The organism is Leucobacter edaphi (genome assembly GCF_016522535.1).
Taxonomy (GTDB): Bacteria; Actinomycetota; Actinomycetes; order Actinomycetales; family Microbacteriaceae; genus Leucobacter; species Leucobacter edaphi.
The window spans coordinates 1-115343 of sequence record NZ_JAEHOI010000004.1 but is presented as its reverse complement, the minus strand read 5'-3'; the positions used below and the strand labels follow the sequence as shown (position 1 = coordinate 115343).

At 68.7% G+C, this 115343-nt stretch carries 100 protein-coding genes and 3 tRNA genes (1 of these 103 running past the window's edge); 78 read left to right on the top strand and 25 right to left on the bottom strand.

All coding sequences use genetic code 11. The features are described 5' to 3' along the window. A protein-coding gene (locus tag JD292_RS05320) for an acyl-CoA thioesterase (protein ID WP_200131701.1) crosses the window boundary here: on the bottom strand, positions 1-860 show its 5' portion. Its footprint begins 10 nt before the window's first position; 860 of the gene's 870 nt are visible here — the first part of the coding sequence; the start codon lies at positions 858-860; its stop codon lies beyond the left edge, outside the window. 97 nt (positions 861-957) lie between these two features. Here JD292_RS05320 and JD292_RS05315 point away from each other — a divergent pair, with 97 nt between their 5' ends. The 4 genes from JD292_RS05315 (at position 958) to JD292_RS05300 (ending at position 5415) form a co-directional block, all read left to right on the top strand. After that, the gene (locus tag JD292_RS05315) at positions 958-1605 is read left to right on the top strand and encodes a DUF8185 domain-containing protein (RefSeq protein ID WP_200131700.1); all 648 of its coding nucleotides are present in this window, start codon (positions 958-960) and stop codon (positions 1603-1605) included. Positions 1606-1674: 69 nt separating this feature from the next. Further along, entirely contained in the window at positions 1675-1968 is a 294-nt protein-coding gene (gene rpoZ / locus JD292_RS05310; RefSeq protein ID WP_200131699.1) for a DNA-directed RNA polymerase subunit omega, read from the top strand. A gap of 129 nt (positions 1969-2097) precedes the next feature. Beyond that, positions 2098-3288, top strand: coding sequence for a methionine adenosyltransferase (gene metK / locus JD292_RS05305; protein WP_200131698.1), 1191 nt, complete (start codon positions 2098-2100; stop codon positions 3286-3288). A gap of 6 nt (positions 3289-3294) precedes the next feature. Next, positions 3295-5415: a primosomal protein N' family DNA-binding protein gene (locus tag JD292_RS05300; protein ID WP_200131697.1), complete on the top strand. Its 2121-nt coding sequence runs from the start codon at positions 3295-3297 to the stop codon at positions 5413-5415. Positions 5416-5548: 133 nt separating this feature from the next. On the opposite strand, the gene trpB (JD292_RS05295) is transcribed toward JD292_RS05300, so the two are convergent. Continuing rightward, entirely contained in the window at positions 5549-6760 is a 1212-nt protein-coding gene (gene trpB / locus JD292_RS05295; protein ID WP_200131696.1) for a tryptophan synthase subunit beta, read from the bottom strand. A gap of 255 nt (positions 6761-7015) precedes the next feature. Here trpB (JD292_RS05295) and JD292_RS05290 point away from each other — a divergent pair, with 255 nt between their 5' ends. Beyond that, positions 7016-7945, top strand: a complete 930-nt coding sequence (locus JD292_RS05290; protein WP_200131695.1) for a methionyl-tRNA formyltransferase — start codon at positions 7016-7018, stop codon at positions 7943-7945. Then, positions 7942-9471, top strand: a complete 1530-nt coding sequence (locus tag JD292_RS05285) for an RsmB/NOP family class I SAM-dependent RNA methyltransferase (protein ID WP_200131694.1) — start codon at positions 7942-7944, stop codon at positions 9469-9471. The genes JD292_RS05290 and JD292_RS05285 overlap by 4 nt, the downstream gene beginning before the upstream one ends. A 28-nt stretch (positions 9472-9499) precedes the next feature. Here JD292_RS05285 and JD292_RS05280 read toward each other — a convergent pair whose 3' ends face one another. Beyond that, positions 9500-10843, bottom strand: a complete 1344-nt coding sequence (locus JD292_RS05280) for a hypothetical protein (protein ID WP_200131693.1) — start codon at positions 10841-10843, stop codon at positions 9500-9502. A gap of 119 nt (positions 10844-10962) precedes the next feature. Here JD292_RS05280 and rpe point away from each other — a divergent pair, with 119 nt between their 5' ends. The 13 genes from rpe to pyk all read left to right on the top strand — a co-directional run bounded on the left by rpe (position 10963) and on the right by pyk (position 22089). After that, positions 10963-11628, top strand: coding sequence for a ribulose-phosphate 3-epimerase (gene rpe, locus JD292_RS05275; protein WP_200131692.1), 666 nt, complete (start codon positions 10963-10965; stop codon positions 11626-11628). Positions 11629-11708: 80 nt separating this feature from the next. Then, entirely contained in the window at positions 11709-11972 is a 264-nt protein-coding gene (locus JD292_RS05270) for a phosphoribosyl-ATP diphosphatase (protein WP_200131691.1), read from the top strand. Positions 11973-12055: 83 nt separating this feature from the next. Beyond that, the gene (hisG, locus tag JD292_RS05265; protein ID WP_200131690.1) at positions 12056-12898 is read left to right on the top strand and encodes an ATP phosphoribosyltransferase; all 843 of its coding nucleotides are present in this window, start codon (positions 12056-12058) and stop codon (positions 12896-12898) included. 14 nt (positions 12899-12912) lie between these two features. Further along, complete coding sequence (hisF, locus tag JD292_RS05260) at positions 12913-13701, top strand: imidazole glycerol phosphate synthase subunit HisF (protein WP_200131689.1); 789 nt, start codon at positions 12913-12915, stop codon at positions 13699-13701. Further along, positions 13698-14090 (top strand): phosphoribosyl-AMP cyclohydrolase, encoded by a 393-nt coding sequence (gene hisI, locus JD292_RS05255; RefSeq protein ID WP_200131688.1) that lies wholly within the window; start codon positions 13698-13700, stop codon positions 14088-14090. Before hisF ends, hisI begins: the two co-directional genes overlap by 4 nt. A 65-nt stretch (positions 14091-14155) precedes the next feature. After that, positions 14156-15736, top strand: coding sequence for an anthranilate synthase component I (locus JD292_RS05250; protein WP_200131687.1), 1581 nt, complete (start codon positions 14156-14158; stop codon positions 15734-15736). After that, positions 15726-16301, top strand: coding sequence for a Trp biosynthesis-associated membrane protein (locus tag JD292_RS05245; RefSeq protein WP_200131686.1), 576 nt, complete (start codon positions 15726-15728; stop codon positions 16299-16301). Before JD292_RS05250 ends, JD292_RS05245 begins: the two co-directional genes overlap by 11 nt. 119 nt (positions 16302-16420) lie before the next feature. Further along, the gene (locus JD292_RS05240; protein ID WP_200131685.1) at positions 16421-16654 is read left to right on the top strand and encodes a DUF6704 family protein; all 234 of its coding nucleotides are present in this window, start codon (positions 16421-16423) and stop codon (positions 16652-16654) included. A gap of 2 nt (positions 16655-16656) precedes the next feature. Further along, positions 16657-17427 (top strand): indole-3-glycerol phosphate synthase TrpC, encoded by a 771-nt coding sequence (gene trpC, locus JD292_RS05235; RefSeq protein WP_200131684.1) that lies wholly within the window; start codon positions 16657-16659, stop codon positions 17425-17427. Positions 17428-17446: 19 nt separating this feature from the next. Then, positions 17447-18691, top strand: coding sequence for a tryptophan synthase subunit beta (gene trpB, locus JD292_RS05230; RefSeq protein WP_200131683.1), 1245 nt, complete (start codon positions 17447-17449; stop codon positions 18689-18691). Further along, on the top strand, positions 18688-19497 hold the full coding sequence (gene trpA / locus JD292_RS05225; RefSeq protein ID WP_200131682.1) for a tryptophan synthase subunit alpha: 810 nt from the start codon (positions 18688-18690) through the stop codon (positions 19495-19497). Before trpB (JD292_RS05230) ends, trpA begins: the two co-directional genes overlap by 4 nt. Positions 19498-19584: 87 nt before the next feature. Further along, a complete protein-coding gene (gene lgt / locus JD292_RS05220) occupies positions 19585-20601 on the top strand; it encodes a prolipoprotein diacylglyceryl transferase (RefSeq protein ID WP_200131681.1) in 1017 nt (338 codons plus the stop codon). 12 nt (positions 20602-20613) lie between these two features. Then, the gene (pyk, locus tag JD292_RS05215; protein WP_200131680.1) at positions 20614-22089 is read left to right on the top strand and encodes a pyruvate kinase; all 1476 of its coding nucleotides are present in this window, start codon (positions 20614-20616) and stop codon (positions 22087-22089) included. A 589-nt stretch (positions 22090-22678) separates the two neighbouring features. On the opposite strand, the gene JD292_RS05210 is transcribed toward pyk, so the two are convergent. Then, positions 22679-22760, bottom strand: a tRNA-Leu gene (locus JD292_RS05210). 135 nt (positions 22761-22895) lie between these two features. On the opposite strand from JD292_RS05210, the gene JD292_RS05205 reads away from it, so the two are divergent. Then, positions 22896-23504 carry an ANTAR domain-containing response regulator gene (locus tag JD292_RS05205; RefSeq protein WP_200131679.1) on the top strand — a complete coding sequence of 203 codons (609 nt, stop codon included), beginning with the start codon at positions 22896-22898 and terminating at the stop codon, positions 23502-23504. 588 nt (positions 23505-24092) lie between these two features. Here the strand turns inward: JD292_RS05205 and JD292_RS05200 are convergent. Next, positions 24093-24533, bottom strand: coding sequence for a hotdog fold thioesterase (locus JD292_RS05200; RefSeq protein WP_200131678.1), 441 nt, complete (start codon positions 24531-24533; stop codon positions 24093-24095). 102 nt (positions 24534-24635) lie between these two features. On the opposite strand from JD292_RS05200, the gene polA reads away from it, so the two are divergent. The 3 genes from polA (at position 24636) to JD292_RS05185 (ending at position 29639) form a co-directional block, all read left to right on the top strand. Beyond that, positions 24636-27260, top strand: coding sequence for a DNA polymerase I (gene polA, locus JD292_RS05195; RefSeq protein ID WP_200131750.1), 2625 nt, complete (start codon positions 24636-24638; stop codon positions 27258-27260). A 248-nt stretch (positions 27261-27508) separates the two neighbouring features. Beyond that, a complete protein-coding gene (gene rpsA, locus JD292_RS05190) occupies positions 27509-28957 on the top strand; it encodes a 30S ribosomal protein S1 (RefSeq protein WP_200131677.1) in 1449 nt (482 codons plus the stop codon). A gap of 172 nt (positions 28958-29129) precedes the next feature. Beyond that, the gene (locus tag JD292_RS05185) at positions 29130-29639 is read left to right on the top strand and encodes a hypothetical protein (protein WP_200131676.1); all 510 of its coding nucleotides are present in this window, start codon (positions 29130-29132) and stop codon (positions 29637-29639) included. 26 nt (positions 29640-29665) lie between these two features. On the opposite strand, the gene JD292_RS05180 is transcribed toward JD292_RS05185, so the two are convergent. Then, positions 29666-30295, bottom strand: coding sequence for a DUF4126 domain-containing protein (locus tag JD292_RS05180; RefSeq protein ID WP_200131675.1), 630 nt, complete (start codon positions 30293-30295; stop codon positions 29666-29668). An 89-nt stretch (positions 30296-30384) separates the two neighbouring features. Here JD292_RS05180 and coaE point away from each other — a divergent pair, with 89 nt between their 5' ends. Continuing rightward, complete coding sequence (gene coaE / locus JD292_RS05175; protein WP_200131674.1) at positions 30385-31008, top strand: dephospho-CoA kinase; 624 nt, start codon at positions 30385-30387, stop codon at positions 31006-31008. A 13-nt stretch (positions 31009-31021) separates the two neighbouring features. Here the strand turns inward: coaE and JD292_RS05170 are convergent, their stop codons facing one another. Beyond that, positions 31022-31636 (bottom strand): vitamin K epoxide reductase family protein, encoded by a 615-nt coding sequence (locus JD292_RS05170; protein ID WP_200131673.1) that lies wholly within the window; start codon positions 31634-31636, stop codon positions 31022-31024. A 277-nt stretch (positions 31637-31913) separates the two neighbouring features. Here JD292_RS05170 and JD292_RS05165 point away from each other — a divergent pair, with 277 nt between their 5' ends. From JD292_RS05165 to JD292_RS05115, 11 genes are all read left to right on the top strand, one after another. Then, on the top strand, positions 31914-34649 hold the full coding sequence (locus tag JD292_RS05165; RefSeq protein ID WP_200131672.1) for an Rne/Rng family ribonuclease: 2736 nt from the start codon (positions 31914-31916) through the stop codon (positions 34647-34649). Positions 34650-34796: 147 nt separating this feature from the next. Further along, on the top strand, positions 34797-35105 hold the full coding sequence (rplU, locus tag JD292_RS05160; RefSeq protein WP_200131671.1) for a 50S ribosomal protein L21: 309 nt from the start codon (positions 34797-34799) through the stop codon (positions 35103-35105). Positions 35106-35139: 34 nt separating this feature from the next. After that, a complete protein-coding gene (gene rpmA, locus JD292_RS05155; RefSeq protein ID WP_200131670.1) occupies positions 35140-35394 on the top strand; it encodes a 50S ribosomal protein L27 in 255 nt (84 codons plus the stop codon). Between the two features lie 68 nt (positions 35395-35462). Continuing rightward, positions 35463-36968: a GTPase ObgE gene (obgE, locus tag JD292_RS05150; RefSeq protein ID WP_200131669.1), complete on the top strand. Its 1506-nt coding sequence runs from the start codon at positions 35463-35465 to the stop codon at positions 36966-36968. Beyond that, positions 36965-37771, top strand: coding sequence for a glutamate 5-kinase (proB, locus tag JD292_RS05145; RefSeq protein WP_200131668.1), 807 nt, complete (start codon positions 36965-36967; stop codon positions 37769-37771). The genes obgE and proB overlap by 4 nt, the downstream gene beginning before the upstream one ends. Beyond that, positions 37758-39011 carry a glutamate-5-semialdehyde dehydrogenase gene (locus tag JD292_RS05140; RefSeq protein WP_200131667.1) on the top strand — a complete coding sequence of 418 codons (1254 nt, stop codon included), beginning with the start codon at positions 37758-37760 and terminating at the stop codon, positions 39009-39011. Before proB ends, JD292_RS05140 begins: the two co-directional genes overlap by 14 nt. A 56-nt stretch (positions 39012-39067) precedes the next feature. Further along, a complete protein-coding gene (locus JD292_RS05135) occupies positions 39068-39280 on the top strand; it encodes a hypothetical protein (RefSeq protein ID WP_200131666.1) in 213 nt (70 codons plus the stop codon). Positions 39281-39300: 20 nt separating this feature from the next. Next, the gene (nadD, locus tag JD292_RS05130; protein ID WP_200131665.1) at positions 39301-39906 is read left to right on the top strand and encodes a nicotinate-nucleotide adenylyltransferase; all 606 of its coding nucleotides are present in this window, start codon (positions 39301-39303) and stop codon (positions 39904-39906) included. Beyond that, complete coding sequence (locus JD292_RS05125) at positions 39899-41584, top strand: hypothetical protein (RefSeq protein WP_200131664.1); 1686 nt, start codon at positions 39899-39901, stop codon at positions 41582-41584. The genes nadD and JD292_RS05125 overlap by 8 nt, the downstream gene beginning before the upstream one ends. A 45-nt stretch (positions 41585-41629) precedes the next feature. Further along, complete coding sequence (gene rsfS, locus JD292_RS05120) at positions 41630-42019, top strand: ribosome silencing factor (protein WP_200131749.1); 390 nt, start codon at positions 41630-41632, stop codon at positions 42017-42019. Positions 42020-42093: 74 nt separating this feature from the next. After that, a tRNA-Ala gene (locus tag JD292_RS05115) sits at positions 42094-42169 on the top strand. Between the two features lie 407 nt (positions 42170-42576). On the opposite strand, the gene JD292_RS05110 is transcribed toward JD292_RS05115, so the two are convergent. After that, a complete protein-coding gene (locus JD292_RS05110; RefSeq protein ID WP_200131663.1) occupies positions 42577-44232 on the bottom strand; it encodes an ABC-F family ATP-binding cassette domain-containing protein in 1656 nt (551 codons plus the stop codon). 344 nt (positions 44233-44576) lie between these two features. Here JD292_RS05110 and JD292_RS05105 point away from each other — a divergent pair, with 344 nt between their 5' ends. Further along, complete coding sequence (locus tag JD292_RS05105) at positions 44577-45791, top strand: hypothetical protein (RefSeq protein ID WP_200131662.1); 1215 nt, start codon at positions 44577-44579, stop codon at positions 45789-45791. A 13-nt stretch (positions 45792-45804) separates the two neighbouring features. Here the strand turns inward: JD292_RS05105 and JD292_RS05100 are convergent, their stop codons facing one another. From JD292_RS05100 to JD292_RS05085, 4 genes are all read right to left on the bottom strand, one after another. Further along, entirely contained in the window at positions 45805-47769 is a 1965-nt protein-coding gene (locus tag JD292_RS05100) for a serine/threonine-protein kinase (protein ID WP_200131661.1), read from the bottom strand. Between the two features lie 131 nt (positions 47770-47900). After that, positions 47901-52187 (bottom strand): type VII secretion EssC family protein, encoded by a 4287-nt coding sequence (locus JD292_RS05095; RefSeq protein ID WP_200131660.1) that lies wholly within the window; start codon positions 52185-52187, stop codon positions 47901-47903. A 71-nt stretch (positions 52188-52258) separates the two neighbouring features. Beyond that, positions 52259-53995, bottom strand: coding sequence for a hypothetical protein (locus JD292_RS05090; protein ID WP_200131659.1), 1737 nt, complete (start codon positions 53993-53995; stop codon positions 52259-52261). After that, on the bottom strand, positions 53992-56724 hold the full coding sequence (locus JD292_RS05085; RefSeq protein ID WP_200131658.1) for a hypothetical protein: 2733 nt from the start codon (positions 56722-56724) through the stop codon (positions 53992-53994). Before JD292_RS05085 ends, JD292_RS05090 begins: the two co-directional genes overlap by 4 nt. 149 nt (positions 56725-56873) lie before the next feature. Here JD292_RS05085 and JD292_RS05080 point away from each other — a divergent pair, with 149 nt between their 5' ends. The 5 genes from JD292_RS05080 (at position 56874) to JD292_RS05060 (ending at position 60503) form a co-directional block, all read left to right on the top strand. After that, positions 56874-57155, top strand: coding sequence for a pyrophosphorylase (locus JD292_RS05080; protein WP_200131657.1), 282 nt, complete (start codon positions 56874-56876; stop codon positions 57153-57155). A gap of 139 nt (positions 57156-57294) precedes the next feature. After that, positions 57295-58896 carry a hypothetical protein gene (locus tag JD292_RS05075; RefSeq protein WP_200131755.1) on the top strand — a complete coding sequence of 534 codons (1602 nt, stop codon included), beginning with the start codon at positions 57295-57297 and terminating at the stop codon, positions 58894-58896. A gap of 5 nt (positions 58897-58901) precedes the next feature. Further along, the gene (locus tag JD292_RS05070) at positions 58902-59333 is read left to right on the top strand and encodes a hypothetical protein (RefSeq protein ID WP_200131656.1); all 432 of its coding nucleotides are present in this window, start codon (positions 58902-58904) and stop codon (positions 59331-59333) included. Then, positions 59323-59808, top strand: a complete 486-nt coding sequence (locus JD292_RS05065; protein WP_200131655.1) for a hypothetical protein — start codon at positions 59323-59325, stop codon at positions 59806-59808. Before JD292_RS05070 ends, JD292_RS05065 begins: the two co-directional genes overlap by 11 nt. Beyond that, complete coding sequence (locus JD292_RS05060; protein ID WP_200131654.1) at positions 59805-60503, top strand: hypothetical protein; 699 nt, start codon at positions 59805-59807, stop codon at positions 60501-60503. Before JD292_RS05065 ends, JD292_RS05060 begins: the two co-directional genes overlap by 4 nt. Here JD292_RS05060 and JD292_RS05055 read toward each other — a convergent pair. Further along, positions 60500-61198 (bottom strand): TetR family transcriptional regulator, encoded by a 699-nt coding sequence (locus tag JD292_RS05055; RefSeq protein WP_200131653.1) that lies wholly within the window; start codon positions 61196-61198, stop codon positions 60500-60502. The two genes, JD292_RS05060 and JD292_RS05055, sit on opposite strands and share 4 nt — an antisense overlap. Before the next feature lie 108 nt (positions 61199-61306). After that, positions 61307-61924 (bottom strand): flavin reductase family protein, encoded by a 618-nt coding sequence (locus tag JD292_RS05050; RefSeq protein ID WP_200131652.1) that lies wholly within the window; start codon positions 61922-61924, stop codon positions 61307-61309. Between the two features lie 65 nt (positions 61925-61989). Here JD292_RS05050 and JD292_RS05045 point away from each other — a divergent pair, with 65 nt between their 5' ends. Together JD292_RS05045 and JD292_RS05040 are read left to right on the top strand one after the other, a co-directional pair. Further along, complete coding sequence (locus JD292_RS05045) at positions 61990-62724, top strand: ArsR/SmtB family transcription factor (protein ID WP_200131651.1); 735 nt, start codon at positions 61990-61992, stop codon at positions 62722-62724. A 67-nt stretch (positions 62725-62791) separates the two neighbouring features. Further along, positions 62792-64042: an Nramp family divalent metal transporter gene (locus JD292_RS05040; protein ID WP_200131650.1), complete on the top strand. Its 1251-nt coding sequence runs from the start codon at positions 62792-62794 to the stop codon at positions 64040-64042. Between the two features lie 16 nt (positions 64043-64058). On the opposite strand, the gene JD292_RS05035 is transcribed toward JD292_RS05040, so the two are convergent. Further along, positions 64059-64850, bottom strand: a complete 792-nt coding sequence (locus JD292_RS05035; RefSeq protein ID WP_200131649.1) for a PIG-L deacetylase family protein — start codon at positions 64848-64850, stop codon at positions 64059-64061. A gap of 93 nt (positions 64851-64943) precedes the next feature. Here JD292_RS05035 and JD292_RS05030 point away from each other — a divergent pair, with 93 nt between their 5' ends. Both JD292_RS05030 and JD292_RS05025 read left to right on the top strand, forming a co-directional pair. Then, positions 64944-65426 (top strand): fluoride efflux transporter FluC, encoded by a 483-nt coding sequence (locus JD292_RS05030; RefSeq protein WP_200131648.1) that lies wholly within the window; start codon positions 64944-64946, stop codon positions 65424-65426. Further along, a complete protein-coding gene (locus JD292_RS05025) occupies positions 65423-65794 on the top strand; it encodes a fluoride efflux transporter FluC (protein ID WP_200131647.1) in 372 nt (123 codons plus the stop codon). The genes JD292_RS05030 and JD292_RS05025 overlap by 4 nt, the downstream gene beginning before the upstream one ends. Positions 65795-65870: 76 nt before the next feature. On the opposite strand, the gene pdxY is transcribed toward JD292_RS05025, so the two are convergent. After that, positions 65871-66722: a pyridoxal kinase PdxY gene (pdxY, locus tag JD292_RS05020; RefSeq protein ID WP_200131646.1), complete on the bottom strand. Its 852-nt coding sequence runs from the start codon at positions 66720-66722 to the stop codon at positions 65871-65873. A gap of 116 nt (positions 66723-66838) precedes the next feature. Further along, positions 66839-68185, bottom strand: coding sequence for an FAD-binding oxidoreductase (locus tag JD292_RS05015; protein ID WP_200131645.1), 1347 nt, complete (start codon positions 68183-68185; stop codon positions 66839-66841). A 116-nt stretch (positions 68186-68301) separates the two neighbouring features. Here JD292_RS05015 and gluQRS point away from each other — a divergent pair, with 116 nt between their 5' ends. Then, positions 68302-69258 carry a tRNA glutamyl-Q(34) synthetase GluQRS gene (gluQRS, locus tag JD292_RS05010; protein WP_200131644.1) on the top strand — a complete coding sequence of 319 codons (957 nt, stop codon included), beginning with the start codon at positions 68302-68304 and terminating at the stop codon, positions 69256-69258. Between the two features lie 8 nt (positions 69259-69266). On the opposite strand, the gene JD292_RS05005 is transcribed toward gluQRS, so the two are convergent. After that, positions 69267-69602 carry a spore germination protein GerW family protein gene (locus JD292_RS05005; RefSeq protein WP_200131643.1) on the bottom strand — a complete coding sequence of 112 codons (336 nt, stop codon included), beginning with the start codon at positions 69600-69602 and terminating at the stop codon, positions 69267-69269. A gap of 16 nt (positions 69603-69618) precedes the next feature. After that, on the bottom strand, positions 69619-70440 hold the full coding sequence (locus JD292_RS05000; protein ID WP_200131642.1) for an SGNH/GDSL hydrolase family protein: 822 nt from the start codon (positions 70438-70440) through the stop codon (positions 69619-69621). A gap of 72 nt (positions 70441-70512) precedes the next feature. Between JD292_RS05000 and JD292_RS04995 the strand changes: the two genes are divergently transcribed. The 19 genes from JD292_RS04995 (at position 70513) to mshC (ending at position 90800) form a co-directional block, all read left to right on the top strand. Further along, complete coding sequence (locus JD292_RS04995; protein ID WP_200131641.1) at positions 70513-72324, top strand: DEAD/DEAH box helicase; 1812 nt, start codon at positions 70513-70515, stop codon at positions 72322-72324. Between the two features lie 94 nt (positions 72325-72418). Beyond that, positions 72419-72925: a Cys-tRNA(Pro) deacylase gene (gene ybaK / locus JD292_RS04990; RefSeq protein WP_200131640.1), complete on the top strand. Its 507-nt coding sequence runs from the start codon at positions 72419-72421 to the stop codon at positions 72923-72925. A 163-nt stretch (positions 72926-73088) separates the two neighbouring features. Continuing rightward, positions 73089-73174: transfer RNA gene (locus JD292_RS04985), tRNA-Leu, on the top strand. A 416-nt stretch (positions 73175-73590) separates the two neighbouring features. Continuing rightward, positions 73591-74742 (top strand): ABC transporter substrate-binding protein, encoded by a 1152-nt coding sequence (locus JD292_RS04980; RefSeq protein ID WP_200131639.1) that lies wholly within the window; start codon positions 73591-73593, stop codon positions 74740-74742. A 142-nt stretch (positions 74743-74884) separates the two neighbouring features. Beyond that, positions 74885-75853, top strand: a complete 969-nt coding sequence (locus JD292_RS04975) for a FecCD family ABC transporter permease (protein ID WP_255529499.1) — start codon at positions 74885-74887, stop codon at positions 75851-75853. After that, positions 75846-76652 (top strand): ABC transporter ATP-binding protein, encoded by an 807-nt coding sequence (locus JD292_RS04970; RefSeq protein ID WP_200131638.1) that lies wholly within the window; start codon positions 75846-75848, stop codon positions 76650-76652. The genes JD292_RS04975 and JD292_RS04970 overlap by 8 nt, the downstream gene beginning before the upstream one ends. Next, a complete protein-coding gene (locus JD292_RS04965; protein WP_200131637.1) occupies positions 76649-77320 on the top strand; it encodes a hypothetical protein in 672 nt (223 codons plus the stop codon). The genes JD292_RS04970 and JD292_RS04965 overlap by 4 nt, the downstream gene beginning before the upstream one ends. Continuing rightward, on the top strand, positions 77317-77991 hold the full coding sequence (locus JD292_RS04960; protein ID WP_200131636.1) for a hypothetical protein: 675 nt from the start codon (positions 77317-77319) through the stop codon (positions 77989-77991). The genes JD292_RS04965 and JD292_RS04960 overlap by 4 nt, the downstream gene beginning before the upstream one ends. A gap of 149 nt (positions 77992-78140) precedes the next feature. Next, positions 78141-78701: a hypothetical protein gene (locus JD292_RS04955; protein ID WP_200131635.1), complete on the top strand. Its 561-nt coding sequence runs from the start codon at positions 78141-78143 to the stop codon at positions 78699-78701. A gap of 57 nt (positions 78702-78758) precedes the next feature. Next, positions 78759-82415, top strand: a complete 3657-nt coding sequence (locus tag JD292_RS04950) for an MBG domain-containing protein (protein ID WP_200131634.1) — start codon at positions 78759-78761, stop codon at positions 82413-82415. Positions 82416-82469: 54 nt separating this feature from the next. Next, positions 82470-83270, top strand: coding sequence for a class I SAM-dependent methyltransferase (locus JD292_RS04945; RefSeq protein ID WP_369411154.1), 801 nt, complete (start codon positions 82470-82472; stop codon positions 83268-83270). Further along, on the top strand, positions 83267-84463 hold the full coding sequence (locus tag JD292_RS04940; protein WP_200131633.1) for an ABC transporter substrate-binding protein: 1197 nt from the start codon (positions 83267-83269) through the stop codon (positions 84461-84463). The genes JD292_RS04945 and JD292_RS04940 overlap by 4 nt, the downstream gene beginning before the upstream one ends. Then, positions 84460-85230, top strand: coding sequence for an ABC transporter permease (locus JD292_RS04935; protein ID WP_200131632.1), 771 nt, complete (start codon positions 84460-84462; stop codon positions 85228-85230). The genes JD292_RS04940 and JD292_RS04935 overlap by 4 nt, the downstream gene beginning before the upstream one ends. Further along, positions 85227-85865 carry an ABC transporter ATP-binding protein gene (locus JD292_RS04930; protein ID WP_200131631.1) on the top strand — a complete coding sequence of 213 codons (639 nt, stop codon included), beginning with the start codon at positions 85227-85229 and terminating at the stop codon, positions 85863-85865. The genes JD292_RS04935 and JD292_RS04930 overlap by 4 nt, the downstream gene beginning before the upstream one ends. Further along, a complete protein-coding gene (locus tag JD292_RS04925) occupies positions 85862-86560 on the top strand; it encodes a Crp/Fnr family transcriptional regulator (RefSeq protein WP_200131630.1) in 699 nt (232 codons plus the stop codon). Before JD292_RS04930 ends, JD292_RS04925 begins: the two co-directional genes overlap by 4 nt. 40 nt (positions 86561-86600) lie before the next feature. Further along, positions 86601-86999 (top strand): VOC family protein, encoded by a 399-nt coding sequence (locus JD292_RS04920; protein WP_200131629.1) that lies wholly within the window; start codon positions 86601-86603, stop codon positions 86997-86999. A gap of 110 nt (positions 87000-87109) precedes the next feature. Next, positions 87110-88423 (top strand): M20/M25/M40 family metallo-hydrolase, encoded by a 1314-nt coding sequence (locus tag JD292_RS04915; protein WP_200131628.1) that lies wholly within the window; start codon positions 87110-87112, stop codon positions 88421-88423. Between the two features lie 257 nt (positions 88424-88680). Continuing rightward, positions 88681-89559 (top strand): undecaprenyl-diphosphate phosphatase, encoded by an 879-nt coding sequence (locus JD292_RS04910; RefSeq protein ID WP_200131627.1) that lies wholly within the window; start codon positions 88681-88683, stop codon positions 89557-89559. Further along, the gene (mshC, locus tag JD292_RS04905; RefSeq protein WP_200131626.1) at positions 89556-90800 is read left to right on the top strand and encodes a cysteine--1-D-myo-inosityl 2-amino-2-deoxy-alpha-D-glucopyranoside ligase; all 1245 of its coding nucleotides are present in this window, start codon (positions 89556-89558) and stop codon (positions 90798-90800) included. Before JD292_RS04910 ends, mshC begins: the two co-directional genes overlap by 4 nt. On the opposite strand, the gene JD292_RS12120 is transcribed toward mshC, so the two are convergent. Further along, positions 90797-92053 (bottom strand): PAC2 family protein, encoded by a 1257-nt coding sequence (locus tag JD292_RS12120; RefSeq protein ID WP_369411153.1) that lies wholly within the window; start codon positions 92051-92053, stop codon positions 90797-90799. The genes mshC and JD292_RS12120 overlap by 4 nt on opposite strands. An 88-nt stretch (positions 92054-92141) precedes the next feature. Here JD292_RS12120 and JD292_RS04890 point away from each other — a divergent pair, with 88 nt between their 5' ends. From JD292_RS04890 to lnt, 8 genes are all read left to right on the top strand, one after another. Continuing rightward, complete coding sequence (locus JD292_RS04890) at positions 92142-92858, top strand: HAD family hydrolase (protein ID WP_233613564.1); 717 nt, start codon at positions 92142-92144, stop codon at positions 92856-92858. Beyond that, positions 92855-93958, top strand: a complete 1104-nt coding sequence (locus JD292_RS04885) for a tRNA (adenine-N1)-methyltransferase (protein ID WP_439649264.1) — start codon at positions 92855-92857, stop codon at positions 93956-93958. The genes JD292_RS04890 and JD292_RS04885 overlap by 4 nt, the downstream gene beginning before the upstream one ends. A gap of 63 nt (positions 93959-94021) precedes the next feature. Beyond that, entirely contained in the window at positions 94022-94960 is a 939-nt protein-coding gene (locus tag JD292_RS04880) for a peptidylprolyl isomerase (protein ID WP_200131625.1), read from the top strand. Positions 94961-94968: 8 nt separating this feature from the next. Then, positions 94969-95985 (top strand): helix-turn-helix transcriptional regulator, encoded by a 1017-nt coding sequence (locus JD292_RS04875; RefSeq protein WP_200131624.1) that lies wholly within the window; start codon positions 94969-94971, stop codon positions 95983-95985. Continuing rightward, a complete protein-coding gene (locus JD292_RS04870) occupies positions 95978-96934 on the top strand; it encodes a helix-turn-helix transcriptional regulator (RefSeq protein WP_200131623.1) in 957 nt (318 codons plus the stop codon). Before JD292_RS04875 ends, JD292_RS04870 begins: the two co-directional genes overlap by 8 nt. A 58-nt stretch (positions 96935-96992) precedes the next feature. Continuing rightward, positions 96993-97826, top strand: a complete 834-nt coding sequence (gene tatC / locus JD292_RS04865) for a twin-arginine translocase subunit TatC (RefSeq protein WP_200131622.1) — start codon at positions 96993-96995, stop codon at positions 97824-97826. A 9-nt stretch (positions 97827-97835) separates the two neighbouring features. Continuing rightward, the gene (locus tag JD292_RS04860) at positions 97836-100082 is read left to right on the top strand and encodes a DEAD/DEAH box helicase (RefSeq protein ID WP_200131621.1); all 2247 of its coding nucleotides are present in this window, start codon (positions 97836-97838) and stop codon (positions 100080-100082) included. Next, on the top strand, positions 100079-101818 hold the full coding sequence (lnt, locus tag JD292_RS04855) for an apolipoprotein N-acyltransferase (protein ID WP_369411152.1): 1740 nt from the start codon (positions 100079-100081) through the stop codon (positions 101816-101818). Before JD292_RS04860 ends, lnt begins: the two co-directional genes overlap by 4 nt. On the opposite strand, the gene JD292_RS04850 is transcribed toward lnt, so the two are convergent. From JD292_RS04850 to JD292_RS04835, 4 genes are read right to left on the bottom strand one after another with little or no spacing between them, the layout of a single operon-like run. After that, entirely contained in the window at positions 101815-102930 is a 1116-nt protein-coding gene (locus tag JD292_RS04850; RefSeq protein ID WP_200131620.1) for an extracellular solute-binding protein, read from the bottom strand. The genes lnt and JD292_RS04850 overlap by 4 nt on opposite strands. Further along, positions 102923-103780 carry an ABC transporter permease gene (locus tag JD292_RS04845; protein WP_200131619.1) on the bottom strand — a complete coding sequence of 286 codons (858 nt, stop codon included), beginning with the start codon at positions 103778-103780 and terminating at the stop codon, positions 102923-102925. Before JD292_RS04845 ends, JD292_RS04850 begins: the two co-directional genes overlap by 8 nt. Further along, entirely contained in the window at positions 103777-104751 is a 975-nt protein-coding gene (locus tag JD292_RS04840) for an ABC transporter permease (protein ID WP_200131618.1), read from the bottom strand. Before JD292_RS04840 ends, JD292_RS04845 begins: the two co-directional genes overlap by 4 nt. A 2-nt stretch (positions 104752-104753) precedes the next feature. Beyond that, positions 104754-105902: an ABC transporter ATP-binding protein gene (locus JD292_RS04835; protein ID WP_200131617.1), complete on the bottom strand. Its 1149-nt coding sequence runs from the start codon at positions 105900-105902 to the stop codon at positions 104754-104756. Positions 105903-106064: 162 nt separating this feature from the next. On the opposite strand from JD292_RS04835, the gene JD292_RS04830 reads away from it, so the two are divergent. Beyond that, entirely contained in the window at positions 106065-106733 is a 669-nt protein-coding gene (locus tag JD292_RS04830) for a TetR family transcriptional regulator (RefSeq protein ID WP_200131616.1), read from the top strand. A gap of 47 nt (positions 106734-106780) precedes the next feature. On the opposite strand, the gene JD292_RS04825 is transcribed toward JD292_RS04830, so the two are convergent. Beyond that, positions 106781-107137, bottom strand: a complete 357-nt coding sequence (locus JD292_RS04825; protein ID WP_200131615.1) for an RNA polymerase-binding protein RbpA — start codon at positions 107135-107137, stop codon at positions 106781-106783. Positions 107138-107295: 158 nt separating this feature from the next. Between JD292_RS04825 and JD292_RS04820 the strand changes: the two genes are divergently transcribed. The 4 genes from JD292_RS04820 to JD292_RS04805 all read left to right on the top strand — a co-directional run bounded on the left by JD292_RS04820 (position 107296) and on the right by JD292_RS04805 (position 115257). Beyond that, positions 107296-108063 carry an SDR family oxidoreductase gene (locus tag JD292_RS04820; RefSeq protein ID WP_200131614.1) on the top strand — a complete coding sequence of 256 codons (768 nt, stop codon included), beginning with the start codon at positions 107296-107298 and terminating at the stop codon, positions 108061-108063. Positions 108064-108446: 383 nt separating this feature from the next. Then, positions 108447-113081, top strand: a complete 4635-nt coding sequence (gene gltB, locus JD292_RS04815) for a glutamate synthase large subunit (protein WP_200131613.1) — start codon at positions 108447-108449, stop codon at positions 113079-113081. Next, entirely contained in the window at positions 113074-114525 is a 1452-nt protein-coding gene (locus tag JD292_RS04810) for a glutamate synthase subunit beta (protein WP_200131612.1), read from the top strand. The genes gltB and JD292_RS04810 overlap by 8 nt, the downstream gene beginning before the upstream one ends. Positions 114526-114612: 87 nt before the next feature. Beyond that, a complete protein-coding gene (locus JD292_RS04805; RefSeq protein ID WP_200131611.1) occupies positions 114613-115257 on the top strand; it encodes an NAD(P)-dependent oxidoreductase in 645 nt (214 codons plus the stop codon). Positions 115258-115343: the final 86 nt, after the last annotated feature.

The following is a 115343-nucleotide window of genomic DNA, read 5'->3' as shown; positions in this document are numbered from 1 at the left end:
CCGGGCACCCGGAGCATGCTCTCCTGCGCAACGGAGGCAACAAGATTCCCGGCCGCATCGTAGAAACGCCCGGTCGCGAGCCCGCGGCCGCCCTGGGAGGTCGGCGATTCGAGCTCGTACAGGAGCCACTCGTCGACCCGGAACGGACGGTGGAACCACATCGCGTGGTCGAGGCTCGCCCCGCGCATGCCCGGGGTCGCCCACGGCACGCCGTGCTGGCGGGCAACGGGTTCCAGGAGCAGATAGTCGCTCGCGAAGCCGAGCGCGGCGGCCTGCAGGAGCTGCGGGGCGTCGAAGGTGTCGCGGCTGCGGAGCCAGACACGCTGCGCGTTCGTGCGCTCGGCGACGTCGAGGATGATGTCCGACTCGACGTAGCGGAAGTCGAAGGGGCGGTTCAGCACCCACGATGCCCGGCCGCCGTCGGCGAGGTGGCCGTACTTCTCCCACACGGACGGCAGGCTCTCCGGGTCGGGGATTCCGCTGAGGTCCCTCGTCTCCTGGTGCTCGAAACCGTCGTCGGGTTCCTGGAACGAGGCAATGAGGGACATCAGCTCCTGCCCGTCCTGGTACGCCTGCACGCGCCGCGTCGAGAAGGAGCGGCCGTCGTGGAGACGCCCGACCTCGAAGGTCATGCGTTCCTCGCTGTTTCCCGGGCGCAGGAAGTAGCCGTGAAGCGAGTGAATGTCACGGTCATCGGGGACCGTGGTCCCTGCCGCCGCGATCGCCTGACCGAGCACCTGCCCGCCGAAGGAGCGGCCGTGCGGCGTTGGCATCGCCGGCCCCGTGAGGATGTCGTCCCGGGTGCGCGCTCCGGCGTCGAGCACGGAGAGCATCGCGAGCAGGTCGGGGGTGGCGGTCATGTGTCCTCCGCTTCGGCTGTCGAACCAGGTGAGTCGACCCCAGTCTATGACCGGTACGGCCGCGCCTTCGCGGTCCCGCGCGGGTAGGCTGGGGACGATGTCTGGAACCCTGCGCCTCGCCGATCACGCCACCCGCGACGACCTGCGGATCCTGCTGGAACGTCTGCAACGGGTCGGCGAGCCGGAGGTGCGGATCGTCACCCGCGGCGACGTGCTCGCGGTGTACGGCTGCACGCAGGCCCCGCGCGGGATCACGGATCCGGTGCCGGTCGTGCTCGTGATGCGCGCGTTCGCGCTGGCGTCCGCGCCCGAAGCCCCGGTCGACGAGACCGTGCTCGGCCGGTCCCTGCTCGATCGGATCGCGCGGATGGGGATCATCGGCCTCGACCTCGATGTGCCGGACGTGACCGCGATGGCCGCCTGGTCCGGGGTGCTGCCGCCCGTGTCCGAGTGGCAGGCCGCGGGGGCGATCGATGCCGGATCGCTGCGAACGGTCGCCGAGCAGGGGATTACTCGCGTGGCGGAGGCGCTGCCTGCGGATCCGGGCGAGGCCGTCGTGCTGAAGGTGCGCGCCTCGGTGTGGGGTGCGGAGATCGCCCCGGGGATCCCGGCCGCTGCGGCCTTCGCGGCGGAGTCGATGGGGTTTCTGGGCGACGATGAGCCCGTTCGCGTGACGCGTTCCCTCACGTGGACGCGGCTCACGAGTGGTCGGGGACACGTCGTGGTGCGGTCTCTGCTCGGCTGATCCGGCGGCGGGTCTGCATTTCAGGGGAACCTCGGCTAAGATAGTGAGGTCAACAAGAGGAGTGTGCACATGGCCAACCCCAACGGCATCATCGACCCGCCCATCGACGATCTGCTCGAGAAGGTGGATTCGAAGTACGCCCTGGTCGTCTTCGCGTCGCAGCGCGCCCGTCAGATCAACGATTACTACACCGATCTGCACGACGGCAACCTGTTCGACAACGTCGGCCCGCTGGTCGATTCGTCCGTCGACGATAAGCCGCTCTCGATCGCTCTCCACGAGATCGTCGAGGGCAAGCTCGTCATGAAGCCCCGCGCGAGCGAGGAGCTCGTCGTCGAGGTCGAGGTCGACGAGGAAGCGTAATCTTCCGCTGCACAAGCGGCAGTGTCGGTGGCGTCGGATACCCTGAATGGGTCCGACGCCACCGGCGTTTTCGGCGGGTCTCCGCGACCCGCACCCGACCTCCCGTTCGTCCAGCACCTAGGAGTCACCGTGTCGCTGCGCCAGTTCACTTCGGAGTCCGTCACCGAGGGGCATCCCGACAAGATCTGTGATCGGATCTCGGATTCGATCCTTGACGCGATGCTCCAGCAGGATCCGGGCGCCCGCGTCGCCGTGGAGACGCTCGTCACCACGGGGCTCGTCCACGTCGCGGGCGAGGTCTCCACGAGCGGGTACGTCGAGATCCCGCAGATTGTGCGCGAGGCGGTCCGCGAGATCGGGTACACGAGCTCGGACATGGGTTTTGACGCGGCCTCGTGCGGTGTGTCCGTGTCGATCGGTCAGCAGTCGCCGGACATCGCCGACGGGGTGGATTCCTCGCTCGAGGAGCGCTCGGGCGCGCTCGACGACGAGCTGAGCCGCCAGGGCGCCGGCGATCAGGGCATCATGTTCGGTTATGCGACGGACGAGACGCCCGAGCTGCACCCGTTGCCGAGCTGGATCGCGCACCGCATGGCGGAGCGCCTCACCGAGGTGCGCAAGGCCGGCATTATCCCGGAGCTGCGCCCGGACGGAAAGACCCAGGTCACGATCGGCTACGAGGGCGATACGCCGCGGTCGGTCGAGGCGGTCGTCCTGTCGACGCAGCACCGCGCCGACCTCACGCAGCCCGCGCTGCGCGCCGCGATCGAGCGCGAGGTCATCCGCCCCGTGCTCGAGCGGGTCGAGCTCGCAAGCGGCGACGCCGATCTCTTCATCAACCCGGCCGGTCCGTTCGTGATCGGCGGGCCCATGGGCGATGCCGGGCTCACCGGCCGCAAGATCATCATCGACACCTATGGCGGCGCGAGCCGACACGGCGGTGGCGCGTTCAGCGGCAAGGACCCCTCGAAGGTGGACCGCTCGGCGGCGTACGCGATGCGCTGGGTCGCGAAGCACGTCGTGCGCGCGGGCCTCGCCAAGCGCGCGGAACTCCAGGTCGCGTACGCGATCGGCCGCGCGCACCCGGTGGGCCTCTACGTCGAGACTTTCGGCACCGAGACCGTTCCGCGCGAGCGCATCGAGGCCGCAGTGCGCGAGGTCTTCGACCTGCGCCCGCTCGCGATCATCCGCGACCTCCAGCTGATCCGCCCGATCTACGCGAAGACCAGCGCGTACGGCCACTTCGGCCGCGAGCTGCCCGAGTTCACCTGGGAGGCGACCCCGCGCGCGGCGGAGCTGCGGGCCGCCGCGGGCGCCTAGCCCGCCGTGGCGACCGCGATCGACGTCGCGGAGGGCGCGCAGGGCCGGCCGGTCGCGCGCGTCCTCCTCGACTCGGCGCTGCCGCAGCTCGACCACCTCTTCGACTACGCCGTTCCCGCCGAGCTCGCCGACGAGCTGCTCGTGGGGCAGCGCGTGCGCGTTCCGTTCCGCTCCCGCGAGCGGAAGAGCTTCGGCTACATCGTTGGATTCGCTGATCGCAGCGAATTCGGCGGAGAACTCGCCCCGATCGCCGACATCGTCGGGCCGGTCCCGGTGCTGAATCCCGAGGTGTGGCTGCTCGCCCGCGCCGTCTCCGACCGCGCGGGCGGTTCTGCCGGCGACATCCTGCGGCTCGCGATCCCCACCCGGCAGGTGCGCGTCGAGAAGCAGCACCTCGCCGCGGCCGCCGAGGAGGCCGCGGAGGCCGAGATCCTCGGCGAAGAAACGGCTGATCCCGCCGGTGCCGGCGATCAGGATTCCCGCGCCGATCAGGGCCCGGACGCCGGAGCTGAGTCTGAGGCAGGTGCCGCAGGCCCCGGAATCGGAGCCCCGGAGGGCAGTCCGGAGTCGCGCGTCGCCGCCGTGCTCACCGACGGCTCCCGTCTCGCGCTCACCGCGTCGCACGGGCCCGAGCGCCTGCACACGGGGGAGTGGGTCGGGGGTTGGGCGTCTCAGCTCGCGCGGCTCGCGATCGCCGTGCACGCCAGGGGGCGCTCGGCGATCCTCGTGGCGCCCGACTATCGTGATCTGGACCAGCTCCGCGACGCCCTCGAAGCGTACGGGCACGAGGACGCGATCCGCGTCGACTCGCGGCAGTCGAACGCCGAGCGTTACGCGGGTTTCCTCCGCGCGCTCGACCCGACCCCACGGATCATCCTCGGCAACCGTTCCGCGGTGTACGCCCCGGCCCACGAGCTCGGTGCGATCCTCATGTGGGATGACGGCGACCCCGTGCTGTCCGAGCCGCTCGCCCCGTACGTGCACGCGCGCGACGCCGCGCTCGTGCGGTCCGAGCAGTCGGGCGCGGGAATCTTCTTCGCGAGCCACGCCCGCAGCGCCGAGGTGCAGCGGCTCGTGGACATCGGGTACGTGCGCGCGCAGGAGAACCCGCCGCGCCGCGCCCGCATCGTGCACGCCGACGCGTCCATGTCGCCCGACGCGTTCGCCGGCCGCGTGCCCGAGTTCGCCGCCCGCACGATCCGCGAGGGCCTCAAGCGCGGCCCCGTGCTCGTGCAGGTCGCCACACCCGGCTACGCTCCCGTCGCCGTGTGCGGGCAGTGCGGCGACCTCGCACGCTGCCTCAACTGCTCAGGCCCGATCGGCTTCCGCACCGTGGGCCGCGCGTCCTGCCGCTGGTGCGGGGAATACGCCACGAACTGGCGCTGCGGCACCTGCGACGGCCGCACGCTCGAGGAGCGCGGCATGGGATCCGGCCGCACGGTCGAGCAGTTCGAGCGGCAGTTCCAGGGCGTCCGCGTGATCCTCAGCGACGGCGAGCACCCGCGCGAGCGCGTGGACGGGCGCTCCGCCCTCGTCGTCGCCACCCGCGGGGCCGAGCCGCTCGCCGCCGGTGGCTACGCCGCCGTCGTACTGCTCGACGCGGAACGCCTGCTCAGCATCGAGACGCTGCGCGCGAGCGAGGACTGCTTGCGATGGTGGGAGAACGCCGCCGCGCTCACTGCAGCCGACGGAATCTGCCTGATGGCATCGGGCGGCGGCCCCGTCGTGCGCGCGTTCGTCACGGGCCGCACCGAGGAGTGGTTGCGGGGCGAACTCGCCGACCGGCACGCCCTCCGCTACCCGCCCGCCGTGCGCGTCGCGAGCGTCAGCGGCGGCCCCGACGAGGTTGAGCGCGCGCTCAAGACCATCGCCGAGATCCCGGGCGTCGACCACCTCGGCCCCACCGGTATCCCGGCCGGGGGCCCGAACAAGACCCCGCACGGCCTCGTGCGCGCGATCGTCCGCTTCGACTACGGCCGCGGCGCCGAGGTCGCGAGCCGCCTCCGCGGCGCGCTCGTCGCCGACGCCGCCGGCTCCTCCTCGCGCACGCGCGGACGCGCGCCCGGCCGCGCCAGGCCCGAGGCGCTCCGCCTCCGCTTCGACGACCGCGGGGTGTTCGACTCGTAGCCTCGCCTCGTCGGGCAGTCTCGCGGCGACGGGCAGGCGTTCCACCGGGGACGGCAGGGGCCGGCACCCCGCCTCTGCGGTGGTGCCGGCCCCGATCCCGATCCGATCCCCGATCGGCGAAGCACGCGGGGAGTTACGCGACCCCGATCCGCTCCGCCACGAAGTCGACGTCCTTGTCGCCACGTCCCGAGAGGTTCGCGATGATGATCGCGTCCTTCGGCAGCGTGGGGGCGAGCTTGATCACGTGCGCGAGCGCGTGCGAGGACTCGAGTGCGGGGATGATGCCCTCCTTGCGGGTGAGCAGCTGGAATGCGTCGAGCGTCTCGGCGTCCGAGGCGGTCACGTACTCGACGCGGCCGATCTGCTCGAGGTGCGCGTGCTGCGGGCCGACGCCCGGGTAGTCGATTCCGGAGGCGATCGAGTGCACGGGCGACGGTTCGCCGTTCTCGTCCTGCAGCACCTTCGTCTTCATGCCGTGCAGCATGCCGGGAGTCCCGAGGGTCATGGTCGCGGCGTGCCGGTCGCCCTCGAGCCCTTCGCCCGACGGCTCGACGCCGACGATCCGCACCGATTCGTCCTCGAGGAACGCGTCGAACAGACCCATCGCGTTGGAACCGCCGCCGACCGCAGCAACGAGCACGTCGGGCAGCTTGCCCTCCGCCTCGAGGATCTGCGCGCGCGCCTCGCGGCCCACGACGGACTGGAAGTCGCGCACCATCGACGGGTACGGGTGCGGTCCGACCACCGATCCGATCGCGAAGAAGTACTCGTCGGGCGCTGAAGCGTAGACGCCGAACGCCGAGTCGACGGCCTCCTTGAGCGTGCGACCGCCCTCCTCGACGGAGACGACCTTCGCGCCGAGCAGCTGCATGCGCACCACGTTGGGGTGCTGCTTCTCGATGTCGACGGCACCCATGTGGATCTCGCACTCGAGGCCGACGAGGGCGGCGGCCGTGGCGAGGGCGACGCCGTGCTGCCCGGCGCCGGTCTCCGCGATCACCTTCGTCTTACCCATGCGCTTCGCGAGCAGTGCCTCGCCGAGGCAGTGGTTGATCTTGTGCGCGCCCGTGTGGTTGAGGTCCTCGCGCTTCAGATAGATCTTCGCGCCGCCGAGCTCGTTCGTCAGGTTCTCGGCGAAGTAGAGCAGCGAGGGGCGGCCAACGTAGCGGGCGAGGAGCGCCTGCAGCTGCGCCTGGAACTCGGGATCCTGCGAGGCCTCCTCGTAGGCGCGGGCGACCTCGGCGATCGGCTCCACGAGGAACGGCGGAAGTTCGGCGCCGCCGAACTCGCCGAAGTGGCCGCTCTCGTCGGCGCGGTACACGGAGGGGGCGTCGGTGATGGTCATGGTGGTGGATCCTTTGCTTCATTGCGCCACTCGGAGACGAAAAACACCGCCTGCGAGGAGGCGGTGTCGGGATGCATTCGGGTACGAACGAGGAGACCGCCGTCAGGCGGTCCACCACTGATTCGCTGTATGCATGGTGCGATCCTACACCGACCGGAGCGAAATCCGCACTGCGTCTTGCGGGCCCGCTCACCTGCGAGAGTCGCGACCGCCCACTTGCGAGAGGCGAGCCCGCTCACCTGCGAGAATGGGGGGATGAGGATTCTCTTCGCCGGAACCCCGGAATTCGCCGTCCCGAGCCTGCGCGCGCTCGCCGCCGCCGGACACGACGTGGTCGGGGCGATCACCCGCGAGGACGCCCCGCTCGGTCGGAAGCGCGTGCTCACGCCCTCGCCCGTCGCGCAGGCCGCCGACGAGCTCGGCTTGCCGGTGCTGAAGGCGAACCGGCTCGACGACGCCGCGACCGCGTGGGCGGAGCAGCGCGGCGCGGAACTCGGCGTGATCGTCGCGTACGGTGGGCTCGTCCGCGAGCCGCTGCTCTCGCTTCCGGATCACGGCTGGATCAACCTCCACTTCTCGGAGCTTCCGCGCTGGCGTGGTGCTGCACCCGTGCAGCGCGCCCTGCAAGCCGGTGAGCAGGAGGTCGGGGTGACGGTGTTCCGGCTCGTTGCCGAGCTCGACGCCGGTGACGTGCTCACCCGCTCCGCGACCGTGTTCCCCGAGGGAACAGCGGCCGGCCGAGCGCTGACCGAGCTCGCGGAGTCGGGAACGGCAGCGGTGCTCGCGGCCGTCGAACTCCTCGAGGAGGATCCCGCCGCGGGAGAACCGCAGGTGGGGGAGCCGAGCTACGCGCACAAGCTGAGCCGCGAGGACGGCGCGCTGGATCTCAGCCGCCCGGCCGGCGAGGTGCTTGCGCACTGGGCGGGGGTCACCCCGGAGCCCGGGGCGTTCGCCCTGCACGATGGGCAGCCCCTGAAGCTGCACGAGATCACGAGAGTCCCCGATCAGATGGGGGATCAGGATCCGATTCCCGCCGTGGGAACCGCGCGGATCGTCGCGGGGCGCGCGATCCTGTTCCTCGACGGGGGCGCCCTCGAACTCGCGCGCGTGCAGCCCGCGGGGAAAGCAGCGATGGACGGAGCCGCCTGGTTGCGCGGCCGCGGCGGAGAGGCGGTGCTCGCGTGAGCGCAGGGAACGAACCGGACCGGCGAGGGAGCCAGCGGGGCGCGCGCCAGGAGGGCGGGCGCGGCCGCCGTCAGGGGAACGGCCAGACCAATCGTCAGGGCACGCAGCGGCGGGGCGGGGCCGATCGCCGACCCGGCCGCGTTTCGGCCTCGCGCCTCGTCGCCTACGATGTGCTCCGCGACGTCGTCGATCGCGACGCCTACGCCAATCTCGCACTTCCCGCGCGGATCCGCGAGGCGGGCCTCGACGAGCGCGACGCCGCGCTCGCGACCGAGCTCGCTGCCGGAACGCTCCGCATGCGTGGGCGCTACGACCGCATCATCGAACTGGCCTCCGGCCGGGAGCTCGCCCAGATCGACGATCGCACGCTCAACGTGCTCCGCCTCGGCGCCCACCAGCTGCTCGGGATGCGGGTCGCCTCGCACGCCGCGGTCAACGAGAGCGTGGAGCTCCAGCGCAGGGTCGCGAACCAGAACGCAGCGGGCTTCGTGAACGGGGTGCTCCGCGCGATCGGTCGCGCCGACAACGCCGAATGGGACGACAGGATCGATGCGGAGGCCGCGCGCCCCGACGACGCGCTGGCGGCGCGCGCGAGCCACCCCGTGTGGGTCCTGCGCGCGCTCCGCGACGCGCTGAAAGCCGAGGGTCGGGAGGACGAGCTCCCCGAACTCCTCGCCGCCGACAACACCCCGCCGCGGGTGAGCCTCGCCGTGCTTCCCGGCGCGGGGGAGGAGCCCTCGGCGCTCGCCGCGGAGTTCGATGCGCTCGCCGCAGCGGGACCGTCGCCGCTCGGCGTCGAGCTGGCCGGCGGCGATCCGATGCGGGCAATCCGGGCGGCCGACGCGCCCGAGGGCCTGATCAGGGTGCAGGATCAGGGCTCGCAGCTCGCGGCGCTCGCGCTCACCCGCGCCCGTCCGGCAGCGGCCGGTGAGCGCTGGCTCGATCTGTGTGCGGGACCCGGCGGGAAGACCGCAGTGCTGGGCGCCGAGGCGATTGCCTCAGGCGCGACCGTGCGCGCGAACGAGGTCTCCGATCATCGCGCTGATCTGGTGGATCGCGCGGTCGAGGGCGTCGCGGACGCCGTCACCGTCGTCTCGCACGACGGCCGCGACGACGCCGCGTTCGGGGGATCGGCCGAAACCTTCGATCGGATCCTCGTCGACGCGCCGTGCTCCGGGCTCGGCGCGCTGCGCCGCCGCCCCGAGGCGCGCTGGCGGAAGCGTCCTGGCGACCTTCCCGAGCTCACCGAACTGCAGGGCCAGCTGCTCGACGCCGCGGCGGAGCACCTCGCCCCAGGCGGGCTGCTCGCCTACGTGACCTGCTCGCCGCATCTCGCCGAGACGCGCGTGACGGTCGACCGCTTCCTCGCGCGCACCCCGGGTTTGCGTGAGGTGTCGGCGAAGGCCGCGATCGCGGAGGTGGCCCGCGGCGAGATCGATCTCGCGGGCGATCAGCTCAGCGCGCAGCTGTGGCCGCACCGGCACGGCACCGACGCGATGTTCGTGGCGCTGTTCGAGCGGGCGTGATCCGGGTCGCCCCGAGGTCCGGGGACGGCTACTCGGGGAAAGCGGATTCGCCGCTTTCGTCCCAGCTGACCGTCGGCTCCTCGGAGCGGTAGTCAACGGTCGGAAAACGGGTGTGGATCGTCTCGGAGTAGGACTTCGCCTCGGGGCTCCTGCCGCCATCGATGGTCACCGTGAACGACGCGGTCCACGAGACGACGTAGCGGAGCGGGTCGTCGGCGGAGGCGCGGGCGCTCGTCGCATAATCCTCGAGGTCCAGCCGGGTGAGTTCGGTGGGTTCACGCTTGATTTTTCCGGTGTAGTCTTCCGTCCCGGGAAGCATCGCGGCGGTGACGTCCACGCCGCACGAACTGCGCAGGGTTCGTTCGGCGGCGCAATCGGCGAAGGCCTGCTTGACGAGCGCCTGGCCCTGCTGGCGCGCCGCGTCGGTGAGCACCGGTTTCGTCGCCCGTGTCGAGGTGGAGTCCGTCTGCTTCGCGAGGGAGAGCGGGGCGTTGCCTCCCGCGAGCTCGAAGTGGGGATTCTCAAAGCTGAGTTCGTACTCCCCGGGGAAGACGGTGACGGACCCCGAGGTGAGGGGAACACCGTTGACCTCGGCGGAGAGCTCGGTAAAGTCGGCGGTGTCCCAGGTGACCAGGCCGTTTTCGATCGTCCAGTCGGACCCCTCCTTCCGGAGCGAGTACGGCGTCGACACGGTGCGAACGCCGAGGACGTACTCGGCCATCACGAAGATCTGGTCTCCCGAGCGCGACACCGAGTCCTGATCGATCCTGATATCCCTGATCGGCGCGAGATCCTGCGAGGCGTCGAGCATCTCCTGCGTGAGGAACGGCGCGTCGGGTGCGCACGAAACGTGCTCGCACGCGCCCGTGAGGTCGCGATCCTGAACCGATTGGAGGTAGTCCTCGACCGTCGTGACGGCCTCCCGCCTCTGCTCGGCCGTGACGTGCTGCTCCTTCGCCTTCCACTTCGCGGTGGCGCTCGCGAGTGACGCCCAGGTCCAGCCGACGGTGCCGATGATCAGCACCGCGACGGCTCCGAGAACGATCGCGATGATCGCCCCGGCGCCCAGGCCGCTACGCTTCGCAGGCGGGACGAACTGGGGCGGTCCGAAGACCTGCGGTCCTGGCTGCTGCGGGGTGGCGAGCCCAGGCTGATCAGGCGTCGGCATTCCCGGCGGGATCGGCATTCCTGGCGGGAGATAGTACTGGACGGGCGGAACTGCGGCCTCGGGTTCTGGTGTGCCGGTCGTGTTCCGCTGGGACGGCCCCGTGCCCGCGGGAGTTCCGTCGGAAACCGGGGGTGTCGCGGAGGGATCGGGCACCCGTGCATGGTCCCCGGTGATACCGGTTCGGGGATCGCTTGGCTCGCTCATAACACAACCATAGGTGCGGGCGGCCCGATCTCGATGCGTTCCGCCGATCTCGATGCGTGCTGTCGATTCCGCTCGCGCCGATCTCGCTCGCGCCGATCCCGACCGCGTATCCTGGAGGAGTGACCGATCAGCGCATCAACCCGAGCATCCTGTCCGCCGACTTCGTCAACCTGCAGTCCGAGCTCGAGGCCATCGCGAGCGCCGATCTCGTGCACGTCGATGTCATGGACAACCACTTCGTCCCGAACCTCACCATGGGCCCGCCCATCGTCGAGCGGATCCAGGCCGTATCGCCGATTCCGCTCGACGTGCACCTCATGATCTCCGACGCCGATCGCTGGGCTCCCGGATACGCCGAGCTCGGCGCCTACTCCGTCACCTTCCACGCGGAGGCAGCCGCGGAGCCGGTGAAGCTCGCCCGCAGACTCAGGGAGATCGGCGCGCGCGCCGGCATTGCGCTTAAGCCGGGTACGGATCCCGAGCCCTACCTGGAGATCCTCCCCGAATTCGACCAGGTCCTCGTGATGACGGTGGAGCCGGGCTTCGGCGGGCAGTCCTTCATGGCGGACATGATGCCGAAGCTGCGCCGCTTCGCCGAGGCCAAGCGGGCGAGCGGCCTCGACCTGTGGCTCCAGGTCGACGGCGGAATCTCGGTCGACACGATCGGGATCGCGGCCGAGGCCGGAGCCGACACCTTCGTCGCTGGCTCCGCCGTATACGGTGGCGTCCCGGAGGAGCGGATCGCCGATCTGCGCACCGCAGCGGCCGCTCACCGCCACGCCTAATTCTTCCCGTGCAGCTCCCCGCGACCGGGTCGATCGGGCTCGGGAACTCACGCGCCCCGATCACAGGGTAGGCTTGACCCGTGAAATCGTTCGATGAGCTGTTCGCCGAACTCAGCCGGAAGGCTGCAGAGCGCCCCGAGGGGAGCGACACGGTCGCCCGCCTCGACGCCGGCGTCCACTCGATCGGCAAGAAGATCGTCGAGGAAGCCGCCGAGGTCTGGATGGCCGCGGAGCACGAGTCGCTCGACGCCTGCGCCGAAGAGATCAGCCAGTTGCTCTATCACCTCCAGGTGATGATGCTCGCGAAGGGCATCTCCCTGAAGGATGTTTACGCGCATCTGTAGCGCTGGCGCCTCCCCGCGCGCCGGCGCTCTCCGCTGATCTTGAACCCGGCCGAGATCCGGCCATTCACGGAAGGATTCCACACATGCTGCGCATTGCCGTCCCGAACAAGGGGTCGCTGTCCGAAGTCGCCGCCGCAATGCTCACCGAGGCCGGGTACTCCGGTCGCCGCGACAGCCGAAAGCTCGTCCACGCCGACGTCAAGAACGACGTCGAGTTCTTCTACCTGCGCCCGCGGGACATCGCGACCTACGTCGGTTCGGGGGCGCTCGATGTCGGCATCACTGGCCGTGATCTGCTGCTCGACTCGGGCTCCGAGGCCCACGAGATCTCCGAGCTCGACTTCGCGGACTCCACGTTCCGCTTCGCATCGCCGGCCGAGAGCGGGATCGTAGATATCGCGCAGCTCGCCGGGGAGCGCGTCGCGACGAGCTACCCGAAGCTCGTCGACGATTTCCTCCGGGAGCGCGGCGTCGTCGCGGAGCTCGTGAAGCTCGACGGCGCTGTCGAATCGGCCGTGCAGCTCGGTGTCGCCGACGCGGTGGCCGACGTCGTCTCCACCGGTGCGACGCTGCGCGCCGCCGGTCTCGAGATCTTCGGGCCGGTGATCCTGCAGTCCACCGCGGTGCTCATCGGCGGACCGACGGAGCACGCCGGAATCGAGCGCCTGCTGCGGCGGCTGCGCGGGGTCCTCGTGGCGCGCAAATACGTGATCATGGACTACGACCTCCCGGTCGACCAGCTCGAGGCTGCCACCTCGGTCGCCGGCGGGATCGAGTCCCCGACCGTCTCCCCTCTGAAGGACGAGCGCTGGGTGGCCGTCCGCGTCATGGTGCGCGCTGATCAGGCGAACGAGATCATGGATCGGCTCTACGACCTCGGCGCGCGCGCGATCCTCGTGACCGCGATCCACGCCGCACGGCTGTAAGAGGAGACCGAGACATGACGATCGCCACGCGCGTTATCCCCTGCCTCGACGTCGCAGCCGGACGCGTCGTCAAGGGCGTGAACTTTCTGAACTTGCAGGACGCCGGTGACCCCGTGGAACTCGCGGCGAAGTACGCGGAGCAGGGCGCGGACGAGCTCACGTTCCTCGACGTCACGGCGACCGTCGACGATCGATCCACGACCTACGACGTCGTGCAGCGCACCGCGGAGCAGGTGTTCATCCCGCTGACCGTAGGGGGCGGGGTGCGGAGCGCCGAGGACGTCGCACGCCTCCTCGGGGTCGGCGCGGACAAGGTGGGCATCAACAGCGGCGCGATCGCCCGACCCGAGGTGATCGGGGAAATCGCCGATCGCTTCGGCGAGCAGGTGCTCGTGCTCTCGCTCGATGTGAAGCGCAGCCCCCGCACGGCATCCGGGTTCGTCGTGACGACGCACGGCGGGAAGCGCGAAACCGAACTCGACGCGCTCGCGTGGTGCGTCGAAGCGGTCGAGCGCGGCGCTGGCGAACTGCTCGTCAATTCGATGGACGCCGACGGCACGCTCGCCGGTTTCGACGTTGAACTCATCACTCGGGTACGCGAGCTGGTCAACGTTCCGGTGATCGCCTCCGGTGGCGCCGGAAAGCTCGAGCACTTCGCGCCGGCGGTCGATGCCGGAGCAGACGCGGTACTCGCGGCATCGGTGTTCCACTACGGGACATTCACGGTCGGCCAGGTGAAGCAGGCGCTCGCCGAGGCCGGCCACACAGTGCGCCTGTCGGCGCGGGGGAGGGAAGAACGATGACGGTTGAGCTGTCGCCGGAGCGCGTCGAGGAGAGCCTCGATCAGCTGATTTTCAATGGCAAGGGGCTGATCCCCGCGATCATCCAGGACGACGAGAGCGGCGATGTGCTGATGCTCGCGTGGATGGATCGCGAGGCGGTTCGCCGCACGATGACGAGCGGAAGGGTGACCTTCTGGTCGCGTTCCCGCCAGGAGTACTGGCGCAAGGGCGACACCTCGGGACATCGTCAGTACGTCCGCAGCATCGCCCGCGATTGCGACGAGGACACCCTGCTCGTGCGGGTGATCCAGCTCGGCGCGGCATGCCACACCGGATCGCGGAGCTGCTTCACCGATCGCGAGCTGCCCGCGGTGCACGGCGTCGTTGAGCGGGACGAGCCCGAGGCCTAGCCCAGTGCCAGCGCGCGGCCGCGGGAGGAACGTCGGTGTCACCGGTCGGCGATAGGCTGGATCCCGTGACTCTCACGACCACCCGCGCCGCCTTCGATGCCGCGCGCGAAGCCCACGCCGTGATTCCCGTCTGCCGCGAAGTGTTCGCCGACGGCGACACGCCCGTCGGTATCTACCGGAAGGCGGCCGCTTCGCGGCCGGGCACGTTTCTCCTCGAATCCGCGGAGCAGGGCGGCGTGTGGACGCGTTTCAGCTTCGTGGGCGCCGGAAGCTTCGGCGTGCTCGGCGAGCGCGACGGGCGGGCGCACTGGGCCCCCGCCCCGGGCGCCGATGTCGACGAGGAACGGCTGCTTCCCGGTGGCCTCTCCTCGCTGCAGCCGGTCGCGGCCCTGCGCGCCGTCTACGAGCGCTGGCGGTCGCCGCAGGTGCCGGGCCTTCCTCCGCTCGCGAGCGGATTCGTCGGCTACCTCGGGTGGGAGACGGTGCGGCAGTTCGAGCGTCTCGAGCACGGCCCGCAGGAGGGCCCCGGCCTTCCCACGCAGGGCCTGAGCTTCGTCTCCGAGCTCGTGGTCATCGACCATCGCGAGGGCAGTGTCGTGCTCATCGCGAACGTCCTCAACGACGAGGCGCTCGGGCACGGACAGTCGCCGGGCGCCGCAGCGCAGTGGGCGGACGCGCAGGCCAGGCTCGACGCGCTCGAAGCGTCCCTGTCCGCCCCGGCGCCGTCGCCCCTCGGCACGCTCGATCGCGACGCGCTGCCGGACCCGGATCGGCTCACCACGACGCCCGAGTTCGTCGCTGCCGTTGAGCGCGCGAAGCAGTACATCGTCGACGGTGACATCTTCCAGGTCGTGCCCTCGCAGCGCTTCGACCAGGAATGCTCGGCGGATCCCCTCGACGTGTATCGGGTGCTCCGCCACCTCAACCCGAGCCCCTATCTCTACCTCCTGCAGCTCCTCGACAACGACGGCACACCGTTCGCCGTCGTCGGTTCGAGCCCCGAGGCGCTCGTTACAGTGCAGGAGGACGGTCACGTGATGACGCACCCGATCGCCGGATCCCGTCCGCGCGGCGCGACGGTCGAGGCGGATCGTCAGCATGAACGGGAACTCCTCGCAGACGAGAAGGAGCGGGCCGAGCATCTCATGCTCGTTGATCTCGCGCGGAACGATCTGCTGCGGGTGTGTGAGCCCGGCTCGGTCGAGGTGACCGAGTTCATGCAGGTCGAGCGATTCAGCCACATCATGCACATCGTGTCGACCGTCGAGGGGCGGATCCGGGCGGGAGAGAACCCGATCGACGTGTTCCGCGCCACTTTCCCTGCCGGCACCCTGTCCGGGGCGCCGAAGCCGCGCGCGCTGCAGATCATCGACGAGCTCGAGCCGGTGCAGCGCGGCGTCTACGGCGGCGTGGTGGGGTACTTCGGCCTCGGCGGTGCAGCCGACGTCGCGATCGCGATTCGCACGGCGACGATCAAGGCGGGGGTCGCGATGGTGCAGGCGGGAGCTGGTGTCGTCGCCGACTCCGTCCCGGAAGCCGAGGATGCCGAGTGCCAGAGCAAGGCCGCTGCGCCGCTCCGCGCGATCGCCATCGCGAACACGCTCACGGCGATCCGGAGCGGCGAGGAGGCCAGTCATGCGCGCTAAACTCCTGACCCTGCTCCTGATCGCCGTTTCAGGAGGAACGGCGTTGCTCGCGGGGTCGCAGCCCTGGATCTCGTTCGTCCTCGACGGGGAGACCTCGCCCCACAGCGCGACCGGTCACGTGATCAATCCCGCGCTGTCGCCGATCGCGATCGCGATCGTCGCCGCGGCGCTCGCCCTGACCATCGCGGGCAAGGGCTTCCGGGTCGTCCTCGGCGTCCTGGTGACGCTCCTCGGCGCCGGGGTGGTCGCGATGACGCTCACGAGCACCTCCTCGCCGCTCGGGGCGGTGAACGGCACCATCACGGAGCTCACCGGGATCACCGACGGCGTCGATCAGGTCATGGAACTCGCAATGACCCCGTGGCCGTGGGTGACCCTCGCCGCAGGGGTGCTCGCCGGACTCCTCGGCCTGTTCGTGCTGATCACGGGCCGCCGCTGGGCCCAGGGCGGCCGCAAGTACGAGAGCGGAACCCACGAGCCGGGCACCAAGCCGACCGGCAAGCCCGATCGGATCTCCGACTGGGACGCCCTGAGCGACGGCGACGATCCGACCCAGAACCTGTAGTCCACGGGGTGCTCGGCGCGCGGAAACGCGGAAATGAACCGCCGGACGCCCCTCAGTTCCTGGAAGTCCGCTGAAATCCGGTAGGCTTGCAGATGTCCAGATCTGTTCAGAGGAGATTCATGAGTAACCAGCACGGAGACCCCGGCCACGGTGATTCGCCCGCCGCTTGGACTGCCGTCGTCGTGATGCTGATCGGCATCGCTGCGGGCACCGTCTTCTTCTTCCTGCACATGGCAACCATGGTGTGGGTGTGCGCTGGCGTCGTCGTCTTCGGCGCGCTGCTCGGCTGGATCCTCTCGAAGGCCGGCTTCGGCGTCAACGGCCCGAAGTTCAGCCCCAAGACGCACGACTAAGGGTGCTCGAGCAACTGCTCGCGGGCTCCCTCGAGGACGCACGGGCCCGCAGAGAGCTCGCTCCGATCGAGACGGTCGAGGCCGAGGCGCTCACGCGTGCGCCGGCGCTCGACGTGCTCGAGGCGCTGGCCCCGACCGACCACATCCGCGTCATCGCGGAGGTGAAGCGCGCGAGCCCGTCGCGCGGCGACCTCGCTGAGATCGCCGAGCCGCAGGCCCTCGCCGCGAAGTACGAGGCCGGCGGCGCGAGCGTCGTCAGCGTCCTCACCGAGGAGCGCAAGTTCAAGGGCTCGCTCGCCGATCTCGAGTCGGTGCGCAAGGCAGTGAGCATTCCGGTGCTCCGCAAGGACTTCATCGGCGACGAGTATCAGATCCTCGAGGCGCGCGCCGCGGGCGCCGATCTCGTGCTCCTGATCGTCGCGGCGCTGCCGCAGGATCGTCTCGTGCAGCTCCACGACTTCGCGCGTGAGCTCGGTATGACCCCGCTCGTCGAGGCGCATTCCGCGGACGAGGTGGCCCGCGCCGTCGATCTGGGCTCTCAGCTCATCGGCGTGAACGCCCGCGACCTGCGCACCTTCGAGCTCGATCGTGACCTGTTCGGCCGTGTCGCCGACCAGATCCCCGCTGGCGTGATCCGCGTCGCGGAGTCCGCCGTGCTCGACGTCGCGGACGTTGAGCACTACCGCGCTGCCGGCGCCGACGCTGTCCTCGTCGGCGAGGCGCTCGTCACCAACGACCCGATCGCGACGCTCAAGTCCTACCTGAGCGTCTGACCCGAGGCAGGCCTCACACATGAGCACGAATCGATCCGAGGCCGTTTCGAGCCTCCGGGAGCAGCACGGACCGTTCTTCGGCGATTACGGCGGCCGCTACATGCCGGAATCCCTGATCGCGGCCATCGATGAGCTCACAACGGCCTATGTCGATGCGCAGGCCGATCCCGCGTTCCGCGCCGAGCTCGCCGAGCTGCTGCGCGACTACGCCGGTCGCCCGTCGCCGATCACCGAGGCCCCGCGCTTCGCAGCGCACGCCGGCGGCGCCCGGATCTTCCTGAAGCGTGAGGACCTCAACCACACGGGCTCCCACAAGATCAACAACGTGCTCGGCCAGGCGCTGCTCACGAAGCGTCTCGGCAAGTCGCGCGTGATCGCGGAGACGGGCGCTGGCCAGCACGGCGTCGCCACGGCGACGGCAGCCGCCCTGTTCGGCCTCGACTGCACGATCTACATGGGCGAGGTCGACACGGAGCGCCAGGCGCTGAACGTGGCTCGGATGCAGCTGCTCGGCGCAGAAGTGATCCCCGTTCGCACCGGATCCCGCACGCTCAAGGACGCCATCAACGAGGCGTATCGCGACTGGGTCGCGAGCGTCGAGACCACGAACTACATCTTCGGCACCGCCGCTGGGCCCCACCCGTTCCCGGCCATGGTGCGCGACTTCCAGAAGATCATCTCCGAAGAGGCCCGCGAGCAGCTCCTCGCCAAGACGGGCCGGCTTCCCGACGCCGTGATCGCCTGCGTGGGCGGCGGATCCAACGCGATCGGGATGTTCGACGCATTCCTCGACGATCAGGACGTTCGCCTCTACGGCGTTGAGGCCGCGGGCGAGGGCGTCGACACGGACCGGCAGGCCGCATCGATCGAACGCGGGCGACCCGGCGTGCTGCACGGCGCGAAGACCTACGTCCTGCAGGACGAGGACGGCCAGACGATCGAGTCCCACTCGATCTCCGCCGGCCTCGACTATCCAGGCGTCGGGCCGGAGCACTCCTGGCTCTCCGACATCGGCCGCGCCGAGTACATCCCCGCCACCGACGACGAGGCCATGCAGGCGCTCCGCCTGCTCAGCCAGACCGAGGGCATTATCCCCGCGATCGAGTCGGCGCACGCGCTCGCGGGCGCGATCCGGATCGGGCAGGAGCTGGGGCCCGACGCGATCATCGCGGTGAGCCTCTCGGGCCGCGGCGACAAGGACATGGTGACCGCGGGCCGATACTTCGGCCTGCTCGCAGAAGGCGACACGGAGGTAGGCGAGTGACCGAGCATGTTTCCCAGGTCGCCTCGGCGATTCGCGCGGCCAAGCGGGAGCGCAACGGCGCACTGATCGGGTATCTCCCGGTCGGCTTCCCCGACCTCGACACGAGCGTCGACGCCGCGATCGCCATGGCCGAGTCCGGAGCCGACGTGCTCGAGCTCGGCCTGCCGTACTCCGATCCCGTCATGGACGGCCTCATCATTCAGGAGGCCACGCAGCGCTCGCTCGCGAACGGCTTCCGCGTGGCCCACGTCTTCGAGGCGATCCGTCGCGTGCGCGCCGCCGTCGACGTGCCGATCCTCGTCATGACCTACTGGAACCCCGTCATGCAGTACGGGGTGGAGCGCTTCGCGCGCGAGCTCGCCGAGGCGGGCGGATCCGGGCTCATCACGCCCGACATCACCCCCGACGCCGCAGCCGAGTGGATCGCGGTCAGCGAAGAACTCGGCCTCGACCGGGTGTTCCTCGCCGCACCGAGCTCGAGCGACGAGCGTCTCGGCATGGTGGTGCGCGCCACGACCGGCTTCGTCTACACCGTCTCGACAATGGGCATCACGGGGGAGCGGGCCCAGCTCGACGCGGCCGCGCGCTCCCTCACCGAGCGGCTCCGCGAGCAGGGCGTCGACCTCGCCTGCGTCGGCATCGGCATCTCGACCGCTGAGCAGGTCGCGGCCGCCCTCGACTACGCCGACGGCGCGATCGTCGGCACCGCCTTCGTCCGCGCGCTGCGCGACGGAGGAGTCGAACGACTCGCCGCCACCGTCCGCGAGATCGCGGCCGGCACCCGAGCTCCGAGCGCGCCGCGCTAGGATTGACCCGATTGCCGCGCGGCCCACGCCGCGTCGGCGCCGTACGAGTGTTTCAGCGGCTCCACGCCGCAGGTGAAAGAGGAGTGGATGATTCTCCCGCTGAGTATCCCGAGCCCCGATGTGCAGTTCTTCCAGATCGGGCCGCTGCGCATCTATTTCTATGCGCTCTGCATCATTCTGGGCATCATCATCGCGGGCATCTGGACCGCGCGCCGCTTGAAGCAGCGCGGCGGTGAGGGCGGGGCCACGCTCGACTTCCTCGTGTGGGCACTCGTCCTCGGCATCGTGGGAGCGCGGCTGTACCACGTCGCCACCCACTTCGGCGACTACTTCGGCCCCGGCAAGAACCCGCTCGAGATCTTCGCGTTCTGGAACGGCGGCATCGCCATCTTCGGTTCGCTCCTCGGCGGCGCCATTGGCGTCCTGATCGCATCGAAGATCACCGGGATCCGCTTCTGGTCCTTCGCCGACGCCCTCGTGCCCGGCCTCCTCATCGCGCAGGCCGTCGGCCGCTTCGGCAACTGGTTCAACCACGAGCTCTTCGGCGGGCCGACCACGCTGCCCTGGGGGCTCGAGATCGAGTCCACCAACGCGGCCTTCCCGCTCGGCCTGCCCGAGGGCACCCTGTTCCACCCGACGTTCCTCTACGAGGCGCTGTGGAACGTGCTCGGCGTCATCGTGCTGCTCGCGATCGAGCGGAAGTGGCGTCCGCGCTGGGGCACCTTCTTCGCCATGTACCTCATCTGGTACGGCGCCGGCCGCGCCGTCACCGAGTCGATGCGCGTCGATCCGAGCCTGCTGTTCCTCGGCATCCGCACGAACGTTCTCGCTGCGCTGCTCGCGATCGTCGTGGGGATCATCCTGTTCTTCGTGCAGCGCGCCCGCCACGTTGGCATCGAGAAGTCCGTGTACCTGCCGGGTCGCTACAACCCCGCGGACAGCGTCTTCGCCGACACCGCCAACCCCGACGAGTACTACCACGTGCTGCCGCACCCCGGCGTACCGGGCGGCGACGTCGTCGAGGAGCCGCTGGCTGAGCTCGCGGCCGCCGGCGCCGCGAGCAGCACCGGGGGCACCGCACAAGATTCCGCCGCTACACACTGAACGAGGAGCCGAATGCGCCACGCCAAGATCGTTGCCACCTGGGGACCAGCGGTCTCCAGCTATGACCACACTCTCGATCTGATCCGGGCGGGCGTCAACGTCGCGCGCCTCAACATGTCCCACGGCACCTACAACGTGCACGAGGGCATCTACCGCAACATCCGGCGCGCGGAAGCCGAGGTCGGCCGACCGATCGCCGTTCTCGCCGACCTGCAGGGCCCGAAGATCCGCCTCGGAAAGTTCGAGGGCGGACCCTACGAGCTCGAGGTGGGCGACGAGTTCGCGATCACCACGCGAGACATCGTGGGCAACCGCGAGATCGCGGGCACCACGCACAAGGGACTCCCCGGTGACGTCCAGGTGGGCGATCCGCTCCTCGTCGACGACGGCAAGGTCGGCCTGCGCGCCACCCGCGTGACCGAAGACACCGTCTACACCGAGGTCGAGATCCCCGGCGCCGTCTCCAACAACAAGGGCATCAACCTCCCGGGCGTCGCCGTCAACGTGCCGGCGCTGTCCGAGAAGGACGAGCAGGATCTCCGCTGGGCGATCAAGCTCGGGGCCGACTACATCGCGCTCTCCTTCGTGCGCGACGCAGCCGACATCACCCGGGTCCACGAGATCATGCGCGAAGAGGGCGTCCGCCTCCCGGTCATCGCGAAGATCGAGAAGCCGCAGGCCGTCGAGCACCTCGAAGAGATCGTCGACGCGTTCGACGGCATCATGGTCGCCCGAGGCGACCTCGGCGTCGAGCTCCCGCTCGAGCAGGTGCCCCTCGTACAGACCGAGGCGATCGCGATCGCGCGCCGCAACGCGAAGCCCGTGATCGTCGCCACCCAGGTGCTCGAATCGATGATCGAGAATCCGCGCCCCACCCGCGCCGAGGCCTCCGACTGCGCGAACGCCGTCCTCGACGGCGCCGACGCCGTGATGCTGTCGGGCGAGACGAGCGTCGGCGCGTTCCCCGTCGAGGCCGTCTCCACGATGGCGCGCATCATCGAGGCCACCGAGGATCACGCGCTCGACCGCATCGAGCCGCTCGGCGCCGCGCCGCGCACCCAGGGCGGCGTGCTCACGCTCGCCGCTGCCGAGGTCGCCGACTTCATCGGCGCGAAGTACATCTGCGTCTTCACCGAGTCCGGCGACACGGTGCGCCGCATGTCCCGCCTCCGCAAGCCGATCCCGATCATCGGCTTCACCCCCGACCCCGAGACGCGCCGCCGCATGGAACTCACCTGGGGCGCCCGCAGCTACGAGGTCCCGCGCGTCGGCTCGACCGACGAGATGTTCGTGCAGGTCGACGAGGTGCTCCTCGATCACTCGCGCGTCGAGATCGGCGACAAGGTCCTGATCATCGCGGGATCCCCGCCCGGAGTCGTCGGCACGACGAACACGCTCCGCATCCACCGCATCGGCGAGGCGACGGGCCAGCTGCCCGAGGCGGGGCCGCGCAAGCACGCGATCGGCCGCGGCCGGGTGTTCGTGTAGCGCTGTTTCGCTGTCGCGCTGTTGCGCTGTCGCGAGAGCGGGGTCGCCCTTCGGGGCGGTCCCGCTTTCTCGTTGTGCGGCGCGACCTCGTTGCGCGGCGTGACCTCGTTGCGCGCCGTGGCTCGGTGCGCGGCGTGGCTCGGTGCGTGGCGTTCGCTCGGTGCGGACCGAGCGGTGCGGGTCTGTCGCCCTTACCGGCCGCGCCGGCAACCCAGATCTCGGCCGCGCTCCCGCGCGCAGCGCCACTGCGAAGTTCCGCCGCACGCCCTGGCCGTGTTGGCGCCGCAGGATCCTGCGACGCGTTACGGCCGCGTTGGTGTCGCAAGACCCTGAGGCGCGCTCCGGCCGCGTTGGCGCCGCAAGACCCATGAGGCGCGCTCGGGCCGTGTTGGTCCCGCGAAGTTCCGCCGCACACTCTGACTGCGTGGGTCCCGCAACGTTCCGCCGCACACTCTGACGGCGTCGGCCCCGCAAAGCTCGGCTAGGCTCATTGATCCCGCCGGGCTTTCCGTCCGCACCGCATGATCCGTCTCGGATCATGTTTCGGGTTCGCAGGGGGAGTCGGCGCGGAGCGCTGTCGTCTTTTGGGTGCCGGATGCGGGACTCGAACCCGCACGCCTTTCGGCAGCGCATTTTGAGTGCGCCGCGTCTGCCAATTCCGCCAATCCGGCATGGATGCGTGCGGCGCGTTCGGGGGTGCCGTTCGCGCCGCCCTCCACATTAGCGCACGGCGGGTTCCCGCTTCGACGCGCGCGGATCGGCCGCTTTCGGGCCAATGAGCAGCGCGGATGTTCTAAACTGGAAGCGTGAATGACCAGAGCACCGCACCGAGCGCCGCGCGTCGCGTCGTTGTAGCGGAAGACGAGTCCCTGATCCGCCTCGATATCGTCGAGACCTTGCGTGACAACGGATACGACGTGGTCGGTGAGGCAGGCGACGGCGAGGAGGCGGTTCGCCTCGTTGAGGAGCTGCGACCCGACCTCGTGGTCATGGACGTGAAGATGCCCAAGCTGGATGGCATTTCCGCCGCCGAGCGCATCAACAAGGATCACATCGCTCCGGTCGTGCTGCTGACGGCGTTCAGCCAGCGCGAACTCGTCGAGCGTGCGAGCGAGGCCGGCGCACTCGCCTACGTGGTGAAGCCGTTCACGCCCGCTGACCTGATCCCGGCGATCGAGATCGCACTGTCGCGTTTCCAGCAGATCGTCACGCTGGAGAGCGAGGTCGCGGATCTGGCTGAGCGTTTTGAGACGCGGAAGCTGGTGGATCGCGCGAAGGGCATTCTCAACGACAAGATGGGTCTTTCGGAGCCGGAGGCGTTCCGTTGGATTCAGAAGGCCTCGATGGATCGGCGCCTGACGATGCAGGACGTCGCGAAGACGATCATCGACCAGCTGGGTCCGAAGAAGGACTGATCGCAGGATCGAAGCTCATCGCCCCGGGCCGGTTTACGGCTCGGGGCGATTTGCGTCCGGTGGGGTTTCGCTTCCGGGCGTTGGTTCCGGCGGCGTGCCCGGCACCTCTTACCCCGTGTCCTGCACCCCTCCCGGGACCGGGCACCGGTGCAATAGATAAGCAATGTGCGTTTGATAAGCCCGAATTCGCCGATTCTGACTTATTAAACGCACATTGCTTATGGAACGCACGCGATCGAATGCGGGCCGGGCCAGGGGACACGCGTGGCGTGTGAGCGCGGTGTCGGCGGGTCATGGTGTTCGCGCTGGCGCACACCTGAGGCACACGGAACGCACGCGGCGCGTCAGGGAGGCGCACGGAACGCGCGCAGCGCAGCGGGGAGGCTTACGGAACGCACGCGGCGTGTCAGGTTGGCGCGCGGCGCCGCGGGGAGGCACATGGATCTCGTTGGCGCACCGGGGAGGCGCGCGGAACCCCCGCGAAAGCACCACGAGCGGCCGAACGCACGATCGCCGGCGCGAAGGCAAAGCCCGCGCGCCGAGGCGCAAAGAAAACAAGAACGCAGCGGCGCTCCGGCGCCGATCCCGCTATTCGATGCGCTTGTAGAAGTTCGTGATCCGGACCGTGGAGCAGCGACGCCCGGCCTCGTCGGAGACGACGATCTCGTGGACGGCGATGGATCGTCCCAGTTTGATCGGCGTGCAGACGCCGGTGACGTACCCGGAGACGGCCGATCCGGTGTGGGTCGCGTTGATGTCAATGCCCACTCCCACGTAGCCCTCGGGTGCGACGAAGTTCGCGTGCATCGAACCGAGCGTCTCACCGAGCACCACGTACGCCCCGCCGTGCAGCAGGCCGATCGGCTGGGTGTTCCCCTCGACCGGCATGGTGGCAACGGCGCGCTCGCGCGTGAACTCGACGGCCTCGATCCCCATCCGGTCGGCGAGGGTGCCCATGCCGCGGGAGCGTACGAATTCGAGCCCGGATTCCGGGTCTGCGATCGGGGTTTTCTTCGTTGCGTCGGTCATCTTCGGCGTTCGCGTCCTTCTCTCTCTGGGGAACCGATCCGCGCCAATGTCAGTGGTGGCTTGTAGGCTTATCCCGTGTCGAACAAGCCTCAGCCTACCCTCATGATCATCGATGGCCACTCGCTGGCTTTCCGGGCTTTTTACGCGCTCCCGGTCGATAGTTTCCAGACGCAGTCCGGTCAGCACACCAATGCGGTGCACGGCTTTATCGCGATGCTGATCAACCTGCTGAGCAATGAGCAGCCGGATTCGATCGCGGTCGCCTTTGATATCTCGCGGCACTCGTTCCGCACGGAGGAGTATCCCGAGTACAAGGGCACGCGCGGGGAGACTCCGCCCGAGTTCAAGGGGCAGATCCCGCTGCTGCAGGAAGCCCTGCACGCAATGGGGATCACCACGATCGAGAAAGAGAATTACGAGGCCGACGACATCCTCGCGACGCTGTCGCTGAGCGGTGCGGAGGCGGGCTATCGTGTGCTCGTGGTGAGCGGCGATCGGGACACGATCCAGCTCGTCGACGACCGCGTGACGCTGCTGTATCCGTCGAAGCAGGGGGTGAGCGAGCTCACGCGCTACGACGCCGAGAAGGTGATGGAGCGCTACGGCATCCGGCCGGAGCAGTATCCCGAGATCGCGGCACTCGTCGGCGAGACGAGCGACAACCTGCCCGGTATCCCGCGCGTGGGTGAGAAGACCGCGGTGAAGTGGATCAATCAGTTCGGTTCGCTCGAGGAGATCCTGCGCAGGCAGGACGAGATCGGCGGCAAGGTGGGGGAGAGCCTCCGCGAGAATGCTCACCTTGCTGAGCGTAATCGCCGGCTCAATCGCCTCGTCCGTGACGTGGACCTCGACGTGCAGCTCGACGATCTGAAGCGTGGCGACATCGACATGGCCGCGGTGCAGCAGGTGTTCGCGAAGCTGGAGTTCCGCACGCTCCTCCAGCGCGTCGGCAAGCTGGCAGGCACTGAGGTGCCCACGGGTGGCGCGGTCACCCAGGTCTCGCTCGCTCCGGAGAAGCCGGAGGCGAAGAATCTGATCGATGAGGAGCTCGGCGACTGGCTGTCCAAGGTGGACACGCCCGCTGTCGTGATCCGCAGGGAGGGCGAGGCCCTCGAGGTCGGCGTTTCGACGGCCGACGCCTCGGTCCGCTTCGGGTGGATTCCGGGCGGCCGCGACTACGGGCAGTTCGAGGCGTGGCTCGCCTCCGACGCCCCCAAGATCTTCTTCGACGCGAAGCAGCAGGCGGAGCTCGCGCTCAGCGTCGGCGCACCCGTCGGCGGCATCGCGGGAGACGTGCTGCTCGCGGCGTGGCTGCTGCGTCCGGCCACCGCGGAGAAGAGCATCGCGGAGGCCGTGTTCCGGTTCCTCGGCGAGCAGGTACCCGAGGGCGACCCGAACCAGCTCGTGCCGGAGGAGGGGAGCATCGCCGACGTCGCGATGCTGGCCTGGTACCTCGCCAGGGTGCACCCGGTCATTCTCGAGCGTTTCGAGTCGCGCACGATCGAGATTTACCGCGACATCGAGATTCCGCTGGTCCCCGTTCTCGAGGCGCTCGAGGAGCGCGGCGTGCAGATCGATCTGCCGCTGCTGGAAGCGCATCGGGCCGAGCTCACCGCGCGTGTCGCGGAGCTCGAGCGCGAGGCGTTCGACGCGATCGGGCGAGAAGTCAACCTGTCGTCGCCGAAGCAGCTCCAGGAGGTGCTCTTCGATCAGCTCGACATGCCGAAGACGCGGAAGACGAAGAGCGGCTACACCACCGACGCCGCTGCGCTCGCGGAGCTGCAGCTGAAGAAGCCGCACCCCTTCCTCGGCGCTCTCCTCGCGCACCGCGACACGAACAAGCTGCGTCAGATCGTCGAAACCCTGATCAAGGCCGTGAACCCAGAGGACGGCCGGATCCACACGACGTTCGTGCAGACCGGCGCGAGCACGGGCCGGCTCGCGTCCACCGATCCGAACCTGCAGAACATCCCGGTTCGCTCCGAGGAGGGGCGCCGCATTCGCGAGGCGTTCATCCACGCGCCGGAGTTCGAGACCCTCATGACCGCCGACTACTCGCAGATCGAGATGCGGATCATGGCCCACCTCTCCGGCGATGCGGGCCTGATCCAGGCGTTCAACGAGGGCGAGGACCTGCACCGCTTCGTCGGCTCCCGGATCTTCGGTGTGCCGCCGGAGGAGGTCACCAACGAGATGCGCTCGAAGGTGAAGGCCATGTCCTACGGTCTCGCCTACGGGCTGTCGGCCTTCGGCCTTTCGAAGCAGCTCGGGATCAGCGCCGCCGAGGCCAAGCAGCTCATGACCGACTACTTCGAGCGTTTCGGCGGCGTGCGCGACTACCTCCGCTCCGTAGTCGAGCAGGCGAAGCGCGACACATTCACCGAGACGATCTTCGGCCGCCGTCGCCCGTTCCCCGACCTCGCGAGCCCGAACCGGATCCTCCGCGAGAACGCCGAGCGCGCGGCACTCAACGCGCCGATCCAGGGGTCGGCCGCGGACATCATCAAGCTCGCCATGATCCAGGTCGAGCGCCGCATGCGCGAGGCCGACATGCAGTCGCGCATGCTGCTGCAGATCCACGATGAGCTCATGTTCGAGGTCGCTGAGGGCGAGTGGGATGCGCTCGAAGCGCTCGTCCGCGAGGAGATGGCCGGCGCAGCGGACCTGTCGGTGCCGCTCGAAGTCCACGTCGGTCACGGGCCGAACTGGAACGCGGCCGCGCACTGATCGGCGGCAGCGGGGACCGGCGAATCAGAGCGGGATCGCCGGGCGGCGCCACGCAGATTGCCCCTGACCCGGCCTTCTCAGGATCGGGTTTGATCTCGGGTGTGTCCGCGAGGTACGATGGAGCGTCACATCTGTGGCGACCCAACCATGTTCACCCGCGGAACGTGCTCTCGGCTCCGGAACGATCCGGAACTGGGAAATGACGCGCGTCCCGCCTCAATATCCTGTCCATTCTGGAGACCAATTTCATGACGAACGCAACGACCGATAGCAAGCAGGTCGCGATCAACGACATCGGCTCGGCCGAAGACTTTCTTGCAGCGGTCGAAAAGACCCTGAAGTTCTTCAACGACGGCGACCTCATCGAGGGCACCGTGGTGAAGATCGACCGCGACGAGGTGCTCCTCGACGTCGGGTACAAGACCGAGGGCGTCATCCCCTCGCGTGAGCTGTCCATCAAGCACGACGTCGACCCCGGTGAGGTCGTCGAGGTCGGCGACAGCGTCGAGGCGCTCGTCCTTCAGAAGGAGGACAAGGAAGGTCGCCTCATCCTCTCCAAGAAGCGCGCGCAGTACGAGCGCGCCTGGGGCGATGTTGAGAAGATCAAGGAGAACGAGGGCGTCGTCACCGGCACCGTCATCGAGGTCGTCAAGGGCGGCCTCATCGTGGACATCGGGCTCCGCGGCTTCCTCCCGGCTTCGCTCATCGAGCTGCGCCGCGTGCGCGACCTGACCCCGTACCTGGGCCAGGAGATCGAGGCGAAGATCCTCGAGCTCGACAAGAACCGCAACAACGTGGTCCTCTCGCGCCGCGCCCTCCTCGAGGAGACGCAGTCCGCGACCCGTTCGTCCTTCCTCGCCGAGCTCAAGCCCGGCCAAGTCCGCAAGGGTGTCATCTCGTCGATCGTCAACTTCGGTGCGTTCGTCGACCTGGGCGGCGTCGACGGCCTCGTGCACGTCTCCGAGCTGTCCTGGAAGCACATCGAGCACGCCTCCGACGTCGTCGAGGTCGGCCAGGAAGTCACCGTCGAGGTCCTCTCCGTCGAGCTCGACCGCGAGCGCGTCTCGCTGTCGCTCAAGGCGACGCAGGAGGATCCGTGGCAGGTCTTCGCCCGCACCCACGCGATCGGCCAGATCGCCCCGGGCGTCGTCACCAAGCTCGTCCCCTTCGGCGCGTTCGTTCGCGTTGCCGACGGCATCGAGGGCCTCGTGCACATCTCCGAGCTGTCGGGTCAGCACGTCGAGCTCGCTGAGCAGGTCGTTTCGGCCGGCCAGGAGGTCTTCGTCAAGATCATCGACATCGATCTCGAGCGTCGCCGCATCTCGCTGAGCCTCAAGCAGGCCAACGACGGCGTCGACCCCGAGGGCACCGAGTTCGATCCCGCGCTCTACGGCATGGCCACCGAGTACGACGAGAACGGCGAGTACAAGTACCCCGAGGGCTTCGATCCGGAGACCCAGGCGTGGAAGGAAGGCTTCGAGTCGCAGCGCGAGAAGTGGGAGCAGGAGTACGCTGCTGCCCAGGAGCGCTGGGAGGCTCACAAGAAGCAGGTCGCCGCTTCGATCGCCGAGGCCGCCGCGGCTCCCGCCGTCGACGCCCCCGCCTCGAGCTTCTCGAGCGATTCCGCTTCGGCCGGCGCCCTCGCCGACGACGAGGCACTCGCTGCGCTCAAGGCACAGCTCGAGGGCGGCAACTAGCCCTCACACCCCGAAGGCCCGGCCTCCCCGCAAGGGGGAGCCGGGCCTTCGGCGTTTCCGGGGGTCGGGATAGTCCGCCGGCGGATGTCGCGAGGAAGCGAGCGGGCGGGTCGCTCAGGTGAGTGGATCGGCGGATCCCATCATCGAGCGTGGGACCCGCTAGTGTGGGGCCGTGCTGAACGAATCCCTGATCGCCACAAATATTCCCCTGGTGTGCGAGAACTGCGCCGCGGGGATCGACTGGTCAACGATCCTGCTCTCCCTGCTCGCCTCGGTGATCGGCGGCGGGATTGCTATCGCCGCTCAGCACTACGAATCCAATCGATCGCTCAAACGCGACTACGAGCACCGGCTCGACACTGAACTCGCGGAATACGTGCGGGTGGTGCAGCGCTGGGTCGGCATGATGCAGGCGAAGGGACCGGTTGACGGCACCGATTTGCTTTCCCTCGACGAAATCCAGGCGCACGCGCACTCGTCATGGCTGATCTCCCGAGGCGAGGACGCCGAGGTGCTTCGCGAGCTGGTCCACACGCTCGGCCGCACCCGTGACGTCGCCGATCCGGAGCAGCGCGTCATCGACGTGCGCACGACCTCCACGATCCTTCGGGCGTGGCGGAACGAGGGTCATGATCGCGCGAAGGCAATCGAGCGCCTCATCGGGGTTGCGGCCAGAGACTAGAGACTGAGGTCTGTGACCCCGGTCGGTCAGGACGCGGCGGGCGTAACGTTTGCCGCTGCCTGCTCTCCCCGACGCGCCCGACGCGCAGCAAGCGCGCGCCTCAGCCTCACAATCAGGAAGATGATGATCCCGATCAGCAAGAGCAGCGCGACCACCGGGACGACGACGGCCAGGATCACGAGGGCGACCGACCCCGCGTCCTCCGCCGCACTCGTGACCGGGGCGGCCGCCCCGCCCGTGAGCACGTTGAGCACGGGGCGCGCGAAGGACTTCAACGCGTGGGGGATCAGCGCAACGACGACCCCGACCACGATCGGCCACACCTGACCCGACTGCACGAAGGCGGCCGGGTCGGACACCGCGACGGTGTCGCTCGCGGCGCCAGCTGCGAACACCATTCCGCCGGACGCGGGGCGCACGACGGTCTGCAGGATGTCGTTGACGCTGTCGAGCGCGGGGAACTTGTCCACGAGGACCTCGACGAGGAGCAGGACGCCGAGAATGCCCATGCACCAGCCGTTCTCGAGCCAGGCCCAGCCGCCGGGCAGCTCGACGAGGTCGGTGAACCGCGAGAGCAGGCCGAGGCCCAGCATCGGGATGTACGCGTTCAGTCCGGCTGACGCGGCGAGCACGACCCCTGTGATGACCTCGAGCATTCTGGCACCTCCTGCGCCAAGGATATTGCCTTGTCCCGATCAGCGGGGCATTCGCCGTGCTTTCACCGCCGATGACCTAGAATTCCGGCGTGACTGTGATCGGACTGACGGGCGGGATCGCCGCGGGGAAATCGACCATCGGGCGCCGCCTCGAGCAGCTGGGAGCGGTGCGCATCGATGCTGATCAGCTCGCGCGGGACGCGGTCGCGGCCGGGACGCCGGGTCTTTCCGCGGTCGTCGCGCGCTTCGGGCGGGGCGTGCTGCGGTCCGACGGGTCCCTCGACCGGCCGGCGCTCGGTGAGATCGTGTTCGGCGATCCAAGCGCCCTCGCGGACCTCAACGCGATCGTGCATCCGGAGGTGCGCAGGCTCTCCGAGGCGCGCATCGCGGACGCGCGCTCGGATGATGCGGACGCGGTGATCGTGTACGAGATCCCGCTCCTCGTGGAAGCAGCGCGCGATCAGGAATTCGACTGGGTTGTCACGGCCGAGGCGCCGGCGGAGACGAGGGTCGCCCGGATGGTCGAGTACCGCGGGATGACGGAGAGCGCCGCGCGGGACCGGATCGCCAGTCAGGCCGATGAGGCCGAACGCCGGGCGATCGCCGACGTCGTGGTCGACACCTCGGGGTCGGAGGCCGATACGATCGCTCAGGCCGACGCGCTCTGGCGGCGCATCGCGGGGGAGCGGCGCGAGCGCGTGGGCGGATCCTGATCCGGACCCGCGGCTAGAACGTGCGGCTGAACTCCGCGAGCCAGTCGAGCCGCAGCTGCGCCAGCACCGCGATGATCAGGTAGCTGAACAGGATGAACACCCAGGTCCAGGATCGCAGGGACTCGATGCGCTTGCGCGCCGGCTCCGACACAGGAACGTCACCGACGGCCTCCGGGCGCAGCAGCGTGACCCAGAAGAGCGGGATCGTTACCGACCACACCACCATGCACCACGGGCACAGCGTCCCGAGGGAGTAGACGCTCTGCGAGAAGAGCCAGAAGACGAACACGATTCCGCCGAGCAGGCCGACGCGGTAGACGTGCCAGAACCACGGGGCGAAGCGCGCGCCCGCGAGCAGGGCGAATCCCACGAGGATTGGGGCCATGAACGCGGCGACGCCGAGGATCGTGTTGCTGAAGCCGAAGAGCGAACCCTGCCAGGACCCCATGTTCGGGCCGCAGGTCACGAGAACGCTGACATTGCAGTTCGGGACGTAGTCCGGCGTCTTCAACACCTTCACGTACTCGGTGAGGAGCTCGAAAGAGGCGAACCAGCCGATGACGCCGGCAATGATCGTGAAGAGTGCGAATGCGAGGGGTCGCCCGCCTGGGCGGGTCTCGGTGCTCATGAGGCCGATCTTATCCAGCCGAAGATGGGAATCGACCCAGGTACAGGGCACGGGGGCAGCGCGTGGGGCACGGCCCATGACATAATGGGGGGTGGTGCGATCCCCGAAGAGGGTGCATCGCACGCACAGTCTTTTGGCGGTCGCGAGACCGACACCGGTCGAAGAACGACCGAGCGCGGGTGGAGAACACCCGCGGAGAACAGGATTTGCGGATCACACCGCACGAACGAGGTTCCCGGGTAGGACGCGTTTCTCCCGGGCGGAGGAGACACCAGGAATGGTGAATAACAGCACAGAATCGAACCCGGAAGTCGAGGCGATCGCCCCGGAAGGCGCACTGAGCGATCAGCCGGTGGAAGCCGCGAGCAAGGCGGCCGGGCAGTCGGATAACGACGAGACCGCGGCAGCGGCCGCTCCCGAGCAGCAGGCCGCCGAGGAGTCCGCAGCGGCTCCCGCGGAGGTCGCCGAAGGTTCGGACCCGCAGGCAGAGGCACCGGCGAAGACCGCCGAGGAGCCCGCTGAGGCCCCGGCAACGTCCGCGAAGGCTCCCGAGGAGCCGGCAGCGGCTCCCGCACCGGCCGAGGAGGTCCCCGAACCGGCCGAGGAAGCCCCCGCGAAGCCCGAGGGCCCGCAGCTCATCCTGCCGCTCGCGGAGATGACGAGCGAGGAGCGCTTCCGCGCGACGACCCGCCTGCTCTTCGTCGCGCCGGACGTCCCGCCGATCCAGCCGCGCCCGCGACGCACCGACTTCCGTCGGACGGAATCCCACCACGGCGAGTTCCGCCAGCTCGACGACATCCTCGATCAGCACTTCACCCGCGAGCAGCAGCCCGCTCGCGATGACGAGCGCGACGCCCGTCACGACCGGGACCGCGATCGCGATCGCGACTCCTCGGGGAGCTCGCGTCGCACGCGCCGCCGTTCCGATCGCGACTCGGGCGGACGTGACGAGGACGACAGCCCCCGCCGCTCCTCGCGGCAGGCGCCCGTCATCACCGAGCCGCAGAAGGTCAAGGGGTCGACGCGGCTCGAGGCGAAGAAGCAGCGCCGCCGCGACGGCCGCGATGCCGGCCGGCGCCGCATGGTCATCACCGAGTCCGAGTTCCTCGCGCGCCGCGAGGCGGTCGACCGCGAGATGATCGTCCGCACGACCGCGGACCGCGTGCAGATCGGCGTGCTCGAGGACAAGGTGCTCGTGGAGCACTACGTCGCCCGTTCGAGCGAGAGCTCCCTCATCGGCAACGTCTACCTCGGTCGCGTGCAGAACGTCCTCCCCAGCATGGAGGCCGCGTTCGTGGACATCGGTCGCGGCCGCAACGCCGTGCTTTACTCGGGCGAGGTCGACTGGTCCGAGTTCGAGGGCGGTAACACCGCTCGTCGGATCGAGAACGCGCTCAAGCCGGGCGATCAGGTGCTCGTGCAGGTCACGAAGGATCCGGTCGGGCACAAGGGCGCCCGCCTCACGAGCCAGATCTCGCTGCCCGGCCGCTTCCTCGTCTACGTGCCGGGCGGAGCGATGAACGGCATCTCGCGCAAACTCCCCGATACGGAGCGTGCCCGACTCAAGAAGATCCTCAAGGAGGTGCTCCCCACTGGCGCCGGCGTCATCGTCCGCACCGCGGCCGAGGGCGCGAGCGAGGAGCAGCTCACGCACGACGTGCAGCGCCTCACGCGCCAGTGGGAGTCGATCCAGAAGCGCGTCGAGAAGGGCGGCGCCCCCGCGCTGCTGCACTCCGAACCGGACATGCTCATCAAGATCGTCCGCGATGTCTTCAACGAGGACTTCCAGCGCCTGCTCATCTCGGGCGGCGACACCTACGGAACCATCGAGAACTACCTGTCGCAGGTGGCCCCCGACCTCCTGCAGCGCGTCGAGCGCTTCGAAGGTGAGCGGGACATCTTCGACGAGTTCCGGATCACGGAGCAGATCGCGAAGGCGCTCGATCGCAAGGTGTGGCTGCCGTCCGGCGGATCGCTCGTGATCGACCGCACCGAGGCCATGACCGTGATCGACGTGAACACGGGCAAGTTCGTCGGCTCGGGGGGCAACCTCGAGGAGACCGTCACGAAGAACAACCTCGAGGCAGCCGAGGAGATCGTTCGGCAGCTCCGCCTCCGCGACATCGGCGGGATCATCGTCGTCGACTTCATCGACATGGTGCTCGAGTCGAACCGAGACCTCGTGCTGCGGCGGGTCGTCGAGTGCCTGAGCCGCGACCGCACCAAGCACCAGGTCGCTGAAGTGACCTCGCTCGGTCTCGTCCAGATGACCCGCAAGAAGCTCGGGCTCGGTCTGCTCGAGTCCTTCAGCGAGCCGTGCGAGGTCTGCGCGGGGCGCGGCATCATCGTGCATCACGAGCCGGTCTCGAAGCACCATCGCGGGGGAGACTCCGCGCCGCGCAATTCGAAGCGCGGGCGGGGCGGCAACCAGTCGGGCGGCAACGGCGGCCACGGCGGCAACCAGAACTCCGGCGGACAGCAGCACGCCGAGCCGAAGGGCCAGGCGCACACCCTGACCGACGGGGCAAAGAACATGCTCGCGCAGGTCGCGGCCTCGACGATCCCCGGATCGAAGGAGGACGCCGAGACCCAGGGTGCGCCCGAGAGCAAGGCCGAGGCCGGTCAGTCCGGTCAGCAGGGCCGTGCCGCTGGCGGGCAGCAGCGCGCGGGCGAGCCTCGCGGCGAAGAGCCCCGCGCCACGGGTCGCGTGCGGTCCAGGGCCTCGCGCGCGCAGGCGCAGTCGCAGCCGGCCGCGCAGGAACCGGAGGCGCCGCGCGCCCAGCGCCAGGAGCCCTCGAACCTGCTGGACTCGGTGCTCGACGCGCTTCCCGACGCCCCGGCTGCGGGAACGGGTCGCGCGAAGAATCGCCGCGTGACCACGTCGACGGTCGCGGGCGGAACCTCCGCCGGCGCCGCGCAGGCCGATACGAAGTCGGAGGCGCAGGCCGCGCAGGCGGCCCTCGCCGAGGCCTTGGACGCAACGGTGAAACGCCGCGCGACCGGGGACGCGTGACACGCGGAACGGCCTATTTGACCGGAAACGGTCATTCAAGATATTATTGAGCGTTGGTGCCGCCCGTGGGCGGCTGACATCTGAGACTTCGGACGCGGCGGGGCTGCGCTTCGACACGCAAGACGATCCTCAAGAAAAGGGTGAGAAGTGGTTTACGCAGTAGTGCGCGCAGGCGGCCGGCAGGAGAAGGTCGAGGTTGGCTCGATCATCACCGTTAACCGTGTGGCGGGTGACGCGAAGGGCAAGCTCGAGCTTCCCGCCGTGCTCCTCGTCGACGGCGACCAGGTGACGACCGACGCGGCGAAGCTCGCCAAGGTCAAGGTCACGGCCGAGGTCCTCGACGACCTCCGCGGTCCCAAGATCGTCATCCAGCGATACAAGAACAAGACCGGTTACAAGAGCCGCCAGGGCCACCGTCAGGATCTGACGCGCCTCAAGGTCACCGGCATCAAGTAATCGCTTTAGACATCCCACTAAGGAGTAGAGACTCATGGCACATAAGAAGGGCGCCAGCTCCACCCGCAACGGTCGTGACTCGAACGCGCAGCGCCTCGGCGTGAAGCGCTTCGGCGGCCAGCAGGTCAACGCCGGCGAGATCATCGTCCGTCAGCGCGGCACGCACTTCCACCCCGGCGCAAACGTCGGTCGTGGTGGCGACGACACCCTGTTCGCTCTCGCCGCTGGCGAGGTCGCGTTCGGCGTGAAGGGCGGCCGCAAGGTCGTCAACATCGTGGCCGCTGCCTAACTAGGCAACATCAACGGCGAGGCGGGCTTCGGCTCGCCTTTTGCCGTATCCAGGGGAAGGAAAGCAGCATGACGACGTTCGTAGATCGCGTGCAGGTACACCTGCAGGCGGGGCGTGGCGGCAACGGCTGCGTCTCGATCCGACGCGAAAAGTTCAAGCCGCTCGCGGGCCCCGACGGCGGTGCGGGCGGACACGGCGGAGACATCGTGCTGCTCGCCGATCCGCAGGTCACCACGCTGCTCGACTACCACCGCAGGCCGCACCGCACCGCTGAGAACGGCGGCTACGGCGCCGGCGACTACCGCGCGGGCACGAACGGCGAAGAGCTCGTGCTCTCCGTCCCCGTCGGCACGGTCGTGAAGAACGCAGCGGGCGAGACCCTGATCGACATGACCGAACCCGGAACCCGGTTCGTGGCTGCCAAGGGCGGCATCGGCGGGCTCGGGAACAACGCCCTCGCGAGCTCGAAGCGCAAGGCCCCCGGCTTTGCGCTGCTCGGAACCGAGGGCTGGGCGGGAACTCTCACGCTCGAGCTCAAGACGATCGCCGACGTCGCCTTCGTCGGGTACCCCTCGGCGGGGAAGTCGAGCCTGATCGCCGCGATGAGCGCCGCGAAGCCGAAGATCGCCGACTACCCGTTCACCACACTGCACCCCAATCTCGGCGTCGTGCAGGCGGGCGAGATCCGATACACGGTCGCCGACGTGCCCGGCCTCATCGAGGGCGCCAGCGAGGGGAAGGGCCTCGGCCTCGACTTCCTGCGCCACGTCGAACGCTGCAGCGCGCTGCTTCACGTGCTCGACTGCGCGACGCTCGAGCCCGGCCGCGATCCGCTCTCCGACCTGGAGATCATTCGCAAGGAACTCGGCTCGTACCCGGTTCCGGAGGGCCAGGTCCCGCTGCTGGACCGCCCGCAGCTCGTCGCCCTCAACAAGATCGACGTTCCCGAAGCGCGCGAGCTCGCCGACTTCGTCCGCCCCGAGATCGAGGCGCTCGGCTACCGCGTGTTCGAGATCTCGACGGTCTCCCATGAGGGGCTGCGCGAGCTCAGCTTCGCACTCGCCGGGCTCGTGGAAGAGGAACGACAGCGCCGGATCGTCGAGGAGCCCGAGCAGCCGCGCATCGTCCTGCAGCCGCGCGTCGGGCGCGAGGCGGCCTACCGCGTCAAGACGGAGGGCGGTACCTACGGCACCCTCTACCGGATCCTGGGCGAGAAGCCTGAGCGCTGGGTCGCGCAGACCGACTTCACGAACGATGAGGCCGTCGGCTACCTCGCCGATCGCCTGCAGAAGCTCGGCATCGAGGACGGCCTGGTCAAGGCCGGAGCGACGGCCGGCTCCACGGTCGTCATCGGTCCCGGATCCGGAGTGGTCTTCGACTGGGAGCCGACGGTGACGAGCGCCGCCGAGGTGCAGATGGGCGCGCGCGGTTCCGACCTGCGCGTCGATCCGAACACGCGCCGCACCAACAAGGAGCGCCGCACCGAATACCACGAGCTCATGGATGCGAAGGCTGAGGCCCGCGCCGAGCTCGAGCGCGAGCGCAAAGCCGGGATGTGGAACGAGGAGAAGTGAGAACCGGGGAGGAGCTCCTCGCGGCGCGGAGGGTCGTCGTCAAGGTCGGTTCGTCGTCCGTGAGCGGCGATCGCGCCGGACAGATTCCGACCCTGGTCGAGAATCTCGCGCGCCTGCATCGGGCGGGTGCCGACGTGATTCTCGTCTCGAGCGGCGCGATCGCCACTGGCGTGCCCTTCCTCCGCCTGGATGAGCGACCGGATGATCTCGCCACGCAGCAGGCCGCCGCGGCCGTCGGGCAGAACATCCTGGTCAACCGCTATCAGCGGGCGCTCACGACGCACGAGATCATCGCGGGCCAGGTCCTGCTTACCGCGCAAGACATCGAGAACCCGACGCACCGGGGGAACGCCAGGCGCGCGATCGAACGGCTCCTGCAGCTCGGAATCCTCCCGATCATCAACGAGAACGACACCGTCGCGACGCACGAGATCCGGTTCGGGGACAACGACCGCCTCGCCGCTCTCGTGGCGCGTCTGATCGGCGCCGATCGTCTCGTGCTCCTTTCGGACGTCGACGCGCTCTACACCGCGCCGCCGAACCAGGTCGGAGCGCAGCGCATCGCCCACGTGCCCTACGGGGACTCGCTCGCGGGGATCGAGATCGGCGAGAGCCAGTCGGGCTGGGGGACGGGAGGAGCCTCGACCAAGGTCCAGGCCGCGCGCCTCGCCGCCGACGCCGGCGCCCACGTGCTCCTCACCGAGACCCGACTGCTGAGCGCCGTTCTCGACGGCGCCGACCACGGCACCCGCTTCGACGCGGTGCCCGAAACCGAGAGCGAGGCCGCGAATGTCGCACGCTGATCCGTTCATCACCAAGCTCGAGCGCGCGCGCCGGGCGGCGAAGTCGCTGGCCACCGTCACCACGATGCAGAAGAACGCCGCGCTCGAGGCCATCGCTCAGGGTCTCGAGGAGGCGATCCCCGAGATCGTTGCCGCGAACGCCGAGGATCTTGCCCGCGGCGAGGCGAATCAGATCGGCGACGGCCTGCTCGATCGACTCCGGCTCGATGAGGCGCGCGTCCGGTCCCTCGCGGCCGCGGTGCGCGAGCTGATCGCCCTGCCGGACCCGATCGGACAGATCGTGCGCGGGAGCACGCTCGCCAACGGAATCAAGATCAGCCAGGTCCGCGTCCCGTTCGGCGTGGTCGGCGCGATCTACGAGGCGCGCCCGAACGTCACGGTCGATATCGCGGCGCTCGCGCTCAAGAGCGGCAACGGCGCGGTGCTCCGCGGCGGAACCGCAGCAGAGCATTCGAATCGCGTGCTCGTCGCCGTGATCCAGCGTGCGATCAGCGCTTCCGGCCTTGACGGTGACGCGGTGCAAACCATCGACGAGTTCGGCCGCGAGGGCGCGGGACGTCTCATGCGCGCCCGCGGCTACGTTGACGTGCTGATCCCCAGGGGGAGCGCCGGCCTGATCGCCACCGTCGTCTCGGAGTCCACCGTCCCCGTGATCGAGACGGGCGCCGGCATCGTCCACGTCTACGTCGATGCGACCGCGGACCCCCAGATGGCGGTGCAGATCGTCACGAACGCCAAGACACACCGCCCCAGCGTGTGCAACGCGGCGGAGACGCTGCTCGTGCACCGGGACGCGGCCCCCAGGATCCTTCCGCTGATCGCGGAGCAGCTGCTCGGGGCGGGCGTCGAGCTCGCCGGCGACGCCGCGGCGCGAGCCATCGCCGCCGAGCTGGGGGAGGCCGACGACGAGACCTGGTCGACCGAGCATCTCGCCCTCGAGATGGGGGTGCGGATCGTCGACTCCCTCGACGAAGCCATCGAGCACATCGACCGCTACTCGACCAGGCACACCGAGTCGATCGTCACCGAGGACTACGCGAGCGCCGAACGGTTCCTCGCGGACGTCGATTCGGCCGTCGTGATGGTCAACGCCTCGACCCGCTTCACCGACGGCGGCGAGTTCGGCTTCGGTGCCGAGGTCGGTATCTCCACCCAGAAACTCCACGCGCGCGGTCCCATGGGCCTCGCGGAACTGACGAGCACGAAGTGGCTCGTCCGCGGTGCGGGCCAGATCCGCTAAGCAAACCGGGTAGACTGGGGGAGTTCACCCAATCCGTAACGAAACCAGGGGTCTCAATGTCACTTGTCGCCACGATCGTCGCAGCTGCCGAAGAGGGAAGCCACGTCGTCAACGAGCTGCCGTTCCCGGGGTTCCTGTTTGGCGTCATCATGTTCGTCGCGTTCACCGCGCTCGCGGCGGTCACCTTCTCGTTCCGTGATGTTGCCAACCGCCACGCCGCCAAGGCCGAGGCCTACGCACGCGAGCACGGCGCGTCCGCGAAGCACTAGCAACGGGCGGACTATCGAAGGTGGCAGAAGCACGACGCCGCGTCGGGGTGATGGGCGGCACCTTCGACCCGATCCATCACGGCCACCTCGTCGCCGCCAGCGAGGTCGCGCAGAGTTTCGACCTCGATGAGGTCATCTTTGTGCCGACCGGCCGACCCTGGCAGAAGAGCGGCGTGTCGCCGAGCGAGCACCGCTATCTGATGACGGTCATCGCGACCGCATCGAACCCGCGCTTCACGGTGAGCCGCGTCGACGTCGATCGCGCGGGCCCCACCTACACGGTCGACACGCTGCGCGACCTGCACGAACAGCTCCCCGACGCGGAACTGTTCTTCATCTCGGGTGCGGACGCCGTGGAGCAGATCCTGAGCTGGAAAGACGTCGACCGGCTGTGGGACCTCGCCCACTTCATCGCGGTGTCACGGCCCGGGCACGAACTTTCGACCTCAGGGCTTTCCGGGGACCACGTGAGCATGCTCGAGGTCCCCGCGCTCGCGATCTCGTCAACGGACTGTCGAGCCAGAGTAGCTCGCGGATATCCGGTGTGGTATCTCGTTCCTGACGGGGTCGTGCAGTACATTGCGAAGCACGGGTTGTATACCGAGGAAGCGACGGAACATGACTGAGCACGACGATAAGCAACCGCTGACGCGCCGCGAGCGCCGACTGCGGGAGCTGGGGGAAACGGGTGCCCTCGACCTTTCCGAGGCGGTGACGCGCCCGGCAGCAGAGCAGAAGCAGCCGCAGGGGGACGTGAGCGGCTCCGCGACGGAGGTCGCTCCCGCAGCTGAAGAGAGCGACGAGATCGTTATCGATCCCCTCAATCCCGACGGGACTCCCCGCAGCCGCCGAGAGATCCGCGCGCTGCGCGAGCAGGCGATGGCGGAGCGGGCCCACGCCCGAAGCGAGGCTGCCGGCGTCGACGCCGCGGTCGCGTCCGGCGCTGAGGCCGTTCAGGAAGAGGCTTCGGCGGAGCTCGCCGAGGCAGACGCCGCGCCCCACTCGCTCCAGGAGGCCGCAAAGGTCGAGGAAGAGGTCCTCGAGGACGGCGTCAACGAGCAGCCGGGGGCGGATCTGCCCGCCGTGGACACTCCCGATGCGGGGGAGGCCGCGGCCGCCGAGACGGATTCCCAGGCCGAGTCGGCGTCCGCCGACGAGGAGCCCGCTGAGCCGGAGACGGTCGCGGTCCCGAAGGTCGACGCGAGCGCTGCCGCTCCGAAGGCCGACGCGGAGCCCGAACCTGACTTCGACTCGCTGATCGCCCCGCCCACCGAGGCGTACAACGTGGATGAGCTCCGCGAGGCCGAGCAGGTCTCCGCAGATCCCGATTCCGAGGACGCGATTGGCGCGGCCGACGAGGTCGAGCAGGACGCGGCGGCCGAGGAGGCCGACAGCGAGGAGCCCGCTGCAGCTGAGGCTGCGCCGGCGGCTGAGGCGAAGCCGAAGCGTCGCTTCTGGCAGCGCGGTCGTGCCGCCGAGGAGACTTCTCCCGAGGATGAGGAGCCGGCTGAGGATCCGACGACGGACGAATCCGATGCCGCAGCGGCCCCGGCCGCCGACTCCGAGGACGCGCCGGCCGAGGATGCCGCCAAATCCGCGGAGGAGCCCGACGCGGTTGCGGAACCCACCGAGGCCGAGGAGCCCGCGGCAGAACCCGTGCCGGCCCCGCGTCCCGCGACCCGCGCCCAGGCTCCGCAGCCTCCCGCCGCGCCCGAGCCCGCCGCGAAGCCCGAAGCGAAGCAGGAGAAGGAAGGCTACTCCTTCCCCGACACCGCCCCGCCGGAGGAATGGCGCTCGGTCTTCGACGACCACTCCTCGCGGGCGATGCCGACGCAGCCCAAGGCCGACGGCGACTTCGACGACCTGATTTCCCGGGCCGTCGCCCAGGAGGGCTCCACCGCGAGCTCCACCTCGGCGCTCATCCTACCGAACATGCCGGAGGACACCGGCGGACTCACCGGGCCGCTCGGCGCCACCGGTGACCTCTATGTCACCGGCTCCCTCAAGCTCCCCAAGTCGCTCGGCGAGACCGGCGGACACTCTGCGCTGCACGACTCCGTCGAGATCGATCCGATTACGGGAGGCGCCGCGGCGGACGAGACGGCGAAGCCCGGAGACGGGCCCGCGCCGGTCGCCGCGCGCCACGCCGTCAGCGCACGCGTCTCCACCGGCGCGAACGTCGTCGCGAAGCCCGCGAAGGAGAAGAGCAAGCTCCCGCTCATCCTCTCCCTCACCGGTGGCGGCCTGCTCGTCGTCGTCGTGGGAATCGGCGTCTGGGGCGCCTCCAACGGAATGTTCGGCTAACCAGCACACGACCGGCCGGGAACGGCCCGAAGCAAAGGAAAAAACCTGAACGCTGTAGCGAATCAGACCAGCGAACTCCTCGCAGAACTCCGCACGGCAGTCCGCGCCGCCGACGCGAAGGGTGCCACGGCGCCCGTCGCGCTCGACGTCGCAGAACAGTTCGGCTACGCCGACGCATTCCTCATTCTCACCGGCAGCGTCGAGCGGAACGTGCAGGCGATCTCCGACAGCATCGAAGACGCCCTCAACGAATCCGGCGTGCGCACCATCCGACGCGAGGGCCGCGAAAGCGGGCGCTGGGTGCTCCTCGATTTCGGCGACCTCATCGTGCACGTCTTCCACCAGGAAGAACGCGACTTCTACCAGCTCGAGCGTCTCTGGCAGGACTGCCCGCTCATCGACACCTCCGACATGATCGACACGCCCGCAGCGTGAACGATTTGCGCATCGCGGGTGTCGCTGGTGTAAAGTAGAAGAGTTGTCGGGCGAGCATTCGTCCGACTTCACCTGGGTCTGTGGCGCAGTTGGTAGCGCACCTGCATGGCATGCAGGGGGTCAGGGGTTCGAATCCCCTCAGATCCACCAGTGAAAGCCCCGCCTCGGCGGGGCTTTTCCGATCTTCGGGGCTTCGACACGGGATTTGTGAAGGCGGCGCCCTCACTTAAGAATCCCGTGCCCCACAGATCCACAATAGAAAAGCCCCGCCTCGGCGGGGCTTTTCCGATCTTCGGGGCTTCGACACGGGATTCGTGAAGGCTGCGCCCTCGCCCGTGAATCCCGTGCCCCTCAGATCCACCAGTGAAAAGCCCCGCCTTGAACTGCTCCCCGGGGATTCGACACGGAATTCGTGAAGGCTGCGCCTTCGCCCGTGAATCCCTTGCCCCCCAGAACGCCTGTGCCGAAGACTTCGATACCGACAGCGGCGAACTGGAGACGTTACTCGCGCGTCGCGAGAGGCCGGATAGATCGCGGCGGGTTCACCTTCTTCACGGTCATTCCGCTTCCGCGCCTCCGGACATTGCCGACAGCTCGATGCTCGGCCAGTCGGCCACGTCGCGCAGGAGCTGCCGATCGTGAGAAGACACGACGACGGCCGCCTGGGTGGCTCCCAGCGCTTCCGTGAGTTCGTCGACGAGAGCGATGGAGAGGTGGTTCGTCGGCTCGTCCAGGAGCAAGACATGGGGGCGCGCGGCGAGCACCAGTGCCAGATCGAGGCGTCGTTGCTGCCCCATCGACAACTCGCCCACCCGCTTGCTCAGCTCTTGCGATTTCAGGAGGCCGAGCTGCGACACCCCGATCGCATCCGAGGTCGGCACGATCCCAGCCGCAACGAGCGCATCGAGGTGCGTTTCATACACCTCGCTCGCCCGCTGTTCGCGCGGCAGATCGGACTCTTGGCGAAGAAACCCCAGGCGCGTCGTGCGCGGTTTGCGCACCGTGCCAGTATCTGGCGCAAGATCTCCGCCCGCAACGTTGAGCAGGGTGGACTTGCCCGATCCATTCGGGCCGGTCACCACGAGCCTGCTTCGCTGCGAAAGTGAGAACGACACCGGGCCGCGAAGCCGCCCAGTCACGCTGAGGTTCTCGACGGTCAGCAGCGCCGTTCCGGTACGGGTGCGGAGCGCGGGGAAGCGGAACACCTGAGGCGGTTCGGGCACCGTGATGGCGTGAGCTTCGAGCGATTCTCGGCGTCGGTGGACGTTCTGCACGAGGCCACCGGCCCTTGTGGCACGCCCGTGCTTGTTGGTGCCCTTCTCCGGTCGCCATCCTGTGACGAGTCGGTTCTGGGCCGCGCTGAGGCTGTCTTGCAGTCGCGCACGCTCGGCCTGCTGCTTGTCGTATTCCTGTTCCCAACGCTCCCTTTCAGCCAGTCGTCCTTCCCGGTAGCCCGCGTAGCCATCTCCGTATACGCGCGGCCGCCCGTCCGGTGTCGGATCAAGATCGACGACTGTCTCGGCGAAGTCCGACAGAAGTGCCCGGTCATGGCTCACGACCACGACACCGCCGTTGCGGGATCGCAACTGGACGGTCAAAAACTCGAGCCCGCTGCGGTCGAGATGATTGGTGGGTTCATCGAGCAACAGGAAATCGTCGTCAGCACCGAGAAGGCAGGCCAAACGCACGCGGTAACGTTGCCCGACTGACAATTCCGCGAGCGGCCGTGTCGTGTCGGTTTCCGCGTCGAGTGCTTCGAGTGCGATCTGTACGCGCCGCTCGGCGTCCCATGCGTCGAGAGCTTCGGCGTGCTCCAAGGCGGAAGCATACTTCGCTTCGGCGTCTGCGGTGCCGTCGGCGAGTGCGTGGCCGGCAGCGTCGAGTCTCGCCAGAGCCGCAAGGGGCGCCGCAATCGCGTCTGCGACAGCCTGTCCGACGGTGCGCTGGTCGGAAGCATCCATCTCTTGCTCCGCGACACCGATCGTGCCGATGCGCTGCACCGTGCCACCATCGGGAGTGAGCGAACCTGCAAGGACGTGCAGGAGGGTGGACTTGCCTCGGCCATTTTCCCCGACGATTGCGACACGCGAAAGGGGGGTGAGGGTGAGGTCAACGTGATTGAGTACCCGGACGACGCCCCGTAGGACAGAGACGTCGGAAACGGTGAGTTGCGCGCGAGCGCGCGCAGGAAAAAGGTGGGTATCGGTGTGCATGTGAATCCTTGAAACAGGCGCAACACAAGCCGAGTGCATCGGCAAATAGGTACGCGAGATGACGGCGACCCGAAAGGGTCAGAGCGAGCAGCTTCCGCTGGCCCGGAGATACTCAACGAGCGCGGTCAGCAAGCTCAGCCGTCACAGGAAGTACAAATGCATACGCTCATTATATGCCTGGCCGCTCTCGTTGTCCCCAGCGGGCTTGCGTTTCATCCAGGGCCTGTGGAATGCCGCGCGCCAACCCGCGACTGTGCACGCGCACCCACCCGGGCGTCGGCTGAACCTGGACTACTCTTCTCCTGCGGGGTGTTTCGGCGGACAAGCCCTGTTGAGGAGGCGGAATGGCGCACGAGGTCGAGCTGCTCGCAGACGCGGACGGTCTCGCTGTGTTCGGGGAACCGGGCGCCGTCGAACTGTTCCTCCGGCAGGCCGGGGTGCCCTCCAGGGAGCTGGACCTGTCGCACCTCGCGCCGGCCGTCGAGAGCGGGTCGCACCTCGCGCAGACCGTGGCGGAGGCTGCCACTCAGAGCGGACGATGGGTGAAACTCACCGAGGAGTCGGCGGAAGCGCTCAAGAGCGGTGCGCTGATGCGCGGCTCGCGCGAGGGATCCGCGCGCGCGATCCTGACCGACAACGGCAAGATCTCCGAGATCCTCGAGATCGTGTCCAAGCCCGGCGCGATGCTCGCGAACCCCGCGGTGCTCGCGGGAGCCGCCGGGATCATGGCGCAGCTCGCGATGCAGCAGTCGATGGAGGAGATCACTGCGCACCTCCGCGCCATCGACGAGAAGTGCGACGACATTCTGCGCGCGCAGAAGGACGCGCAGCTGGCCGAACTCATCGGGGTCGGCGCCGTGATCGATGAGGTCTACCGAATCCGAACGCGCACGGGTCGCGTGTCCGCCGTGAACTGGTCCAAGGTGCAAGACGCCCCGCAGACGATCTATGCGGTGGAGGCCTATGCGCCTCGTCAGCTGGAGCGGATCGAGGAGCGGCTCGGCGGGAGCTTCTCGCGCGGATCACTGCCGGCCGTGATCGACCGGAGCGGGCGTGAAGCGCATGACTGGCTGGTCGTGCTCGCCCGGTGCTGGCAGCTTCTCGACGCGCACACGATCCTGGAGCTCGATCGCGTCGCGGGCACCGATCCCGAGAGTCTCACGGAACACGGGTCGGAATTGCGAGCCTCCCGCGAGGAACGTCGTGCTCGAATCAGCGGGCACGCGACGGCTATTGTGCTGCAGATTCACGACATCGAGCGTCGAGCGAATCGCGGCGCGCTCGTGCACCCGCGCGCGAACCGCGAACTGCACGGGGCGAGCAAGCCCGCGATTGCGCGGATCCGTGAAACGGTGGGGGTGCTCGGCGGTCGGCTGCCGCGTTCGTACGTGGAGGAGCGGCGGTGGCGGCGGGCGGCGGCTGATGCCGGGCAGCGGATCCAAGACGCGGGGGTCAGGGGAGCAGGGTCTGCCGCGCGCGCCGCCGAGGGCGGCTACGAGGAGGTTCGGGCGGCGGGCGAGCGTCTGATTCGACGCCTCAGGCCGCCCGAAGACACCTGAGGAAAGTGCCTGATCACCCCCGTGTCGTCACGGAGAAGGCGTTGCTTTCGAGGCCAGTGAAGTTTCCGACGGTGGCACGCAGCCGGCAATCGCTCGCCACGGTGAGCACCGTGACGGTTGTGCCGTCCTTCGCGACCGCGACGGCACCGGAACAGCCGTCGTCGAAGCGCACCGGGCTGGCGTCACCCGCGACGTCGGTGAGCATCTGCGACGGTTTCCCCGTCGACGGGCTCTGGAACAGGGGGTTGAGCTCGTCGGTTCCGCCCGGCCACATGGGGAGCAGCGTAACGGCCAGCGGTGTCTGGCTCACGGCACGGGACGGGACACGCACCTGGACGCCCTGCAGCCGCTGCGCCGGGTACGCGGTCGACACTGCGAGGGAATCGGAAATGGTTGCGTTCGTGTCCGTCGCGGCCCGGTCGAGCCACGCCTGCAACGCGGCGGCGTCCTTCACAGACCCGGAGAACGACCCGGTCACCGTGAGGTTCCCGTCCGCGGGGATCGTGATCCCGCTGAGCGACCACCCGCACGTCCCGGAGATCCCGGTCACGGACCCCTGGTGGGGCGTGCCCGACGCCCCCGCCCAAATGACTTTCGGGCACGGACCACCCTCCGAAAGTGGCGGCATCGCCGCGTAGAATTCACCGCTCAGCGGGGCTTTCTGCGCGGTGAGGGTGAGTTTCAGGGTGATCTCACCTGTCTCGGGGTGATACTCCGCTGAGCGGGAGGTGCCGAGGCCGGTGGGGAGCGGCTGGTCCTGCTGGCTTGCGGTCACGGCGACCTGGGATCGAGCGTCCGGACCCGGGTTCCCACCGAGTGCGAACGCCAGCCAGACTGCTCCTCCGATCAGTGCGGCCACGGCAACCGCGGCCAGCACGATGAAGCGTCTGGTGAGCCAGGCCGGGCGAGCGGAACGCGGGGGCGCTGCTGGCGGGGGGATGTGCAGCGGTTCTGCCGGTGCCATCGCTCGGACAACGGTGCGCGATCCGGCTTCACCGAGGACCGGCGCGGCCGCTGGGAGTGAGCGGGCGACCTCCGCCCGATCGTCGTTTCCGGCCAGGAGATCGCCGCGAACCACCGTGGCCGGGCGCTCGGATTCGAGGAACGCGTGAGGAACCGGCGCGGGGCGAAGCGGCGGAAGACCCGCGTGCAGGCGGGCGAGCCGCTCGAGTCCAGCGGCGGCATCAGCGGCTGTGGGGCGTTCCTCGGGATTCTTGGCGAGCAACATGCTGATGGCGCGACAGATCGGGGCTGGAACGGGGAGCGCGGGCGGCGTCGAACTGACATGACGGTAAGCGATCGTGAAGTCCGTGCCAGGACCCGCGAACGGCGTGCGACCGGCAAGCAGTTCGTAAAGCATGATCCCCGTGGAATAGACGTCGCCAGCGGGGGAGCTGCGGCCCTGGCTGATCAGCTCCGGTGCCATGTACTCCGGCGTGCCGAGGATTCCGGTGGTGGAGCGCCCGGATCCGTCGAGCACGGAGGCGACCCCGAAGTCGGTGACGCGCACCGTTCCGGCATCGCCGGATTCCCACGGTGCGGTGAGGAGGACGTTGTCGGGTTTTACGTCCCGATGCGTCACCCCGTTCGCGTGAGCCGCGGCCAGCGCGCGGAACACCTGTGCGCAGATGCTCAGCGCCGCAGCGGGCGGGAGTGTGCCTCTCTCGCGGGAGAGGTCGCCCAGCGATCCGCCCGTGACCAACTCCATGAGGATCGCGAGGGTGTCACCCTCGACGATGAGGTCGCGGACCGCGACGATGTTCTCGTGCTCGAGCTCGAGCAGCACCGACCGCTCGCGGACGAAGCGCTCAACGAGACGCGGATCGCTCGCGTGCTCGGCCCGGAGGATCTTCGCGGCGAGGACCGGCTCGCCTCCAACGGGAATCGCCGTCCAGACCTCGCCGGACGCGCCAGCGCCCAGGGGCTCGCCGAGCCGGTACAGGGCGCCGAGGGCCTCTCCGGAGTGGTGATCGGGCATGGAATCCTTCGCGGTGAACAGGAGGGGTGAGGGTGTGAAGGGGTGAGCTGGGCCGGGTGAACCTGGTGAAGGGGGCGAGCCGGAGAGCGCGGCGAACACCGCGCGGGAGCGCGCCGCGCGCAGCGGGCCGCCTATCCCGGCCCGACCACCTGCACGAGCGCGAGGTCGCCGCCCGAGCTGAGATAGCCGCGGCCCGGGGTGATCGCTACGGGGGATTTCCGCGGGATTCGGGCCCCGAGGAGCTCGCCGTCGTAATCGACGTCGGGCTGCAGCAGCACGCCGGCCCGCGACTTCCGCACGGCCTTGCTCCAGTGGTTGAACATGCCGCGCAGCTCGGTGCTCCGCCCCGCCGCGATGACGGTCAGCTCGGCCGGCGGGTTCGAGAGCAGCCCCGAGAGTGCCTGATCGGGATCATCGACCCGCTCCGCGTCATCAATGAGGAGGAACACCGGACCGGTCTCGGCGTGAAGCGCGGAGGCCAGCTCTGAAATCTCACCCTCCGCTGACGCGAGGCGGTCGAGGCCCGCGGCGGCGAGCGGGGAACGGGGCCCACCGATACCCCAGACGAGCGGGCGGTGCACGGGCTCCGTTGCCTGCAGCGTCTCGGCGATCGCGAGCAGCAGCGAGCTCTTCCCCGACCGCGCAGGCCCGGCAAGCAGGGCGTGTTCGCCGGAGTAGAGCTCGAGGACCGCGGGGGAGAGCGTGTCCTCGCGGAGACCCACGGGGATCCGGATCGGGTCGCCGTGCAACTCGAGGCCGTCCGCGAGTTCTCGCGCGGGAATGTACTCGGGGAAAACGCCGATCGCGTCCGGTTTCGGGGTTGCGTCACTCCACCGGTCCGCGGCTTCGCGGACCGCGGCGTCGAGCCCGCGCGCGGGCACGGCGACCTGCATCTGCAGCTTGCGCACCGTGTCGACGCAGCGTCCGGGAACCGGGGCGGGCTTCTGCGTGCCGCGTATGCCGAGCGCGGAATAGTCGTAGTCGTCCGGGAGTCGGAACACCCAGCGCTGCGTCGTGACCTCGTCCATCGCGGCGGGTACCGCCTTCGAGCGGGTGGTGGACACGGCGAAGTGCATTCCGACGCTCGGCCCGTCGGCGTACACGCGGTAGAACGCGTCGAGGAGCTGCTGTCCGTCGTAGTCTTGGAGTTCGTCGCGGAGCGCGGCGAAGCCGTCGACGAGGATCACCATGGTGCGCCCCGGCTCGTGCGATTCCCGCCGTCGCTGCAGCTCGGCGCGCAGGTGCCTGAGGAAGCGGGTCTGCTGCTCCTTCGCGTTTGGTCCGGAACCCACGTAGGCGGTGGTGTGCGGGAGACCCGCGAGCGGTGCGAGGGATCGGGAGCCGAGATCCAGGGCGAGAATATCGAGGTCAGCGGGCGATTCCGTGGCGGCGAGGGAAAGTGCGAGCGTGGCGAGGGTGGTGCTCGTGCCGCTGCCGGGGACGCCCATGAGGAGGATATTTCCCTCCGAGAGGCGCCAGCCGCTCGCGAACTGGCGCTGGCCGTCGGGGTCGTCCGTCAGCGCCGCCTGGACGAGCCCGTCAACGACCCCGCCGACGCGCGGGGCGGAGAGCGACCCGGGCGCCGCCTCCGCCGGATCGGTCTCGTAGCCCGCGAGATCCGCGCGCGCGTCGAGCGCCTCGGGCCAGACGCGCCGGGGCAGGGTGAATCCCGCCGCGCGATTCGCGGCGATAACCGACTCCATCAGGGTGTCGAGGTCGGTGAGGTCGGAATCCTGCCCGGCGGAGGGCGGAACGGGGTCGGGCGGAGCGATCTGGCCGAAGGTCCCGACGGCGCGGGTCTCTATCCGCTGCGTGTTGGTGGCGCGGACGGGGGCGGAGACGTAGGCGGTTTGGACGAGTTCGAGGTCGTCTTGGCCGCGCTGGATGTAGGCGCGGCCGCGGTGGAAGCGGCTGATGGTGGCGGCGGATCCGTCGCTGATGACGCTGGAGGAGTCGTCGGCCTTCTGGACGCGGGCGGCGATGCGGAGATTGGAGTTGGTGAGGATGGCTTCGCTGACGACGCCGGCGGGTTGCTGGGTGGCGAGGATCATGTGGATGCCGAGGGTGCGGCCGATCGCGGCGACGGAGACGAGGGAGGCGAGGACGTCGGGGAAGTCTTTGACGAGTTCTTTGAACTCGTCGACGATGAACAGGATCCTGGGCAGGGGTTCTGTCGGGTTGGTGGCGAGGTAGGCGGGGAGGTTTTCGATGCCTTCGCCGGCCTCGGCGAAGAGGCGTTGGCGGCGGCGCATTTCGGCTTGGAGGGCGCGGATGGCGCGGTCGGCGAGTTGTTCGTCGAGGTTGCTGATGGTGCCGATGGTGTGGGGGAGGCGTTCGAACGCGGCGAATGCTGCGCCGCCCTTGAAGTCGACGAGGATGAGGTTGAGTTGTTCGGGGGTGAGGTGGGCGACGAGGGATGCGAGGAGGGCCTTGAGGATCTCGGATTTGCCGGATCCGGTGGTGCCGGCGACGACGCCGTGGGGGCCGTCGTGGACGAGGTCGACGGAGAAGACGCCGTTTTCGCCGATCCCGAGCGGGACGACGAAGTCGCTCTGCGTCTCCCAGAGGCGGAGCACCAGCTCGGGGGTCAGTTCCTGCGCGCCGAGCAGTTCGGGCAGCTTCGCGACCGTGGGGAGCGCGGCGCCCGGAAGCGCGAGCTCGGGGTCCTCGAAGCGGGCGAGCGCCCGGGCGGCCTCCTCGGCGGCCTCGCGGCTCACCCCGGAGAGGACCGCGTCGGCGATCCGCTCGGTGCTGTCCTCGTGCAGCACGGTGCACGAGGCGTCGGCGCCGACCTCGACAACGGTCGTGCAAGCGGCGGGAAGCTGATCCGTCGACGCGGCGATCACGATCCCGCCGACCCGTCGGACGGTCTCACCCGGCCGGAGGGCCGCACTGCTGACCTGCCGTCCGGTCCCGAGCAGCTCGCGGGCCGGGGCGTCGCGGCCCTCGGTCAGCGCCTCGGAATCGAGGACGGTGAGGAGCAGCGGGGTGGGGAGCGCGGAAAGTCCGTCGAGCAGGGTCCGCAGGAGGGTCGTGCTCGTTCTCCGGTCGTGCGCCATCCATCGGCCGCCATCCCCTGCAGCCTGCCGGGTGTGGGGCAGCCACGACGCCCACTCCCACTCGTCCTCGCGACCGGGGTCGCAGAAGACGCCGATCGTCAGGTCGGCGGGCCCCACGTGCGCGCTCGCCTGCACGAGCAGCGCGCGGGCGAGCGCGAGGGCTCCCGCGCGATCACCGGCGATGCCGATGACGCCGGCGTCGCTCAGATCCGCGGTGATCGGGGCAGCGAGCATCCGGCCCTGATCGAGCACCGCGGTGACGCGCTCGTCCAGGCGGATCACGCCGCGCATGTCGAGTTCGGGGCGCCACGGAACGTCGCCGACGCCGACGAGGAGCGAGAGGCACTCCTCCTCGCCAGCGCGGCGCGCCCACAGCTGCGTGGAGGGGAGCGCGGCACGACGCAGCATGATGGACGGGTCGGGTGTCGATTCCTGCAGACGCAGCGATTCGCTCGCCGCGTCGCGAACGAGGGTCGATTGCAGCTCGTGCAGCGCCGCCGTGAATCTGGTTTCCTCCTCCCTGAGCGACTTCGTGCGGCGTCGCCGCGACTCGACATACATGCCGACGGCCATGATGGGGCTGAGCAGGGCGAACATCGCAAAGCGGAGGTCGCGCAGCACGAGCACGAGGACGACGGCCATGAGGATCGGGGCGAGGACGAGGATCAGGTTGAACTTGGCCGCCTCGGGAATCTCCTTGGGGGTCGGAGGAACGACCGGATCCGGGTGGGGCGTTCGCCCCAGCTTCGGCGGACGGTTGAACGGTGCGGTTCCCGCCGCGGTGAGCTTGCGCAGCGACCCGGGGGCCGGTGCCTCCGGTTCGAGGAGCGCCGGCCGCACGACGAGGGCTGTGCCGCCGATCACGATCGTCGTCGGCTCCGTGATGAGGACGCCGTCCGCGGCGACGCGCTGGCCCCCGATGAAGGTGCCGTTGGTCGAGCCGGTATCGGTGAGGCGAACGCCCTGACCTTCGAGCCTGAGGACGCAGTGCTCCCAGGAGGCGCTCTCGGTGTGCAGGACGAGATCGGCCTGCGGGGCCCTTCCGATGATCAGGCCGCGGTGCGGCGGGATCGCGATCGCGTGTCCCGATGCGGTTCCAGCTGCGACCGCGACGTTCCACCCGCGAATCTGCTGGGCCGGCGCGGCGGGGGAGTGCGCGATCCGGGATCCCTCGAGGAGCGAAAGCTCTTGCAGCGGGGTGTCCGCGTCGACCATCGCGCCGTCGAGCGCGAGGCCGCTCCAGGGCGTCGCGGGAGTTCCGCGCAGCGTCTCGAGGAGCTCGCCGAGGGTCGACGACGGATCGAACGTCGTGAGGTCGACGACCTCACGCAGTCCATCGAGTTCGATGAGGAGCCGCATTCCCGCCTTTCACGTGTGGGAGCAGGCCCGTTTGCCGGGCGCTGCTGAGATGTTTGCCGGTTCGGAGTCGCTCACTGTCCCGCATCCGGCGCGGGGAACCAGGTGAGAGGCGCGTCGCTCGTGGGGCGGAGCCCGAGGGACTGGCCCGTCGCGTGCAGCAGCTGGACCCTGCCGGAGGCGGCCTCCTTGCGACGGAAATCGAGGAGGGTGCCGGCCGCGCCATCGCTCGCGGTGAGCTGCAACTTCGCGAGTTCCTGTCCGATCTGCTCCGGGCTCGTGCTCCCCGCCTTGCCCGCCGCGGCAGCGAGGGCCACGACCGCGTCGTGGGAGCGAACATCGGCCCACGGCGCCACGTCTGAGAACGGCCCGTCTCCGGACAGGTTCTTCGCCTCGGGATCGGCGGCCAGCAGCCGGACCTCCTGGAGGAACGCCGACGCGGCGCGCGCCTGCGTTCCGCTGCCGAGCGCGGCGGCGTCTCCGACGTTCACCCCGATCGTCTCGAGCGATGCGGTGACGCTGCCGCCCTGCTCCTGGAGCGACCGCGTGAACCCGGGCGAACCTGCCGCCGGTGCGAGCACGAGGGGAACCGAGACGTTTCTCGCCTGGAGCTCCTTCACAATTGTCGCGAGGCTTCGTGCGTTTCCGCTGATCACGAGGACGTCAGCGGGCTTCTTCTCGGACTTCGGCTGTTCCTTCTCCGCGAGGTCGGTGCCCGGGTATGCGCGGTGGGCGCTCGCATCGGCTCCGGCGCGTGCCGCGGCCGCCTCCGCAACGGGTGCGAGATCGGATCCGGATGCTCGAAGCGTCTCCGAGAATGCCAGCCCATCGGGGACACCCGGCCCGGCGGCGATGAGCACCGGGTTCGTGAACTCGCCGATCGCGCCGCGGTACGCGGCCTCGAGCGCCTTCTCACCCGGGGCGAGTGTCCAGACGGCGGCCGAACGCGCAGAGTCCGGGATCGTTTCGTAGGCGAGCACTACGGGGAGCTTCGCCTCGATCGCCGCTGTCACTCCCGCGGCGAGATGCTCGCCGCTCGTCGCGAAGACGATCCCGCTCGCGCCCTTCTCGTGCAGCGAGGTCACCGCCGCTTTCGCGCCGTCGGAGGTGCCGTGGTCGTTTTCAACGATGAGTGCGATCTCGGATCCGCCCTCGAGAAGCCGTGCTTTCGCGACCGCTGCGCCCTCCGCAGCCGACGCCCACTCGGCACCCTCGACGGCGCCCTGCCCGATGGATACGACGACTCCGAGCGTGAGACCCTTCGGCGCGTTGACGCCCGTCAGCGCGACCGGAACGCTGATCGCGACGGGATCAGCGGTTTTCGGGCGGAGGATCAGCACGAGCATGATCACCAGGACGAGTGCGAGCACGCCCGCGAGCACGGCGAGGAGAATCGTCCGGGGCTGCCGCCAAGGATTCTCGGGCGCTGCTTCGCCCTCCTCCGCGTCGCTCGCGCGATCGTCGGCGTCGAGATCGTCGCCGAGATGATCGTCGTGCCCGTCGCGGCTCTGTTCGCTGGCGCGACCGGTGCGGCGGGCCCCGGTCGAGGGGGTCGTATCGCCGCCGGAGGCGTTCCGGCGGACGACCGTCTGGTGCGTTCCCGGGATCTTGGCCCCGTCGTCGACGGGACCGGGGCCCGCTCCCGAGCTCCCGCGTCGCCGCGGGCCCGGCGCCGCGGGATCAAGCTCGGCCGGAACCGGTCCCTGCCAGGTGGATCTCCCGCGCCGCGGGCCATCCCCGCCCTCCGGCGGGGCCCCGGGCGTCTCGGCGGGCGCCGAGCTCCCGGGCCCTCGCCGACGGACACCGGTCACTTGGCCGATCCTCCGAAGTGGAGGCTGTAGATCGTCTGCGACGTCGCCCCCTTCGGGACGCTGAGATGGAACGGCGGGAGCGAATCGCTCTTCTCCAGGGCGGCGCGGAACTGCGCGCTGCGCAGCTGCAGCGCGGAAAGATCCTGATCCCGGACGTTCGCGAAGCCTGCGGCGTGCTGCGAGGCCTCGGCGAGCTGGAAGTCGGCAGTGTCGGACTTGGCCGCGCTCGCGGAGATCGAGCCGAGGATTCCCGAGCCCTTGATCTTCGGGTCGCCGAGGTCGAGGAGCACCTTGTTGAGGCCATCGCTCAGCTGGACCGAGGCGGCCTTCACGTCTCGCGTCGATGCCGAGGTGCTCTGATCGATGCTCTGGAGCGCCTGGGCCGTCCGGTCGGAGAGCGCGTGCTGGGAGGCCTTACCGCTGTTCGCGAGTTCGGTCTTCTGGCTCTCAACGAGCTTCTTCCCGTCGCTTGCGGCGTCGCTCGCCGAGGTTCGCAGGCCCGCGATCAGCTCGGAGTAGGACTCGCTGAGCTGCGCGTCGGTCTGCTCGCGGCCGCTGTTCAGGTCGGCGATTCCCCGATCGAGGTCCTCGGCGACCGCCGCACCGGTTTCGTCCGCGGCCTGGGCGAACTCCGTGGTGATCTCCTTGCTCAGCGAGTCCTGTTCGGACTGCGCGTCCTCGAGCTTCGACTGCAGCTCGCTGACGGAGGCGGTGGCGGTTTCGAGCTCGGAGCGCATTTGCTTCGCGGTCTCGGGCGAGATCGAGCTGGCACCTTCCCGCTCGTCCTTGGCGTTCACGGTCTCCTTCAGCGTGCCCAGCGCGCCGCTCAGGCGGGCGATGTCGCTGTCGCCCTCGGCGACGAGTGACTCGGCGGCCGCGTCGACCGCGTCGGCCTGCGCGGGGAGGTCGGTGACGGGAAGCGGGGTTTCCGGCTTCTGCCCGGGCATCGGCTTGATTGGAGGGGCGATGAACGGCTTTCCTGCGCAGTTGACACCGGCGAGCTGCGCGCTCAGGGCGTCGAGTTCTGCGCGGTTGACCTGGTTCGGAGCCTTCCCGAGGTTGCAGACTCGCGCGGCGATGGCGGTCTGGTTCTCGTCGATCTGGCGGAGTCGCTGGGACACCTTGACGAGTGGCTCGTGCACGGAAGCGAGGTTGCTCACCTCCGACTCGACCTCGGTGAGCTGGCTGAGCAGCTGCTGCTGTTCCTCGGCACCGGCGTTGTCCTGTTCGAGCGCGGTGATGAGCGCGTCGACGTCGTCGAGCTTCTCGGCCAGCCCGGTGGACATGGCGTGGGCGTCCTCGACGGTTGGCGACTTCAGCTCCTCAGCGAGCTGAGCGCCCGCGTCCTCCAGGTCTTTGAGGGATTCGTGCACGGTCGACTTGCCCGCGAAGAGCGAGCAGGTGGCCGAGGCCGACTTTTCCGCGTCGCACACCTCTGCGGAGGGCTCCTCGGGTCCGATGGTGCTGCCGAGCTTTTCGCGGATCTGCTTCTGGCACCCCTCTGACGCCTCTGCGTAGCCGTCGAGCAGCCCGGACATCTGGCTGAACATCGAGTAGACGGTGCCGTTCGGGGCGAATCCCTTGAGCTTCGTGGCGCAGTCCTGCTCGGTGGTGACGGCGGGCGGCGGCGTATTCGTGTCCCCGAGGATGTCGCCCATCGCGTTGACGATCTCCGCGAAGTCGGAGTTCATCGAGTCAGAGGCGGCGTCGACCGAGCCCGAGAGGCCCTGCTTGAGGGAGGCGAGCTCCGCTCCGAGCGTGTTCATTTCCTGCGTGATCTGCCGGGAGTTGGTGTCGAGCCTGGTCACGGCCGATGCACCGAGCGTGGCCGAGGTGTCGTTGAGGTTCTTGCGCACCTCGGTGACCGTGGAGCCCGCGCGGGTGAGCACGTCGTTGATCTCGGCGACGAGCTTGATCGCCTTCTGCTGCATTGCGACCTGGCTGTCCGGCCCGTTTTCGATTGCGGAGGCGAGCGCGCCCTCAAACGACAGGTCGGTGCGGAGGCCCGCCTGGACGGAGACATCGAGCTGCGGGACCGTGAAGTTCTTGACGTTCGCGACCAGGCGCAGCGTCGTGGTCGCCTCGGTCTGCGGGGGAGCGAGGAGGACACCCCACTGGACCTTGCTGCTGCCCTTCTCCGACGCGCTGACCACGCCGTTGGTGCTGCGCTTCGACTCGCTATCGAACACGAGCGCCCCCGGTGAGGTGCCGGGCAGCGTCGCCGAAGCGGCCACGCTGAGGGGAACGCCAACGAGGGCGGGGGCGGTCTTCTTCTGCCCGGCGGAGTCGTAGCTCAGTGTCTCCGGCTTCACGGTGAGGTTTTCGAGCGTGATCTCGATTTCGACCTTGCCGCTGTAGCCCTTCAGCTTCGAGAGGTCGCTGCCTGAGCCCTGGCTCGTGCGGTATCCGGTGGTGACGCGGATGGGGAGGTCGTTCACGACCTCGTCGGTGGCGTAGTCCGTCGACTCGCTCCGCATACCGCCGTTCGCCTCGTTGAGCAGGACCGCGGTTCCCGTGAGTCCCTCGACCGTGCCGCTCGGGCCCAGCCTGACGTCGACGGACTGGAGAACGCGCGTCGCGGGATCGCCGCCCTGCCGCGCGGAATCGCCGCCGAGCGTCGCGCAGCCGGCAGCGAACGCGAGCGCCCCCACAGTCACGGCCGCGAGCGCGCGGCGCGCGTGGGGGTTCATCAGCGTCCCGCCCGTACGTCCGACAGTTTTCTTCGCCATCAATCACACCTCTGCCTGAATGCAAACAATCCTCTGATAATACTAACTCGTACGCTCGTCTGGTAATCAACATTGTTTTCCCATAGGGTTTGAATAGAACTCGCGATCCAGCGGGTTCTTTTCATTGCATCCATAGGAGGTCCGACACCATGTCACGCGTTCTCTCAACCGAGGAAGCCAAGACGGCAATCCGCCAGATTCAGTCGATCATCAACGGTGGCTTCACCGAGCAGATCGACAGCCTGGATGCGCAGGGACGCATCCTCTCCGACGCGAACGTCTGGGACGGCCCGCTCGCCCAGCAGTTCCGCGGAACGGTCTGGCCCGACACCCACGCCGCTCTCGGCAAGGTGAAGACGGAACTCGAAGAACTCCGCGCGCAGCTCGACCAGATCGCTCAGAACATCTTCACGGCCGGCGGCGGAGCCTAACCGCCCCGGTGCCTGCAGGGCGCCCAGCGCCGAATCCTGCGCCGGGCGCCCTGTTCCTGTTCGCGGAACACCTCACCCCGACTCTGACCCTCAGCCTCACCCTCACTTTCACCCTCACCCCGGAGGAATCGAGAACAACGTGACGATCCAATTCGATGACGGCGCAGCAGACTCCCTGATCTCCGCGGCGCGGAGCGCGGCCGATACCCTCCGCGGCCAGGCCGGTCCACGGCGCACGGCCGCCGAGGACGCCGCAACAGACTTCGCGGGCGCATACGCCCGCAGTTTCGCCACCGTGTGCACGGTCGAGGCCTCCGATCGCGGCAAGCTCGCCGGGGTGCTGGACTCCCTCGCCACCCAGGTCGAAGACGCCAAACGGCGAGCGCAAGAAGAAAAGGACCGGATCGCAGCCCACGACGCGTGGCAGGATCGGGAAGACCTGCGCGATCGCAAGCGAGTCATGTCCGGCGCCATCGGGGCGCCGACGGTCGGCGCGGAGATCAGCGATCCGGAGCCGTCGAACGAACCGAACCCCGCTCCCACCATCACGGCGGACTTCGCAACGTCGGCGCGTGATCGCGGCGCGAGCGGTGGTTCCGGAGGGGTGAGCTCGGCCGTACCGGAGCGACTCACCCGTTTCGCGGAGGCGACCGCGGCGGCGAACCGGGACCTCAGCGACCGCGAGTCGCGCCTCAGCGGTGCCTGGTCCGGGTTTACGAGCCAGTGCTCCTGGGTGAACATCGGCTCCGCCACATTCACGAGCGGGTTCTCGCAACTCACGATCGAGTCCGATCTCGACGCCGAGTGGGCGCGGACGCTCGCGAGCTCATTCGAGGAGGCGGGCGGCGGGGGTGTGCTTGACTCCGCACTGGGCGGTGCCTGGTCCTCATATGTTGAGCAGCGGACGCACGAGGTGGTGGAGGGCTCGCAGGCCACTCCCTCGGAGATCGATCTTCTTTTGCAGAGCCTGGGGAGAGCGGTGTGGTCGGCATCCGTTCTTGACACCTCGAATCCGCTGTCGATGTTGCAGGGTTTGCAGGGCCGCGCCGGGGATTTCACCACCGCGACGTCGCGCACGATCACCCACCACATAGCGGGCGATCTGAAGTTCACCAGGAATCGTCACGTCAACACGGACAGCTATAGCAAGCTCACGAAAGTGCTCAGGGCCCGCAACGACGCGAACTGGTCGGCCCGACCGGGGATGGAAGACGTGCATGCCCGGGCGCTGAAGTTCGGCAAGGTCGCGGGGAGGGCGAATGTTGCCGCCGGGGTGTTCCTATCCGGAGCGTCGCAGTGGCAGAAGGACGCAGGCGGTGATTTCACCACGGGGGAGCGCGTGGGTCGGACTGCGACGCGCGCCGGAATCGTCGGTGCCTCGGCGTGGGCCGGTGCGGCCGGCGGTGCACAGGTCGGCGCAATGGCGGGAATGCTCTTCGGGCCCGCTGGGGCGGTCGTCGGAGGCATCGCCGGTGGAATCATCGGCGGAGTCGTCGGGTCGGGTGTCGGAGACTACCTCGCCGACAAGGCGATGGACCTCGGAGCCAAGGCCGGCCAGGCCGCGGCCGACTTCGGGAAGAAGGTCGGAGAGGGAGCCGCCAACACGGTGAAACAGGTCGGAGAAGGACTCACGAGTGCGAAGCAGGCCGCGACCGTGAAGATTGCTCAGATCGGGACCTCTGTTGGCGAGGGCATCGGCAAACTCGGAGACGCACTGTCGTTCTTCGGAAAGAAAGCCTGACCAGGGTGCTCTTCGTAGGAATCGGGATCGGGGTGCTCGCGCTCACGGCGTGGTCGTGGGCCGGTCGATCCGCGGCCGCTCGATGGTGGACGCGCGCCACGCACGGCGACACGATGATCCTGATCCTCGCACCGTTCTTCGGCCTGCTCATGCTGTCGCTCGCCCTCGTCGACAGTGGGGCGCCGAACTGGATGGGTCCGCTGCTCTTCATCGTGAGCTTCGCGATTCTGCTGTGGAGCCTCATCGTCGGACTGATCAGCCCGTTCAACTGGAACGCGCAGCGAGCCTGGGGGCCGCGATGGTATGTGCGGCGTCCCGAGAAAGAGGTCTACGCGGACCAGCGGGATCCGCTTGCCACACCCCGCAGGGCGCGACGGAAGCAGCCGCGGGGAGCGCACGCCGAACGAGCGGAAGGAACGGAAACGAATGCGGACTGAAGCCACCCCAGCACCCACGATCCGTGTGCCAGAAGACTGGCGCATCGAGCGCGATCCGAGCCCCGAGATCGCCATTGTCGCGCTTGCACCGCCCGATCGCACGGGGTTCTCGCGAAACATCGTCCTCACGATCGGCCCGATGACCCAGGAGTGGCGCGACGCCGAGCGCTGGCAGCGCACCGCTGCCGAGGCGATCCTAAGCGCACTCGAAGACGCGCAACTCATCGACGCGAGCGTGGAGGAAGACGGTTTCCGGCAGCTCATCTCCTACGTCGCCGAGGGGCGAGCGCTCACGCTCGAGCAGTGGGCCACCATCCATTCGGCGGGCAGCGACGAGGAGGGTGGAAACCAGAACCTCACCGCCGTCACCGTCTCCGCCACCACGCCGACACTCGCGTACCCGGATCACGCCGAAGAAATGTGCAATATCGCCTGGAGCCTCGACGTGGGAACCGGACCAGAGGAGCGTTCATGAGCATCATCACGGGAATACCGCGCCGCGGCCTGACTCTCGAATCGGGCCGGCTCGCGGCACTCCGCGCGGAGCTCCGCGACGACCCTGAGACGGCGAGCGATCCGGCCCTCCAGGAGATGGCGCGCGTGCTCGGGAAACCGGCCCACGAACTCATGGTGAGCATCAGCGGTTCCGACGGTGAGACGCGGCTCGCCTTCGCCATCGAGGGCCCGACCGCCGTCGTCACGATGGCGCGGCCTGGCGCGACCGCCGAGCTGGCCGTCGTCACCGCGGATTCGATCCCCGGCATCATTGCGCTCGCCGCAGAGCTCGGCCCGGCGCCCTTCATCGACGAGCCCGACATCCTGGTGGATCTCCGCGAACTCGAGGGGTATCTCGCGGGCCCGCGGCCGCCGCGCAGCGAGCGGAGCGGGGAGACCGGGAGCCGGGCTGCCTCAGTGTTTGCGGAGCCGGGCGTGCGCAACTGGAGCGCGTACCTTGCCGGTGCCGGCGACGGGGAGGGGGAGCGGCTGCTGCTCGATGTGGTCGGCGGCGCCGGGATGGGCTGGTGGGTGCTCGACGTCGGTGAGTCTGGCGCGCGCCTGATCCGCACGCGATCGGCCCTGATCTGGGAAACCCTGTGCCGGCTCGCCTCGGGAGGCGGCATCGACGCGGTGGATGCCGAACCCGCAACGGAGTCGGAACCCCCGACCTAGGCGTCGTTGACGGCCGCTCGGCCTCTGGCCGCTCCGCGATCGGCTTCGTCGAAGGCCTCGGCGATGATCCTGAGCGCCTCGTCCTTCCGTTCTTCCGGGAACAGGCCGTCGGCGATCAGGGTCCACAGATTGCGGACCCCCGTGAACAGGTCCTCTCGCCCGGACCGCACGCGGGACAGCAGCTGCACGCCGGTGAAGCACGCGAGGTAGGTGTCCGCGACGGCGGGAACATCGATCCCTGGTCGAATCTCGCCGCTCTCGATTCCGGCGTGGAGCATCGCCTCGATCGCGACGCTCCACCCTGCGTACGAGCGGGCACTGGGGTCGATGAAGTCGCCCGCCTCCACCGACAGCTCGAAGCCGGCCTGCACGATCGGGTCGCTGCGGAGCTGGTCGGCCGCGGCGATGGAGAACTGCACGAGGCGCTCGGTGACCGTGTCGAAGCTGGCGATGACCTCTTCGGCGCGCGCAGCGCTGCGCGCCCGCTGCTCGGCGATGATCGCGAGCGCGATCTGATCCTTCGTACCGAAGTGGAAATTGATCGTGCCGAGTGACACCCCCGACTCCTCGGCGATACCGCGCATTGCGGCGGACCCGTACCCGGTGGTGCTGAAAACCCTGGCGGCGCCCTCGAGGACACGCCGCTGCGTCTTGCGGCCGCGCTCCTGTGAGGCCGTTCGGCGCTGTGCTGGCATTGCGGTGTCCCTCCAAGGCGGGGCGTCGCTGACATTCCCCGGTCGGTTCCCGCGCCTCGTGTCGACTCTATCGAGGCTTCGCTGCCCGCCTCGAACCGGGCGCGCGTGTCACCGCTGATTCAGCGCCCACGGCGGGATTCCGCGGCGTTCACCGAGGCCGAAGAAGTGCTGGAACGTGTAGATGAGCGGGCGCCAGCGGAGCGTGTCGATGTGATGGGTCCCGTCGATGACGAGCTCGTCGATCACGTGGACGGCGCTGCAGCGCGCGTGGACGATCGCGAGTCCGTCATCGCTGATCTGCGTGTTCTCCACGCGCGCTTCGAGGTGGACCGGGAGCTCCGCCGCTCGTTCCGGGCGGACGGTCGTCGCGGGCATCCGGTGCCACCCCACGGCAGCGAACTTGTCGGGCTCGTACCAGGTGTCGTCCGGCTTTCCGGCTGGGATCGGGTACTCGCCGGTGAGCTGGCCGAGCCTCTGGACGGGTTCCCACTGGGTCTCATCGGGAAATCCGACGACGATCTCCGGGCGGGAAAGCAGATTCGGGACGGTCCGTCCGCCCGCGTCGATCCCGAGCACGATGTGATCGCCCAGTGCCCAGTAGGACGAGATCGGCGCGAGATTCGTGGAGCCGTCGGGGTTCTCGGAGGAGATGACGCAGACCGGCGTCCCGAAGTAGAGGACCGAGGGCGTGATGGTTCGATGATTGCTCGCTGAAGAAATGCTCATGCCGGGTACTGTCCCACCCGGAGAGTTCGGCGGCCGCCGAATGGTCGGGGTGCCATGCTGAGGGCATGGACGAACGCGAGGACGGTGCCCGGCTCGCGCGAGTGGCGTCCGCCCTGTCGGATGCCAGCCGGGCGACGATGCTGCTGTGCCTGCTCGACGGCCGCGCCTGGACGCCGGCGGAACTCGCCGATCGCGCGGGAATTGCGCGCTCGACCGCGACGGGTCACGTGAATGCCCTGGTTGAGGCGGGGTTGGTGAGCGACCGGCGGGCAGGGCGGCACCGCTACCTGACGATCGCCCGCCCGGAGGTCGTGGCTGCGATCGAGGCGCTCTCGACGTTCGCCGTTCCCGCACGACCCGGCCCGACGCTTCGCTCGGTGCACGCCGACCGGGCACTGCGCCACGCGCGGAGTTGCTACGACCATCTCGCGGGTGAGCTGGGCACGGAGCTCCTGCGCGCGTGGGTGTCGCGCGCGCTTCTGGAGGTCGAGGATGCGAACGGGCCTGACGGGGACGCGCGGCGCGTGCGGCTCACAGCTGCTGGCGAGGAATGGTTCGGTGATCTGGGGATCGAGCTCGATCGGCTGGCGCGTGGACGCCGCCAGCTCGCGCTCGTGTGTCTCGACTGGACCGAGCGGCGCGATCACCTCGCGGGCGCGCTCGGGGCCGCGTTCATGGCGCGTGCGCAGGAGCTCGGGTGGATCGGCCGTCGAAGCGGCTCGCGGGCCATCAGAGTGACTGAGGTCGGAACCCGCGAGCTGGAGGAGCGACTCGGGCTGCGGCCCGTCGAACGCCGATGAGCGGCGCACCACCGCAGGATGTTCGCCGCGTCGAACTTTGCACTTCTCGTGAACTAAACTGAGGGCTATGGAGCAGCTGCGCGAGCCATCGACCGCGAACTTGGCGCGCCCGCAGAAGCCCGCGTCCGCGTGGCTGCTCGGCCCCGCGCTCGTCGCGGGCGTCGCGTACCTCGACCCCGGGAACGTCGCCGTCAACATGTCCGCGGGCGCGCGCTTCGGGCACCTGCTCGTCTGGGTCGTGATCGCGGCGAATGTCGCTGCCTGGCTGGTGCAGTATCTGTCGGCGAAGCTCGGCCTCGCCACGGGGCGCAGCATGGCCGAACTGCTCGGGGAACGTTTCGGCTCGCGCTGGGGTCGGATTCTCTATGGCCTGCAGGCGCAGTTTGTCGCGATCGCAACGGATATTGCCGAGGTGATCGGTGGCGCGGTCGCCCTGTGGATTCTCTTCGGGGTGCCGCTGGTGGTCGGCGCGATCATCACGGTGGCCGTCTCGACCGTGCTGCTTCTGTTCCAGGCGAGGCGGGGCGCGCGGGCGTTCGAGTTCGCGATCATCGCGCTCATGCTCGTGATCGTGCTGGGCTTCACCTACGGACTCTTCGTAGCTCCTCCCGATCCCGCTGCGGTGGCCGGGGGACTGGTGCCGCGCTTTGCAGGCCCCGACTCGGTGCTGCTCGCCGCGAGCATCATGGGGGCGACGGTCATGCCGCACGCGATCTACGCGCACTCCTCGCTCGCGCGGGACCGTTTCGCCGTCCCCGGTGCGCCCGGCCTGCGCCGGCTCCTCAGAGCCACGCGGATCGATGTGACCGTGGCGCTGGCGATTGCGGGGTCCGTGAACCTCGCGATCCTCGTGGTGGCGGCGACCGTGCTTCCCGGCGTCGAGGGCACCGACTCGCTCGAGGGCGCCCACGCCGCGATCGAGCGCGCGCTCGGCCCCGCTGCCGGGGCGCTCTTCGCGATCGGCCTCCTCGCCTCCGGCCTGGCCTCGACCGCGGTCGGCGCTTACGCGGGAAGCGACATCATGGGCGGGCTCTTCCGCACGAAACTTTCCCTGATCGCGCGCAGGCTGTTGACCGTGATCCCCGCGATCGTGCTGCTGGCTTTCCAGTTCGATCCGACGACGGCGCTGATCCTCAGCCAGGTCATGCTCTCGTTCGGGATCCCGTTTGCCCTGGTCCCGCTCGTCTGGCTGACCTCGCGTCGAGACGTCATGGGGGACGCGACGAACCTGCGCACCACGACTCTGCTGGGCTGGGCGGTGACCCTCGGGATCGTGGCGCTCAACGTCGCCCTGCTCGTGCTGCAGTTCGGGAGCTAGCCCCGGATCGAGGCGGTCAGTCGCTGCCGCGCAGCCGGTGCCGCGCGAACGTCATAGCGAGCGGCACCCCGGCCCGCTCGCCGTGACCGCGGAGCAGCCCCGGCACAAAGTCGGCGGGCGCTGGGTGCCAGGGCAGGTCGGCGAGGTATTCCCGGTGTGCGGCGAGCGAGGCCACGGCCTTCTCCTCCGCCGCGGTCCCGATCTCGACGTAGTGCGTCGGTTCCGTGCCGGTGAGGAGCAGGAAGGTAGCGCCCCACGGCTCGAGCCCCTCGTCTTCCGCGAGCTCGCGGAACACCCAGCGGTTGTCGGCGTCGCGCACCGCATCGATTGTCGCGAGCCCGATCGCGCGGTGGTCGGCGTGGTCGATGCCCCAGCCCACGAACAGCTCGCCGCTGCCCGTGACCACTGCATCCGGCCTGAACTGCCTGATCTCGCGCGCGATCGCTCGGCGCAGGGGGAGGCCGTACTCGAGCATCCCATCGGGGAAGTCGAGAATGGTGAGCCGGGAGGCGCCCACGGCCTCCGCGGCAGCCCGCTGCTCCGCAGCGCGGAGCGGCCCCACGATCTCGGGGGCGCGCTGCATGCCGGCTTCGCCAGAGGTGAGCAGCAGATAGCCGACCTCGATCCCGGCCGCGACCCACTCCGCAACCGCGGCGGAGGGTCCGTACTCGGCGTCGTCAGGGTGCGCGACGACCACGAGGATCCGGTCCACCCCGGTAAGATCCAGGGGTGCGAGCCGGCGCTGCTCTCCGGCGTGCTCGGCGGTTTCTGCCGCTTGATCGCTGCTGGGCTTCGATGCTTCGCTCATGGGGGCAGCATACGACCCAGACCTCAAATCCGGGTCATAAACTGGGATTCGTCGTGAATCGTCGATGTGAGCGCGCGGGGGGAGGGATGGCCGATGTCGGTGCAGGATCCCGGGCGCGCGGACCCGGCGCTCTCCAGGGTGGCCGAGCGACGGTTCCCGCCGATCGAGCTCCTGCTCGTCGGGTTCGGGGGAGCTGCGGGGTCACTCGCGCGGTATGCCGCCGGACTGATCGTCCCCGGCACGATCGGAACCCTCGTCGTGAACGTGTTCGGGGCCTTTCTGCTGGGGGTGCTCGTGGAGGCGGTCCTCCGCCTGACGATGATCGCTCCCGAGGCGCCTGTGCGCGTTACCCGGCTCCGCCGGTGGCGCCTGCTGCTCGGAACGGGCGTGCTCGGGGGATTCACCACCTATAGCCTGCTGGCGGCGGACATCGCGGAGTCCCTGATTGCTGGTCGGATCCTCGAGGGGATCGGCTACGGGGTCGCTACGATCGTCGGCGGCGGCGTCGCGAGCATGCTCGGGATTGCCGTGGCTCGCGGGATCGTCCGCCGCGGGGAATCGCGGGTGACGGAGTGAACGGCTGGGCCGTGTTCGGGCTCGCGGTCGCCGGCGGAGTCGGGGCGACGATCCGGCACGTGCTGGACACGCTGCTCACCCCTCGCGCGCGCGGGCGGTTCCCGCTCGGCATCTTGATCGTGAACCTGACCGGGTCTTTTGCCCTGGGGCTTGTGCTTGGCCTCGCCCTGGATCACCCCGTGGCTGTCGTCCTCGGCACCGGGCTGCTGGGCGGCTATACGACGTTCAGCACGGCGAGTCTCGATACGGTGCGGCTTCTGGAGCAGCGACGTTTCGGTGCCGCGGCGAACAACGGGATCGGGATGCTCGTTGGCGCCGCGATCTGCGCGGTCGCGGGGATCCTGCTGGCGCGCGCGTTTACCGGGTAGCGCCCGGGTCAGAAGCGGGTGAGGCGAGGCGCCATCGAGACGGGCGAGCCTCGTTTCGCCCGTCTCGGCACCCTGATCAGCGCACGCGTTCGGCCGTGAAACGCAGCTCGGGTGAGGCGAACGCCTCCTGCGCGGCGACCAGCTGCAGCTCACGGTGTCCGCCACCGAGCGTGTGCTCGAGGAGCGAGAAGACGCTCGCCGCGGTGCGCTCGAGCGCTGCGGCGGGGTCCCCGAGGCGGGTGAGATGGGCGGTGAACAGCGCCGCGGTGACGTCGCCGGAGCCGTTCACCTTGCCGGGGAGGAGGGGGGTCGCGATCAACCAGGCAGACTCGGCATCGATGGCGAGCATTTCGATCGTGTCGGGGGCGCGCTCCGGGCGTTCGACGCTGGTCACGAGAACGTTTCGCGGTCCTCGGGCCATGGCGAGATCGGCGGAGGCGAGTGTGCTTTCGAGGGTGCCCGGGGAGGTGCCCGTGATGAATCCGAGCTCGAACTGGTTCGGCGTGATGAGGTCGGCGTGGGGGACCACGCGATCGCGGATGAGGTCCTGGACGGCGGGGGCCACGTGGCAGCCGGACTTCGCGTTTCCGAGCACGGGGTCGCAGGCGTAGATCGCGTTCGGGTTGCGCCGCTTCACGCGGGCGACCGCGTCGAGGATCGCGTCTCCGATATCGTCGCCGCCCTGATAACCGGACAGCACGGCGTCGACGTCGTCGAGTCCACCGCGTTCCTCGATTCCCGTGATGATCTCGCGCACATCGTCGCCGCTCACGAGGGGGCCGCGCCAGGCGCCGTAGCCGGTGTGGTTGGAAAAGAGCACGGTCGACACCGGCATGACGTCGACGCCGATCCGCTGGAGCGGGAAGACCGCTGCGGAGTTGCCGACGTGGCCGTACGCGACGGAGGACTGGATCGAGAGAACACGCATGCCCCGATCCTGCCACTGGTTCTCTGAGTGGACCACCGTTGCCACAATTCAGTGGACCACTTTGCGGGAGTCCTTGCGGGGATCCGGGATTGCGTCGGCGGCGTTCGCCGCCCGCGCTACACCGCCCGCCCCGGGGTGAGCGTGCCGTTCGGGTCGAGTGCGGTCTTGATCGCCCGCTGCACGTCGAGGGCGACGGCGTCCAGCTGCCACGGGAGCTCGTGGTGCTTGACGGAACCGATGCCGTGCTCGCCCGAGATCGTGCCGCCGAGGGCAAGCGCGAGGCGGGTGATGTCGTCGATCACGGCATCGGCGGCCGCGATGCCCGCTTCCGTGTCGGGGGACTCGACCGTGCTGTGGAGGTTGCCGTCGCCTGCGTGAGCCACGGAGGAGACGGCGAGCCCGTGCTCGGCGGAGATCCGCTCGATGCCGGTGAACATCTCGGCGAGACGGGAGATCGGCACGCCGATGTCGCACGAGATCTTGAGCCCGCGGGCGGTGAGCGCCGGATTCGAGAGCCGGCGAGCCTCGAGCAGGGCGTCGGTGTCTGAGACCTCCGTGTCGTCTGCTCCGAGTTCGAGGCAGCGCGCGGTGATGCGCTCCGCGTGCTCGGCGGCCCGCTCGCCGACCGTCTGGCCCACGAGCATGGCGCCCCGGGGCACGACGAGTCCGCTCTGGTGGAACGACTCGATGATCTCGACGCTGAGCGCGTCCATGAGCTCGAGTACCTCGGGCTGGAAGCCGCCGTTCACGATCTCGGCGACGGCCGCTCCCGCCGACTCGATCGTGGGGAAACTCGCGCGGAAGGTGCGCGGCGTCCCTGCTGGGACGGGTTTCAAGCGCACCGTCGCCTCGGTCACCACGCCGAGCGTGCCCTCGGAGCCGATGAAAAGCCTGGTCAGGTCGTAGCCCACGACATTCTTGCGAGCGCGTGCGCCCGTGCGCATGATCCGGCCGTCGGCGAGAACGACCTCGAGCGCGGCCACCGCATCGCTCGTGACGCCGTGCGCGACGCAGCGCAGTCCTCCTGCGTTGGTCGCGATGTTGCCGCCGACCGTGCAGATGCGCGCGCTCGCCGGGTCCGGTGGGAAGAAGAGCCCCTGCTCCCGCACGAGCGAATCGAGTTCGGCCGTGATGACACCGGGCTGCACCACAGCAAGCCGGTCCTCGGGAATCACCTCGAGCACCCGGTTCATGCGCTCGAGGGAGACGATCAGCCCGCCATCGTAGGCCATTGCGCCGCCGGTCAGGCCCGTTCCCGCGCCGCGCACGCTCACCCGGACGCCATGCCGATCGGCCCAGCCGAGCGCGGCCGACACGTCCGCGGTGGACTCCGCCAGAACGAGCGCGAGCGCCTGCCCCTCGGGCCGCGCCCGCGAGCTGTCGACCGCGTACGGGGCGACCGACTCCGGTGCCGTGATCAGACGATCTCCGAGCTGAGACGCGAGTTCCTGCAGAGCTTCCATGCCGTGTCCTCTCTGATGGGCGTGCCCCCGAGTCTACGGACGACCCCCGACACGGACGATTCGGCATCCCGTCGCCCCGCCGAAAGCCGCCGGGGCGAGGGTGGGAAGATGGACGGGTGAGCACGCAGGGAGCAGACGTCAGTCCGTCCGGAACGGGAGCGGGCCGATACGCCCCGAGTCCCTCGGGCGACCTCCACCTGGGCAACCTGCGCACGGCGCTCCTCGCCTGGCTCCTGGCGCGATCCACGGGTCGAAACTTCCTGATCCGGATCGAGGACCTCGATCGTGCGCGGGACGCGGGAACCGCCGACCGTCAGCTCGACGACCTCGCGAGTCTGGGGATCGACTGGGACGGCGAGCCGGTGCTGCAGACCTCGCGCGGAGCGGAGCACGACGCCGCGATCGAGCGCCTCGCGCGCGCCGGACTGGTCTTCGAGTGTTACTGCTCGCGGAAGGACATCCTCGCGGCACCCAGCGCTCCGCACGCGCCTCCCGGAGCCTATCCCGGCACCTGCAGGGATCTCACGGAGGAGGAGCGCGGCGCGGCAAGGGAGCGCATTGCCCCGAGATCACCGGCGCTGCGGCTCCGCGTCCCAGACGGAACCGTGCCTCCGGTCTTCGACGATCTCGTGTTGGGCGCGGTTCACGGGGACATCGACGATCTCGTGCTGCGCCGCGGCGACGGGACGGTGGCCTACAACCTCGCGGTCGTCGTCGATGACGCCGCCCAGGGGATCGATCAGGTCGTTCGCGGTGACGACCTTGCTCCGTCGACGCCCCGTCAGATCCTGCTCCAGGGTCTCCTGGGTCTCCCGCGCCCCGAGTACGCGCACGTGCCGCTCGTCCTCGGCCCTCAGGGCAAGCGCCTCGCGAAGCGCGACGGCGCCGTGACGCTCGCCGATCTGCGTGAGCGGGGCACCGGCGCGCAGGACGTCCTGGGGATCCTCGCGGAGTCGCTCGGGCTTGCGCGGCCGGGGGAGCGGATCACGACCCGCGGTCTCCTGGACCGCTTCGACCCGCGGGCCCTGCCGAAGCACCCCTGGGTGTATCGGGGCTTGCCCGGAGCGGAGTAGCGAGCGCGCTACTTCTTGAGCGCGCGAATGATCCGCGCGAGGGCGCGACCGGCAACGCAGACGAAGGGGATCCCGACCGCGAGCAGCGCGATCACGTTCGGCTCAAAGCGCGTGTAGCCCTCGCGGGTGACGTAGGCGCCGAGCGGAACCGCGGCGCCGCCGCCGCCTCCGCCCGAGCCCTCCGCACCCTCGGACCCCTGGCCGCCCTCTCCGGCGCCGAAGCCGTACGAGGCGATCGCGACGGGGATGATCGTCGTGCCCTCGACCTCAACGGGATCGCCGTAGGCCGAGTGGACCCCGACCTGCGTGACGGTGTCTGCGAGCTGCTTCGTGAGTTGTGCCATTTTCCCAGCCTAGCCCTCAGTTCTCAGTGGCGACAGGGCTGTGCCTGGGAACGTGCACAGGCTCCGGCTGGGGTCGCTTGGCGCTGATGGCGTCGCCGGAGGAGACGTGCCGGATGCGACGGATGACCCACGGCACGAAGTGCTCGCGCGCCCAGACCACGTCCTCCTTGCGCGCTTCGCGCCAGCCTCGGGTCGGAAGCGGCGGAGGATCGAGCGGGCGCAGATCGTGCGGCACGTTGAGCGCATCGAGCGCGGCCCTGGCGATCGTGTGGTGGCCGAGCGCGTTCAGGTGCAGGCGGTCGCCGGACCAGTAGCGGCTGTCCTGCAGCTCTTCGAGCGACCACTGGTCGACCACGACGCAGTCGTGGCGCTTCGCCACCTTGCGGACGTTCTCATTGAAAATCGCGACCTTGCCGCGGATCGTGCGGAACACCGGCTGGAAGGCGGTGTCGACGCCCGTGAACAGCAGAATCGTGGCACCGGACTCGGACAGTCGCTCGACCACGCGGTCGAGCTTCGCGGCGACCTCATCGGGATCGGTTCCGGGACGGATCACGTCGTTCCCGCCGGCGCACACGCTGATGAGGTCGGGGCGCAGATCGAGAGCGGCCGAGACCTGCTCATCGGTGATCTGCTGGATCAGCTTCCCGCGCACCGCGAGGTTCGCGTACGCGAATTCCTCGTCGTAGGAGCTCAGCACGTCGGCGAAGCGGTCGGCCCAGCCGCGCAAGCCGCCGGGGCTGTCCGCGTCGGGATCCCCGACTCCCTCAGTGAACGAATCGCCGATCGCGACAAACCGCGACCACGGGAGCTCGATCTGCTTCGGATCCTCGGGCACTGCGACCCCTTTCGACTTCGGCGGCGCCCCGACTCAGGGCGTTCGCGACCATGAGCGATAGTCTAGAGCGTTGTGACAGATTCGGATCCAGCCCTCCACCTCCCGGGGACGAGCGCCGCCGAACACCTGCCGCCGGCCTATCCCGAGCGCGCCGCGCACGGCACCGCGGGAACGCTGCGAGCCTGGCAGGAAGAGGCCATCCGGAAGTACCTCGAGGTCGGCCCGAGGGACTTCCTCGCGTCGGCGACCCCCGGAGCAGGTAAGACGACGTTCGCCCTGCGACTAGCGTCGATCCTGCGCGCGAACCACACGGTCTCTCAGATCATCGTCGTCGCTCCGACCGAGCACCTCAAGACCCAGTGGGCGGATGCCGCGATGCGCGCGGGCATCCGCCTCAACCCGAACTACTCGAATAGCGACGGCCTGGGGTACGGACGTCACTATCACGGCGTCGCCGTCACCTACGCCCAGGTCGCGATGAAGCCGGTGCAGCACAGACTGCTGACCGAGCACGCTGACACCCTCGTGATTCTCGACGAGGTCCACCACGGTGGCGATGCGCTCAGCTGGGGCGACGCGATTCGCGAGGCCTATGGAACGGCCCGGCGCAGACTGTCGCTCACCGGGACGCCGTTCCGTTCGGACGACGCCCCCATCCCATTCGTGGAATACGCCCCGCAGGGTGACGGTTCCCGGCTCTCCCTCACCGACTACGACTACGGGTACGGGCGCGCACTCGCGGACGGGATCGTCCGCCCGGTGATCTTCATGGTCTACGCCGGCAAGATGCGATGGCAGACCTCAGCCGGCGAGGAGATGGAAGCAAGCCTCGGCGAGGGAAACACCAAGGACATCACCTCGCAGGCGTGGCGGACGGCCCTGGATCCCTCGGGAGAGTGGATCTCGAAGGTCCTCGCCGCAGCGGATCGACGCCTCACCGAGGTGCGACAGCAGATTCCCGACGCCGGTGGCCTCGTGATCGCGACCGATCATGCCGCGGCCAAATCCTACGCCGCGCAGCTGCAGCAGATCACGGGCGAGGAGGTCGCCCTGATCCTCTCCGACGACAGCGGAGCCTCCGAGCGGATCGACGAGTACTCCAAGGGGGATTCGCGCTGGATGGTCGCGGTGCGCATGGTGTCCGAGGGCGTCGACGTGCCACGTCTCGCCGTCGGCGTCTACGCGACGAGCTCATCGACGCCGCTGTTCTTCGCGCAGGCGATCGGTCGTTTCGTGCGGTCGCGGCGTCGGGGCGAGGTCGCGTCGGTATTCATCCCCAACGTCCCGGCGCTCATGCAGCTCGCCTCCGAGCTGGAGAAGGAGCGCAACCACGTCCTCGAGGGTCCGAAGAGTGCCGAGGAGATGTGGGACGCCGAGGCCGCGCTTCTGGCCGAGGCGGAGCGCGAGGACCGCGCGAGCGACGAACTCGCCGAGGACGAGCGCTTCGTCTACCAGGCACTCGGTTCCGACGCGCACTTCGATCGCGCCGTCTTCGACGGGACGGAATTCGGCGGCTACGCCGAGGTCGAATCGGAAGAGGAACTCGACTTCCTCGGGTTCCCCGGCCTCCTCGAGCCGCAGGAGGTCAAAGCGCTCCTGCAGCAGCGGCAGGCGAAGCAGGCGCGTCGCAGCGCCGACCGGCAGGGGATCCTCGAACACGCGCCAGAGAAGGCCGAGGCTCCAGAAGCGCTCCACCGCACCCTGGGGGAGCAGCGGAAACTCCTGAACAGCCTCGTTGGCATGTACTCGAAAGTGACCGGGGAGGCGCACAAGGACATCCACACCGAGCTCCGCCGATCCTGCGGCGGGCCCGCAGTGGCCCAGGCCTCCGTCACGCAGATCCAGAAGCGGATCGACACGCTTCGACGCCGGCTCCGGCCGTAGCGCGCGGCCGTAGCGCGCGGCCGAGCAGGGTGGGCGAGCGGCGCCGCGCGTGAGTTCCGCGCGATCGGTGCGTTCCGCGCCGTAGGCTGGCGGCATGGCGCGCAAGAAGTCCGGATCCCACGCGGGATCCGCGTCCACCCCCGCAGCACTCGTCCTCGCGCGGGAGGGCATCGAATTCACCCCGCACGGGTACGAGCACGATCCGGCCGTCACCGACTTCGGCGGAGAAGCCGCCGCGAAACTCGGTGTCGACCCCGCGCGTATCTACAAGACGCTGCTCGCCGAGGTCGACGGTTCGCTCGCCGTCGGGATCGTGCCCGTGGGCCAGCGACTGGACCTCAAAGCCCTCGCCGCGGCGCTCGGCGGGAAGAAGGCTCTTCTCGCGGATCCCGTCCTCGCGGAGCGGCGAACCGGCTACATCGTCGGGGGTATCAGCCCGATCGGCCAGAAGACGGCGCATCCCACGGTTCTCGACGCGAGTGCGGAGAGCCACCCCACGGTGTTCATTTCCGGTGGCCGACGCGGCCTCGACATCGAACTCGCTCCGGCAGACCTGCGTCGGGTCACCCGGGCGATCGTCGCCGCCATCGCCCGGCGATAGGAACGGTCAGTGGGGCCCGCCGCGCCCGAGCCGCTGGCCGCCAAATCGTCGAGAAAGCCCAGATCCGCCCTGCGACGCGCGCGGCATCCTGAACCGATTCGCACCGCCCCGGAGAACCGTGCTAAGTTATTCTCTGTTCGGCCGATGAAGGTCCGAAACGTTCGCGCGGATGGCGGAATTGGTAGACGCGCTAGCTTGAGGTGCTAGTGCCCGTATTAGGGCGTGGGGGTTCAAGTCCCCCTTCGCGCACGAATGAGAGTAAGAAGCCCCGGCCGGTAAGGCCGGGGCTTCTTGCGTTCTCTGCGGACGTGGGTTTCGAAGTTCGGCGTGGCGGTGGTGCCACCGCTGAGCATGATCGACGCGAGACGTCGGCGACGCATTCGCCGCGCCGGACGCGCGCGAAAGTGGCCGAGGCCGGGGCGTCCATTCGATCGGGGAGCCCGCGATCGCCCGCGCTCGGGGAGTGCTCCGCGCGGCGCAGGAGCTTCCTCGCCGAACACTCTGGGGCCGATGCCTCGTCCACTCAGGCAAGCCTTGCCTTCATCGGATGAATCCCACTACGGTGAACGAGTTGTCAGTCGGGGCGCGGGTGGAGCGGTGATCGCTTACGCCGTGCCCCTTACGTGGCGCCGGGTGTACCCGGGGCCTGAAAGGATCACACTCCTATGCCCAGACTCTCCAGTCCGCGCCGTGCCCGGCGCGGATTCGCGATCATCGCACTCGGGCTGAGCGCGGCTCTCGCGCTCGGCGCCTGCTCCTCCCGCGGGGCTGAAACGAAGCCCGAGACGGTAGCAAAAACTGACAAGCCCATTGAGATCACCGACCAGCGCGGCAAGACGATCACGTTCGAGAAGCCGGTCACGAAGATCGCAACGACCGTGATCCCGTCGCCCTCGATGATCGCTGCGATCGATCAGAGCTACGACAAGATCGTCGGGGTGAACGCGGCGACGATTCTGCGAGACAAGCCGAGCATCTTCGGGAAGATGTTCCCGAAGGCCCTCACGAACACGGCGATCGCGGGCCCCGATTTCGTGCCCAACATCGAAGAGATCACGAAGCTCAAGCCCGACGTGGTGATTCAGTGGGCCGATCAGGGTGACGCCGCGAAGATGATCAAGCCGATCGAGGACGCGGGAATCCCGGTGATCGGCCTGAAGTACGGCACCCAGGAAGACCTCGAGACCTGGGTCAAGCTCTTCGCCAAGCTGCTGGACAAGCAGGACCGCGGGGAGGAACTCCTCAACCGCATGCACTCCACGATGAGCGCGTTGCAGTCCGCAGCCAAGAAGGAGAAGAAGCATCCTCGGGCGCTCTATCTGCGTCGGGCCGGAGACGGCGGATACAACGCCGGCATGGGGTCGAAGCGCGGCTACATGAACACCTGGATGACCGTCGCCGGCGCGGAGAACGTCGCCGCCGATGCCGAGTACTCGATCACGAATCCGACGAATGTCGAGCAGATCGTCAAGTGGAACCCCGAGGTCATCTTCACCTCGGCAATGACTCCGCTTTCGCCCGCTGACATCTTCGCTGACCCCGCACTGAGCGCGGTCGACGCGGTGAAGAACAAGCGCGTCTACGCGGTTCCGTCGGGCGGCTTCTGGTGGGATCCGCCGAGCGCTGAATCGCAGCTCGTGATGCGGTGGGCTGCTCAGCTCCTCTACCCGGATTTCAAGGGCAGCGACCTGAAGAAGGCGATGCAGGAGGACTACGAGTTCCTGTACGGGCACAAGCTCACGCACGACGAGATCGACATGATTCTCCGCGTGAAGGAGAACGCCCAGTCGGCGGGTTACGAGCGGCTTGCGCACTAGCGTCGACCCGAGTCGGCCCGAAGCTCACGGGCTTCGGGCCGACCGCCGCGCGCCCACCCGGTCAGGCGCTGAAACCCGCCCGTTCGACGCCACCCGACGCGCACGACGCGTCATCATTCCGCTGCTGTCGCTCGCGGCACTCTTGATCGCAGGCACGGCGCTGGTCGTTGGCCGCTCATGGGTTCCCCCTGAGGAGATCGTGCGAATGATCGCGGGCCGCGTCATCCCCATGACGCAGACCTGGTTCCCAGAAGAAGCGACCGTGGTGTTCGATGTTCGCATTCCCCGCGTGATGCTCGCATTCTTCGTCGGCTCGGCTCTCGCGCTCGCTGGGGCCGCGCTGCAGAGCCTCTTCCGGAACCCGCTCGTGAGCCCGCAGATGCTCGGGGTGTCCTCGGGGGCCTCGTTCGGCGGCGTGCTCGCGATGGTGCTCGGCCTCGGAACCGTCGGAACGGTCGGCGGCGCCTTCCTCAGCGGCCTGGTGGCGCTCCTGCTCGTTCTCGCGATCGGACGAATATCCGGGGTATCACCCCTGCTCATGATCGTCCTCGGAGGCGTCGTCGTCAGCGCACTGTTCTCCTCGCTCGTGTCGCTCATCACCTACACGGCCGACCCCTACACACAACTGCCCGCCATCACCTTCTGGTTGCTCGGCTCGCTCGCGACCGTGAACGAGACCAAGATTCTCACGGTGCTCGTGCCGCTCCTGATCGGCGGCGCTGCGATTCTTGCCCTGCGCTGGCGACTCAACGTGCTCGCTCTCGGAGACGAGGACGCGACGGCCCTGGGCGTGGCACCGAGAACCACGCGCACGCTCCTCCTCGTCGCGGTCGCCCTCCTCACCGCCGGAGCCGTTGCGGTTTCCGGCGTCATCGGCTGGGTCGGGCTCATCGTCCCGCATATCGCCCGCCTCGCGGTCGGCCCGGACAACCGCGTGCTCCTTCCGGCATCCCTCATCATCGGCGGCGGGTATCTCGTGCTGGTCGACACCATCGCTCGCGCGCTCACCACGACGGAGATCCCGCTCGGCATCCTGACGGCGCTCATCGGGGCGCCGTTCTTTGTCCTGATGCTCGTGCGGTTCGGGAAGCGGGAGCTGGCTCATGAATGAACGCGCGCTCCTCGTCGCAGAGGGGATCTCCCATCGATACGGCCGAGGGAAGTGGATCTTCCAGGATCTGAGCCTTGAACTGCGCGCGGGGGAGATCCTCGCGGTGCTCGGGCCCAACGCTCGCGGCAAGACCACGCTCGTGAAGTGCGCGGCGGGACTGCAGCGGCCGAGCGTCGGAGTGATTACGCGCCGGGCCCATGTCGGATACGTCCCCCAGTCCCTCGCCGCGCCGAGCAGCCTGCCCGTCCTCGATATGGTCCTCACCGGGCGGACCCGATTTATCCGTCCGTACCGCAGCCCCGGACGCAGGGACCGCATCGCCGCGTTCGAGGCGCTGCAGCGAATCGGGATCGAAGCGATCGCTGAGCAGGAGTTCCGTGCTCTGTCGGGCGGTCAGCGTCAACTCGTCCTCATTGCCCGGGCGCTCGCCACGGAGTGCGGGGCGCTCGTGCTCGATGAGCCGGCTTCGGCGCTCGACCTCAGAAACCAGGCGGTGGTCCTTCGCGTGCTTCGCGCCCTCGCGGACAACGGCATGGCAATCGCGATGACCACTCACCACCCCGAACACGCCCTGCGCATTGCGGATTCGACGCTGCTCTTCGCCGGCTCCCGAGACATTCGTCACGGGCCAACCGACGAACTCCTCACGGACGAGTCGCTCACTGAGCTCTACGACCTGCCGGTGGCGACCGGAACGATTCTCGTGCGCGGGCGCGCCCAACCTGTTGTGGCGCCCGACTTCGGCATGAAGTACGGGCGCTCTCGCTGCACCACCCACCTTGAAAGGAGCAATCCATGAGCGACCGAGAAACGACCGGGCCCCCGAGAATCCTGCACGTCTCACCGGCGCCGCCGCGCCGGTCCGAGCCCCAGGGCCCGCTCGGGGCGCCCGCGGGGATGGAACCCGTGGACATCTACGAGCTCGAAGGCCAGGACCTCACCGATGTGTGCGGAATCGTGCTCTCCGGGATGTGCGATCAGCGCCATCTCAATACGCTCCGAGACCGGCTCGAGGCCTTCGTTCGTGGCGGGGGAAGGCTTCTGATCAACGGGCACGTGATCGAGCCGTTCCTTCCCGGGCTCCCGAAGTGGCGCCTCCTCCCATACGGCGGCCCGGCGGACCTCGGCATCAGGCGCGAGACGGACCATCCGGTGTGGGAAGGGGTAGACGTTCGCGAATTGCTGTTCCGCGCGGGGATACCTGGCCCGCACAGCCTCGAAACTCTCGCACAGATCGGAGTAGCCGGCTTCTACGGGAGGGGCTACGCCGTGGATCTCCCGGATGGCGCGGTCGTGATCAACTCGATCGGGCAGTTGCGCGCTCCCATCGACTACGTGTTCCCCCTCGGGGAGGGCGAGGTGCTCGTGCACAGCGGACTCGACCTCAGCGTCTTCGCGATGACCCCCGGAACCACACTGACCGCAATCGCACCGAACCTGCTCACCTGGCTGGGAGGCCGCGCATGAACACCGAAGCCCGTTCGCCGAGAATGCCCCGCATCGCGCTTGCCCACACGGGGACGAGTTCGCAGCTTGCCACGCTCCGAGACCCCGCGCTTGCCCCGTATCGGATCGCCGACGCCTATCTCCCGACGCTCGAGCCAGGCGCTCTCGACGAGGTCGATGTGCTCATCGTTGCGGATCGCAGTCATCCTGAACGACTGCGGGAGCACGCAGCCGACTTCCTTGCCGTTGCCGAGCGCGGTGGCGTGCTCGTCGTGTTCGGAGAGAACCAGGTCCAGGATTGGCTGCCCGGAGTCCTGTGGCACGCGGTGCCCACGAACTTCTGGTGGTGGCGCACCGGTGAGGACCATGGCATGCGGCAGCGGAGTCCTCTGGACCCGATCTGGCCCTATTTCTCGGATCGCGCCGTGATCTGGCATCATCACGGTGCGCTGACGCCTCCGAGCGGCGCGGTGCCCCTCATCGACCTCGAGTACAACGGTGAACACGTGGGAGTCACCGCCTATGTCGATCGCGAATCCACGCAGGGAATTGTCTTCGCCACCACGATGGACCCCTGCTTCCATCACGGAGCGGGCTTCATGCCAGGCGCAACCCAATTGCTCTATCAGACGCTTCGCTGGGCCGAGGACGAGGCCACGGCGCGCATCACCAGCGGGACGCTTCCCGGGTGACCCCGGGTCACCCGGGCTCCCGAGGATCAGCTGCAGCGAGAACATGAGTTGCCACGGCAACCATCACATCATCTGATGAATTGCATTCTGGTGGCGAGCGGTCCCGACGGGGGAGCGCTCGCACGCACAGAAGTTCACAGGAGGCCGGAATGCTCGTAAATCCACTCACGACTCGCCGTCACGCCACTCGCGTAACCGCGACGCTGACCGCTGCACTCACCCTGGTTGCAGGCCTGGGCGTCGGCGCACCCGCGGCGAACGCCCAGGCCGAGCAGACCGAGGTCCGAACAGTCACGGCGAATCTGTACGTCGGGGCAAAGGACACCCCGATCCGCCGCAACGCATACGTGACGAACCCGGCCACGCCGCCGTTCAACTACCCGGATTCGCCGATGAAGAACAACGCGAAGCTCGAGGTCAAGGCGGACGGCACGCGCCTCCTGACGATCCCGATCGTCAACAACACCTTCGGGGTCGTTTCGCTTCCTCATAGCTCAATCGACGGGACGGTGGACGTCGTGAGCATCGGCACAACACGCTGGTCCACCGTGAACGGACCCGCACAGCGTGTATCGACGGTCACTCTGGACGTGACGCGACTCGGGACCGGCGCCGCGCGAACGAGCTTCTCGCCGGCCACCGAGTATGCAAACTTCTTCCTCTACCGCGGCTATAAGAACTGGGATCTCAACCTGGAGTTCTCGTCCTAGGCGACCTGGACTCAACGACACGGATTCACGCCACCGAGGCTATTCACGGAGAACAGCATGTCACTGCATCACTATCGAAGTCGTTCACGGTTGCTCGCCGCTGTTGTCGCTGCCCTCCTCGTGGCGTCGCCCACGGCTCCGGCGATCGCGAGTGAACTCGACGGCGTGAACCCGGAAGTTTCCCAGAGCGACGCGAGCCGCACGGGGGCGGCAGAAGAAAACTCCGGAGCCCCGTCGTCAGGTCCGGAGCAAACTCCGGCCGAGACACCTCATGCGGAGCCCGAGCCGACCCACGAACCCACGCCGAATTCCGAGACTCAGAAACCCGGTCCCGTCGAGCCGGTTCCCGCGCCCGAACCGGCGCCGAGCCCCGCGCACAAGTCCGAATCCGGTGGGCTCACGAATCAGGAGGCGCCTGCGAGCCAGGCCGCACTTGAACCGGGCGTCTACACCGTGACTGCGAATCCGTATGTGGCGGGCTCCGACGCACCGATTGGCGTCAACGTCTACCTGTCTGACTCCGGGTTTCCTCCGGTGCGACCGCAGAAGAACAATGCCACACTCAGAGTCGGTCTCGACGGGTCCATGGAGGTCGATGTTCCCTTCAACCAGGAGATCTTCACGCTGCAATCCCTGAGTGATGGAAAGGACGTTTCGATCAAGTCCACCGCTCGGGGAGGCAAACTCGCGTGGGGGAATAACGAGCCCGACCCCGCGTATCCCGATCGCATCACGAGCGTCACGGCACAGCTCGCGAACGCGAGCGGGGAGTACACCTTCGGGAAGGCAACCGAATACGCGGTCATCCTCCTGGCGGAGAAGCACTGGGACATCCACCTGAGCGTTGACCTGGCTCACGCGCAGCGGCACTCGACCGAAGAGTTCGTGCAGGACTATGTGGATTCGAAAACCGGTGCGAAAGTGCGTGTTTCGGCTCGCGCGAATGATCCTCTCATTCCCGCGCTTCGGGAAGCCTCCCTGCGCGTGTCAACTCCGTCAGCTGATCATGATGCGGTGCAGCGAACTCTCCAACGCGAATTCGTCGGCAATCCCCGCTTCGCGAGCTGGAAACTCTCACTCGAATCAACTGGTGAGACCCTCCTGACCAACAAGAACATTGGCATGGCCGTTCAGTTGCCAACAACAGCCGCGAATACGAGCGTGTTGCGTGTCACCGATAGCACCGCCGTCGCCCTCGATTCATCTTCACCCGCGGAGAACGTCGTCGCCTTCACCTCGGAAGGGCTCGGAAACTTCGCCGTCGTCGACAACGACTCCGCGCGACGCTGGTCGCATCGCAAAGACTTCGAGAGTCCGCACCACACCACGATGACCTACCGGAGCACGGGCGAGGCCGAATGGAATTATCCGGGACTGGATTATGAATCGCTCGATGCCGTCGGCGCTCTCCACTCGTACCTCGGAGTCGAAGAATCTCCAGCTCGTCTTGGCGAGGCACGGCGGCTGCTGAGCCTTCAAGGATCCAACTGGGAAGTCAGCGCGTACACATTCGGGTTTGATCTCAGTTACGAAGGAGTCCCCTTTGCCAACGTGGCCAAACATCAGGCCTGGGAGGGGGCGCTCGGTGGCATGCTGAGCAGTCTTTCCGGGACGGTCCCCGTACGCGATGAGAAGGATCACGTGTACCTCGTGAAAGGAACCGTGGGCTCTGGACTGCAGTCCGTGGAACGGATCAACTCGCGTTTCGAAAACGGTCGCGCGGAATTCGCCATCGTGAACACAGATGCCGATCCCGATTCGGCGTCCGCAAAAATCCAGGTGCCGCTGTGGAACGCCGCGACCGGCAAGGATCGGGACATTGATACTCCTCAGACCCCGGAAACCGAGATCGCCTATGTCGTGGTTGCTCGCGAGGCCCTGACTCGGATCGATGCGCCCCACGCAGCTCCCGGGCTCGTCTACACCGGGAAAAACCAAACCGGGGTTCCCGACGGCGACGGCTACGCGCTCAGCGTGAAGCCGAGCGCGGTGAACGCGGGGTCATACGTCGCCAGAGCAACGCTCAAGACCGGCTACAGCTGGGCAGATGGCAGCACCGCTCCCGTCGACATCCGGTGGGAGATCGCGCCGGCGACGCTCGAAGCGCGATATCCGGGCGAGAGCATGGCGCCCAACGGCGTACCGCGTCTCGAGGTGAAGACCACAGGCTTCGTCAACGGGGAGACGCCAAGCACCGCCGCCGCCTACGTCGCGCCGAAAGTGCACGGCCCGGAGCGGATCACCGCTGGCGGGAGCTACAAGCTCGCGCCCTCAGGAGGAAGCGCCGCAAACTACCGCTTCACCTACCACGAGGGGACCCTCAGCGTCGGCCACTCGATCGACCCCAATAGCTGGAAGCCCGGCACCTACCGCATCACGGCGAATCTCTTCGTTCCCGCCGCCCAGAACGACATCCTCGGTCGCACCGCCTTCATGACCAACCCCAAGAACCCTCTCGCGCCGGAGGGCAGCGCACAGTACGGGATACCGCTCGACCCGGTGAGAGACAACGCGACCCTCACCGTGTCTCCGAACGGGAAACGAAGCCTCACGGTAGACCTCCCGAACCCCGCGTTCACGCTCATCGAGTTCGGGAAGCCGAGCGCGGGAGTGTCGGTTACCGGCGTTGAGCGCGGGAACACGCCCGTCGGCCCGCATTCCGGGGGACGCATTACGCGCGCCGTGATCGGGATCGAAGGAGCCACCTCCACCGCAACCTTCACTCAGAGCCGGGTCTTCGCGGTCCCACTGAGCCTCGACAAGACCTGGAACCTGAGCCTGGAAATCGACTACGCGAGCGCAAAGCGAGTATCCGACGACACCGAGGTGAAAGTTCCCGGCGGTGCGCAGACCTCGCCAGCGCCCAAGCCCGGGGTCCAGCCCGGACCCGCAGGCGGAACGACGCCGAGGCCAGCCCACACGAGCGGACCGCGGCCCGGACTCGAAAAGCAGCCCACCCGCCTCACCGCGGGAACCTACACCGTGAGCGCCAACATCTGGTTCAGCAAGAGCGTCACCGGACTGCCCCTCGACCCGCACATCACGAACGGAGGTTTCCCGCCGAAGGATCCGGTCACGAATAATGCGAAGCTCACGGTCGACTCGGAAGGAAACGGCGCCGTCACTGTTCCCATCGCAATCCAGAGTCGCATCATGACGGTTCGAAGTCTCACGGGCGGCGGAGTCATTTCTACCGCGGGCGGAAACGCGCTCAACTCCGTGACCGTCGACCTCGGCAAGATCGATCCAACGGTGCAGACCATCACCCGCTCAATGGAAGCGTCCGTCACGATCGGCGATCTCGCGTTCAGTATCGGCGGACCGATCTTCAAGGGCAGCCGCGAGCACACGTGGCCGGCCTCCTTCGAAGTCGCGATCGCGGGAGTTCCGACTTCCGGGGGAGGAATCGTCCCGGAATTCCTGCAGGCGAAGCTCGACGGCACACCGAGCGCTGACGAAGCGAAGCTCCTGAAAGCCCTGGAAGCCGCCAAGAAGGCGAACGCGAGCTCCAGAGAGGCCGATAACGGGGGAGGACTCGCCAGACCGGAGTCCCCGGCACGCGCGGGCAAAACCGAGATGCCGCGAACCGGAGCGGTCGTGGCAAGCGCTGGGGCTCTGCTTGCCCTCGCCCTCGCCGGAGTCCTGCTCATGCTTCGCAGGCGCGCGCGAAACGACGCCCACCAGGCGCCAGCGGATCACGCCGCCACCGGATAGCCGAGCCTCCCCGCAACGGCTCACCCCAAACGTCCAGAGAGGAACACACCGCACGTGAACACCGCAGCACCGCTCCCGGAGCAAGAGCGCCCGATCGCGACCATGGCCGGGCACTGGCTCCTCGCACGCCTCGGCAAACGGGTGCTCCGACCTGGAGGCCGGGAACTCACTGAGCGAATGCTCGACGCCGCAATGATCACCGACTCCGACATCGTGGAACTCGCGCCCGGACTCGGTCGCACCGCCCAGGAGATTATTCGACGGGGCCCGCGAAGCTACCGGGGGATCGACACCGACCCCGCCGCCGTGGAACACACCAATCGGCGGCTGGGTGGCGCGGGAACCGTGACGCAGGCGGACGCCGCGAACACCGGGCTCCCCGACGCCAGCGCCGACATCGTCTTCGGCGAAGCGATGCTCACGATGCAATCCGACCGCGCGAAACTCGAGATGATGACCGAGGCGTTCCGCATCCTCAAGCCCGGCGGGCGATACGTGATCCACGAGCTCGGCCTCACCCCGGACGGGCTCGACGACGCGACCAAACAGGAAATCCAGCGGGCGCTCGCCAAATCGATCAAGGTGAACGCACGCCCCCTGACGAGCGAAGAATGGCGGGCGCTTCTCACCCGCGCCGGCTTCACCGTGCGAGAAGACACCCGCTTCGCCCCGATGCGACTCCTCCAGCCGCGTCGCATCATCGCGGACGAGGGGATCAGCGGGGCGCTGCGCTTCGCCAGGAACCTGATGAGCATGCCTGAGGAGCGCTCACGCGTCCTCGGAATGCGACGCACCTTCCACGAGCACCAGAAAGCCCTGACCGCGGTCGGCATCGTCGCAGAAAAGCCCCGATGACTTCCGCGGACCGGGCCGTCAACGGAGCCCAGTGGCACCGCCAGGGACGCACGACCATCGGGCGGCGCCGGTTCATCGGCCTCGCCGGTGCGCTCGCCGCAGCCGGCACCCTTGCCGCGTGCGCCGCGCCGGATAGTGGCCGAGACCAGGCAACCGGAACCGGGCAGGGAGACGAGCCCCCGCGGCAGCTCGAACGCGCCCTCATGGGCACGGCAGAACCGACGACCGTCCGCGTGGGCTTGATCCTCGGACCGCCGGCGATGGGACTCAACCGATTCCTCCTCGACGCACGCGCCAAGAAGACCCACCACTCCTTCGACTTCCAGGTCACCGGCGTCGACTACGCCGCGCTCGCTGCGCAGTTCAACCAGAACCAGTTCGACATCGTCACCCTGCCCTCCAACCTCGGCGCAGTCCTCCACGCCAACACCGACCTCGAGACCGAAGTGGAAGTCATCAATGTCGGGAACCTCGGAATCCTGTACGCCGTGACCACGGACTCCGCCGTCAACGAGCTCGCGGACCTCCGCGGGCGCACCGTGTACTCGATCGGGCAGGGCGGCACACCCGAGTACACGATCGCAACCATTCTCGAGGGCTACGGCCTGACCGGGAACGTCAACGTCGCCTACCGGTCGACGCCCTTCGAGGTCCTCAACCTCCTGCAGAGCGAGGCCAATGCCATCGCCATCATTCCCCAGCCGTTCGTCGAACTCGCCCACACGATGGTGAACCAACTACGCGTCCCGATCGACCTCACGAAGCTCTGGGACGAAATGCCCACCAACACCACCGGATCCCGAGCCGTGACCACGCACACCCTGGTCAACCGGAAGTTTCTCGAACAGCACGAATCCGCGGTCGTCGAATATCTGCAGCGGGCGGGAAACTCCGTCGACTACACGCTCGAACACGTCCCGGAGGCGGCAGCGGTGCAGGAGGAGCTCGGAACCTTCCTCAACAACGAGGTCGCCGAGCGGGCAATCCCGTTCTGCAGCATCGTCAACCTCACCGGAACCGTAATGCACGAGGCGCTCTCCGGGTTCCTCGCAGCGATTCACGCCCAGCAGCCCGCGGCCGTGGGCGGCGCCCTGCCCGCCCGGGACTTCTATTACATGCCGCCGATCGGCTCGCTCGAGACCGAACTCCAATCGCTCCCCACCGGGGCTCCGGCAACCGTGCGCAGGCGATGAGCAGCCGCGCTCGGCGGCTCCGCACTGCGGCGAGCGCGGTGCTCTGGCTCCTCATCTGGGAGCTCGCGGATCGCCTGATCCACAACGGACTGCTCCTCGCCGGACCGGTCCGGACGCTCCAGGCGCTCGCAACACAGGTGGTGCGGCCCGAGTTCTGGGGCATCGTCGGGTCATCGCTCGGGCGGATCGCCGCGGGGTTCTTCGCGGCCGTGATCGGGGGCGCAATCCTCGCAGCGATCGCGCACCGGCAGCTCTGGTTCCAGGACCTGATCGCCCCGCTCGTCGCCGTCGTGAAGTCAATCCCCGTGGTCTCCTTCATCGTCATGCTTCTCATCTGGTTCGGCGGGCAGGCGTTCACCTCCTGGCTCGCATTCCTCATCGTGATTCCCCTCGTGTACACGAGCATGCTGGCCGGCCTCGACGCCATCCCCCGCGGGCAACTCGAACGCGCGCGGGTGTTCCGGGTCCCGGCCCTTCGGCAGTTCTGGTATCTCGCCCGGCCCGCGTTCCTGCCCTTCCTCACGAGCGCGTGCAAGGTCGGCGTGGGGATGAGCTGGCGCGCTGGGATCATGGCCGAGGTCTTCGCGACGACGGCGGGATCGATCGGCAAGGAGATGTTCACCGCGAAAACTTTTCTGGATACGCCGACGCTCTTCGCCTGGACGGTCGTGGTCATGCTGCTGAGTGTGCTGTTCGAACGGCTGGTGCTGCTCGCGCTCGACGGTCTCGCGCGCCCCTACGGCTCCCTCCTCGGGAGTCGCGCGTGAGCCGCCCGACCGCGCTCAGCGTCCGCGGCGTCTCGAAGCGGTTCGGACTGAACGAGGTGTTGCGTGACGTCGACCTGGACCTGGAAGTCGGTGAGATCGGGTGCCTGCGCGCGATGTCCGGAGCCGGGAAGACGACGCTGCTGCGCATCATCGCCGGGCTCGAGCGACCCGATACGGGCACGATCAGCGGTGCGCGACCCGGCGACACCGCCATGCTCTTCCAGGAGGATCGGCTCTGCGAGGCGCTGACCGCGGTTGAGAACGTGGCCTTCGTGCACCCCGACAGGCGGATCTCGCGCAGCGCGATCCGCCGCGATCTGGCCGAGATTCTTCCCGATCACGGCCTTGATCGGCCGGTCCGGCAGCTGTCAGGGGGAATGCGTCGTCGGGTGTCGCTCGCGTGCGCGATGCACTATCCCGGCCACCTGTTGCTCCTGGACGAACCATTCACCGGGCTGGACCCCGGGACCAAAGAGGTCGTCGCGCGCTACCTGCGGGAGCGGTCGCGGGGGCGCACCGTCCTCGCCGCGAGTCATGGCGAACAGGACGCCGAACTGCTGGGCGCCCGCACGCTCCGGCTGTCGGCCGGCGACGGCTGGGAGCCGCGGGGCCCCGAGGAAGCGGAGAAGACGTGAGCGCCCGCGACTGGGGACGCGCCACCGCGAACTCCCCGGTATTCGCCGGCATCCCGAGGGAGGAGCACGAGCGCCTCCTGGCGTCGGTGCGGGCCATCGAACAGGCGTACGGTCACGGGCAGGCGATCGTGCGTGTCGGGGAGCGCCTGTCGTTCTTCCCGATCATCATCGCGGGCACCGTGCAGGCGACCCTGCCGAGGGGAGACAATCTCCAGATCATCGAGCGCTTCGGCGTGGGGGACTCGTTCGCGGAGGCGATCGTGATCAGCCAGAACGAATCGACCGTTGAAATCGACGCGGTCGTGAAGACGCGCCTGCTGCTCCTGCACCGGGAGCGGCTGCGCGCCTCCTCGGACCCCTACGCCGCACGCCTCCACGCCAATCTGGTCCAGGAGATGTCCAAGAAACTCATGCACCTCAGCGAGCGGCTCACGCTCCTCGTCGAACCGCGACTGCGACGGAGGATCCTCATGTCGCTCGCGACGCTCCCCGCCGCGGCGGACGGCCGGGTCGTGCTCCCGTTCTCGCGACGCGAATGGGCGGACTACGTCGGCGCGAACGCGAAAGCGCTACTCCGCGAGCTCCGCCGAATGCAGGACGACGGCGTGCTTGAGCTCGGCCGGACCACCGCCAGGATCCTGCATCCCGATGAGGGCAGAGAACAGGAGTCGCGCGAACGCGAGAGCGGACCTTAGGCTGGGGGTCTCACACGACGAGACCGACGGGAGACGCGACATGCGCATCGGCTGGGCGAGCATTTTTGTCGAGGACCAGGCACGGGCGAGGGAGTTCTACACAGAAAAACTCGGCTTCGTCGTGAAGGCGGACGTTCCGGTCGGCGAGGATCGCTGGCTGACGGTCGTGTCGCGCGAGGACCCCGAGGGCGTCGAACTCCTGCTCGAACCGAACGGGCACCCCGCGGTGCGCCCGTTCACGGAGGCCCTCGTCGCGTCCGGGATCCCCGCCACCCAGTTCGCCGTGACCGACCTCCAGGCCGAATTCGAGCGGTTGAGCGCACTCGGTGTGCGCTTCGTTTCGGAGCCGCAGCGGATGGGGCCGATCGCGGTCGCCGTCCTCGACGACACCTGCGGCAACCTGATCCAGCTCATCCAGCAGGACGCCGAGGGCGAATAGCAGATTGGGCGCGGGCCACGAGGCGTGCCGGACGCCGGAGGCGGCACCCCGCCGGCTCCACGCGACGCAATCTTCCGTCGCCGGTCTGCGGCACCGGATACCCTGGAGCCATGAGCAGCGACATTCCCGAGCACGAGCTGTCCGAGACCGTCCGCATTGCGCGCGACCTGATCAGAATCGACACGAGCAATCGTGGCGAGGGCGATGCGGAACCCGAGCGGCCCGCCGCGGACTACGTCGCCGCCTTCCTCACAGAGCTCGGCCTGGTCCCGCGGATCATCGAGTCGGCTCCCGGCCGCGCGAGCGTCGTCGCGCGGGTGACGGGGGAGAACCCCGAGCTGCCCGCTCTCGTCCTCCACGGGCACCTCGACGTCGTCCCGGCGGACCCCGCCAATTGGTCGGTGGACCCGTTCGCTGGCGTCATCAAGGACGGGATGCTGTGGGGACGCGGCGCGGTCGACATGAAGGACATGGACGCCATGATCCTGACCGCGATCGCGGAGATCCTCCGCGCCGGGGAGAAGCCCAAGCGCGATGTCATCCTCGCGTTCTTCGCCGACGAGGAGAACGGTGGCGTCTACGGCGCCCACTACCTCGTCGAGCACCATCCCGAGCTGTTCGCGGGAGCCGGTACGGCGATCAGCGAGGTCGGCGGGTACTCGATCGATGTCGAGGGCACGCGCGCCTACCTCGTGCAGACGGGGGAGAAGTCGCTCGACTGGATCCGGCTGCGGGCCCGCGGAACCGCCGCGCACGGCTCGCGGGTGTGGCACGATAACGCGATCACCCGGCTCGCGGAGGCGGTCGCCGCGCTCGGCCGCCACGAGTGGCCGCTCCGGCTGTGCGCAACCACCCAGCAGCTCATCGACGAGCTCGCTGGCATTCTCGGCGTGAGCACCCACGATGTCGGCCCCGAGGACATCGTCATGCGCCTCGGAAAGGGCGGTGGGTTCATCCACGCGAGCCTGCGCAACACGAGCAACCCGACGGTGCTCAGCGCGGGCTACAAGCACAACGTCATCCCGGACACCGCGGAGGCGCTCGTCGACGTGCGCGCGCTCCCCGACGAGCAGGGGAGCGTCCTCGATATCGTGCGCGGGATCGTCGGAGATGACATCGAGGTGGAGATCGTGCACTCCGATATCGGGCTCGAGGTCCCCTTCAGCGGCGAGCTCGTCGACGCGATGCAGGCCAGCCTGCGCCGCGAGGATCCCGAGGCGCACGTGCTGCCGTACCTGCTCTCGGGTGGCACCGACAATAAGTCGCTCTCCCTGCTCGGTATCGTCGGCTACGGATTCGCTCCGCTCCGCCTGCCAGCTGACCTGGATTTCCCCGGAATGTTCCACGGAGTCGACGAGCGCGTGCCGCTCGACGCCCTCGATTTCGGTCATCGCGTCCTCGTGGACCTGCTCCGCACGTACTAGGCGGCTGAGGCGGCGCTGCCAGGACTCGCGCCCCAGCGCGGGCGAGGAGCAGGACGCCGCATCGATTGCCGACGCGTGCGCGTGGGGAGCGGGTCGCGGCGACGCCTGAACCATCCGCGCGCCATGCCGTTCGCACCGGGAGACGCGCCGTTCAGCATGCCGTCGGCTATCCTTGACGGCGGCCCGCGCATGCCGAACCGGCAAAACATCCCGATCCGCTGCACGCGAGAGCGGGAACACGGCCAGGAAAGGAATCCATGGGAATCTTCGAGTCGATCTTCCTCGGCATCATCCAGGGACTCACCGAGTTTCTCCCGATCTCGTCGAGCGCGCACCTCCGCATCGCCAGCGAACTGCTCGGAATCGGCGATGCGGGCGCCGCATTCACGGCGATCACCCAGATCGGCACGGAGGCCGCCGTCATCGTCTTCTTCTGGCGAGACATCGTTCGGATCATCGGCCAGTGGTTCCGTTCCCTCACCGGAAAGGTCGACCGCAAGGATCCGGATGCCCTGATGGGCTGGTGGATCATCCTGGGCACGATCCCGATCGTGATCCTCGGCCTGCTCTTCCAGAAGCAGATCGAGACGACCCTGCGCTCGCTCTGGTACGTCGCGATCAGCCTCATCGTGTTCGGCATCCTCCTCGGCATCGCCGATCGCGTCGGCAAGAACGTGCGCCCGCTCGAGAGCCTCACCTGGAAGCACGGCCTCATCTACGGCTTCGCGCAGGCGATGGCGCTGATCCCCGGTGTCTCCCGCTCCGGCGGCACGATCACGGCCGGCCTCCTCATGGGATACAAGCGCGAGGCCGCAGCGCGCTACTCGTTCCTGCTCGCGATCCCCGCGGTGCTCGGATCCGGGTTCTTCCAGCTCTACAAGGCGCTGAAGGAGCCGACGCACTCGACACCCATGGGGCTGACCCTGCTCGCCACGGTCGTCGCATTCTTCGTCGCCCTGCTCGTCATCGGCCTGTTCATGCGCTACATCTCGCGGGGCAGCTTCATGCCGTTCGTGATCTACCGGGTGCTCCTCGGCGTGGTCGTGATCATCCTGCTCGCAACGGGTGTGCTCACGGCGGACGGCGGGGCCGTCGCCGCGGGCGGCACCGCAGCCGTCACCGGAGGTGGACTGTGAGGACCTGGACGCCTCCTCAAATCCCCGAACTACCCGGTGTTGGCGCGGCGCCGAAGCTGTTCAACACCGCGACGGAGCGGCTCGAGCATCCGGCGATCCTCGACGGGCGCGCGCGACTCTACGTCTGCGGCATCACCCCGTACGACGCGACGCACCTCGGTCACGCGTTCACCTACCTCGCGTTCGACCTCATGCAGCGCGCCTGGCGCGACGCCGGTATCGAGACCGTCTACGCGCAGAACATCACGGACGTCGACGACCCGCTCCTCGAGCGGGCCAACGCGACGGGAGTCGATTGGCGTGACCTCGCGGAGGACCAGATCGGCCTGTTCCGCTCCGATATGCACCGCATGGGAATGATCCCGCCGGAGCACTACATCGCGGTCACGGAGTGCATCGAACCCATTGCGATGGCGGTTCACGGCCTGGTCGAGAAGGGCTACGGCTATCGGGTCCCCACGGAGGACGCCGAGGGCGACGACATCTACTTCGACGTCAACGCGGCCTCGGCCGAGTCGCAGTGGCGCCTCGGAGACGTCGCGCCCTACGATCGCGCCCTCATGCGCGAGCTCAGCGCGGAACGCGGCGGCGACCCGGATCGCCCCGGCAAACGCGACCCGCTCGATCCGCTGCTCTGGCGCGCTGTCAGGGCGGGGGAGCCGAGCTGGGACAGCCGCGTGGGCCGCGGGCGTCCGGGCTGGCACATCGAGTGCTCGGTGATCGCGACGCGCGCGCTCGGCGGCGCATTCACCGTGCAGGGCGGCGGCACCGACCTCATCTTCCCGCACCACGAGTTCACGGCCGCGCACGCGACCGCGCTCTCCGGCACCCCGCTCGCGCACGCCTACTGCCACGCAGGCCTCGTCGCCTACCAGGGCCACAAGATGTCCAAGTCCCGCGGCAATCTGGTGTTCGTGTCGAAGCTTCTCGATTCCGGCGCTGACCCCTCGGCGATCCGCCTCGGCTTGCTCGCGCACCACTACCGCTCGGAGTGGGAGTGGAACGACGCGGACCTCGAGATGGCCACCCGGCGGCTCGAAGCCTGGCGGGCCGGACTGGAGCGCGTGTCCGAGGATCCGGTCCCGGCGCTCGGCGTGCTGCAGCAGCTGCGGTCCGCTCTCGCCAACGACCTCGACACGCCCGTGATGCTCGCGGCGCTCGATGTCGCGCTCGATCGCGGCGTCGACGATCCGGAGCTGGTGCGTGACGCCGCGCTCGCCCTGCTCGGGGTGAAGCTCTAGGCCGGTTCCGTGCCCGATCCGTCGGGCGCATCGCCGTCGTCCAGATCGGTGTCGCCCTCGTCGGGGCGTGCGGCGGGGTGCTCGCGGCGCGCACCCGACTCGAGGAACTTCTCGAACTCGAGGGCGAGCGCATCGCCCGTCGCCTCGGCCGCAAGCGCCTCGTCACGGGACTCCTCGAGGCGTCGGATATACCGCGTCATGTCGTCGTCCGCGGCCGCGATCCGGTTGATGTTCGACTCCCACTCGTTCGCCTGGGCGAACAGGTCGCCGCGCGGGATCACGATGTCGAGGAGCTCTTCGAGCTTGTCGAGCAGCGCGAGCGTCGCCTTCGGGGAGGGCGTGCTGTGCACGTAGTGGGGGACCTGCGCCCAGAGCGAGACCGGGGGCATTCCGGCCTCGGTGAGCGCGAGGTCGACCACCGTCGCGATACCCGCTGGGCCCTCGTAGTCGCTGCGCTGAGCGCCGGTGAGCGCGCGGAGGTCTGCGCTCTCCGAGGAGATCGTCGTGACGATGGGCCTGGAGTGCGGGGCGTCCGAGTACATGGCGCCCAGAATGATGACCGAGTCGATGGCCCACGTGTCGACGAGCTCGACGATCTCGTCGGCAAAGTTCTGCCAGTCCCGCGCCGGCTCCACGCCCGCGAGCAGAAACAGGTCGGTCACGGGCGTGCCGTCGATTCGCCTGATGAGCTCTGCATTCGGGTCATTGGTGGAGCGGTCGAGGGGCGGGTGGTCATCGAGGGTGTCGACGAGTTCGAGCTCAGAATTCACTCGGGAACTTTCCGAGGGCTCGCGGCGGTCTGACGGTTCGACCGCAGTGGGGAGGGGCGCGTCTGCGGCCGCTGCGCGCTCGTGTGCAGGGCCGGCGGCTTCGGCCGCGGGGTCCGCCGTGCCCGCGGGGTCCGCCGTGTCCGCCTCGGCCGCGGGGCCAGCCTGGGTCCCGGCCTCGGCCTCGGTCTCGGTCTCGGTCTCGGTCTCGGTCTCGGCGGCCTCCGCCGCCTCACCGGGCCTGCGAACCACCCCGTACAGGCGCGTGTCCGGCCACTCGATCGCACGGTTGCCGTCCTCGTCGAACAGCACCTTCGGCCGGTGCACCTGGAAGTCGACGTAGCCCTCCGAGCCGATCGCGTGCAGCACCTCGGCCCCGAGCAGCGTCCCGAGATGCTGCAGCACCTCCGTCGTCGCATCGCCCGCATCGCTCCAGCCCTGGAACGCCACGATGAGGACGCGGGGCTGGGAAGTCTGATCGGTCACGAAGCGGTGCTCCTCGGGTCGAGAACCCGGCGGATCTCGCGCGGGCGTACCCTCCAGGATACCCGTCGAGATCGCTAGAATGATCTGGATGAGCGCGAACCCCCCAAGCCCTGTTCTGCGACCGCACGAACCCGCAGCCGTTCTGTGGGATATGGACGGCACCCTGATCGATTCCGAGCCCCTGTGGCTGGCCGCCGAGGAGCGGATGCTCGCCCGCTACGGGATCGAGCTCACTCCAGAGCTCTCGGACCGTCTCGTGGGCTCCGGCCTGCGCGCCGCCGCAGCGCACTTCCAGGAGCTCGGCGTGGCGCTGTCGGTCGACGAGATCATCGCCGAGTGGCGCGACAGCGTGATCCTCGGGCTGCGCGACTCGGGTCCGGACTGGCGCCCGGGAGCCGTCGAACTCCTGGTGTCGCTGCGCGACGCGGGAATCCCGACCGCCCTCGTCACGATGGCCACGCGGGCGATCGCGGACGAGGTCGTCGGGCTGCTCCCTGAGGGCCTGTTCCAGGGGATCATCGGCGGCGACGAGGTCGCCCACGAGAAGCCCCATCCCGATCCGTATCAGCGCGGTGCGGCGCTGATCGGCGTCGATCCCGCTCGCTGCGTCGCGCTCGAGGACTCGCCGACGGGGCTCGCCTCTGCGCGCGCGGCCGGCGCGGTGGCGATCGGGATTCCCTGCCTCGTGGACCTCGGTGATTCCGCGGCGCACCTGATCCTCCCGACGCTCGCCGGCGTCGACGCCGATACGATTTCGGAGCGCTTCGCGCGCATCCGAGCAGACGAAGAGAAGGACGAACAGTGAGCGGCAACGGTGAACTGAACGAGGAACAGCCGCTCGCGGCACCCGCGATCCGGGGGCCGCTCGGCTACGGCGATCGCGTGAAGCTCACGGGGCCGAAGGGGCGCCTCAACACGATCACGCTCGTTCCGGGGGGAGAATTCCACAGCCACCGCGGCATCATTCCGCACGCGGACCTCGTCGGTCTCCCGGACGGCTCGGTCGTGCAGAACAGCAGCGGGGAGGAGTATCTCGCGCTGCGCCCGCTGCTCTCCGACTTCGTCATGTCGATGCCGCGCGGAGCGGCGATCGTCTACCCGAAGGACGCCGCTCAGATCCTCTCCCTCGCGGACATCTTCCCTGGGGCTCGCGTGGTCGAGGCCGGCGTCGGCTCGGGCGCGCTCTCGCTGCACCTGCTCCGCGGAGTCGGCGCGAGCGGCGAACTCTTCTCCTTCGAACGCCGTGAGGAATTCGCCGACGTCGCGCGCGGGAACGTCGCGGCGTTCGCGGGGAGCCTTCCGGAGAACTGGACCGTCACGGTCGGCGATCTTCAGGAGACCCTCCCGGCGGTCTGCGAGGCCGGCACGATCGACCGTGTCGTGCTCGACATGCTCGCACCGTGGGAGTGCGTCGACGTCGCAGCCGACGCGCTGATGCCGGGAGGCGTCCTCATCTGCTACGTCGCGACGGTCACTCAGCTGTCCCGCACGGCGGAGCAGATCCGTCGCAGCGGCCGGTTCACGCACCCCGAGTCCAACGAGACCATGGTGCGCGGGTGGCACGTCGAGGGCCTCGCCGTCCGACCCGATCACCGGATGGTCGCGCACACGGGCTTCCTGATCACGGCCCGCCGGCTGGCGGACGGCACGGTCATGCCCGAGCTCAAGCGCCGCGCGTCGAAGGGCGAGTTCACCGACGAGGATCTCGGAACGTGGCTGCCCGATCTCGCCCCCGAGGGGCCGGAGAGCGGTGAGGTGTGGACCCCCGAGGTCGTCGGCGAGCGCGGCAAGAGCGACAAGGTCCTGCGCAAGAAGGTGCGCGAGGCGCAGAAGTTCGCCCGCGAGCGCGGCGTGGATCCCGGATCGGGAGACGCCGCTGCCCCCGACACCGGCTCCGCCGACTGACCGGATCCCGAGCCGGCATTCGATAGGATGGCCGGGTCCCACAGACTCCCGCGAGAGGTGCACATGCTTCGTCGATTCGTCCCCGCAACCGCAGCGGCCACGCTGCTGATCGCCGGGCTGACCGGCTGCAGCGCGCAGCAGGCGGCTCAGGCCGATTGCACGCCCGCCTACTCGGCGGGGTCGCTCAGCGACGGAACGACCGTGCTCGGCGAGTTCGGTTCGAAGCCGGAGGTGTCGATTCCGAAGGACGTGAAGATCGACACGACGCAGCGCACCGTCGTCGGCAAGACCGGAACGGGAACCCAGAAGCGCGAGCGAATGGCCGTTGATCAGACGCTCGTCTCGGTGAACATGGTCTTCTTCGACGCGGCCACGAGCAAGAAGCTCTACGCGAGCCCCGCGTTCAACAATCCCGGCCAGGCGCCCGAGTTCCTGATGCTCTCGAAGGAGCAGGAGAACCCGCTCAGCAAGGCCGTTGAGTGCACGCGCCCCGGTGATCGCGTCGTTGCCGCGCTCTCCCCGCAGGACAGCGCCGGGATCATGCAGCAGCTCGGCGGGACCATGGGGTCGAGCCTCGTCGGGGTGATCGACATCGTCGAGGCCCGCCCGCTCGCCTCGCAGGGCCCGGTCAAGGGGCTGCCCAACGGATATCCCGCCGTCGTCACGAACGAGGACGGGCGTCCCGGCGTCGTGCTGCCCCCGACCGACAAGCCGGCCGGATCCAGCTCCGCGGTCCGCATCCAGGGCGACGGGGCAGAGGTCAAGGCCACCGACAACGTGATCGCCCAGGTGCTCACGGTGGGCTGGGACCACCAGATCACGAACAACACCTGGGATACGGGCATCGCCGGCCTCGGAAACGAGCAGCAGATCAGCCAGTCCGGCTTCACCTACCGCACCGAGCTCACCGGCAAGAAGGTCGGCTCGCAGGTGGTCGTTATCGACGACCCCCAGGGCGGCAAGCCCAGCGTCTCGGTGATCGACATCCTCGGCGTCAACTAGGGAGGGACATGGCGGGCCGCTCCTCCGTTCCGAGCGAGCAGCGCGTCTTCAGCCTCGTGCTCGCCCTCGTGGTGAGCCCCGAGGGGCTGACGAAGCGCGAGCTCCTCTCCTCGGTGTACGGCTACGCCGACCGGTACGTGCCGGGCGAACCGAGTGCGGCACTCGACCGGCAGTTCGAGCGCGACAAGGATCAGCTGCGCGCGCTCGGGATCCAGATCGACACGCTCGACTCGCCGCTCGAACCGGGGAACAATCAGCTCACCCGCTACCGGATCGCGAAGGATCGTCTCGAATTTCCGCCTGAACTGCAGTTCTCTGAGCGGGAGCTCGTGCTGCTCCGGCTCGCGGCGTTCGCGTGGCGCGAGGGGAGTCTCAGCGCGGAGTCCCGTCGCGCGGCGATGAAGCTGGAGGCCCTCGGCGCGGGGCTCGAACTGCAGCACCTCGGTGTCGCGCCGAGCCTCGGAACCGCGGAACCCGCGGCCGCTCCGCTGCAGCGCGCGATCGACGAGGGGCGGACGGTCCGCTTCGCCTATGCGCTGCCCGGCCGCGAGAGCGCCCTGCAGCGGCACGTTGCCCCGCTCCGGCTGCACCGGCTCGACGGCCGCTGGCACCTGATCTCCTGGGATCTCGAACGGTCCGCCGAGCGAACCTTCCTGCTCTCGCGCATTTCCGGGCCGGTGCGCGTGGGGAACGAGCGCTTCGACCCCGAGCTCAGGGAGCGCACGGAGCACGCGCTTGCCGAGCTCATCGCGCTGCGCACCGAGCGGCGCGCGCAGCTGCGGGTGCGGCGCGGCGGCCTCGCCGAGTCGAGGCTCGCGTCACGGGCTGACGCGGTGACCCCGGTCGCGGAGGATCCCGCGCGGGTCGACCTGGAGCTCGGGCTGCTCGACTGGCACATCCTGGCCGATGAACTCGTGGGCTACGGCGCCGAGGTCTCGGTGATCTCGCCGGCCGAACTGCGGGACCTGGTGGTTGCCGGGCTGCGAGCCGTACTCGCCGATCACGGGGGAGGACACCGTGCATAAGAGCGTGATCGCCCCGGATCGGGTGCTGCTGCTGCTGTCGCTCGTCGCCTACCTCCGTGACTCCGACGCTCCCGTCGCGGTGTCCGACCTCGCGGAACGGTTCTCCGTCACCCCGAAGCTGATCAGGGACCTCGTCCGGTTCCTCGGCACGGCCGGGGTCCCCGGCGAGACGATGAGCTACCAGGACGAGGACCTCTTCGACATCGACTGGGACCTCCTCGAGGGATCCGACGAGGTCTGGCTCACAAGGACCGTCGCCGTCGACGAGGCCCCCCGCTTCGCCCCCGCCGAGACGGCGGCGATCGTCGCTGGTCTGAACGCCCTGATCCCGGTCCTCGGTGAGGAGGATGCCTCGCTCGCGCGCGAGCTGTCCGCGCGGCTCGCGGCGGCGCTCGGCGGGGAGGAGGCCATGGCAGTCTCCATCACCGCGGATCGCCAGGACGAGCGCATCCCGGCGATTCTCGCGGCGATCGATCACCGGGTCGCGCTCGCCTTCGAGTACCGCGACGCGGCGGGCGTGCCGAGCTCCCGGCGCGTCGAGCCGCTCGCCCTGCAACAGGGGGAGGGCGCCTGGTATCTCCGGGCCTTCTGCCTCGATCGGCGGGCCGAGCGCACGTTCCGTGTCGAACAGATTTCCGCGCTGCGTGAGCTGTCCGACGCGGCGACCGCGCGCGCGGCCCTCCCGGACACCGCGCTCTCGGATCCGATCCCCGCGCTGGTCGCCGTGGTCGCCGAGCGCGCGCTGCCCCGCCTTGGGGCATTCGCGCCCGAGCTGCTCGGCGAAGCCGGGGAGGGGTGGATCCGTGTCAGGATCACGGCGTGGCACCGCGCGGCAGCGATCGCACTGATCCAGGCGGCACCCGGTCTCGTGGTCGTCGAGGAGCCCGAGTCCGCGCGGAGCGCCGTGCGTGACTGGGCCGAGCGCGGCCTCGCCGCGTACGGCGAGTGAGCGCGATGACGGGCATTTCCGCGGCCTGCGCGTCAGCGCGCTGGGATAAGCTGAACCAATGGCAATGAAGGGGCGTCGCAAGCGCAATCCCGATGGGCGGATGAGCCTCGGGGAGCACCTCGTCGAGTTCCGCAAGCGCCTGCTCATCTCGGTCGCCGCGATCCTGGTGGCCGTCGTGGCCGGCTGGTATCTCTCCACCTGGGTGTGGGACATGCTGCGCCGCCCGATCATGGATCTCAAGCTCGAGGGCCGCGACGCGATCATCACCTACGGCGATATCTCCGGCGGTTTCGACACGAAGGTGCAGATCTCGCTGTTCATCGCGGTGCTGATCGCCTCGCCGGTGTGGCTCTACCAGGTGTGGGCCTTCCTCGCGCCGGGGCTCACGAAGCGGGAGAAGCTGTTCGGCGTCGCGTTTATCGGTGCTTCGGTGCCGCTGTTCCTGGGCGGCGCCTTCGCCGGCTGGCTCGTGCTGCCGAACATCGTGCGCCTGCTCTCCACCTTCCAGCCCTCCGAGGACGCGTTCTATCTGCAGGCGCGGACCTATCTCGACTTCGCGATCAAGCTCCTTCTTGCGGTCGGCGTCGGCTTCGTGATGCCGGTGCTGCTCGTGATGCTGAACTTCATCGGGGTGCTCCGTGGCGCTTCGATTCTGAAGAGCTGGCGGATCGCCCTGCTCGTGATCGTCCTGTTCGCGGCGATCGCAACGCCGGCGGCCGACCTGACGAGCATGTTCCTGCTGGCGGCCCCCATGGTGGTGCTGTACTTCGCCGCGGCGGGGGTCGCGCTCCTGCACGATCGGCGGGTCGACAAGCGGCGCGCAGCCGAGCTCGACGAGTACGACCTCGATGACAGCTCCGACCCGGCGTCCCCGACCAAGGCGAAAGGCTAGTACCGCGAGATGACCACCGCGCTCGAAGCGTTCGAGGCGCGCCTCGACTATCCGCTCGATTCCTTCCAGAAAACCGCGTGCGAGCGGCTCGAAGAGGGGCGGAGCGTGCTCGTGGCCGCCCCGACGGGATCGGGGAAGACGACGGTGGCCGAGTTCGCCGTCTACCTCGCGCGCCGCGAGCGCGACGCGAGGATCTTCTACACCGCGCCGATCAAGGCCCTGTCGAACCAGAAGTTCCGCGAGCTGTGCGCCGCATACGGCGAGGACGAGGTCGGTCTGCTCACGGGCGACGTCAACATTCGCGGGGACGCCCCCATCGTCGTCATGACGACCGAGGTGCTGCGGAACATGATCTACGCGGAGTCGAGCGCGCTCGACGATCTCGCGTTCGTCGTCCTCGACGAGGTGCACTACCTTGGCGACCGCTTCCGCGGGGCCGTCTGGGAGGAGATCATCCTGCACCTTCCGGACACGGTCCGTCTCGTGGCGCTCTCGGCCACCGTGTCGAACACGGAGGAGTTCGGCGACTGGATGCACGCGGTCCGCGGCGACACCGACGTGATCATGTCGGAGCACCGCCCGGTTCCCCTGTACCAGCACGTGCTCACGAGCCGCGAGATGATGCCGCTGTACGTGGGGCGCGACGGGGAGCTCGCCGCTGGCGGGCGGCTGAATCCCGAGCTGCGGCGAATCGCGAGCGGCGGGGGATTCGGCCGCGGATCGGATCGGGATCGGCGCCAGCGCTCGCGGGGTCGTGCCCCGCAGCGGCGCACGAAGCGAGTGTCCCGCGCCGACATCGCCCGCGCGCTCGACGAGACCAGACTTCTTCCCGCGATCGTCTTCATTTTCAGCAGGAACGGCTGCGATCAGGCAGTCCGGCAGTGCTTGTACGAGGGTGTCTCCCTCACGAATCGCGAGGAGCGGCAGCAGATCCGGGCGGCCGCCCACGCCGTCATCGCGGGGATGAGCGACGCGGAGCAGCGCGTGCTCGGCGTCCGCGAGTGGATGGCCGGGCTGGAACGCGGCATCGCCGCGCACCACGCCGGCCTGCTGCCGGCGTTCAAAGCGGTGGTGGAGCAGCTGTTCCAGCGGCGCCTCGTGAAGCTCGTCTTCGCGACGGAGACCCTCGCGCTCGGAATTAATATGCCGGCGCGTGCCGTGGTGATCGAGCGGCTCGACAAGTACAACGGCGAGGAGCGGGTGCCCCTGACCTCGGGGGAGTACACCCAGCTCACGGGCCGCGCGGGACGCCGCGGCATCGACGTCGAGGGCCACGCGGTGGTCGTGTGGAACGATGACGTCGACCTCGAGGCCCTCGCCCACCTGGCCGGGGCGCGCTCGTTCCCGGTCCGCTCGAGTTTCCGTCCGACCGCGAACATGGCGGTGAACCTCCTGCAGCGCATGAGCTTCGATCGCGCGCGGGAGACCCTCGAACTCTCGTTCGCCCAGTTCCAGGCTGATCGCGACGTCGTGGACCAGGCCAGGGAGCTCCGCGCCGAGCAGGAGTCGCTTGCGGGGTATGACGCCGCGGCCAGGCGGGCCTCCGGCGCGGACAAGAAGCGCTGGGAGGACCGGGCCAGGAAGCTGCGCAGGCGCGTGGAGCGTGGTCGCCGCCAGATCGCCTCGCGCACGGGGACGATCGCCCGCACCTTCGACCACGTCGTCGAGGTGCTCGTCGACCTCGACTACCTGCGCCGCGACGGCCGCGATCTCGAGGTCACGGAGTGGGGGGAGATCCTGCGCAGGATCTACGGCGAGCGGGATCTGCTCGTGGCGGAGTGCCTCCGCTCCGACGTGTTCGGGGGGCTCGACGCTGAGGGACTCGCGGCGATGTGCTGCGCGCTCAGCTACGAGCCGCGCCGCGACGACGACGGCGATCCGCGCCTGCCGGGCGGCAGGATCTTCGCCGCGGCGTACGACCGCATGCTCGATACCTGGATCCGCCTCGACGACCTCGCCGAGGCGCACCGCCTGCCGCGCGGCGAGATGCCGCACGCGGGGCTCGCGGCGACGATGCACGCGTGGGCGTCGGGGGTGCCGTTCGAGAAGGTCCTCGAGTCGGCGGGGATCGGGGCTGGAGACTTCGTGCGCTGGACGAAGCAGACCATCGACCTGCTGGATCAGATCGCGCAGGCCTGCGAGTCTGGCGCGGGGGCCGGCCTCGACGAGGATCGCCTCGGAGCGCTCGCCAAGCGGGCGCGCGAGGCGAAGCGCTCGGTGCGCCGCGGGATCGTGGAAGACGCGAGCTCTTCGTGATCGCGTTGGTTTCGGGCGGGCCGGGGGGCGGCCCGCTCGCTCGCGTCCGCAACGGCGCGGTGGTGCGGCGGCAGGGCTTTCCGCCTCGCCTGAGCTGGTGGGCGGCGGCGATTCTCGCGGGGATCGGGGGAAAGTGCCTCGACCTCGCGAGCCCTGACCTGTCCTGGTGGCCGCTCGCGTTCCTCGGGGTGTTTCTGATCGTCGCCGCCGTCTGGCAGCAGCGTGCGGCGGTCGCCTCGCTCGCCGGCCTGCTCGCAGGCGCACTGTTCTGGGGCCCGCACATCAACTGGCTCACCCTGTATCTCGGCCCGATTCCCTGGCTCGGCCTGACGTCCGTGATGACGGCCTGGTACGTGCTCTTCGGCGTCGCGGCGGCACTGGCGACGCGGGGACTCGCTCGCATCGGCGGCCTTCGCGCCCGCCCGGTGCTCCTGATCGCGGCGCAGGCACTCACGGTTGCTGGGCTGTGGATCGCGCGCGAGGAGGCGCAGGGTTCCTGGCCGTACGGCGGGTTCGCCTGGGGGCGGATCGTGCACACGCAGGCCGATGGACCGCTCCTGCAGGCGGTGTCCTGGCTGGGGTTCGCCGGGCTCGGCGGGCTCATCGTGCTGGCGTGCGCGATCCCGGTCGCGGCGATCGCCGCGACGGCGGTTCCCGATCCGTTCGCCTCGGCGCCTGATCAGCCACGCGATCGCTCGCGGATTCGGCGGTTGCTCCCGGCGCTCGGCGTCGGCGCAGCGATGCTCGCCCTGCTCGCGATCGTCCCGGCGGCCGGGCTTCCGCAGACCGGATCGATCACGGTCGCGGCGGTGCAGGGCAACTCGAAGTCCGGCATCTTCGACGACCGCGAGAACGGCTCCGTGCTCAAGGACCACCTCGACGCGACGAGCCAGCTGCTGGACCGGCTCGAAGCCTCCGGAGAGTCCGTCGACGTCATCGTGTGGCCGGAGAACAGCGCGGAGTTCGATCTGCGCGACAACGTGATGGGCGGCCTGCGCGTCGAGGATCTCGCGCGCCGGGCAGACGCCCCGATCGTCGTCGGATCAGTGCTGCGTGATCCCGATGGCACCTACACGAACAGCGCGCTCGTCTGGACGGGCGAGGGCGAGGCGCCGGTGCGCTACGACAAGCGCTTCCCGGTTCCCTTCGCGGAGTACATGCCGAACCGGCCGTTCTTCCACGCGATCGTCCCCGATCTCGTGGACCTCGTGCAGCTCGAGTACCGTCACGGCACGCGGCCGCCGGTGTTCGATGTTCCCGCAGCGAACGGCGCGATCCGTGCGGGTCTCGCGATCTGCTTCGACATCATCTTCGACGATCAGGCCGTGCGCACCGTGGAGGACGGAGCCCAGGTGATCTTCGCGCAGACGAACAACGCGGATTTCGGGCGTACCGACGAAAACGTGCAGCAGCTGGCGATCGCGCGGCTGCGCGGCGTCGAGACGGGCCGCGCGCTCGTGAACATCAGCACGGTCGGAACGAGCGCGATCGTCGCGCCCGACGGGCACGACATCGATCGCATCGAGCCCTTCGCCGCGGGCTCCGTCGTGGGGACGGTGCCGCTCGTCGAGGGCGCCACGCCGGCGCTCGCACTGGGCGCCTGGTTCGCAGGTGCCTGGCTCGCGATCGGTGCGATCGGCCTGTTCGCTGGCGTTGCCGGCTCGGCGCTGGCGAGACGCCGCGGGGGCGCCCCGGCCGAAGCCGGAACGCCCCCGCGGGTCGAGGAGATCGACTAGCCCTTGAAGGACTCGAAGATCTTCGTGTAGTTGGTGAGTTCCTCGTTGTTGCAGGGCTGCACGGGCTTCGCGAGATCGTAGCCCTCGGGGATCACGATCGCCGGGCTCTTCTTGAGGTCGTCGTTCATGAGCTCGTTGGTGCCCTTGACGCCGGAGCCGTAGGCCTGGAAGTTCACGGCGACGGCCATATTCTCCGGCTCGAGCATCCAGTTGAGGAAGGTCTTCGCCTGGTCGACGTTCTTCGCGCCCTTCGGGATCGTGAAGTTGTCCTGCCAGAGCGCGATGCCCTCCTTCGGGTAGACGTACTTCAGCGAGGGACGATCCTTGGCCGCACGGAAGGCTGCGCCGTTCCAGATCATCGCCATGGTCTGCTCGCCGTTCGCGAGTCGCTCGAGGATGCCGTCGCTGTTGATCGTGCCGACCTTGCCCTTGAACTGGGTGAGCAGGTCCTGGGCGCCCTGGAGCTGCTTGCCATCGGTCGTGCAGAAGTCGCCGCCCGTTGCGCGCAGCGCCGCGTTCACGACCTCGACCTGGTCGTTCATGGTGCCGACCTTGCCAGCGGAGGCGGGCGGGTTGAAGTAGTCGTTCCAGGAGGTGAGGTCCTCCTTGATGACATTGGTGTCGTACGCGAACGAGGTGGTTCCGTAGAGGTAGGGCGTCGAGAACTTGCGGTCCTTGTCGAAGTAGACGTCCATGAACTCGGGCTCGATGTTCTTGCCGTTCGGCAGGCTCTGCGAGTCGAACTCCATGAGCAGGCCGTCCTTCGCGAGGATCTGCACCATGTAGTCGCTCGGGACGACGACGTCGTAGCCGGCCCCGTCGGAGGCGCGGAGCTTCGCTTCGAGGCTCTCGTTGCTGTCGTAGTAGTCGACGTTGAGCGTGATGCCGGTGTCCTTCTTGAACTTCTTGACGAGTTCGTCCGGGTAGTAGTCGCTCCAGGTGTACAGGTTCACCTCGCCGCTCGTCGCCTCGACGAACTTCGTGTCGGCCTTCTTGGTCTCGCCTCCTCCGGCGTCGGAAACGCCGCCTCCGCAGGAGGTCAGGGTGAGCGCCCCGACCGCGGTGAGTGCGAGGGCCGCGGCGATGCGGCCCCTCGTGAATCGACTAGTCATTCTGCTTGCTCCTTCGTTGTGACTGCAGGAATGTGATGGTGGTGACGACTATGGCGAGGACGAGCAGCATCGTCGCGACGACGTTGACCGCGGGGCTCGCACCGCGTCGGATCAGGCTAAAGAGGAATACGGGCAGCGGGGTCGATCCCGCGGACGACAGGAAGTTGGAAATGATGAAGTCGTCGAGCGAGATCACGAACGCGAGGATCGCGCCGGAGATGATGCCGGGGGTGAGCAGGGGGAGGGTCACCCGGCGGAACATCTGCCAGTTGCTCGCCCCGAGGTCGGTCGCCGCCTCGAAGTAGGTGGTTCCGAGGCCCTTGAGGCGCGCCCTGATCGGCATCAGCGCGAACGGGATGCAGAAGGACGTGTGAGCGAGGATCAGCGCGAGCATGCCGGGCTGCAGCCCGATGAGCCGGATGAAGCCGAGCGTCGCGACCGCGAGGACGATCTCGGGGATGACGAGCGGAGCCGAGAGGATGGCGGTCGCGATCGCGCTGCCGCGCGCCCTCAGCCGTTCGACGGAGAGGGCGAACAGGATCGAGAACACCGTCGATGCCGCCGTCGCGACGATCGCGATCTGGAGCGACACCATCACCGCGCTGACGAGGTTCTGATTCTGGGCGACCTCGGCGAACCAGCGGACGCTGAATCCCTTCCACACGAGCGCCGAGTCGCCGTCGTTGAACGCGTAGATCGTGGTGATCACGATCGGGATGTACAGGAACACGAGCGCGATGATCGAGATCGGGGCGACCCCGGGGAAGTCGCGCAGGCGGAGGGCTCTGCTCGGGCGACGGCTCTTCGCCCGGTTGCCCGATGGTGCGTGGGTGCGGATGACGTCGGTCATAGTGCGATCTCCACCTTTCGGCCGGACTTGCGCGAGTACAGCGCGATCGCCATGAGCGCGATCATGAGCATGATCAGGATGATCACCGAGAGTGCAGCGCCGAACGGCCAGTTGCGGGCGTCGCCGAACTGCGAGGCGATGAGGTTACCGATGAGGAGCACCTTGCCGCCGCCCAGCAGCACGGGCTGCACGTAGGAGCCGAACGCCGGCATGAACACGAGCAGCACGCCCGAGATGATGCCGGGGGTCGCGATCGGCAGGATCACGCGCCGGAGCACGGTCATCTTCTTCGCCCCGAGGTCGTAGGCCGCCTCCGCCAAGCGGAAATCGAATCCGGCGAGGGCCGAGTAGATCGGCAGCACCATGAAGGGGAGGAAGGTGTAGATCAGGCCGAGCTGCGAGGCGAACGGCGTGTACAGCATCTCGAGCTTCCCGAAACCGAGGGCCTTCGAGGCGTTGTTGATGATGCCGTTGTCGTTCAGGATGAGCATCCACGCGTAGGTGCGGACGAGGAGGTTCGTCCAGAACGGGATCGTCACGATGAGCACGAGGAAGTTCTGCAGCTTCTCGGTGCGCGTGGCCATCCACAGCGCGAGCGGGAAGGACAGGACCAGGCAGACGATCGTCGTGACCAGCGCCTGCCAGAGCGAATCGCCGAACACCGTGAGGTAGCGGGGATCGAAGGTGGTGTTCCCGACGAAGTCGGTCTGGAACAGGAAGCTCACGTAGGGGTCGAGCGTGAAGTCGTAGATCACGCCGCCGCCCTGCGCCGGACGCGACATGAACGAGAACATCACGATGATGATCAGCGGGCCAACCGTGAAGAGGAGGCCGATGATCAGTGCGGGAACGCTGAACAGCCAGCCGAGCTGGCCGGGGCGCCTGGCCGAGCCTCGGCGCGCGCCTCTCGGCGCGGGAGCCGGATCCGGGATCGCGGGGCCCCGTTCACGGGGAGGAGCTGCGGCGGTCATGCTCACGCCACCTCCGGAACGAGCGGACGAAGCGCGACGGTCTCGGCGTGCAGGCCGACCTCGGCCTCGGGGCGCAGGCCGTCGTGGAAGGGCGGAGGGACGCGAACCGCGAGTTCCGTGCCGTCGGGGAGTTCAACGGTGCAGCGGAGGTCGGTGCCCATGTAGACGAGCTTCGTGATCTTCCCGGTGGCGAACCGCGGCCCGCCCCCGGTGAGGCTGATCCGCTCGGGCCGCACCGTGAACGTCACGGTTCCGTCGGGCGTCGGCACGGACTTCGGCAGCACGACGGGTTCGCCGCCGGGCAGCCGGACCTCGATCGAGCCCCGCGCATCGTCGAGGCGGTGGGCCTCGGTCGTCACGAAGTTGGTCTCGCCGATGAAGTCCGCGACGAAGCGGCTGACGGGCTTCTCGTAGATCTCCTCGGGTGTTCCGATCTGCTCCGGGCGGCCGTTATTGAACACGGCGATGCGGTCGCCCATGCTCAGCGCCTCCTCCTGGTCGTGCGTCACGAACACGAAGGTGATGCCGGTGGTGCGTTGGAGGCGCTTCAGCTCCGACTGCATCCCGCGGCGGAGCTTGAGGTCGAGCGCCGCGAGCGGTTCGTCGAGCAGCAGGACCTCAGGCTGCTTCGCGAGCGCCCTGGCGAGTGCGACGCGCTGCTGCTGGCCGCCGGACAGCTGCCCGGGCTTGCGGCTCGCCATCTGGGACAGCTGCACGAGGTCGAGCATCTCCTGGACGCGAGCCTTCGTCTCGGCCTTCGACTTCCGCTCCATTTCGAGGCCGAAGGCGATGTTCTCCGCGACCGTGAGGTGAGGGAAGAGCGCGTAGGACTGGAACACGGTGTTGACGGGGCGCGCGTGCGGCGCGAGGTCGTCGATCCGCCGTGAGCCGAGCAGGATCGAGCCCTCGTCGAGGGTTTCGAGGCCGGCGATGCTGCGGAGCAGGGTCGTCTTTCCGCAGCCCGAGGGGCCCAGCATGACGAAGAATTCGCCCTGCTTGATCGTGAAGGAAACATCGTCGATCGCGTTGACGACCGCCTTCTCCGGCGTGATGAACGACTTCCTGGCGCCGGAAATGGTGAGTTCGCGTGACGGTGAATCTTCGGGGTCGACGTGATCGAAACCGCTGATCGTGGTGATTGGTGTGGTCATGGGTGCGTGCTCTCCACCTCCGCCCGCTCCTTCGCGGGCTCTTGTGTTGCCTAAAACTAATGGTGTTAGATTTCCATCGCAAGGCCCGTGACCGGGGATTTCGCCCCCGTGATCAATTCGAGACCTTTCGATGGTTGAGTCGGTGGTGAGGAGGTGGTGCGCGTGAGCGAGACCGTGATCCCTGCGTCGCCGCGAAGATCGGGGCGGCCGAGAACCCCGCGGATCGACGAGGAGAGGATCGCCAGTGCGGCCCTCGAACTCATCGACGAGCGCGGGTGGCAGGGCTGCACCATGGCGGCGCTCGCGGCCAGGCTCGGCGTTCGTGCGCCGTCGCTCTACCACCACATCTCCGGGCAGGAGCAGATCGTCGACCTCGTGCGCCCCCTCGTGATCGCGCACATCATCGACCCGTCCGAGTCCGGACTCGAGTGGCGCGAAGCGTTCTTCGCGTTCGGGGTGTCGTACTATCGCGCGTTCGCGCACCACCCCAACACGATCCAGGTGCTCAGCACCACCCCGGTCCACGACGCCGCGACGCTGCGGATGTACGAGGGATTCCTCAGGATGATGCACGGGGCCGGGTGGGACCTCGAGCGCGCATACGAGGCCATGATCGGCCTCGAACATCTGGCGCTCGGCTTCGCCTACGAGTGGAACGCGGAGGAGCTCATGCTCGACTCCGCGCTCGCGGCGGAACACGGCGCGCCCCTGCTCGCGGAGATCACGCGCGACCGCACCGAGCAGCCCGTGATCGCGGAGGAGACGTTCCTCAGCCTGCTTCGCCGCTACATCGACATGTTCGCGATGCAGCTCGATCGGAACGAGCGCTGAGCGGGGAACTCACCGGCTGAGCGGGCGTGGGGGCTCTGCCGTCGACGCTACTTGGCGCCGCGCCGAGCGCGCAGCAGCTGCAGCCGCTCCTCGAGGAGCTCCTCGAGCTCCTCGCGAGTGCGACGCTCGATCAGCATGTCCCACGGAGTGCGCGCCGAGGACTCCTTCTCCTCGAACTCGGCACGGGCGGCGCGCCCGGCCTCGTCATCGAGGAAGCCCATCTCGCCGCTCTTCTGATCGACCCACTCGGCGGGCGGATCCGCGTCGAAGTCGAACAGCACGGAGAACCGATTGCCTCGATCGGTGAGATACTCGACGGTTCTGCGGGGCGACAGCTCGACGCCCTCCTCGCCCTGCAGGCTCGTCGCGCCAATGCGCGTGCCACGAAGCGTTCGATCAGCCATGTCGGACCTCCTGCCCGGGGCCCACGGTTCAGTTGCGCCCCTGCCGTTACCCGCACTCTATCCTCATCACCCGTGTGAACGGCACCCCCTTCCACGGTATTCGGAGGCCCTCCACTACGCTTGAGTGCAGAGTTCCACACGATCATCGAGGAGAAAACGTGTCTCAGATTCTCGCCCCCGGCAGCCTCTCGGGCCGCCGCGCACTCGTCACGGGGTCGTCCCGTGGCATCGGCGCCGACACCATCCGCTACTTCGCAGAGGCCGGTGCGGATGTCGTCGTGAACTTCCGCAACAAGGCGCCGCGCGCGGAGAAGCTCGCCGGTGAGCTGCGTGGGCTGGGGGTGCGCGCTCTGGTGCAGGGCGCCGACCTCACCGACCCCGCATCGCTCGCCACCATGATGGACGCGATCCGCGAGGAGTTCGGCGGTCTCGACATCCTCGTCCTCAACGCCTCCGGGGGCATGGAGGCCGGCATGGAGGAGGACTACGCGCTGAAGCTGAACCGCGATGCGCAGCTCGCGGTGCTCGATGCGGCGCTGCCGGTCCTTGGTGAGGGTGCGCGCGTGGTGTTCGTGACGAGCCACCAGGCCCACTTCATTCGCACGACGCCGACGATGCCCGAGTACGAGGGCGTCGCGCTCTCCAAGCGCGCTGGCGAGGACGCGCTCCGGGAGCGCATCCCCGAGCTCGAGGAGCGTGGCATCGGGTTCACGGTCGTCTCGGGAGACATGATCGAGGGAACCGTGACGGCCACTCTGCTCAACCGCCTGAACCCGGGCGCCATCGAGGAGCGCCGCGAACAGGCCGGCAAGCTCTACAACGTCTCGGAATTCGCGGCGGAGGTGGCCCGCGCGGCCGTCGAGCCGGTGCCGGCGGACCACACGCGCCTCGTCGGGGACACGACGAGTTTCGGGTCCGAAGGCTAGGCCGGAGGCGCACTGCCCCGCGTTCGCGCGGCGAGGCCGGTGTTCGATATGTGAAACCCTTGTTCACGGGATTTCGGGTATCGAACGCCGGCCTTTTTGGTGCCGCCGCCCCGTGAAGTTCTCCCGTTCTTTTTTGGGCCGCCATCGCTGTCGATGATGCGGAGCGCCTCCCGTTCATGCCGAATATTGTGCGCGAATCCCCGCGAATTACCCGAAAAGCGTGCAGAAGGTGCGAGCAGTGTGTGATTAGTCCGAAGAAACTGCCGATAGGGTGATGCCCAGTCACCGCATCCTCACACCCTGACGACGTCGTCCTGAGGGCCCGACCGGGCAGCGGAATCACCTGGGCCGCCGACGTCCCACCGAACGAGAGGGCGTCGACGATGCGCGTATCACCGACCACGATCACCACGGCGGCCGGCCCGCCGGGCAGGAGCGGACTGTACGATCCCGCCGATGAGCGGGACGCGTGCGGCCTCGCCGCCGTGATCGACCTCACCGGGGTCTCGAGCCACGCGATCGTGAGCAGCGCGCTCGAGGCCCTCGAGCACCTCGAACATCGCGGCGCGGTCGGATCGGACGCCGGCACCGGCGACGGCGCGGGCATTCTCTGCGACATCCCCGACGCCTTCCTCCGTGCCGAGCTCGCGCGCGTCTCGCCGGGCGTCCGACTCCCGGAGGCCGGGGGATACGCCACCGGCCTCGTCTTCCTGCCGCGCAACTCGACGGAGCGGGCGGCGGCACGGTACCGCATCGCCGCGATCGCGGCGGAGGAGGGGCTCTCGGTGCTCGCCTGGCGCACCGTCGCCGTGTCGCCCGAGGTGCTGGGCCGTGCTGCGCGCGATGCGAGCCCGGAGATCGAGCAGCTCGTGCTCGCGCCGTTCTCGCGCGGGAAGGTCGGCGACGGCGCACTGGAGCGCACCGCATTCCGCACCCGCAAGCGGATCCAGCACGAGGCGGGCTGCTATCTTCCCTCGCTGTCCTCGCGCACGATCACCTACAAGGGCATGGTCACGACCCTGCAGCTCGCCGAGTTCTACGCCGATCTGCGCGATCCTCGCTTCGGATCGCGCTTCGCGATCGTCCACTCGCGGTACTCGACGAACACCTTCCCCTCCTGGCATCTCGCCCAGCCGCTGCGGCTCGTCGCGCACAACGGTGAGATCAACACCGTCCGCGGCAACCGCAACTGGATGCGCGCCCGCGAGCGGCAACTCGCCTCGGACCTCCTCGGCGATGTTCGGCCGCTGCTGCCGATCTGCGCTCCGGACGGCAGCGACTCTGCGAGCTTCGACGAGGTCCTCGAACTCCTGGTGATGGCGGGTCGCAGCCTGCCCCACGCGCTCGCGATGATGGTTCCGGAAGCCTGGGAATCGGAAACGGGGCTCGATCCGCGGCTCGTCGACTTTCTCGAGTACCACTCGCTCGTGATGGAGCCGTGGGACGGGCCAGCGGCAATGATCGCGACCGACGGGCAGGAACTCGTCGCGCTCCTCGACCGCAACGGGCTGCGGCCCGGACGCTACCTCGTCACGCGGGACGGGCTCCTCGTGATCGGCAGCGAGACGGGAATCCTCGACATCGCACCGGAGCGAGTGGTCCGTCGCGGCCGGCTGCTGCCCGGCAGGATGATCGCGGTCGACCTCGCAACGGGACGGATGCGAGAGGACTCGGAGATCAAGGCGGAGCTTGCCGCGAGCGCGCCGTGGGGCGAATGGCTCGATGCGGGCCGGATCAGGCTTTCTGAACAGCCCGAGCGGGAACACCTCGTGCACCCGCCCGCCTCGATCACGCGGCGCCAGCGCACCTTCGGTTTCACGGAGGAGGATCTCCGTCTACTCATCACGCCGATGGCGCGAGACGGGATCGAGCCGCTCGCGGCGATGGGCACCGACACCCCGATCGCGGTGCTCGCGGATCGACCAAGGATGCTGTTCGACTACTTCGTGCAGCAGTTCGCGCAGGTGACGAACCCGCCGCTCGATGCGCTGAGGGAGGAGCTCGTCACGAGCCTTCGCGCCGGAATGGGGCCGCAGGAGAATCTGCTCACCCAGTCCGCAGCCCACGCGCGCCAGGTGATCCTCGACTTCCCGGTGATCGACAACGGGGCGCTCGCGCGCATCCAGCACTTCGGGGACGATCCGGAAAAGGAGCGCGCCGTCACCATCCGGGGCCTCTACCCGGTCGACTTCGGGGCGAAGGGCCTCTCCGACCGGCTCGAGGAGATGTGCCGAGAGGCGGCGGACGCCGTTGCCGCCGGAGCGGAATTCCTGATCCTCTCGGACCGCGACAGCAACAAGGACCTCGCTCCGATTCCGAGCCTGCTCGCCGTCTCCGCGGTGCACCACCACCTCATCCGGCAGGGCACCCGCCTGCGCGTCGCGCTGATCGCCGAGGCCGGAGACGTTCGCGAGGTGCACCACGTGGCCTGCCTCATCGGATACGGGGCCGCGGCGGTGAACCCGTATCTCGCGATGGAGACGGTGAGCCTGCTCGTGCGCGAGGGAGTGATCGCGGACACGAGCGAGGACGCTGCGACCGCGCGACTCATCGGTGCGCTCGGCAAGGGGATGCTCAAGGTCATGAGCAAGATGGGGATCTCGACGGTGGCGTCGTACTGCGGCGCGCAGACCTTCGAGGCGATCGGCCTGTCCGCGGCCGTGATCGAGCGGTACTTCACCGGCACGAGCTCCAAGCTCGGAGGTGTCGGGCTCGATGTGATCGCCGCGGAGGTGGCCGCCCGTCATCGCGCCGCGTACCCGGACGATACGGCTCCGCTCGCGCACCAGCGACTCGAGACCGGCGGCGAGTACCGCTGGCGGCGCGGCGAAGCCCCCCACCTCTTCGATCCGGAGACCATTTACAAGCTGCAGCACGCCACCCGCGCGGGCAAGCGCGAGATCTTCTCGGAATACTCCAGGAGGGTCAATGAGCAGCAGGAACGCCTGATGACACTCCGCGGCCTGTTCCGCTTCTCACCCCAGCGGCCACCCGTGCCGCTCGGCGAGGTCGAACCGGTCAGCGAGATCGTGCGGCGCTTCACCACGGGGGCCATGAGCTACGGCTCGATCTCGCCCGAGGCGCACGAGACGCTCGCCATCGCGATGAACATCCTCGGCGGCAAATCGAACACGGGCGAGGGAGGCGAGGCCGAGGAGCGCCTCCTCGATCCGCGCCGCCGCAGCGCGATCAAGCAGGTCGCCTCGGGCCGGTTCGGGGTCACGAGCATGTATCTCACCCACGCCGACGAGATCCAGATCAAGCTCGCCCAGGGCGCCAAGCCGGGCGAGGGCGGGCAGCTTCCCCCCGGAAAGATGTACCCCTGGATCGCGCGCACGCGGCACGCAACGCCCGGCGTCGGACTCATCTCGCCTCCGCCGCACCACGACATCTACTCGATCGAGGATCTGAAGCAGCTCATCTTCGACCTCAAGCGCGCCAATCCCTCGGCGCGCATCAGCACGAAGCTCGTCGCACAGAGCGGGATCGGCCCCGTCGCTGCTGGGGTGGCGAAGGCGCTGTCCGACGTGATCCTCATCTCGGGACACGACGGTGGAACGGGCGCGAGCCCCATGAACTCGCTGAAGCACGCCGGCTCGCCGTGGGAACTCGGTCTCGCGGAGGCGCAGCAGACGCTCCGGCTCAACCGGCTGCGGGGCCGCGTCGTGCTGCAGGCGGACGGACAGCTGAAGACCGGGCGCGACGTCGTGATCGCGACGCTGCTCGGAGCGGAGGAGTTCGGCTTCGCCACCGCCCCGCTCGTCGTCTCTGGCTGCATCATGATGCGGGTCTGTCATCTCGACACCTGCCCCGTCGGCGTCGCCACGCAGAACCCGGAGCTGCGCGGGCGCTTCACCGGCCAGGCGCGCCACATCGTCAACTTCTTCCGCTTCGTCGCGGAAGAGGTGCGGGAGCTGCTCGCCGAACTCGGATACCGATCCATCGATGAGGCGGTCGGCGACACGGCGGCGCTCGACGTCGACGAGGCGATCAGGCACTGGAAGGCCTCCGGTCTCGACCTCACGCCCATCCTCCGCGGACCGGAATTCGGTGCGGACGTCGCGAGGAAGAACGTCGAGCGCCAGGAGCACGAGCTGGCGGCGCACTTCGACTCCGGGCTCCTGCCGCTCGTCGGCGAGGCGATCGAGCAGTCGACCCCGGTCGCGATCGAACTCCCGATCCGCAACACCGATCGTGCCGTCGGCACGATGCTCGGTCACGAGATCACCCGCCGCGTCGGGTCGGAGGGGCTCGCTCCGGGGACGATCGGGATCACCGTCACCGGTTCCGCAGGCCAGTCCCTGGGAGCGTTCCTGCCGCGGGGGATCGAGCTGCGCCTCATCGGTGATGCGAACGACTACGTGGGCAAGGGGCTGTCCGGGGGTTCAATCACGATCCGGCCGCACCCGGAGGCGGGGCACAGCGCGAGCGGAAACGTCATCGCCGGAAACGTGATCGGATACGGAGCGACCTCGGGCGAGCTGCGGATCGCCGGAGTGGTGGGTGAGCGGTTCCTCGTCCGCGGATCGGGGGCCACCGCCGTGGTGGAGGGCGTCGGCGATCACGCGCTGGAGTACTTCACCGGCGGCTTCGCGCTCATTCTCGGGCAGACGGGACGCAACATCGGGGCGGGAATGTCCGGGGGAGAGGCGGTGATCCTCGACCTCGATCCCGCGAACGTCAACGCCGCCGAACTGGCCTCGGGGGCTCTTCTCCTCGAGCCCGTGGGCGGCGAGGGGCTCGAGCCCGGCGACTCCGGCACGCAGGGGTTCTCGGAGCTGCGCGAGCGCATTGTGCTCCTCCTGCGGGATCACGCGGAGCGCACCGGCTCGGAGATCGCCTCGGCCCTGCTGGAGCAGCTCGATCGCAAGCCCGAGCGGGTGTTCAGTCGATTCACGCGACTGATTCCCCGCGGATTCGCCAGGGTGCTCGACATCCGGATCCGCGCCGACGAGCGCGGACTGGACCCCGATGGCGAACAGGTGTGGAACGAGATTCTGGAGGCGACCAATGGCTGATCCGCGCGGATTCCTCAAGACCAGGGAGCGCGAGCTCGCCCCGAAGCGGCCCGTTGCCCTCCGGCTGATGGACTGGAGCGAGGTTGTCGACCCCGCGAACCCCGAAATGGTGGCCAAACAGGCCTCTCGCTGCATGGACTGCGGCGTGGCGTTCTGCCACGGCGGCTGCCCGCTTGGCAACCTCATCCCTGAGTGGAACGACCTGGTCCATCGCGGTCGCGGTCGGGAAGCGGTCGATCGCCTGCACGCGACGAACAATTTCCCCGAGTTCACCGGGCGGGCGTGTCCTGCCCCTTGCGAGTCGGCGTGCGTGCTCGGGATCAACCAGCCGGCCGTCACGATCAAGCAGATCGAGAACAGCATCATCGACCAGGCCTTCGCCGAGGGCTGGGTGACGCCGCTGCCGCCAGGAAGACTCACGGGCAAGACCGTCGCGGTGGTCGGCTCGGGTCCCGCAGGGCTCGCCGCGGCCCAGCAGCTCACCCGCGCGGGCCACACCGTCGCGGTCTACGAGCGGGACGAGGTGCCAGGAGGTCTGCTGAGCATCGGAATCCCCGATTTCAAGCTCGAAAAGGAGCTGGTCAGCCGTCGGATCGAGCAGATGCGGGCCGAGGGAACGCGCTTCCGCTGCGGGATCGAGATCGGTCGCGACATGAGCTGGCGGGAACTGCGGCGCCGCTTCGACGCCGTCATCATCGCCACGGGCGCGACCGTTCCGCGCGAACTCGCGCTCCCCGGGAGGGAGCTCGGCGGGATCCACCCGGCGATGCACTATCTCGCGGCGGCGAATCGCGCGAGGAACGGCGTCGCGGGCGAGAACCGCTTCGACGCGGCGGGGAAGGACGTGGTCGTTATCGGCGGGGGAGACACCGGGGCCGATTGCGTCGGGACCGCGCACCGGCAGGGGGCGCGCAGCGTCACGAGCCTGGCCATCGGCGAGCGGCCACCCGAGTCGCGCACCCCTGACCAGGCCTGGCCGATCCACCCGAAGCTGTTCGAGATCAGCAGTTCGCACGAGGAGGGCGGGGAACGCCGATACCGGGCCTCGACGATCGAGTTCGTCGACGACGGCGCAGGCGCCGTGAGCGCGCTCCGGATCGCGCAGACCGGCTTCACGGAGCGCGGGCGCGCGCCGATTCCCGGAACCGAGCACACGATCGACGCCGACCTCGTCCTCATCGCCATGGGGTTCACGGGGCCAGAGGAGATCTCCGATCCCTCCCTCGACCTCCGGCGGGACCCAAGCGGCGGGTTCCTGCGCGATCGGGACTACGCGACGGACGCTGCCGGGGTGTTTGTCGCCGGAGACGCGGGCAGGGGGCAATCCCTGATCGTGTGGGCGATCGCGGAGGGCCGCGCGGTTGCGGCCGCGGTGGACAGGCACCTCATGGGGGAGACGGTCCTCCCGAGCCCCGTCGCGCCGAGCGACCGTGCATACGCGTAGACGGAATATGCGTGGCCCCGCCCTCGTTGCACCGGGCAGAGGCCCGCGCCCCGGCGGGGCCGGTAACTCCCAACGAAAGGCAGGGCAATGACGGTACTGACAGTGATCGGCGGCAGCGGGTACGCTGGCGGGCACATCGTGGAAGCGGCGGCCGTTCGCGGGCTCCAGGTCCGCAGCATGAGCCGCGGTGAGGCAGCCGAGCAGATCGCGGGGGTCACCTACGAAACGGGCTCGATCCTGGACGAGGCCGATCGCGCACGCGCGCTCGAGGGCTCGGACGTGGTCGTCGTCGCCATTTCGCCGCGCGGCTCGATGGCTGGGAAGGCCCGCGGTGCGGTCGCGGCGATCGCTCGCGAGGCGGCGGATCGCGGCGTTCGGCTCGGGGTCATCGGCGGCGCCGGGTCCCTGCTCGACCGCGAGGGCGGCTCGCGGCTGTTCGAGTCGCCCGACTTCAACGCCGACTATCTCGACGAGGCGAAGGAGATGAGCGCGGTCCTCGACGACCTGCGCGCCATGTCCGATGCCCCGGACTGGTTCCTCGTGAGCCCGGCGGGCGACTTCGGGCCCTGGGTTGCCGGCGAGTACACGGGAACCTACCGCGTGGGCGGCGATGTCCTGCTCACGGACGAGAACGGCCGCTCGGCGATCTCCGGCGCCGACTTCGGCGTCGCCGTCGTCGACGAGATCGAGAACCCGAGTCATCACCGCGCACGGTTCACCGTCGCCTACTGAGCCGTCCCCGCTTCCGGCCGGGGGGGGGGGGGGGGGCCCCCCCCGGGGGGGGCGGGGGGCCCCGCGGCGCCGGGCCCCCCGGGGGG

Bases quoted from the DNA above. Each gene is read 5' to 3' on its own strand.
- JD292_RS05035 (WP_200131649.1), bottom strand. From the start codon at position 64,850: ATGAGCGAAGCATCGAAGCCCAGCAGCGATCAAGCGGCAGAAACCGCC.
- JD292_RS04805 (WP_200131611.1), top strand. From the start codon at position 114,613: ATGACGGTACTGACAGTGATCGGCGGCAGCGGGTACGCTGGCGGGCAC.
- JD292_RS05040 (WP_200131650.1), top strand. From the start codon at position 62,792: ATGGAGCAGCTGCGCGAGCCATCGACCGCGAACTTGGCGCGCCCGCAG.
- JD292_RS04960 (WP_200131636.1), top strand. From the start codon at position 77,317: ATGAACACCGAAGCCCGTTCGCCGAGAATGCCCCGCATCGCGCTTGCC.
- JD292_RS04860 (WP_200131621.1), top strand. From the start codon at position 97,836: ATGACCACCGCGCTCGAAGCGTTCGAGGCGCGCCTCGACTATCCGCTC.
- JD292_RS05050 (WP_200131652.1), bottom strand. From the start codon at position 61,924: ATGAGCATTTCTTCAGCGAGCAATCATCGAACCATCACGCCCTCGGTC.
- JD292_RS05080 (WP_200131657.1), top strand. From the start codon at position 56,874: ATGTCACGCGTTCTCTCAACCGAGGAAGCCAAGACGGCAATCCGCCAG.
- JD292_RS04980 (WP_200131639.1), top strand. From the start codon at position 73,591: ATGCCCAGACTCTCCAGTCCGCGCCGTGCCCGGCGCGGATTCGCGATC.
- JD292_RS05065 (WP_200131655.1), top strand. From the start codon at position 59,323: ATGCGGACTGAAGCCACCCCAGCACCCACGATCCGTGTGCCAGAAGAC.
- rpsA (WP_200131677.1), top strand. From the start codon at position 27,509: ATGACGAACGCAACGACCGATAGCAAGCAGGTCGCGATCAACGACATC.
- pdxY (WP_200131646.1), bottom strand. From the start codon at position 66,722: ATGCGTGTTCTCTCGATCCAGTCCTCCGTCGCGTACGGCCACGTCGGC.
- trpB (WP_200131696.1), bottom strand. From the start codon at position 6,760: ATGACCATCACCGACGCCCCCTCCGTGTACCGCGCCGACGAGAGCGGC.
- JD292_RS04875 (WP_200131624.1), top strand. From the start codon at position 94,969: ATGGCGGGCCGCTCCTCCGTTCCGAGCGAGCAGCGCGTCTTCAGCCTC.
- JD292_RS04955 (WP_200131635.1), top strand. From the start codon at position 78,141: ATGCTCGTAAATCCACTCACGACTCGCCGTCACGCCACTCGCGTAACC.
- JD292_RS04845 (WP_200131619.1), bottom strand. From the start codon at position 103,780: ATGACCGACGTCATCCGCACCCACGCACCATCGGGCAACCGGGCGAAG.
- JD292_RS05110 (WP_200131663.1), bottom strand. From the start codon at position 44,232: ATGCACACCGATACCCACCTTTTTCCTGCGCGCGCTCGCGCGCAACTC.
- JD292_RS05170 (WP_200131673.1), bottom strand. From the start codon at position 31,636: ATGAGCACCGAGACCCGCCCAGGCGGGCGACCCCTCGCATTCGCACTC.
- hisI (WP_200131688.1), top strand. From the start codon at position 13,698: ATGACGGTTGAGCTGTCGCCGGAGCGCGTCGAGGAGAGCCTCGATCAG.
- JD292_RS05200 (WP_200131678.1), bottom strand. From the start codon at position 24,533: ATGACCGACGCAACGAAGAAAACCCCGATCGCAGACCCGGAATCCGGG.
- JD292_RS05085 (WP_200131658.1), bottom strand. From the start codon at position 56,724: ATGGCGAAGAAAACTGTCGGACGTACGGGCGGGACGCTGATGAACCCC.
- JD292_RS05240 (WP_200131685.1), top strand. From the start codon at position 16,421: ATGAGTAACCAGCACGGAGACCCCGGCCACGGTGATTCGCCCGCCGCT.
- JD292_RS04950 (WP_200131634.1), top strand. From the start codon at position 78,759: ATGTCACTGCATCACTATCGAAGTCGTTCACGGTTGCTCGCCGCTGTT.
- JD292_RS05290 (WP_200131695.1), top strand. From the start codon at position 7,016: ATGAGGATTCTCTTCGCCGGAACCCCGGAATTCGCCGTCCCGAGCCTG.
- JD292_RS04880 (WP_200131625.1), top strand. From the start codon at position 94,022: ATGCTTCGTCGATTCGTCCCCGCAACCGCAGCGGCCACGCTGCTGATC.
- lgt (WP_200131681.1), top strand. From the start codon at position 19,585: ATGATTCTCCCGCTGAGTATCCCGAGCCCCGATGTGCAGTTCTTCCAG.
- JD292_RS05100 (WP_200131661.1), bottom strand. From the start codon at position 47,769: ATGCCCGATCACCACTCCGGAGAGGCCCTCGGCGCCCTGTACCGGCTC.
- JD292_RS04965 (WP_200131637.1), top strand. From the start codon at position 76,649: ATGAGCGACCGAGAAACGACCGGGCCCCCGAGAATCCTGCACGTCTCA.
- JD292_RS04835 (WP_200131617.1), bottom strand. From the start codon at position 105,902: ATGACCACACCAATCACCACGATCAGCGGTTTCGATCACGTCGACCCC.
- trpB (WP_200131683.1), top strand. From the start codon at position 17,447: ATGAGCACGAATCGATCCGAGGCCGTTTCGAGCCTCCGGGAGCAGCAC.
- JD292_RS05125 (WP_200131664.1), top strand. From the start codon at position 39,899: ATGACTGAGCACGACGATAAGCAACCGCTGACGCGCCGCGAGCGCCGA.
- JD292_RS04825 (WP_200131615.1), bottom strand. From the start codon at position 107,137: ATGGCTGATCGAACGCTTCGTGGCACGCGCATTGGCGCGACGAGCCTG.
- rpoZ (WP_200131699.1), top strand. From the start codon at position 1,675: ATGGCCAACCCCAACGGCATCATCGACCCGCCCATCGACGATCTGCTC.
- JD292_RS05055 (WP_200131653.1), bottom strand. From the start codon at position 61,198: ATGCCAGCACAGCGCCGAACGGCCTCACAGGAGCGCGGCCGCAAGACG.
- polA (WP_200131750.1), top strand. From the start codon at position 24,636: ATGATCATCGATGGCCACTCGCTGGCTTTCCGGGCTTTTTACGCGCTC.
- JD292_RS05045 (WP_200131651.1), top strand. From the start codon at position 61,990: ATGGACGAACGCGAGGACGGTGCCCGGCTCGCGCGAGTGGCGTCCGCC.
- JD292_RS04890 (WP_233613564.1), top strand. From the start codon at position 92,142: ATGAGCGCGAACCCCCCAAGCCCTGTTCTGCGACCGCACGAACCCGCA.
- JD292_RS04920 (WP_200131629.1), top strand. From the start codon at position 86,601: ATGCGCATCGGCTGGGCGAGCATTTTTGTCGAGGACCAGGCACGGGCG.
- JD292_RS04850 (WP_200131620.1), bottom strand. From the start codon at position 102,930: ATGACTAGTCGATTCACGAGGGGCCGCATCGCCGCGGCCCTCGCACTC.
- JD292_RS04935 (WP_200131632.1), top strand. From the start codon at position 84,460: ATGAGCAGCCGCGCTCGGCGGCTCCGCACTGCGGCGAGCGCGGTGCTC.
- tatC (WP_200131622.1), top strand. From the start codon at position 96,993: ATGGCAATGAAGGGGCGTCGCAAGCGCAATCCCGATGGGCGGATGAGC.
- JD292_RS04915 (WP_200131628.1), top strand. From the start codon at position 87,110: ATGAGCAGCGACATTCCCGAGCACGAGCTGTCCGAGACCGTCCGCATT.
- JD292_RS05245 (WP_200131686.1), top strand. From the start codon at position 15,726: ATGCGCGCTAAACTCCTGACCCTGCTCCTGATCGCCGTTTCAGGAGGA.
- hisF (WP_200131689.1), top strand. From the start codon at position 12,913: ATGACGATCGCCACGCGCGTTATCCCCTGCCTCGACGTCGCAGCCGGA.
- rpmA (WP_200131670.1), top strand. From the start codon at position 35,140: ATGGCACATAAGAAGGGCGCCAGCTCCACCCGCAACGGTCGTGACTCG.
- JD292_RS05060 (WP_200131654.1), top strand. From the start codon at position 59,805: ATGAGCATCATCACGGGAATACCGCGCCGCGGCCTGACTCTCGAATCG.
- JD292_RS04810 (WP_200131612.1), top strand. From the start codon at position 113,074: ATGGCTGATCCGCGCGGATTCCTCAAGACCAGGGAGCGCGAGCTCGCC.
- pyk (WP_200131680.1), top strand. From the start codon at position 20,614: ATGCGCCACGCCAAGATCGTTGCCACCTGGGGACCAGCGGTCTCCAGC.
- JD292_RS05095 (WP_200131660.1), bottom strand. From the start codon at position 52,187: ATGCGGCTCCTCATCGAACTCGATGGACTGCGTGAGGTCGTCGACCTC.
- JD292_RS05140 (WP_200131667.1), top strand. From the start codon at position 37,758: ATGTCGCACGCTGATCCGTTCATCACCAAGCTCGAGCGCGCGCGCCGG.
- JD292_RS05005 (WP_200131643.1), bottom strand. From the start codon at position 69,602: ATGGCACAACTCACGAAGCAGCTCGCAGACACCGTCACGCAGGTCGGG.
- JD292_RS05105 (WP_200131662.1), top strand. From the start codon at position 44,577: ATGGCGCACGAGGTCGAGCTGCTCGCAGACGCGGACGGTCTCGCTGTG.
- ybaK (WP_200131640.1), top strand. From the start codon at position 72,419: ATGGCGCGCAAGAAGTCCGGATCCCACGCGGGATCCGCGTCCACCCCC.
- JD292_RS05280 (WP_200131693.1), bottom strand. From the start codon at position 10,843: ATGAGCGAGCCAAGCGATCCCCGAACCGGTATCACCGGGGACCATGCA.
- gltB (WP_200131613.1), top strand. From the start codon at position 108,447: ATGCGCGTATCACCGACCACGATCACCACGGCGGCCGGCCCGCCGGGC.
- JD292_RS05135 (WP_200131666.1), top strand. From the start codon at position 39,068: ATGTCACTTGTCGCCACGATCGTCGCAGCTGCCGAAGAGGGAAGCCAC.
- JD292_RS04910 (WP_200131627.1), top strand. From the start codon at position 88,681: ATGGGAATCTTCGAGTCGATCTTCCTCGGCATCATCCAGGGACTCACC.
- JD292_RS04840 (WP_200131618.1), bottom strand. From the start codon at position 104,751: ATGACCGCCGCAGCTCCTCCCCGTGAACGGGGCCCCGCGATCCCGGAT.
- JD292_RS05315 (WP_200131700.1), top strand. From the start codon at position 958: ATGTCTGGAACCCTGCGCCTCGCCGATCACGCCACCCGCGACGACCTG.
- hisG (WP_200131690.1), top strand. From the start codon at position 12,056: ATGCTGCGCATTGCCGTCCCGAACAAGGGGTCGCTGTCCGAAGTCGCC.
- JD292_RS05030 (WP_200131648.1), top strand. From the start codon at position 64,944: ATGTCGGTGCAGGATCCCGGGCGCGCGGACCCGGCGCTCTCCAGGGTG.
- JD292_RS05180 (WP_200131675.1), bottom strand. From the start codon at position 30,295: ATGCTCGAGGTCATCACAGGGGTCGTGCTCGCCGCGTCAGCCGGACTG.
- JD292_RS05165 (WP_200131672.1), top strand. From the start codon at position 31,914: ATGGTGAATAACAGCACAGAATCGAACCCGGAAGTCGAGGCGATCGCC.
- JD292_RS04940 (WP_200131633.1), top strand. From the start codon at position 83,267: ATGACTTCCGCGGACCGGGCCGTCAACGGAGCCCAGTGGCACCGCCAG.
- obgE (WP_200131669.1), top strand. From the start codon at position 35,463: ATGACGACGTTCGTAGATCGCGTGCAGGTACACCTGCAGGCGGGGCGT.
- JD292_RS05015 (WP_200131645.1), bottom strand. From the start codon at position 68,185: ATGGAAGCTCTGCAGGAACTCGCGTCTCAGCTCGGAGATCGTCTGATC.
- JD292_RS04970 (WP_200131638.1), top strand. From the start codon at position 75,846: ATGAATGAACGCGCGCTCCTCGTCGCAGAGGGGATCTCCCATCGATAC.